This window comes from Algoriphagus aquimarinus (genome assembly GCF_007997215.1).
In the GTDB taxonomy this organism is placed as follows: Bacteria; Bacteroidota; Bacteroidia; order Cytophagales; family Cyclobacteriaceae; genus Algoriphagus; species Algoriphagus aquimarinus_A.
The window spans coordinates 1-115,343 of the sequence record NZ_VORW01000006.1 but is presented as its reverse complement, the minus strand read 5'-3'; the positions used below and the strand labels follow the sequence as shown (position 1 = coordinate 115,343).

Annotated in this window: 92 protein-coding genes and 1 pseudogene; 55 read left to right on the top strand and 38 right to left on the bottom strand. The window is 39.5% G+C overall.

Annotation, left to right across the window (positions count from 1 at the left end; genetic code table 11):
- Positions 1–362 precede the first annotated feature (362 nt).
- The 5 genes from ESV85_RS11790 (at position 363) to ESV85_RS11775 (ending at position 7,917) form a co-directional block, all read left to right on the top strand.
- Positions 363–800, top strand: a complete 438-nt coding sequence (locus ESV85_RS11790; RefSeq protein ID WP_191321993.1) for a cupin domain-containing protein — start codon at positions 363–365, stop codon at positions 798–800.
- Between the two features lie 258 nt (positions 801–1,058).
- The gene (locus tag ESV85_RS11785; RefSeq protein ID WP_146917822.1) at positions 1,059–2,240 is read left to right on the top strand and encodes a cytochrome-c peroxidase; all 1,182 of its coding nucleotides are present in this window, start codon (positions 1,059–1,061) and stop codon (positions 2,238–2,240) included.
- 57 nt (positions 2,241–2,297) lie between these two features.
- Entirely contained in the window at positions 2,298–2,477 is a 180-nt protein-coding gene (locus ESV85_RS22295; RefSeq protein WP_191321996.1) for a hypothetical protein, read from the top strand.
- 26 nt (positions 2,478–2,503) lie between these two features.
- Positions 2,504–3,607, top strand: a complete 1,104-nt coding sequence (locus ESV85_RS11780; protein ID WP_146917820.1) for an acyltransferase family protein — start codon at positions 2,504–2,506, stop codon at positions 3,605–3,607.
- Positions 3,608–3,966: 359 nt separating this feature from the next.
- Entirely contained in the window at positions 3,967–7,917 is a 3,951-nt protein-coding gene (locus ESV85_RS11775; protein WP_146917818.1) for a PAS domain S-box protein, read from the top strand.
- A gap of 306 nt (positions 7,918–8,223) precedes the next feature.
- Here the strand turns inward: ESV85_RS11775 and ESV85_RS11770 are convergent, their stop codons facing one another.
- Both ESV85_RS11770 and ESV85_RS11765 read right to left on the bottom strand, forming a co-directional pair.
- Positions 8,224–8,664: a response regulator gene (locus ESV85_RS11770; protein ID WP_146917816.1), complete on the bottom strand. Its 441-nt coding sequence runs from the start codon at positions 8,662–8,664 to the stop codon at positions 8,224–8,226.
- 1 nt (position 8,665) lies between these two features.
- Positions 8,666–14,254 carry a PAS domain S-box protein gene (locus ESV85_RS11765; RefSeq protein WP_223275985.1) on the bottom strand — a complete coding sequence of 1,863 codons (5,589 nt, stop codon included), beginning with the start codon at positions 14,252–14,254 and terminating at the stop codon, positions 8,666–8,668.
- 1,337 nt (positions 14,255–15,591) lie between these two features.
- Here ESV85_RS11765 and ESV85_RS11760 point away from each other — a divergent pair.
- The 13 genes from ESV85_RS11760 to ESV85_RS11700 all read left to right on the top strand — a co-directional run bounded on the left by ESV85_RS11760 (position 15,592) and on the right by ESV85_RS11700 (position 30,013).
- Positions 15,592–16,701, top strand: coding sequence for a glycoside hydrolase family 26 protein (locus ESV85_RS11760; protein ID WP_146917812.1), 1,110 nt, complete (start codon positions 15,592–15,594; stop codon positions 16,699–16,701).
- A gap of 607 nt (positions 16,702–17,308) precedes the next feature.
- Entirely contained in the window at positions 17,309–17,770 is a 462-nt protein-coding gene (locus ESV85_RS11755; RefSeq protein WP_146917810.1) for an antitoxin Xre-like helix-turn-helix domain-containing protein, read from the top strand.
- A gap of 5 nt (positions 17,771–17,775) precedes the next feature.
- On the top strand, positions 17,776–18,231 hold the full coding sequence (locus tag ESV85_RS11750; RefSeq protein ID WP_146917808.1) for an RES family NAD+ phosphorylase: 456 nt from the start codon (positions 17,776–17,778) through the stop codon (positions 18,229–18,231).
- A 189-nt stretch (positions 18,232–18,420) separates the two neighbouring features.
- Complete coding sequence (locus tag ESV85_RS11745; RefSeq protein WP_146917807.1) at positions 18,421–19,068, top strand: ferric reductase-like transmembrane domain-containing protein; 648 nt, start codon at positions 18,421–18,423, stop codon at positions 19,066–19,068.
- A gap of 496 nt (positions 19,069–19,564) precedes the next feature.
- A complete protein-coding gene (locus ESV85_RS11740) occupies positions 19,565–20,662 on the top strand; it encodes a fatty acid desaturase family protein (RefSeq protein ID WP_146917805.1) in 1,098 nt (365 codons plus the stop codon).
- Positions 20,663–20,740: 78 nt separating this feature from the next.
- Positions 20,741–21,280 (top strand): fatty acid desaturase CarF family protein, encoded by a 540-nt coding sequence (locus ESV85_RS11735; protein WP_146917803.1) that lies wholly within the window; start codon positions 20,741–20,743, stop codon positions 21,278–21,280.
- Between the two features lie 80 nt (positions 21,281–21,360).
- Positions 21,361–22,443: a fatty acid desaturase family protein gene (locus ESV85_RS11730; RefSeq protein ID WP_191321992.1), complete on the top strand. Its 1,083-nt coding sequence runs from the start codon at positions 21,361–21,363 to the stop codon at positions 22,441–22,443.
- Positions 22,444–23,072: 629 nt separating this feature from the next.
- The gene (locus tag ESV85_RS11725) at positions 23,073–23,543 is read left to right on the top strand and encodes a YybH family protein (RefSeq protein ID WP_146917799.1); all 471 of its coding nucleotides are present in this window, start codon (positions 23,073–23,075) and stop codon (positions 23,541–23,543) included.
- Positions 23,544–23,754: 211 nt separating this feature from the next.
- Complete coding sequence (locus ESV85_RS11720; RefSeq protein ID WP_223275984.1) at positions 23,755–24,228, top strand: hypothetical protein; 474 nt, start codon at positions 23,755–23,757, stop codon at positions 24,226–24,228.
- Positions 24,229–24,759: 531 nt separating this feature from the next.
- Positions 24,760–25,833: a sensor histidine kinase gene (locus ESV85_RS11715; RefSeq protein WP_146917797.1), complete on the top strand. Its 1,074-nt coding sequence runs from the start codon at positions 24,760–24,762 to the stop codon at positions 25,831–25,833.
- 249 nt (positions 25,834–26,082) lie between these two features.
- A complete protein-coding gene (locus ESV85_RS11710) occupies positions 26,083–27,966 on the top strand; it encodes a PQQ-binding-like beta-propeller repeat protein (protein ID WP_191321991.1) in 1,884 nt (627 codons plus the stop codon).
- A gap of 113 nt (positions 27,967–28,079) precedes the next feature.
- Positions 28,080–29,021, top strand: a complete 942-nt coding sequence (locus ESV85_RS11705; protein ID WP_146917793.1) for an ornithine cyclodeaminase family protein — start codon at positions 28,080–28,082, stop codon at positions 29,019–29,021.
- A gap of 275 nt (positions 29,022–29,296) precedes the next feature.
- Entirely contained in the window at positions 29,297–30,013 is a 717-nt protein-coding gene (locus ESV85_RS11700) for a YfhO family protein (RefSeq protein WP_146917791.1), read from the top strand.
- A 122-nt stretch (positions 30,014–30,135) separates the two neighbouring features.
- On the opposite strand, the gene ESV85_RS11695 is transcribed toward ESV85_RS11700, so the two are convergent.
- From ESV85_RS11695 to ESV85_RS11670, 6 genes are all read right to left on the bottom strand, one after another.
- Positions 30,136–30,873 (bottom strand): phytanoyl-CoA dioxygenase family protein, encoded by a 738-nt coding sequence (locus ESV85_RS11695; RefSeq protein WP_146917789.1) that lies wholly within the window; start codon positions 30,871–30,873, stop codon positions 30,136–30,138.
- 333 nt (positions 30,874–31,206) lie between these two features.
- Positions 31,207–32,310 (bottom strand): sensor histidine kinase, encoded by a 1,104-nt coding sequence (locus ESV85_RS11690; RefSeq protein WP_191321990.1) that lies wholly within the window; start codon positions 32,308–32,310, stop codon positions 31,207–31,209.
- Positions 32,311–32,761: 451 nt separating this feature from the next.
- Complete coding sequence (gene rapA, locus ESV85_RS11685) at positions 32,762–35,590, bottom strand: RNA polymerase-associated protein RapA (RefSeq protein ID WP_146917785.1); 2,829 nt, start codon at positions 35,588–35,590, stop codon at positions 32,762–32,764.
- A gap of 549 nt (positions 35,591–36,139) precedes the next feature.
- Entirely contained in the window at positions 36,140–36,589 is a 450-nt protein-coding gene (locus ESV85_RS11680) for a KTSC domain-containing protein (RefSeq protein ID WP_146917784.1), read from the bottom strand.
- A 263-nt stretch (positions 36,590–36,852) separates the two neighbouring features.
- A complete protein-coding gene (locus tag ESV85_RS11675; protein ID WP_146917776.1) occupies positions 36,853–37,596 on the bottom strand; it encodes a molybdopterin-dependent oxidoreductase in 744 nt (247 codons plus the stop codon).
- A gap of 85 nt (positions 37,597–37,681) precedes the next feature.
- Positions 37,682–38,452, bottom strand: a complete 771-nt coding sequence (locus tag ESV85_RS11670; protein WP_146917774.1) for a cytochrome b/b6 domain-containing protein — start codon at positions 38,450–38,452, stop codon at positions 37,682–37,684.
- A 972-nt stretch (positions 38,453–39,424) separates the two neighbouring features.
- On the opposite strand from ESV85_RS11670, the gene ESV85_RS11665 reads away from it, so the two are divergent.
- Complete coding sequence (locus tag ESV85_RS11665; protein ID WP_146917772.1) at positions 39,425–40,072, top strand: ferric reductase-like transmembrane domain-containing protein; 648 nt, start codon at positions 39,425–39,427, stop codon at positions 40,070–40,072.
- Between the two features lie 190 nt (positions 40,073–40,262).
- On the opposite strand, the gene ESV85_RS11660 is transcribed toward ESV85_RS11665, so the two are convergent.
- Positions 40,263–41,261, bottom strand: a complete 999-nt coding sequence (locus tag ESV85_RS11660; RefSeq protein ID WP_146917770.1) for a hypothetical protein — start codon at positions 41,259–41,261, stop codon at positions 40,263–40,265.
- A gap of 120 nt (positions 41,262–41,381) precedes the next feature.
- On the opposite strand from ESV85_RS11660, the gene ESV85_RS11655 reads away from it, so the two are divergent.
- From ESV85_RS11655 to ESV85_RS22545, 4 genes are all read left to right on the top strand, one after another.
- Positions 41,382–43,382: a sensor histidine kinase gene (locus ESV85_RS11655; RefSeq protein ID WP_146917768.1), complete on the top strand. Its 2,001-nt coding sequence runs from the start codon at positions 41,382–41,384 to the stop codon at positions 43,380–43,382.
- Positions 43,383–43,461: 79 nt separating this feature from the next.
- Positions 43,462–44,088, top strand: coding sequence for a response regulator (locus ESV85_RS11650; protein ID WP_146917766.1), 627 nt, complete (start codon positions 43,462–43,464; stop codon positions 44,086–44,088).
- A gap of 324 nt (positions 44,089–44,412) precedes the next feature.
- Complete coding sequence (locus ESV85_RS22550) at positions 44,413–45,243, top strand: hypothetical protein (RefSeq protein ID WP_223275983.1); 831 nt, start codon at positions 44,413–44,415, stop codon at positions 45,241–45,243.
- On the top strand, positions 45,197–45,700 hold the full coding sequence (locus ESV85_RS22545; RefSeq protein WP_223275982.1) for a hypothetical protein: 504 nt from the start codon (positions 45,197–45,199) through the stop codon (positions 45,698–45,700). The genes ESV85_RS22550 and ESV85_RS22545 overlap by 47 nt, the downstream gene beginning before the upstream one ends.
- A gap of 7 nt (positions 45,701–45,707) precedes the next feature.
- Here ESV85_RS22545 and ESV85_RS11640 read toward each other — a convergent pair whose 3' ends face one another.
- Positions 45,708–46,262, bottom strand: a complete 555-nt coding sequence (locus tag ESV85_RS11640; RefSeq protein WP_146917764.1) for a DUF2911 domain-containing protein — start codon at positions 46,260–46,262, stop codon at positions 45,708–45,710.
- Positions 46,263–46,403: 141 nt separating this feature from the next.
- Between ESV85_RS11640 and ESV85_RS11635 the strand changes: the two genes are divergently transcribed.
- Positions 46,404–47,993: a hypothetical protein gene (locus ESV85_RS11635; protein WP_146917762.1), complete on the top strand. Its 1,590-nt coding sequence runs from the start codon at positions 46,404–46,406 to the stop codon at positions 47,991–47,993.
- 264 nt (positions 47,994–48,257) lie between these two features.
- Entirely contained in the window at positions 48,258–49,454 is a 1,197-nt protein-coding gene (locus ESV85_RS11630; RefSeq protein WP_146917760.1) for a coiled-coil domain-containing protein, read from the top strand.
- A gap of 13 nt (positions 49,455–49,467) precedes the next feature.
- Here ESV85_RS11630 and ESV85_RS11625 read toward each other — a convergent pair whose 3' ends face one another.
- Positions 49,468–51,291, bottom strand: a complete 1,824-nt coding sequence (locus tag ESV85_RS11625; RefSeq protein WP_146917758.1) for a rhamnogalacturonan lyase — start codon at positions 51,289–51,291, stop codon at positions 49,468–49,470.
- A gap of 339 nt (positions 51,292–51,630) precedes the next feature.
- On the opposite strand from ESV85_RS11625, the gene ESV85_RS11620 reads away from it, so the two are divergent.
- The gene (locus tag ESV85_RS11620; protein WP_146917756.1) at positions 51,631–51,939 is read left to right on the top strand and encodes a hypothetical protein; all 309 of its coding nucleotides are present in this window, start codon (positions 51,631–51,633) and stop codon (positions 51,937–51,939) included.
- 21 nt (positions 51,940–51,960) lie between these two features.
- On the opposite strand, the gene ESV85_RS11615 is transcribed toward ESV85_RS11620, so the two are convergent.
- Positions 51,961–52,188: a hypothetical protein gene (locus ESV85_RS11615; RefSeq protein ID WP_146917754.1), complete on the bottom strand. Its 228-nt coding sequence runs from the start codon at positions 52,186–52,188 to the stop codon at positions 51,961–51,963.
- Between the two features lie 198 nt (positions 52,189–52,386).
- Here ESV85_RS11615 and ESV85_RS11610 point away from each other — a divergent pair, with 198 nt between their 5' ends.
- The gene (locus tag ESV85_RS11610; RefSeq protein WP_146917752.1) at positions 52,387–53,568 is read left to right on the top strand and encodes a hypothetical protein; all 1,182 of its coding nucleotides are present in this window, start codon (positions 52,387–52,389) and stop codon (positions 53,566–53,568) included.
- Positions 53,569–53,603: 35 nt separating this feature from the next.
- On the opposite strand, the gene ESV85_RS11605 is transcribed toward ESV85_RS11610, so the two are convergent.
- The 10 genes from ESV85_RS11605 to ESV85_RS11560 form a co-directional block, all read right to left on the bottom strand.
- Positions 53,604–53,942, bottom strand: coding sequence for a hypothetical protein (locus ESV85_RS11605; RefSeq protein ID WP_146917751.1), 339 nt, complete (start codon positions 53,940–53,942; stop codon positions 53,604–53,606).
- 382 nt (positions 53,943–54,324) lie between these two features.
- Positions 54,325–55,254 carry a DUF4097 family beta strand repeat-containing protein gene (locus tag ESV85_RS11600; RefSeq protein ID WP_146917749.1) on the bottom strand — a complete coding sequence of 310 codons (930 nt, stop codon included), beginning with the start codon at positions 55,252–55,254 and terminating at the stop codon, positions 54,325–54,327.
- Between the two features lie 11 nt (positions 55,255–55,265).
- Positions 55,266–56,066 (bottom strand): hypothetical protein, encoded by an 801-nt coding sequence (locus ESV85_RS11595; protein WP_146917748.1) that lies wholly within the window; start codon positions 56,064–56,066, stop codon positions 55,266–55,268.
- Positions 56,067–56,192: 126 nt separating this feature from the next.
- Complete coding sequence (locus ESV85_RS11590; RefSeq protein ID WP_146917746.1) at positions 56,193–57,224, bottom strand: outer membrane beta-barrel protein; 1,032 nt, start codon at positions 57,222–57,224, stop codon at positions 56,193–56,195.
- A 33-nt stretch (positions 57,225–57,257) separates the two neighbouring features.
- The gene (locus tag ESV85_RS11585) at positions 57,258–58,061 is read right to left on the bottom strand and encodes a hypothetical protein (protein ID WP_146917744.1); all 804 of its coding nucleotides are present in this window, start codon (positions 58,059–58,061) and stop codon (positions 57,258–57,260) included.
- On the bottom strand, positions 58,054–58,623 hold the full coding sequence (locus ESV85_RS11580; protein WP_146917742.1) for an RNA polymerase sigma factor: 570 nt from the start codon (positions 58,621–58,623) through the stop codon (positions 58,054–58,056). Before ESV85_RS11580 ends, ESV85_RS11585 begins: the two co-directional genes overlap by 8 nt.
- Positions 58,624–59,043: 420 nt before the next feature.
- Entirely contained in the window at positions 59,044–59,511 is a 468-nt protein-coding gene (locus ESV85_RS11575; protein WP_146917741.1) for a carboxypeptidase regulatory-like domain-containing protein, read from the bottom strand.
- A gap of 46 nt (positions 59,512–59,557) precedes the next feature.
- Entirely contained in the window at positions 59,558–60,958 is a 1,401-nt protein-coding gene (locus ESV85_RS11570) for an MBL fold metallo-hydrolase RNA specificity domain-containing protein (RefSeq protein WP_146917739.1), read from the bottom strand.
- A 62-nt stretch (positions 60,959–61,020) separates the two neighbouring features.
- Entirely contained in the window at positions 61,021–63,015 is a 1,995-nt protein-coding gene (locus tag ESV85_RS11565) for a PspC domain-containing protein (protein ID WP_146917737.1), read from the bottom strand.
- A 93-nt stretch (positions 63,016–63,108) separates the two neighbouring features.
- Positions 63,109–63,438: a PadR family transcriptional regulator gene (locus ESV85_RS11560; RefSeq protein ID WP_146917736.1), complete on the bottom strand. Its 330-nt coding sequence runs from the start codon at positions 63,436–63,438 to the stop codon at positions 63,109–63,111.
- 524 nt (positions 63,439–63,962) lie between these two features.
- Between ESV85_RS11560 and ESV85_RS11555 the strand changes: the two genes are divergently transcribed.
- The 3 genes from ESV85_RS11555 (at position 63,963) to ESV85_RS11545 (ending at position 71,447) form a co-directional block, all read left to right on the top strand.
- On the top strand, positions 63,963–65,096 hold the full coding sequence (locus ESV85_RS11555) for a PorV/PorQ family protein (RefSeq protein ID WP_410488858.1): 1,134 nt from the start codon (positions 63,963–63,965) through the stop codon (positions 65,094–65,096).
- Positions 65,093–70,114 (top strand): C25 family cysteine peptidase, encoded by a 5,022-nt coding sequence (locus ESV85_RS11550; protein ID WP_146917734.1) that lies wholly within the window; start codon positions 65,093–65,095, stop codon positions 70,112–70,114. Before ESV85_RS11555 ends, ESV85_RS11550 begins: the two co-directional genes overlap by 4 nt.
- 172 nt (positions 70,115–70,286) lie before the next feature.
- Entirely contained in the window at positions 70,287–71,447 is a 1,161-nt protein-coding gene (locus ESV85_RS11545; protein ID WP_146917732.1) for a PIN domain-containing protein, read from the top strand.
- Between the two features lie 350 nt (positions 71,448–71,797).
- Here ESV85_RS11545 and ESV85_RS11540 read toward each other — a convergent pair whose 3' ends face one another.
- A complete protein-coding gene (locus ESV85_RS11540) occupies positions 71,798–71,980 on the bottom strand; it encodes a hypothetical protein (protein WP_146917731.1) in 183 nt (60 codons plus the stop codon).
- A 248-nt stretch (positions 71,981–72,228) separates the two neighbouring features.
- Positions 72,229–73,095, bottom strand: a complete 867-nt coding sequence (locus tag ESV85_RS11535; RefSeq protein ID WP_146917729.1) for an alpha/beta hydrolase — start codon at positions 73,093–73,095, stop codon at positions 72,229–72,231.
- A gap of 454 nt (positions 73,096–73,549) precedes the next feature.
- On the opposite strand from ESV85_RS11535, the gene ESV85_RS11530 reads away from it, so the two are divergent.
- On the top strand, positions 73,550–73,936 hold the full coding sequence (locus tag ESV85_RS11530; RefSeq protein ID WP_146917727.1) for a hypothetical protein: 387 nt from the start codon (positions 73,550–73,552) through the stop codon (positions 73,934–73,936).
- A gap of 298 nt (positions 73,937–74,234) precedes the next feature.
- On the opposite strand, the pseudogene ESV85_RS11525 reads toward ESV85_RS11530, so the two are convergent.
- Positions 74,235–74,369, bottom strand: a pseudogene (locus tag ESV85_RS11525) (NAD(P)-binding protein); the annotation flags it as partial.
- 63 nt (positions 74,370–74,432) lie between these two features.
- On the opposite strand from ESV85_RS11525, the gene ESV85_RS11520 reads away from it, so the two are divergent.
- Positions 74,433–75,722 carry a M20/M25/M40 family metallo-hydrolase gene (locus tag ESV85_RS11520; protein WP_146917725.1) on the top strand — a complete coding sequence of 430 codons (1,290 nt, stop codon included), beginning with the start codon at positions 74,433–74,435 and terminating at the stop codon, positions 75,720–75,722.
- Between the two features lie 632 nt (positions 75,723–76,354).
- Here the strand turns inward: ESV85_RS11520 and ESV85_RS11515 are convergent.
- A complete protein-coding gene (locus ESV85_RS11515) occupies positions 76,355–77,722 on the bottom strand; it encodes a hypothetical protein (RefSeq protein WP_223275981.1) in 1,368 nt (455 codons plus the stop codon).
- Positions 77,723–78,528: 806 nt separating this feature from the next.
- On the opposite strand from ESV85_RS11515, the gene ESV85_RS11510 reads away from it, so the two are divergent.
- The 7 genes from ESV85_RS11510 (at position 78,529) to ESV85_RS11480 (ending at position 82,541) form a co-directional block, all read left to right on the top strand.
- Positions 78,529–79,185, top strand: a complete 657-nt coding sequence (locus tag ESV85_RS11510) for a YbjQ family protein (protein WP_146917724.1) — start codon at positions 78,529–78,531, stop codon at positions 79,183–79,185.
- Positions 79,186–79,721: 536 nt separating this feature from the next.
- Positions 79,722–79,985 carry a TIGR03643 family protein gene (locus ESV85_RS11505; protein ID WP_146917723.1) on the top strand — a complete coding sequence of 88 codons (264 nt, stop codon included), beginning with the start codon at positions 79,722–79,724 and terminating at the stop codon, positions 79,983–79,985.
- Positions 79,985–81,088, top strand: a complete 1,104-nt coding sequence (locus ESV85_RS11500) for an FAD-binding domain-containing protein (RefSeq protein WP_146917722.1) — start codon at positions 79,985–79,987, stop codon at positions 81,086–81,088. The genes ESV85_RS11505 and ESV85_RS11500 overlap by 1 nt, the downstream gene beginning before the upstream one ends.
- A 38-nt stretch (positions 81,089–81,126) precedes the next feature.
- Positions 81,127–81,756, top strand: a complete 630-nt coding sequence (locus ESV85_RS11495) for a flavin reductase family protein (RefSeq protein WP_146917720.1) — start codon at positions 81,127–81,129, stop codon at positions 81,754–81,756.
- Positions 81,753–81,893 carry a DUF2256 domain-containing protein gene (locus ESV85_RS11490; RefSeq protein ID WP_146917718.1) on the top strand — a complete coding sequence of 47 codons (141 nt, stop codon included), beginning with the start codon at positions 81,753–81,755 and terminating at the stop codon, positions 81,891–81,893. Before ESV85_RS11495 ends, ESV85_RS11490 begins: the two co-directional genes overlap by 4 nt.
- A 128-nt stretch (positions 81,894–82,021) precedes the next feature.
- Positions 82,022–82,255, top strand: a complete 234-nt coding sequence (locus tag ESV85_RS11485) for a hypothetical protein (protein ID WP_146917717.1) — start codon at positions 82,022–82,024, stop codon at positions 82,253–82,255.
- Positions 82,239–82,541, top strand: a complete 303-nt coding sequence (locus tag ESV85_RS11480) for a type II toxin-antitoxin system RelE/ParE family toxin (protein ID WP_146917715.1) — start codon at positions 82,239–82,241, stop codon at positions 82,539–82,541. The genes ESV85_RS11485 and ESV85_RS11480 overlap by 17 nt, the downstream gene beginning before the upstream one ends.
- A 22-nt stretch (positions 82,542–82,563) precedes the next feature.
- Here the strand turns inward: ESV85_RS11480 and ESV85_RS11475 are convergent, their stop codons facing one another.
- Complete coding sequence (locus ESV85_RS11475) at positions 82,564–83,277, bottom strand: TVP38/TMEM64 family protein (protein ID WP_146917713.1); 714 nt, start codon at positions 83,275–83,277, stop codon at positions 82,564–82,566.
- A gap of 77 nt (positions 83,278–83,354) precedes the next feature.
- Between ESV85_RS11475 and ESV85_RS11470 the strand changes: the two genes are divergently transcribed.
- A complete protein-coding gene (locus ESV85_RS11470; RefSeq protein WP_262713338.1) occupies positions 83,355–84,533 on the top strand; it encodes a cystathionine gamma-synthase in 1,179 nt (392 codons plus the stop codon).
- 209 nt (positions 84,534–84,742) lie between these two features.
- Here ESV85_RS11470 and ESV85_RS11465 read toward each other — a convergent pair whose 3' ends face one another.
- Both ESV85_RS11465 and ESV85_RS11460 read right to left on the bottom strand, forming a co-directional pair.
- Positions 84,743–85,051 carry a hypothetical protein gene (locus ESV85_RS11465; protein WP_146917710.1) on the bottom strand — a complete coding sequence of 103 codons (309 nt, stop codon included), beginning with the start codon at positions 85,049–85,051 and terminating at the stop codon, positions 84,743–84,745.
- A gap of 63 nt (positions 85,052–85,114) precedes the next feature.
- Positions 85,115–85,909 (bottom strand): alpha/beta fold hydrolase, encoded by a 795-nt coding sequence (locus tag ESV85_RS11460; protein ID WP_146917708.1) that lies wholly within the window; start codon positions 85,907–85,909, stop codon positions 85,115–85,117.
- Positions 85,910–86,271: 362 nt separating this feature from the next.
- Between ESV85_RS11460 and ESV85_RS11455 the strand changes: the two genes are divergently transcribed.
- From ESV85_RS11455 to ESV85_RS11435, 5 genes are all read left to right on the top strand, one after another.
- Positions 86,272–87,003 carry an ABC transporter ATP-binding protein gene (locus tag ESV85_RS11455; protein ID WP_146917706.1) on the top strand — a complete coding sequence of 244 codons (732 nt, stop codon included), beginning with the start codon at positions 86,272–86,274 and terminating at the stop codon, positions 87,001–87,003.
- Positions 86,996–88,057, top strand: a complete 1,062-nt coding sequence (locus ESV85_RS11450; protein WP_146917705.1) for a hypothetical protein — start codon at positions 86,996–86,998, stop codon at positions 88,055–88,057. Before ESV85_RS11455 ends, ESV85_RS11450 begins: the two co-directional genes overlap by 8 nt.
- Positions 88,058–88,170: 113 nt before the next feature.
- Complete coding sequence (locus tag ESV85_RS11445) at positions 88,171–89,325, top strand: sialidase family protein (RefSeq protein WP_146917703.1); 1,155 nt, start codon at positions 88,171–88,173, stop codon at positions 89,323–89,325.
- Between the two features lie 94 nt (positions 89,326–89,419).
- Positions 89,420–89,872, top strand: a complete 453-nt coding sequence (locus ESV85_RS11440; RefSeq protein ID WP_191321989.1) for a hypothetical protein — start codon at positions 89,420–89,422, stop codon at positions 89,870–89,872.
- An 81-nt stretch (positions 89,873–89,953) separates the two neighbouring features.
- A complete protein-coding gene (locus ESV85_RS11435; protein ID WP_146917701.1) occupies positions 89,954–91,396 on the top strand; it encodes a PhoPQ-activated pathogenicity-related family protein in 1,443 nt (480 codons plus the stop codon).
- A gap of 22 nt (positions 91,397–91,418) precedes the next feature.
- On the opposite strand, the gene ESV85_RS11430 is transcribed toward ESV85_RS11435, so the two are convergent.
- Entirely contained in the window at positions 91,419–92,822 is a 1,404-nt protein-coding gene (locus ESV85_RS11430) for a sugar porter family MFS transporter (protein ID WP_146917699.1), read from the bottom strand.
- A 346-nt stretch (positions 92,823–93,168) separates the two neighbouring features.
- On the opposite strand from ESV85_RS11430, the gene ESV85_RS11425 reads away from it, so the two are divergent.
- Positions 93,169–95,082: an ATP-binding protein gene (locus ESV85_RS11425; protein ID WP_146917697.1), complete on the top strand. Its 1,914-nt coding sequence runs from the start codon at positions 93,169–93,171 to the stop codon at positions 95,080–95,082.
- 183 nt (positions 95,083–95,265) lie between these two features.
- Complete coding sequence (locus tag ESV85_RS11415) at positions 95,266–96,417, top strand: hypothetical protein (protein ID WP_146917695.1); 1,152 nt, start codon at positions 95,266–95,268, stop codon at positions 96,415–96,417.
- A 383-nt stretch (positions 96,418–96,800) separates the two neighbouring features.
- On the opposite strand, the gene ESV85_RS11405 is transcribed toward ESV85_RS11415, so the two are convergent.
- On the bottom strand, positions 96,801–96,977 hold the full coding sequence (locus tag ESV85_RS11405; protein ID WP_223275980.1) for a hypothetical protein: 177 nt from the start codon (positions 96,975–96,977) through the stop codon (positions 96,801–96,803).
- Between the two features lie 62 nt (positions 96,978–97,039).
- Between ESV85_RS11405 and ESV85_RS11400 the strand changes: the two genes are divergently transcribed.
- Complete coding sequence (locus ESV85_RS11400; protein WP_146917693.1) at positions 97,040–97,276, top strand: type II toxin-antitoxin system ParD family antitoxin; 237 nt, start codon at positions 97,040–97,042, stop codon at positions 97,274–97,276.
- Complete coding sequence (locus ESV85_RS11395; RefSeq protein WP_146917691.1) at positions 97,269–97,556, top strand: type II toxin-antitoxin system RelE/ParE family toxin; 288 nt, start codon at positions 97,269–97,271, stop codon at positions 97,554–97,556. The genes ESV85_RS11400 and ESV85_RS11395 overlap by 8 nt, the downstream gene beginning before the upstream one ends.
- A gap of 88 nt (positions 97,557–97,644) precedes the next feature.
- Here ESV85_RS11395 and ESV85_RS22650 read toward each other — a convergent pair whose 3' ends face one another.
- Positions 97,645–97,770, bottom strand: a complete 126-nt coding sequence (locus ESV85_RS22650; protein WP_262713336.1) for a hypothetical protein — start codon at positions 97,768–97,770, stop codon at positions 97,645–97,647.
- A 186-nt stretch (positions 97,771–97,956) separates the two neighbouring features.
- On the opposite strand from ESV85_RS22650, the gene ESV85_RS11385 reads away from it, so the two are divergent.
- Positions 97,957–98,415, top strand: a complete 459-nt coding sequence (locus ESV85_RS11385; RefSeq protein ID WP_146917689.1) for a mobile mystery protein A — start codon at positions 97,957–97,959, stop codon at positions 98,413–98,415.
- Positions 98,406–99,002 (top strand): mobile mystery protein B, encoded by a 597-nt coding sequence (locus tag ESV85_RS11380; RefSeq protein WP_146917687.1) that lies wholly within the window; start codon positions 98,406–98,408, stop codon positions 99,000–99,002. The genes ESV85_RS11385 and ESV85_RS11380 overlap by 10 nt, the downstream gene beginning before the upstream one ends.
- Before the next feature lie 30 nt (positions 99,003–99,032).
- On the opposite strand, the gene ESV85_RS11375 is transcribed toward ESV85_RS11380, so the two are convergent.
- Positions 99,033–99,830: a phytanoyl-CoA dioxygenase family protein gene (locus ESV85_RS11375; RefSeq protein ID WP_146917685.1), complete on the bottom strand. Its 798-nt coding sequence runs from the start codon at positions 99,828–99,830 to the stop codon at positions 99,033–99,035.
- Between the two features lie 571 nt (positions 99,831–100,401).
- On the opposite strand from ESV85_RS11375, the gene ESV85_RS11370 reads away from it, so the two are divergent.
- Complete coding sequence (locus ESV85_RS11370) at positions 100,402–100,752, top strand: GIY-YIG nuclease family protein (protein ID WP_146917683.1); 351 nt, start codon at positions 100,402–100,404, stop codon at positions 100,750–100,752.
- Between the two features lie 418 nt (positions 100,753–101,170).
- Here ESV85_RS11370 and ESV85_RS11365 read toward each other — a convergent pair whose 3' ends face one another.
- From ESV85_RS11365 to ESV85_RS11355, 3 genes are all read right to left on the bottom strand, one after another.
- Positions 101,171–102,862: a sulfatase gene (locus tag ESV85_RS11365; RefSeq protein WP_146917681.1), complete on the bottom strand. Its 1,692-nt coding sequence runs from the start codon at positions 102,860–102,862 to the stop codon at positions 101,171–101,173.
- A 404-nt stretch (positions 102,863–103,266) separates the two neighbouring features.
- On the bottom strand, positions 103,267–103,767 hold the full coding sequence (gene msrA, locus ESV85_RS11360) for a peptide-methionine (S)-S-oxide reductase MsrA (protein WP_146917679.1): 501 nt from the start codon (positions 103,765–103,767) through the stop codon (positions 103,267–103,269).
- Between the two features lie 282 nt (positions 103,768–104,049).
- On the bottom strand, positions 104,050–105,678 hold the full coding sequence (locus ESV85_RS11355) for a sulfatase (protein WP_146917678.1): 1,629 nt from the start codon (positions 105,676–105,678) through the stop codon (positions 104,050–104,052).
- A 222-nt stretch (positions 105,679–105,900) separates the two neighbouring features.
- Between ESV85_RS11355 and ESV85_RS11350 the strand changes: the two genes are divergently transcribed.
- The 3 genes from ESV85_RS11350 (at position 105,901) to ESV85_RS11340 (ending at position 109,660) form a co-directional block, all read left to right on the top strand.
- Positions 105,901–107,337: a sulfatase gene (locus ESV85_RS11350; RefSeq protein ID WP_146917676.1), complete on the top strand. Its 1,437-nt coding sequence runs from the start codon at positions 105,901–105,903 to the stop codon at positions 107,335–107,337.
- A gap of 183 nt (positions 107,338–107,520) precedes the next feature.
- A complete protein-coding gene (locus ESV85_RS11345; protein ID WP_146917674.1) occupies positions 107,521–108,183 on the top strand; it encodes a TetR/AcrR family transcriptional regulator in 663 nt (220 codons plus the stop codon).
- On the top strand, positions 108,176–109,660 hold the full coding sequence (locus ESV85_RS11340) for a sulfatase-like hydrolase/transferase (RefSeq protein WP_146917673.1): 1,485 nt from the start codon (positions 108,176–108,178) through the stop codon (positions 109,658–109,660). The genes ESV85_RS11345 and ESV85_RS11340 overlap by 8 nt, the downstream gene beginning before the upstream one ends.
- 91 nt (positions 109,661–109,751) lie before the next feature.
- Here ESV85_RS11340 and ESV85_RS11335 read toward each other — a convergent pair whose 3' ends face one another.
- Both ESV85_RS11335 and ESV85_RS11330 read right to left on the bottom strand, forming a co-directional pair.
- On the bottom strand, positions 109,752–111,308 hold the full coding sequence (locus tag ESV85_RS11335; protein WP_146917671.1) for a RagB/SusD family nutrient uptake outer membrane protein: 1,557 nt from the start codon (positions 111,306–111,308) through the stop codon (positions 109,752–109,754).
- A gap of 29 nt (positions 111,309–111,337) precedes the next feature.
- Positions 111,338–114,469 carry a SusC/RagA family TonB-linked outer membrane protein gene (locus ESV85_RS11330; protein ID WP_410488859.1) on the bottom strand — a complete coding sequence of 1,044 codons (3,132 nt, stop codon included), beginning with the start codon at positions 114,467–114,469 and terminating at the stop codon, positions 111,338–111,340.
- Between the last annotated feature and the right edge of the window lie 874 nt (positions 114,470–115,343).

The following is a 115,343-nucleotide window of genomic DNA, read 5'->3' as shown; positions in this document are numbered from 1 at the left end:
TGCAATTCTCATTTTAACGAAGATAATTTTTAATCTGCTCGACTTAGACAAATCATTTCTAAACACCTTGTCCTACTCCACTAGTGCTAGTGCATATCCAAACCAATAAAAATAACTTAGGAGAGACTTCGCTGTCCATGATATCTTCTTTTTGGTTCAATAATTAAAACGAACCTGATTATATTAAAGGTAATTTAAAAACTAGGCGAAATTATAATAAAATCAAGGTTTTTAGCTCGTGTCAAAATCTGAAAATTTGGTGCTTAGAAATCATCTACTTTTCATATACTAACCTTTACCAGTAATGCTTTATGAAAAAATCAAAGGAACCAGAACTACTATAAATACCAGCCAATATGACAATGATTCGATTACTTTTCCTCTATATATTCCTATTTATCTTTTTAGGTTGTGCAACAAAAAAAAACCCACCAGATTTACGGGCTATTAATCTTAAAGATGTACAATGGGGAGAACCAGGTGACGGAAGTATAGCTCCCGCAGGAACACGGACAGCATTGCAATCAACAAACCCTAATACAGGTGGAGTTAGCTATTATGCACGGTTTCCTGCAGGAGGTTTTTTTGACGAGCATTGGCATACTCACGATGAGTATGTTGTTCTGATTAGCGGTGAAGTGACTATTAAACTTGGAACGGAGGTATTTGACCTAGAGCCGGGTGCTTTTATTGTCATTCCGGGTGGAATGCCTCATTACTGGGACATACCAGAAACGGGAGATGCGATTATTTTAGTAAAGAGGGATGGACCACCTGACTTTCATTTTGTGGACAGATGAACCCAATAGTCACAATATCCTGATATTAGACATATTTCTCCTTCTCAGTATACTCAGATTGTATATCTAGGCGTAGTCCCCGTCTGTGTGTAGTAACATCGTTCTTGGGACTGGGTGTAGTTTGCCTGCCCTACATGCTGGCCCAAGGCACTAGAATACGGATGCTCCACGTGTCTGTAGAATCAGCGCTGAGTCAATTTAAACCTTTTAAAATTCAACAGTCTAACAGGGTATAATCTGCTATAAACTTCCCTGGATATGAACAGAAATAATTCAATCATTACTAGTGCATTTATTTTTTTGATTGTGACCATTTTTTCATGTAGTAAAGATGAAGACTATAACCCTATTGAAGAAAGTGTTTTAAACTTACCCGAAACGTCTTTTGACTATACAAGTCTCAATTTGCCTAGTCATTTTACCAGCAATGTTCCGGGACAACCTTTACCAACTTCCATTAACAGATTAGATAATACACCATCAAACAACCTAATAACTAATGATGGAGCAACGCTTGGGAGAGTTTTATTTTATGATAAAAAATTAAGCGCAAACGGAACAATTGCTTGTGCTTCTTGCCATAAACAGGATAAAGGATTCTCAGATGATGCTACGTTGAGTCTTGGGTTTGAAGGAGGTAGAACGGGAAGGCATTCCATGACGCTAATTAATGCTCGTTTCTATCAACGGGGACGTTTTTTTTGGGATGAAAGGGCCGCCACTTTAGAAGAACAAGTATTGATGCCTTTTCAAGATGCCGTAGAGATGGGGATGACTTTAGATCAAGTGGTCAGTAAAGTGCAAGAGCAATCTTATTATCCTGAGTTGTTTCAGAAGGCATTTGGTTCTCAAGAAATTACCTCAGATAAAATATCCAAAGCATTGGCACAGTTTGTACGCAGTATTGTAAGTTACTCCAGCAAATATGATGATGGAAGAGCTTCTTCCGCTTCACCAGGTGCCAATTTCCCAAACTTTACCTCAGCCGAAAATTTAGGGAAAAACATATTCTTTCAAACTATTCCTAATGGTGGTGGCGCTTGTTTTGGTTGTCATACTACTGAAGCATTTGTGAGTGCCAATCCTGGACCTCAAAACAATGGACTTGACGCTACTTCCACTACTGATCTAGGCGCAGGAGATGTGTTTACAAACCCGATTTTTGTGGGTCGCTTTAAAACCACGAGCTTACGAAATATAGAATTAACAGCACCTTATATGCACGATGGTAGATTTGCTACTTTAGAAGAGGTGGTGGAACATTACAATAGCGGAATTCAAGCTCATCCCACTCTTTCACCTGCGCTAACAGATGCAAACGGCAACCCTGTTCAATTGAATTTAAGCGAGACTGAAAAAGCAGCTTTAGTTGCATTTCTTAAAACATTAACAGACAACAGTATAAGTACAGAAATTAAATGGAGTAACCCTTTTAAATGAAAAATTGGCTGCAATAACAGCTATACCTAATGAGGGCTAAAATGAGAGTAAATAACCTTGAAAGACAAAACCATAGCTATGCTCCCATTCGTGAATATGAGCTCCAATGTTGAGAATGAGTATTTCAGCGATGGAATCACAGAGGAAATTATCAATGCCACTTATAAACCAAATCTTGGAAGAGAAGTAATTGGACCGTATTTTAACAGATTATGGACAACTTATAGATTAAATTAAGTCAAAACCAATTAACCCAAATTTTTATGAATGAAAACTTAGTCATGCCAAATCGGATACTTTCAATTGACGCTTTGAGAGGTTTTGATATGCTGCTAATAATTTTTGCAGATCGATTTTTTATCAGGTTAAATCAAGGAGCAGGCACTTCTTTCACTGAATCTTTAGCAATGCAATTTGATCATCCTGAATGGTTTGGTTCTACATTCTATGACATTATAATGCCTCTATTCTTGTTTGTTGTGGGAGCAGTAATTCCATTTTCATTGTCCAAAAGGATTCAGGAAAACACCTCGAAGACTTCGATTTACGGCAAACTTATCAAGCGCTTTGTCATCCTATTTATTCTCGGATGGATTGTTCAGGGTAATCTATTGGATTTAGATGCTTCTCAGTTTCATGTTTTCAGCAATACTTTGCAGGCAATTGCCGTTGGATACTTTTTTTCATGTGTAGCATATATCAACTTGGATAAAAAATGGCTCTATTTTATTTTCGCCGCTTGTCTTATTGCATATGCCTTGATTTTAACGATCCCCAATGTTCCAGGTGTTGGAAAAAGTGTGCTGCTACCAGATCGTAATTATGCTTTGTACTTTGATCAGTTGGTTTTTGGAAAATTTGACGACGGCCTTCAGTATACTTGGTTTCTTACCGGATTAGGATTTACAGCAACAACCTTGTCTGGAGTCTTTGCAGGAGAATTAATTAAATCAAAACTACCCCGAGAAAAAGTTGCCTTATATTTATTTATTGCCGGCATAGCTGCATTGGGACTAGGATTGATTTGGGGAATATGGCATCCTATTGTGAAGAAAATATGGACCAGTTCATTTGTACTGGCATCATCTGGAGTTTGTTATATTTTACTGGCTTTGTTCTATTGGATTATTGATGTAAAAGGAAAAGTAAAGTGGGCATTTCCTTTCAAAGTAATTGGTATGAATGCAATCGCAGCGTATGTTCTTTCTCACGTCTTTAATTTCTCTAGGATCGCAGATTTCTTACTTTTTGGATTGGAGCAATATGTAGGAGCCTATTATGGAATGATCACCGCAACAGGAGGTTTTGCTCTCCTCTATTTGTTGCTATGGTATATGTACAAAAACAAAACGTTTATTAAAGTCTAAAATCAAAGCTCAAAAATCTAGTCCTGATAAATCCAGAATACTTACATGTCTGGGTGTAGTCAGATAGTTCTTGGGACTGGGTGTAGTCCCCCGTCTGGGTGTAGTCAGATCGATGTTGTGCCTAAGCTTAGTCCCGTACAGTAGTCGGGAGTAACTACGCTTTACTATCCTAACCAATTTGCAATTGGTCTTACAGCACTTATTAGCAATAATCACTTGACGGGATCGACGAAATTCTTAATTTAGTCACAGCACACCCCAGAAGCCCTGTGGACAATCGCGATATAGACGCAATAGGGTAGAGCAAGTTGCGTATATACAAGTAAGTTTTGTGTAAAATTACAATAATGTAGATCCACATGAAAAATACGAATTATCTAAAAGAAGAACTCTACGAGCTTATCAAAACCGATGAGTCAATTTTTGATTTTATTCAAGAGTCTTCTCTAGATGGCTTGTGGTATTGGGATTTGGAGCAGCCCGAAGAAGAATGGATGAATCCTAAATTTTGGTCTGTTTTAGGGTACGACCACCGAGAAATGCCACATAAAGCATCAGCCTGGCAAGATATTATCCACCCTGAGGATTTAAAACTTGCCACAGATAACTTTATCAAGCATTGTGAAAACCCGGATCATCCGTACGATCAAACGGTACGATATACTCATAAAAAGGGATCTACCGTCTGGATTAGATGCCGTGGTTTGGCGATCAGGGATAAGCATGGCAAACCGCTAAGAATGTTAGGGGCTCATCAAGAAATTACAGACAGTAAAAACAAAGAATTACTGCTTCAGAGGAATACTGCTATACTTCGCAACGCCCAGCAAATTGCCAAAATAGGTAGCTGGGAGCTTGATTTAAAAACTAATGAGGTGGTCTGGACAGAGGAACTTTACAAAATGTATGGCTTTGACCCTACACTTCCTCCGCCCCCATACCCAGAGCAGATGAAGATGTTCACTCCGGAAAGCTGGGAGGTTTTAACGTCTTCTGTAGCCCTTAGCAGAGAGCAAGGCATTCCTTACGAATTAGAACTTACAACCATTCGGAATGATGGAAGCCGCGGATGGATGTGGGTGCGCGGAGAAGCTGTATTTGATGAAAATAAAAATATCATTGGCTTAAGGGGGGTAGCACAAGATATTACTGAACGAAAGCAGATAGAAGAAGCACTCAAAGAAAAAGAAAGAAAAATACGTGATTTAACCAGTAATATTAATGAGAGTTCTTTGATTTCCATTACTGACGAAAAGGGAACTATCATAGAAATAAACAGGCTGTTTTGTGAACTATCTGGCTACACAAAGGCTGAGTTAGTTGGACAAAACCATCGCATTATCAATTCAGGCTACCATGATAAAGAGTTTTGGCTTGGTATGTGGCAAACCATCGCTAAAGGAGAAATATGGAGAGGAGAAATTAAAAACCGAGCGAAAGATGGCAGTGAATATTGGGTAGCGTCTGTTATAAACCCCGTTAAAGACCATAGTGGAAAAATCAGACAGTACATTTCAATCAGGCAGGATATTACAGAAAGAAAAAAAATAGAAATTGAAAAAGAAGCATTAACAAAGCGTCTAAATTATGCTTTGGACGCTTCTGGTGATGGCATTTGGGATTGGACTCCCTCTAATGGCGTCACAGTTTTTTCGAAAGCATGGATAGAAATGCTTGGTTATGAGGTAGGCGAGCTTGGCTTCTTAGCTAGTGAATGGTCTGATAGATTACACCCCGATGATGCTGAATGGGTTTTTGCAGCAATCAATAAAGTAACCCAGACGTCTAAAAATGGCGACTCATTCAGCCACGAATACAGATTTAGAAACAAAGCAGGCGACTATTTGTGGATACTGAACAAAGCAAAAGTTGTAGAGCGAAATGAAAAAGGAGAAGCATATAGAGTAGTAGGTACGCATACCAATATTACCGAGCGCAAACAAGCCGAAGAGGCGCTGCGCCAGAGCGAGGCGGAAGTGCGCGCGCAATTGCGCGAGATCGATCAAATCTACACCTACTCGCCAATTGGGCTATTCATCTTTGATCGTGAGTATCGTTTCCTGCGCATCAACGAGCGCATGGCGGAGATCAACGGCTATTCCGTAGCACATCACTTTGGCAAAACTCTAGACGAGATCGCGCCCGACCTAGCCGGTTTCTTGAAAGAAATGTATCGCCCGATCTTTGAGAAAGGGGAGCCTGTGCTGAATGTCGAGATTCATGGCAAGACATCCAGAGACCCTGACCATGAGTGCGATTGGATCGGTAACTATTTTCCGCTCAAATCCGAAACAGGCGAAGTGATCGGCCTGATAGGTGCCGTGCTGGAAATCACTGAACGTAAGCTTGCTGAAAATGAACTAAGGCTATCCAAAAAACAAGCAGAAGCCGCCAGCAAAGCAAAATCAGAGTTTCTTGCTAATATGAGCCACGAAATCCGTACGCCGCTCAATGGGGTGATTGGCTTTACGGAGTTACTTACAAAAACTCCACTAAACCCTATTCAGCAGCAATATGCAAATAGTGCCAATGTATCAGGTCATACACTCTTAGGCATTATCAATGATATTCTTGATTTTTCTAAGATTGAGGCAGGAATGTTGGAGTTTGAGGTAATGAAAACCGATATGGTGGAGCTGTTAGAAAACAGCATCGATATTGTAAAATTCTCTGCAGCAGACAAAGAGCTTGAATTATTATTGGATATCGACCCTGCTATGCCTCGTTTTGCCCATCTTGACTCTATTCGCACTAAACAGATTTTAGCAAATCTTTTAAGCAATGCAATAAAGTTTACTCAAAAGGGCGAAGTAGCACTAAAAGTAGTCTATCAGGCACTTGACAGCAAACAAGGTAAACTTTCAATTTCTGTACGAGATACAGGCATAGGTATCACTGAAGAGCAAAAAGCAAAACTTTTCAAATCATTTTCTCAAGCCGATAGTTCCACCACACGTAAATTTGGAGGCACCGGTTTAGGGCTTGTCATTTCGCAAATGATTACAGAAAAAATGGGAAGCAAAATCAACATAGATAGCACTCCTGATGTTGGCACTACTTTCTATTTTGACATCATCACGCATTTTGAGGAAGGAGAAAAACTAGATACCACAAAGATTACAGGCGTAAAACGCTGTTTGATTATTGATGATAATGACAATAATCGACTAATTCTGGAACAGATGCTCAAGCAGTGGCATATAGAATCGGACTCCTGCAATAATGGATTTGAGGCACTGAAGAAACTGGAAAGTTCTCAACCTTATGATGTGATTATCTGCGATTATGATATGCCCTATTTCAATGGTATCGAGACTATCCGTTTAATGAAGGATAAATTGAAACTAAGTACCGAAAAGCAACCCATCATTTTACTTGATTCCTTATTAGATAACACAGAATTGAATCAAAAAAGTAAGGGGTTAGGAATTCGTTTCCGTTTGAATAAACCCGTAAAGAGTCAAGATTTATTTACCTACCTCTCTCATCTCGATCAACCAACAGAAACCATCCCACAGAAAGAAACTGAACAAGCAGTTAATCTGAGTGAAACAAGTGAAAAAATAAAAATCCTTATCGCAGAAGATAATCCCTTGAACATGGTGCTGAGCAAAACCATCCTTTCACAACTGATGCCCAATAGCGAAGTTTATGAAGCAAGAAATGGCCTAGAAGCTATTGAGCAATACAAAAGCATTTCTCCTGACTTAATCTTTATGGATGTACACATGCCCGAACTTGACGGCATTGAAGTTACCAAAAAAATCAGGGCGTTGGAAGTCAATAAGAGTAATCACCTTCCCATCATTGCCCTTACGGCAGGCGCATTAAAGGAGGAAAAAGAGAAGTGTCTTGCCGCAGGAATGGATGATTTTTTAACTAAGCCATTAGAATACGCGAAAATACAAACAGTATTGAATAAATTCTTTCAGCAAGGAAAAAAGGTCAATGCTGATTTGCAAAATATAGATGCTAAAAATGAAATTCATTTTGGATTTAGCGAACTAGCAGGTATTATAGGAAATGACATGGAGATGGCCCAAAATTTAATATCGATGTTAATTACTGATATGCCGATTAAGATAGACAAGCTCGAACTGGCTTGCAATGAAATAGATTTAGCTAATATCGAGGCAATTGCTCATTCAATTAAGGGAATTTCTCTTTCTATGCGTTGTAGTATATTAGCTGATATTGCAGGAAAAATGGAAAATGCTATCATAGATAATTCCTTTGATAACTTGGAGGTTCTACTTACAGAACTTAAGGAAGAATGGGATACGGTAAATAATTTGTTGCTAAAAAAATAGATCATTAAAGGAGTAAAACAATACACAACAGCCGTTTGCCGCAATGGAGGTTGTCCTGGTTTATTAAGCATTGTGTTTCTATCAAAGTTTCTGCTTAGTTGACAGTGAAGTGCTCCGAAGTCTCCCTCGGAGAAATCTGAGGGATTTTTTTTATGAGAGTTAATGATGGTCGGGAGCCCCCCGTCTGGGTGTAGTCAGACCGATGTGGTGTCTAAGGCTTCGTCACCCGGCTGAAACTATTGAACCAACACTCACTTCTCCACAATCGCTTAACTAGAAGAATGTGTTTGTTATCGTGGTTTTCTGTTACTCTGACAATGTTGTGAGCTGCAACCAAAACTCTTCGATTTTCAGTATCGCACCTAAAAACTCGCTCATTTCGAGTGGTTTTTTCACATAGCTATTGCAGTGATTTCCATAGGCTTCATCCAAATCTTTTTGATTGGATGATGTGGTGAGCATAATTACTGGGATTTTTTTGAGAATGGAGTCGGCCTTGATCTGCCGTAAAACCTCATGGCCGTTGAATATGGGTAAATTAATGTCCAAAAGAACAAGGTCAGGCTTTTTCGCATTGACATAAGATCCTTTTTTAAACAGAAAATCAAGTGCTTCTTGACCATTTTTTGCAATGCTTATTTCTGTCTTTACTTTACATGCCTCAAAAGCTTCTTGGGTGAGCAAAATATCTCCTTCATTGTCTTCTACCAATAGTATGTGAGCGAGATTGTTTTTTTTATTTTCCATGCTATTTAGTTTTTGGAATTGTGAAATAAAACACTGTGCCTTCTCCGGGAACAGATTCTAACCAAATCTTGCCCCCTAAGAATTCAACCTGCCTTTTGGCAATAGAAAGACCTATTCCCGTTCCAGTATACTTATCCTTATTATGGAGTCTTTGGAAAATAATGAATATTTTCTCGTGGAACTGAGGATCAATTCCTATCCCATTATCTGTGATCGAAAATGCCCATTCTGTTTCGTTTTCCATGGCAATAATCTCAATTATGGGCGGAGTATCGTCTATCGAATACTTAAGTGCATTGTCCAATAGACAATGTATTATTTGAACACTAGCTACCTTATAAGTAGTTAATGTGGGCAGATTATTAGACTTTATTACAGCTGATTTTTCTACAATAAGTTTTCTTCTCAGTTGCTCAAATTCAGACAGCACATCGTTGAAATTTACCACTTCTATTCCATCGGTATGCTTAGTTGCTCTAGAATAGTCTAACAGATCAAGTATAATCTTTTTCATTCTTTTGGCACCGTCTGTAGCAAAATAGATATACTGTAGTCCCTTTTCATCGAGTTTATGCCCGTATTTTAGCTTCAATAGATCCATGAAGCTAGAAACCATCCTCAAAGGCTCTTGAAGATCGTGAGAGGCAACATAAGCGAATTGTTCGAGTTCTTCGTTTGAGCGCTCGAGTTCGAGTGTATATTGTTTGAGTAATAGTTCATTTTTTACTTTCTCCGAAATGTCTGAAGAAATGCCAATCATTCCAGATAATATATTTTGCTCATTATAGGTTGGAGAATTGGAAATCATGGCTGGAAAACTTGTCCCATCTTTTTTTCGCACGTTAAACTCTCCTAGCCATATTTGCCCGTTTTTGAGCACTTCCATTATATCTTGAGCTTCTTCTTTATTGGCATCAGGAGTTGTGAGGTCCATAATGTGCCTTCCTAGTGCTTCTTCCCGTTTCCAACCATAAATATTTTCAGCAGCTTTGTTCCAGTAATTAACAATTCCATCTAGGTTTGTCGCAATAGCAGCCTGACCAATCGTGCTTAATAAATTAGCTTTGAACCTGTTTTCTTCTTCGGCTTTTCTCCGCTCTGTAATATCCAGTATAATGGCTAGAAAGCGTTTAGTGTTGCCATCAGATACTAATTGTAAATGGACTTCCACAGGATAAAGGCTTCCGTCTTTTCGTTTATGGTTTGTGAAAAACACAATTTTCTCCTTTTCATTACTTTTTAAAGGAGCAATAAGTTGATTGAAAGAAGTTTCTGTGTAATCAGGCTTTAGATCAAGGGGAGTTAAAGTCTTTATTTCTTGTTTTGAATAGCCCAAATTAAGCAACGCGCCTTGATTAACATAGTTAAACTGATGGGTGTCGACATCGAATATATATATTTCATTTAGGCTGTTTTCGATAGTTTCCTGTAAACTGCTTTTTTCTTGCTCTGCTTTTTTTCTTTCTGAAATATCTTCACAAATGGCTACAGTCCTGATGGGTTTTCCAGTTTCGTCCCTGATGAATGCTAGGTGAATTCGTACCCAAACAATGCTCCCGTCTTTTCTAACATACCGTTTTTCATTGCTATACTCTTCTTCTCCGTGGGCTGCTTTGCTGAATAATTCCCAATCTTTCTCACGGTCATCAGGGTGAGTGAGTTTTGGGAAATCTATTTTAAGCAGCTCTTTTACGGTATACCCAGTAATGGTTTCATAATAAGAGTTGGCCAAAATTATTCGGCCATTTGTCGGATTAACCTGTGCAATACCTAGAGAAGCAATTTCAAATATAGTTCTGAACTTGGCCTCGCTTTCCCGCACTGCTATTTCAGCTATTTTTCTTTCATGAATATCTTGATAGCTACCATAAACTCTAATACGTTTTCCATTTACCATTTCACTTTTACCAATGCATCGATTCCAGCGCTCATTTCCTTTTGCTGTGCACAGCAGTATCTCTTCATCAAACTCAATACCCTCAGTAATCAAAAGTTCCAGTGCTTTCTTTATTCGCTCTTTACTTTCTCCAATATGAAACTCAATGCCTCCAGTTAAGGTAGTGTCGTAACTATCGTCTACTTCCACTATTTCCCGCAGAATTGGAGACCAGTATACGTATTCTCCATCTTGGTTGATCAAGTCCATCTCCCAACTCCCGATTCTCGCTATGTCGGTAATCTCTTTTAGCAGCTCTTCATTTTTGACTTCCTGCGTAATATCGAGGTCGATCGAATTGAAAAGAACAGTTCCGTCTGATAAAAAAGTAGGTGTTCCAATCCCTAAATGTGTACGAAGTTCACCCGATGGCATCATGTATTTATAGCGACACGTCCAATTTGTTTTGAACTCTATAGCATGAGAGAGACTTTTTTTAACTTTTTCAAGATCACCTCCAGCTTTTATATTGTCCCAAGCTAATTGGATATTGTCAATCACTGCTTCACTAGCAAAGCCCCAAACTGGTCCTGAGCCTTCAGACACGTTCTTTAAACTGTCAGTTCCATCTGGCTTAATAATGTATTGATATATTACGCCAGGTAAGTTGCTAGCTAACGATTGTAGCCTTATTTGTGATTGTTTGGTATCGTCTATATCCTGAATACTTCCAAAAATTCGAGTGCATTTGCCATCAATAAATTCCGCACTTCCCGTACCCCGTACCCAAGTTTCTTTTTGATTCGCAGTTACCAACACTGCTTCAATGTAATAGGGTTTTCCAGTAGCGATACATTTTTCAATAGTTGACCTAACCATATCATGAAAATCAGATCTATAAAAATTGATAGATCCTTCAAAACTTGGTACAAAGGAGTTGGGGTCCGTTTCGTGTAATCGATGAACTTCTTCTGACCAAAAAACAGATTGTTTCCCTAAATCAACTTCCCAACTTCCGATTTTAGCCAACTCGCCAACTTGGCGATTCAATTCTCTTAGTTTTTTTTCTTCGGTAATGTCTTTTGCTACCGCATAAACAATCTCGTGGTCAGGTGATGGAGTAGCCGTCCAGCTTAGCCATATTATTTTTCCTTCTTTGGTGACATAGCGGTTTTCAAAGTTGTTTAGTCTTTCACCACTGTGCAGCTTCCTTTGATGTTCTTGCGTTAAAAATCGATCTTGCTCATATAAAAATGAACTGATGGGCTTTGAGCGCATTTCTTCTAAAGAGTAACCCAGCAATGCTAAGCCAGCTGGATTAATCCTTTTTATGTGGCCATCAAAACCTGCCATGCAAATCAAGTCAGGTGTAAAGTCAAAAATTTGAGCCAGTTCGATTTCTATTTTCTTACGGCTGAGTTCACTACCGATCGCTAACTCTAATTTTTTCAATAAGTCGACATATTGAGTAAGTGCCGACTTAGTTCTAATTGTGCCTAATAAAAGTACCCCAATTACCTCATCTTTATGTTTTAGAGGTACTCCCATCATGACCTCAAAACCTGCCTTTTTAGCGGCTAACTTTCTTTGCGCAAGCCATTTCCCTTCAACATTTTCCCAGACCTCTGTCTTTTTGTTTTTCCAAACGTAGCCAGGCAATCCTTGACCAAGAGCACAGGAGGTGATTTGCTTCGTTAACTTGAAAAAGACATCTCCCGCTTTACCTTTCTCGTAATGAGCTACCCGATTAATACTTTTATCATCAATAGAAGGCAACCAAACTTCTGCTATATCAAAATCACCAACCTGAGTAATATGCTCGCAAAGATTTGAAAGGCATAGTGTTAAATCATTATCAATGCTTTGATGGAAAATATCACTGATTGTATTAATGAGATTTTTTTCTATCTCTCTGTTTTTTTGCTCCGTCACATCCCTTTCTATAGCAACCCAGTGGGTGTACCAACCTTTTTCATTGGCCACAGGCGTCACGGTGAAGTTGGTCCAGAATTCTTCGCCGTTTTTTTTATAATTAAGAATGGTTGTTTCATGGGGCTCCCAATTTCTGAGTGCACTCCCTAGTTTTGCAAGGTCTTCTTTATTAGAATTAGGACCTTGCAGTATTCGCGGTGATTTACCAATGACTTCCTCAGCCTCGTAACCTGTCATCTTGGTAAAAGCTTCATTTACGTAAATGATCTTTGGCCCAGGTTCGTCATATGGTTCTGCTTCCGTGATTAAAACTGCATCTTTTGTATTAGTGATTACGCTCTCAAGTAGTTTCAGTCTTTCTTGCTCCTGTACTTGTTCTGTGATATCTCTGAAATTATCTACAATCCCCATGACCGAAGGATCATGAAGCAAATTGGTAATAACTGGTTCTATCCATCGCCAAGAACCGTTCTTGTGCTTTACTCTCGAAGTGTATCCCTTCATTGGAACTCCAGGGTTATTTATACTGAGTAACAAAGCATTTTCCGAACCGGCTATATCTTCAGGGTGAACTAATTCTCTAAAGTCTATATCCATTACGTCAGCCGGAGAATAGCCAAGAACTTTTTTAACCGAGCCAGATACATAGGTAGTGTTACCTTCCGGGGAGATTATGATGACGCAATCCAGACCATTTTCAACTAAGGACTCAAACCTTTTTTGACTTAGTAGAATTTTTTCTTCTTGTTCAATTTTATCTGTAATATCTCTAGAGTTAATAACAATACCATTTACAGCAGGATTATCTAACATATTAGTGAGCACCGTCTCAACCCATCGCCATTCATCATTTTGATTTTTAGCACGATAGTTCTCCATGACCACTTTACCTTCGGTCCTTACTTTTTTTAGATTGGACCGTGTCTTTTCCATGTCCTCAGGATGAATAAATTCAAACGCATCTCTACCGATGAATGCCTCCGGAGGTATGCCTATAATAGCAGTACTTGAAGGGCTCATATAAATATAACGTCCTTGTAAATCTATGATGGCGTAAAGATCATAACCTTCCTGAACTAAAGCCTTAAAACGTTGTTCACTTCGTAATAATTCCTCCTCCTGCTCAATTTTCTCCCAACCATCTCTGGCAACAGAGTAATGCAACCTGGTACGGTTATCCCACCTTACCGACCACAAATTATAGGAAATTCCGCCATCCTTTTTCCTATAGCGATTCGTGAAAGATCGGGTGTCTTTTCCACTAAGAATAGTCTTCGCAACTTCCTTAGTTTTGGCTACATCTTCTTCCAATACAAAACCTAGGTAAGATTTGCCCACTAACTCTTCAGGCGAATAACCCCAAAGACTGATAGAAGCAGCACTCACATATACGAAATCTCCTTTTTCATTGATCGTACAAAAAACATCCAATGATGAATCTATCAATTGCTTAGCCTCAGATCTTTGATTTATGATGTGAGAAATATCTTTGGATTGGCAGCTTGCGGCAAAAACTTCACCATCGTCTCCCAGCAATGGTTCAAAAGTGATTTGACTGTATTGTGTGTTATTCGAATCTTGATCAGTGAAGTGCTCTTCAATTTCAAAATGATCCCCTTTAAATGCCCTGCTATAATGAGCTTTCCATTTTTTGATTTCAACTTCATTGTCACTTTCATCAAATATTGATTCGTTTAGCTTCCTTTGCTCTCCAGTCACTTTTTTCGTAGAATCTAGATATGCTTTATTGGCGTAAATCAACTGGAAATCAAGGTTAATCATCCAAATAGGATGTTTGCTTTGGTCTAAAAAGGTATTTATCAATTGGGTCTGCTTCATGATCAGAATTGATTTTTTATCATGGGGTTATAAAAAAATATGAAATGTTAATTTTTGGAAGCTCCGAAATCTGGTAGAGGAGTAAATTTCTGCCAGAGAATATATAGTTACTTATGAATTTCTTATTCATTTGAATCAGCTTCTTTAAAAGATATATGAAGTACTGAAAGCCAGGGAGGGAATATCTACATTAATTTGCTCGTGACCTTATTTTGCAAAGAATATTTTAAATAAGGCTGACTTAATAACCATGAAAATTCTATTGCTGAATTATAGAGAGGTTATTGTAAGGGCGTTTGAGGATTAATTTATACGCTTAACTAACCCCATCTGGGTGTAGCCAGATCGTTCATCTAAGGGTAGAATGCCTGCCCTACCCCCTGGCCTAAGGCTAAAACAATCAGCCGCGGCAGATTGTTTTTCAACGCCTTGCCCTACCCTAATACCCCCTCATCCCATACAGCGGTCGAGACCCAATTGGCTCAAACGAGTTATTTACCAATAATCAACCTCAATCAGACCCTTAAATCCTGAGTACCTACCCGCCGTGGCGGGATTCCTAGCGCTAGAATTCAGGTAATCTTCTAGTCTGGTAGTCAAAGACCTACTGTCAACAATGCAGGCTTATTACAGCATTTTAAATGACTCTCTGACATCGCTTCTCTCTGTTTTTATATTAAAGGCATAAATTATCCCTGCCAAATATCTATTTTACCTAAGAAATAGAGTCTCAGATTCTGCGTCTTATACAGGAAAGGCATAAATTTGATTTACTACAGAAATAAGTCCAGAACCCACCGCCCCGGTTTGTGACTTCCCTTCGAGGCTGTCATCCTGAGCACTTGAGAGACGAGAGTCTCGAAATCGAAGGATAGTTCATCACAGACAAAATAAACAGTAACATGAGCGATTCTCCATCCAATTTTAGTCGACGAATTATTGTTTGTCGAGTTTAAATGTAAGATTACAGAGATTCATCCTGGCCGAACTTCGACTAAGGAGTTCGCGCTATTCAAATCTGCCAAATTGCCTGTAGAAGATCTTACCGCGACGCTATTGGTCTCTTGGAGAATAAAAATTACCCAATGTTATTTTACCTTACATCAATAAGAAATAGATAGTGAAAACTATCAATAACAACAGCTATACTATATATACCTCTTTTATAAATCCATTAGACTGAGACCTCAAAGACATTGTTTCTTCCGCGTTTGATTCTTTCAAAAGTGAGTGTGGAATAGTCTAAAATTAAAATCATTTAAGAAAAAAACACTTAATCAATGAAAAAAGCCTTACTAATGGTTTCCCTAATGATCTTTTCAACTTTTGGCTTCTCCCAGTTGATGGACAAAAATGCTACCCGGGAAACGGTCAATCTTTTTAAGTCAATGAGAAAAATCCAAAAGAGAGGGACAATTTTTGCCCATCAACATGCCACTGAATATGGAAGAGGATGGAGTGGTGACGAAGATAGATCCGATGTGAAATCCGTGGTAGGAACACATCCAGGAATGATAGGAGTAGATTTCAGTGGTTTTACCGGGAGAAATTCCGAAGCGTATAAAGCAAAATTAAAGAAGACTGTAGAAGATGCTTACAACCGCGGAGGCATAGTTACTATTGCTTGGCACTTTTACAATCCTATGGGAAAAGGTGGTTTTTATTGGGAAGGATCAGACTCTACCGAAGTGGTCTCAAGGTTAATCCCTGGAGGTGATGGACATGATAAATACAAGGGGATTTTAAATGATGTAGCGACATGGTTAAGCTCATGCAAAGGAGCCGACGGTGAATTAGTTCCTATGATTTTCAGGCCTTACCATGAGTTTGACGGAGATTGGTTTTGGTGGGGAGCTTCTCACTGCACAGTGAATGAATATAAAACCCTTTGGAAATTTACTGCCAGCTATTTAAGAGATGAGAAGAATGTCCACAATCTTATTTGGGCATTTTCGCCTGATAATAGGTTTAATACCGAAGCCGAATATCTGGAAAGATACCCGGGTGATGAATGGGTGGACTTGGTCGGGATGGACAATTATGCCGACATGGGAAGAAACAGATATGACTTGGACGCGGCTACCAAGAAATTGAGAATAGTCTCTGATTATGCCCGAAAGCACAAAAAATTGGCTGCTTTTACAGAAACTGGTCTGGAGTCTATCCCAAATGAGACATGGTGGACAGAAACGCTCCTGAAAGTAATGAAAGCAAAGAAGCTCAGGCTTTCTTATGTGTTGGTTTGGCGCAATGATAGAAATAGTCCAACACACTATTATGCACCGGTTCCAGGCCATCCAAGTGCGCCAGATTTCACTAAATTTTATGAAGATAAATTCACTTGGTTTGAAAGCGATTTGGCAAGTAAGAATATTTACAAAAAGAAATAAAGGTTGAACAGGAATCTTCTAAAAGATGAATTAAAACTTATCAAGTTTCACTATTCTTGAGGAGGAGTTGCTGCATGCTACAAATTGTCCTTAAGCAGTTTCTAAGCCCCATTTAGGCGTAGTCAGATAGTTTATGGGATGAGTTTGTGACTACGCTTTAATATCATGTAGAATAAGCAAATTGACTTTGAAATTGAAGCTTATATTTTGGATCTTAAATCAATTACAAATAGATAAGGATATAAGAGTGCAATTGAAAATCTCACCTATTCCAAACTGGTTTTTCACTACACCGAGCGGAGGAAAGTGACCACCGAATTTGACTTCTACAGTATCGAAGTCAGCAAGTGCGAGCGACTTGAGTATTAGAATGCAGAGATTAGAATTTAAAATGAAGAATGTGAGAATTGAAAATGAACCAATCAAAGGAAATTGAAAGATCCATATCTTGATAACTATTTGAAGCCTCTAACAAATTGGATGTGAATGGATTCCCTCTAAGATCCTCCACGCATTTTTGTGCGAATTGTGATAAAAAAACTTTTCAAAAAAAGATCTAAATAAGACAATTTACGTTATCTTAAAGGACAAATTACCTCCTTGAGTTATGGCAAAGAAAAATCAGAAAGTCAATGAGCCTGCAGTTGCTTATCTCCGGACTACCAATCTATCCGTAGGCGATGTGCTCGATATTGCTTCCAGCGGCTTGGAAGAGCCACTAAGTCGGGTAGAGACTTTTAGAAATGGTCTCGAGAAAAAGTCTTTTGAAAACCTCAAAGAACTATCGGGGCTTGATTATAATACCCTAGCCACGGCTTTGGGTGTTTCCTCCAAAACCCTTCAGCGAAAAGACGTATTTGATACCACACAGTCCGAAAAGATCTATGAGTTGGCCGAATTATATACTCTGGGCATCAATTATTTTGGTAGGGAAGGATTCAGAAGATGGATGGAGCGACCACTTTTCACGCTTGGCAATCGTGCACCCCTTGGTCTGATTGATGTATCAGAAGGCTTAGACCTTCTCAAAGCAGAAATCATGCGGCTACAGCACGGTATTGCCGTCTGAGCGATATGAAAGTCTATCGGATAGCCTTGTCCCAATACTGTGACACAAGTGGCGAAGGAGCTAAAATCTATGGAGGCAGATGGAATCTCCCCGGATCTCCCGCTATCTATGCAGGTTCGAGTATCTCTTCTTCACTACTAGAAAGATTGACGATTGATCCCGAATTGCTATCGTCGGAGCGGTACATTCGATATGCCGTGATGGAAATCAAAATTCCCGATGAGCTGGTATTTTCACCAGTACTACTGAATTTACCGATAGACTGGAATCATATTCCGCCGATCCGCGCTTCGCAAACATACGGCACTGACTTTTTAAAATCCGGAATAGCCTGTTTTGCTGTGCCTTCAGTGGTAGATCCCAGTTCTTTGAATTATGTGATCAATCCACTTTCCGATAAAATTCATTTGATGGAATTCAAAACCTATCCGCTAGAGTTGGATCAGCGGATTGTCAAGTGATTTTTTTAAACAGATTGGTATTAATCCATACAAAAAATAATTCAGGCCTTAATTTAACTTTATATAAAATCAAGACTACCAAGCGCGACTGCCTGAATAAGTAGAAGGAGAGTCTAGAATTACTCATTGGTAACTAACTGATTTTAAGCAACAATAAACAGCTATATTAACAATAGAAAATAAAAAACCATGAAAAAAAATATTTACAAAAGGCTTAAAATTCATTATTTGCCCATGTTTGCTCTTAGTGTAATTTTCTGTCTTATTTTTTACCTCCTTTGGAAGCCTACTTTACCTATTGTTCCTTTTATCACTTATACTTCAGGATATTTAAGCATTTGTTTATTGGCCGTCTCACTACTTTTAGGACCTATCAATTTGATGTTAAAAATCAAAAACCCAATCTCAACTAATGTAAGAAGGGATATTGGTGTTTTTGGAGGAATATTAGGTCTGATTCATTCTGTGGTGGGTTTATTTATGCATTTCACTGGCAGGCCATGGCTTTATTTTGTAGAAGAAGTTGAAAAAGGTTTTGCAATTCGTAGCGGGAATTTCGGGTTGGCAAATTACACGGGGTTATTTGGTGCCTTAATCCTGATCTTACTAGTTGTGATATCAAACGATTATTTTTTAAGAAAATTAAAAGCAGCAAAATGGAAAAACCTGCAGCGCTTCACTTACTTAATGTTTGTTTTAGTAATTGCACATTGTATATTTTATAGATTAAACGCAGACAAAATAGATTTAATATTTTATTTATACCTGCCTATGTTTTTGACCATATTGGTATTTCAACTTATTGGAATATGGTTAAAAACAAGAAAGAATATTTGAACTATACTACAAGTATTTAATAGCTTTTGGAAAAATCAATTCAATTTTAAGAAGCCGCTTCTGGATATTGATACCTGTCTCTGTGTAGATAGATTGATATTGTGTCTGTGTGTATTTTTCCTGCCCTACTCCCGACAATAGTCGCGGACTGGCCCAAGGCTAACATAATCCACAGAATTGTTTTTTAACGCCTAGTCCTACCCTAATATCCTAATCATTTTATTCCGCTATCGGGATGCCATTGGTCTAGCAAAACTTTTTACATTTTGACCGCCTGAACAACTCTCCGCCCAACCTTAACTTTTAGACTTTTTCAATGAAATATAAACCGCACAGGGTATTGGATGATAAGTGTTTATAGGGATATTGTATAATGCTTAAAAAAATGATTAAACCGTGCCTATAGTACTGAAAAGGGTAGTTAGATACGGAAAAGCTGTAACAATAAATTCGTTATTACACATTTTAAAACGCCACCATAACAGAAATTGACAAAATGAATAAATTGAAATTCACAAAGGACGAGGGTTCTGAATTTTATAAGGAACTGAACGAAAAAATCGAACAGTACTTTACCGACAAAGGAATTCATAAGACAGGGAACAAGACAATGATTTTTAAAATCATCCTTTATTTCAGCCTTGACATTTTGTTTTATGTACTTATGATTACCAGTACAACGACAATTGGATTTTACGCATTTTACTTACTAATGGGACTTTCTGTTTTGTTGACAGCATTCAATATTTCCCATGATGCAGCACACGGAGTTGCTGTTAAAAGTAAATTTTGGAACAAACTGTTATTCTCACTTAGCTTTAATCTACAAGGAAACAACGCTTACGTCTGGGGAAAGAATCACAACGAATCACACCATTTATACACCAATATTGAGGGCAGCGACATTGATGTATTGAACAATCCACTTTTCCGAATGACAGAAAGCCAACCCCTAAAATGGTTTCATAAGTATCAATTTATATACGCCCCCTTTCTTTATCTACTGTACTCTATTAATTGGTTTTTCTTCAGAGAAACTTTGATGCTAATCAATTATTCAAGCCGAACTATCAAAATAGAAATCCCAAGAAACGAAGTAGTAAAACTTATCCTATATAAATTTCTTTACATCGGTTATATGATTATTCTGCCTGTTTATCTTTTGCCGTTTGGTTGGGCAACAGTTTTATTGGCATTCTTACTAAACCACTTTCTTGTTTCGCTAATATTTGTTGGGGTTTTAGGCGTTTCGCACTTGTCTGACTTTGTAGACCATCCTGTTCCAGACAAGGACAACAAGCTTCATATGAGTTGGCCAAAATTGCAAATGTGTACATCTGTAGACTATAACGCCGACAGCAAATTTTTCAACTGGACTTTGGGCGGTTTCAATGCCCACGCTTTACATCATCTACTGCCAAATATTTGTCACGTTCATTACTTGGAAATCCTACCCATGTTTGAAGAACTTTCTAAAAAGCATGGTTTGACTTATATGGAAATGCCCTACAGAAAATCGCTTGCATCACATTTCAGATTTCTAAAAGGAATGGGAAAGCACCAACAATTTAAAGCTATTCCTTTTAAGAGATAAACACATTCATATTGCTAAAGACAGCAAATTCCTATTCCCATAGTGTTCCAAAGCATTAAATAATGGTGAAATAATATCATGCTTATATTAAAAATTACATTCCTGATCCTGTTAGCGGATTTCTTGACAGGACTTATTCATTTTTATGTTGACCAATACGCTGTGATGGATAGTAAATATTTAACTGTTTCCATTAATGGCCTTTTAATTCATCACAATTTCCCAAGAAAAATGGTTAGCCAGTCTTATTGGGACCTTACTAATGGAGTTTATAAAATCGGAGGTGCAATTTTTTTCATCAGTTTATTTTCCGGATTTTATTGGGAACTTTTGTTCTTTATTTTAGTAAGTGCTCAAGCTAATTTGATACACAAATGGGCACATCAAGATCAATCTGAAACTTCGATTATTGTTTACTATCTCCAGAAGTTTTATATAATTCAAAATAAAAAGCAACACCTAAAACATCATAATGGGCATTATGATGGAAACTATTGTGTCATGACTAATATTTGCAATCCATTGCTACAAAAACTTCATTTTTGGGAATCTGTAGTAAAAATCCTGAAATATTTTGGAATTCAGCCTGTGGATAGAACACCAAAATTTCACCAATGAATACCCTAAGCCGTTTGAAATTTTCTTTAGAAGGAGAAGTCTCTATTTTTTTTTATGAAAACCATTAAACTATAAACCCCTTGAGAGATAAACACATTCATATTGCTAAAGACAGCGAATTGCTCAAGACTATTTACAGACAAGTAGAGGAGCAACTCAATGTGACTAGATCCATCTTTATCCTAAAAATATGGGCGAAGTTTATATTCTATTTCACATTTACTGCCGTTTGTTACGCTGCCTTGTTTTTCATAAATAGTCAACTAGTATTTGTTTTATGTTTCGTTTTATATGGTTTTGTTTCCTTACTTTTTGCTTTTAATTTTTCTCACGACTTTTCGCATAACACGATATTTAAAAGCAAAAAACTAAACCATCTATGTTTTATTTTCATCTACACTATTGTAGGTGCACACGCAGAAGCTTGGAAACAAAGACACATAAACTCACATCATTACGCCCCAAATGTCGAAGACTACGATTCTGATTTGAAAATCTCAAAACTTATTCGAGTAATCCCAAACAGCGAACATTTTTGGTTTCATCGCTATCAACATTTTTATGCCCCATTGGCCTACACCACCTATTCTCTGTTTTGGGTGTTTATCAAAGACTTTGTAATTCTGTTTTCAAAAGACGAATACACAGAAAAAAAAGGCGTTAAATATCATCTTTCATTCTGGGCACAAAAAGCATTCTATCTAACATTTATACTCGCCTTGCCATTACTTTTTTCACCTCAAACTTGGTATATAGTTTTGATAGGGTTTTTATTAATGCACCTTTCGCAATCCTTGTTTTTGCTCTTCACATTCTTTATGACACATCACGTAGAGCAGACTGAATATCCAACGACAGACAAAAATGGTTTTATATCAACATCGTGGCTTATGAACCAAATTAAAAGTTCAAACGACATGCACCCATTCAGCGAAACAGCTAATTTTATTCTTGGTGGTTTCAACAATCATATTGCCCACCATTTATTTCCACATTACCACCACATTCATTATCCAAGACTTAACAAAATATTATACGACATTCTATTACACCACGACATCAAACCAAATCAGACAACTTATTGGGGTGGAATTACTTCTCACCTGCGACTACTAAAACGAATGAGCTATGGGGACAGAAATCAGGAGTCGTCCTTGCGCTGATACCTGATACTGGAAAAGTAATTTACCAACCCCAAATAGGAAAAGGTTGAGTAATAGGTGGCAACCACTAGGTATTTGCAGATGGTTTGCTGTGTCTGGGTGTAGGTTGTAACTAAGCCTACATACCCTAATCATCCCGTACAGCTGTCGGGAATTTCAACATAAAACTCGATTGAATCCCATGTCGGAAAGTGTCTTTGCTAGATAAATAACTAGGGAAGGGAAAGAAGTGCAAATCTTATCGATGATGTCCTTAATCGAAAAAACACCACTTGATCAACCGTTTGATCAATCAGGAAGGCATAAGATAAATCTCCCTAGGATGTCCACTAAGATCTTCCTAAACTCGAAAAACTTAACGCGATTATAAACCATTTTTTAAAAAGGGTGATTACCAACTTTTCAATCTTCTTAAGGGAGCAGGATTCAAGATTCTGCTACCTTTTGCATTACTAACCTTTACGATGAAATATAAACTAGGGAGGGCTTTGGATAACAAGGCTTTGTAGGGATATTGTATAGCTCAATATAATACGGTAAACAGTACCTATAGTACTGAAAAGGGAAAGTAGCTGTGGAAAAGCTGTAACAATAAACTAGTTAGGTATATCCAAAAAAACACTTTTAGTATGAAAAATTCAAAACTTAAAAAAATTCAATTTTTAACGTTTTTAATAGTATCTATTTTCATTACTAGTTGTAACGAAAAGATAGGCAACAAGGCTCTGGAATCTAATCAAACGGATATATCAACCCTTGAAAAAGAAATAGAATTACGTCTTCGGGAATATGAAAGGCATTTACTGAATGGAGACTCAATTGCCCTGGGAAATATGTACACTGAAGATGCCGAAATAATTCCTTCCCGTGTAGGCAGGGAAGATATTATTTCGGCATTTGGAAATTTGATTCGAGATAGTATTTCTGGCTCATTTAATACCACAAAAATCTGGGGAAATGACCAACTAATCGTAGAAGATGGAACAGGTACCTGGAATTACCCAAATGGAGAAGTATATAGCAGCGGAAGATATTTGTTGATATGGAAAAAAGATGATGGAGAATGGAAAATATTAAGAGACACTTGGTTTGCTGACTAAAAGGAGTAACTCAAATCAATAGAATATAAAGCCCCGTCTAGATACAGAAAGATCACTGTTGGATTTAAACTTGTACTAGATAGTCATCGGGAGCATTAATACTCGAATATCCTTTTTTTGGTGATTGGTTTAACAAAACTTTTACTTCGATTGTCAGACTTTTTTTACAAAAAAAACGTTAATATTTATCAAACAATTAAAGCCCAAAATTATGAAATACTTAAAAAAATTTAAATTTAGTTTTATAATAGCTATCCTATTTATTTTGACAACTTCATCGATGTGTAGTAATGACGATGATAGTCCAAATCAATCAATGAATACACCTGCCGATGTTATTAATATTGTAAATAAAGGAACTTGGAAAATAACTTATTATTACGACACAGACCACGAAGAGACAAGTAGTTTTAATGGTTACAATTTTACTTTTGGCGCAAATAATGCTTTAACTGCAACAAATGGTACAAATAATTATACAGGAACTTGGTCTGTAACTGATAGTAATAGTAATGATGATAGTCAAAGTGACTTAGATTTTAATATTGCATTTAGTTCACCAGCACAATTTGAAGAACTAACAGATGACTGGGAAATTATTGAAAAAACAACAACCGTGATTAAACTTAAAGACGTAAGTGGGGGAAATGGCGGAACAGATTATTTGACATTTACTAAAAATTAATCTGTCCTAAAACCAATTCTGGGTGTAGTCATATCGCTAGTATAGCTAGGTCTAATCCACTGCATTTCCCTATTCCAAACCGAAGGAGAATTATTAAAGAACTTTTCGAACTTTAAGTCTTTATCTAGGCTAAGAGTAGATACTTCCGATGACTATCCTAGACTACAGCTAGTCAAGGCACCTTAATTCCTGCTTACTTTTTATTGATTTTCAAGAATTAAATTCAGTGATTTTTTACACTATTATTTCTTAAAGTCCCTTACCCAAACCACATAAAGCCCGTCAATCACCACTTCCTTTCGAATTCATCAGAGTCAAACCAGATTTGGTAGCCTTTCATTAAAATAAACATCCAAAAAAGAATTGCAATTGGAAGTTATCTGAAGATATTCGCCCGCGCTAAATCGTGCAGAACTCAGCTATTGAGCCTAACGTACCTGATAGATCTTATCGATTAGAGTCAATGATTTATTCTTAGTTAATCTCGCCTAGCAAACAGCACCCGTTTTACGATGGGCCTTTAAAAAATTTATGAAATTGAATTTAATTGAAAGATTTAAAAATAAACACATCAGTTTAACTGTAGCGATCTTAACTATTTTATTCATTGGATATATTGACTTTTTAACTGGAGATGAATTTGCCTTTTCTTTTTTTTACCTTTTGCCAATTGCTGCTTTGTCCATATCTCCAAAGACAAGCCTCTCTGCGATTATCTTTAGCTCCACATTAGCATCTATTGAATGGTTTGTCTCGGACTACTTGTCGAGAGAATACACCCTACTTTTCTTTCCCATCTGGAACGCAGGAGTCCGACTTGTATTCTTCATTTCAATAGGTTTACTATTATACTACCTCAAAGCAAATGAGCAGAAACTTAAATCTTTAAATAGCCATTTGAAATCTCTAAATAAGGAAAAAAACAAATTTATAGGGATAGCTGCGCATGATATCAAAGGACCTCTTGGCATCATCAATGCCTTTACTGAAATTCTAATTGAGGACTATAAGGAGGAGCTGAATCCTGAAATCACCGAGATCCTGGATATTATTAAAACAACGAGCAGCAACAGCATTACAGTAGTCAGGAACCTGCTGGATGTTTCCAAAATAGAAGCTGGAAAACTCGTATTAACATACAAAACACAGGACTATATTTCATTTATAGCTAATCAGGTTTATATAAATCAAATACTTGCTAAAAATAAAGACATTAAGATTACGCTTGAATCAGAAAAAGATCAACTGATTGTTGATTTTGATCAGCATTACTTAAGTGAAGTAATCGGGAATTTATTATCAAATGCAATCAAATACTCCAATCGAAATACTGAAATATTAGTCAAAATCTCGTTGAAAAATAGCAACGAAGTTTTGACGGAGGTCATTGACAATGGAATCGGGATTTCGGAGGCAGAGCAAAACAATCTTTTTAACTATTTTCAAAAAACAAGTTCTCGACCTACCGAAGGAGAAGAAAGCACAGGTTTAGGCCTAGCCATTTCTAAGCAGATCATCACCTTGCATCATGGGCAGATCGGTGTCAAAAGTTCTAAAAACCAAGGCTCCAACTTTTTCTACCAACTGCTCATCAAAAAGTATTGATTGGAGTTAAATAAAAAGGAGGTTAACAATGATTACTCTCCTTTACCACCGCCAGATGTAATTCCAGCATTGGACAGGTTATTTAGCTAAAGCTCACAAACTAACCCTCCCCCTTTATATAGCACAAATCTATTTTTTGAACTTTTTCAAGACTTCCTTACACCAGCATACCTTTTATTCTATAAATCAATGCTTTATATTAAGAAAGTTTTTTTATCAACTTCCCAAACTTCTTTACACACTACCCTTATGTCCAAATTTTCAATTTTTGTAATCCTAGCTTTTTTCTTAGTCACCTCCTGCCAAAAGTCCATCGACAACACCTCAGAAAACGTCACTGATGCAACTGATGCCCCCATCTCAGAAGAAGTGTTAAAACTTGGGGAACAGACCTATACTAAAGTCTGCGCTGCCTGCCATACAGAAGCTAACGCAAATCTGGCACCAGCAAAAGGACTGTTAGCAGGAATGTCTCCGCATGCGATCTTATCCGCTCTGAACATGGGAAAAATGCAAGTTCAGGCAGAGCCATTAAGCTCGAAAGAGCGGGAGGCTGTAGCCCAATACTTGACCAATAAGAAATTAGTAAAAGTTGTAATTCCAGAATCTGCCTATACCACTTTCTCTATTTCGGAGGCAGATACCCAGTCAGAATTCAACTATTCAGGTTGGGGTGGAGATATGGAAGGTTCGGGCTTTCGATCTACTGCACAGGCAGGAATTACACCTGAAAACGTTTCATCACTAGAGTTACAATGGAGTTTTGCCTTTCCAAATGCAACCGTAGTACGAAGTAAGCCAGCCATCGTCGGAGACTGGCTGATCGTAGGAAGTCAGTTTGGAGAAGTCTATGCAATGAATCGACATACAGGTAAAATCGGATGGACGTTTCAGGCCAATGCTGCAATCCGGGGAGCAATTACCTATACCGCCGAGGATGAAAATCTCACCGCATACTTTGCCGACTATGCGACCAATACGTATTCCCTAGACATCAAAACCGGCGAGTTAAACTGGAAAAAAAGAGCCGGCCAGCACCCACTTTCCGGCGTCACTGGCTCTGTAGTGGTGCACGATGGGATCGTTTATGTGCCTATTACTTCCTTCGAAATAGTCTCCACTCAAGACCCGAACTATGAATGCTGTAACTCCTCAGGTGGAGTGACCGCACTGAATGCTAAAACCGGAGTTGAAATATGGAAGCATAAAGTAATCGCTGAGGAAGCCAAGATTTCCGGAAAAAAGGAAAATGGAGGCTCAATTTATGGACCTTCAGGAGCTCCTGTTTGGGCAAGTCCTACTGTGGATGCAAAAAGAGGTTTGCTATTTATTGGAACCGGTGAAAACTATACCGCTCCAGCCACCAATACCAGTGATGCGATTCAGGCACTGGATCTGAAAACAGGAGAATTAAAATGGAATTGGCAGGCCTCCAAAAATGACACTTGGAATATGGGCTGTCCTGATAATCCTAACTGTCCCACGCCAACTGGCCCTGATGTAGATTTCGGAATGGCACCTATTCTTGTCTATGACAAAGTAAATGAAAGAGATATGCTAGTGGTAGGACAGAAATCAGGAGTTGTGCATGCCCTACTCCCTGAAAGTGGAGAAGTTATTTGGCAAACCCGGATCGGAAAAGGCGGAGCATTGGGTGGCATCCATTGGGGCATGGCAACTGACGGCGAGTTAGTCTATGCTGCAAATTCAGACAATGTCTTTGCCTTAGATCCTAGTGATGAAACTATTTCTCCTACACCAGGAATCTATGCGCTCAATCTTCAAACCGGGAAGAAAGTTTGGAGTGTATCTCCTCCGCCTTGCGACGATTCTACCCGAGAAAACTGTCAGCAATCCAACTCTGCTGCGCCTACTGTCATTCCTGGGATCGTCTTCGAAGGAGACCTTAATGGATTTGTTCGTGCTTATTCCACCAAGGATGGATCTGTCTTATGGGAGTTTGATACCGTCAAAGAATATGAAACTATAAATGGACAAAAAGGCAACGGTGGATCTATTGATGGCCCATCACCTGTGGTGGCAGATGGCATGCTCTACGTCAATTCCGGTTATAGCATGTTTGGGGAAATGCCTGGAAATGTTTTGCTTGCATTCAAAGTCAAAAATGAATGATTAGAATCAGGTGAAACCATACCTAGTTCACCATATGATCCTAGTCTAAACTTAGAGAGAATTAGTAAAGTATTTCTCGAACTTTACCCCTTTGACCAATTCAAGAAACTAAAATGCTTATTATCCCTGATGAGAAAATCATCGAACTTCTAGATTACAAAAAACTGATAGAGGCACTTCGAGAAATTTTTCAGTCTGACTACACCATGCCATTACGGCACCATCACTTTTATACCACAGCAGAAGGAGATGAAAACACCTTGATCCTAATGCCGGTTTGGAACAGCGAATACATGGGAATGAAGCAGGTCACTGTCGCTCCAGCAAATGCTAATCGAAACATGCCTTCTATTTTTGCCCAATATATTTTGAGCAATTCCAAAACTGGCGAGCCTCTGGCTATGATGAATGCCACTGAGCTCACAGCCCGAAGAACTGCTTGTACTTCGGCACTTGCAGCCTCTTACCTATGCAGAGATGATGCTGAAAATCTATTGATCGTGGGTGGCGGAAAAGTGGCTCAGCATTTAGTTCATGCTCATATGGCGGTGAGAAACTTTAAAAAAGTCAGAGTTTGGATGCGAAATCCAACTAAAATGAAAGAATTCGTAGCGAGTTTGAAGAATCAGGGAATCCTTGCAGAATGCGTCACTAATTTAGAAGAATCAGCACGGCAGGCAGATCTTATCGCATGTGCCACGCTTTCTAAAACTCCTGTGATTAAAGGGGATTGGGTAAAACCCGGAACACACTTAGATCTAATTGGTTCTCATAAACCAACTACCCGTGAAACTGACGACGAGGCTATTCTTAAGAGTTCTATTTTCGTTGATTCCCGTGCCGGCGCTCTTCATGAGACAGGTGAACTTGCACTACCTATCGCTGAAGGAATCATCACAGAAAATGATGTAAAAGCCGACATCGTGGAACTGATCAAAGGCATTCACCCTGGAAGAACCTCAAGCGAAGAAATCACACTTTTCAAATCAGCCGGTTTGGCTGTAGAAGACCTTGCCGCCGCGCTACTGGTTTATAAAAGATATAATATCAACTAGGTCTACCGGGCATTAGACCCCCCCCCCCCGTTTAGGCATAGTTCCGTACAGTGGCCGGAGGTAAAATACCTATTTATACTCGTCACAGCTTTCCTGAAAAATTGTCAATTACACGCTATCATTTTTATAATTCTCAATTCTATATTACCTGTCTAAGCACATTTTTAACAAAAAAATATTATTTTGTATTTCAAATTTTTACCAAGTAATTATTTAGTTATTTTTTATAAACGAAATAAAATCAATTGGTCAGTTAGATCCGAACCACCAAACTCATGCTAAGCATCCAAACAAAAAACACCTATCGCCTTACAGCACTGCTGATGGTAGTCATTATCATCGGTGTGCAATGGGGTTTTTATGAAACTTACACAAGCCAGTTCCCAAACTTCATAAATTCAACTTACATCATCCATATTCACGGCGCCCTTTTAATGATTTGGTTGGGATTATTAGTAGTTCAGCCAATGTTGATTTATGTAAAAAAGGCAAAACTGCACCGAAGCATCGGTAAAGTAGCTTTTGTATTAGGGCCCTTGATTATCCTCTCAATGTACTTTGTTACGAGAGATTCTTACTGGCGCGGTTTGGATGTTCTCTCTGAGAGCGAAAACCTGGGTTTTATGGTGCTTGATATTCGTGGATTCTTCACTTTCGCCATCTTTTGGGCATTAGCCATGGGCTACCGCAAAATACCATCAGCACATATGCGCTATATGATTGGTACCGGAATTTTAGCTATTGGGCCTGGTGTGGGACGTGGTCTTCTTGCCAGCTTTGATATATCACCTTATGTCGCTTTTACTATAACAGATGGTATTGATCTCCTGATTGTAGGCACATTGTTAGGTATTGACTTGGTGAAGAAAAACGACTACAAACCTTCCCTCGTGGTATTCTTGTTTTTGCTGGTTGGCTCGGCACTTTGGCAGATCAATGAAAGTAGTCTTTGGCAAAACTTTGCCCTTTCTTACGCTGAGCTTTTCTATTGATAGAAATTATCCTAAATATAATTACAAACGCATAATCCAGAAAAGTATAAGTTCTAAATTCACCCTATCTTTTTCATTCCTATAGTGCCCGGAAGAAATTGAGACAGATAAAACAATGAACCTTATACATCCAAAATATGCCTCCCTTTATCACCAATTCTCTGTGAAGTTTCCTCGGTGATATACTTCTTTTGATCAATCTGTTGGGGTTGCTCTCTGCTGCAGAAATAACTGTGAATACTTCGTCGTACCTGGTTAGTTTGATTAGTAGTCCCTCCATGCCAAACATGTGAGTTAAATATAAAAACCGAGCCCGCAGGGGCTATGATTCGGATTTCGTCAGGATGTTTGTCAAGAGGATCCGCCATTACTTCATCGGGTAGAGAGCTTAATTTATGTGATTTTGGCACGATTCGCGTTGAACCATTATGCTCCGTGAAATCGTCAAAAAGCCAAATGCTATTGCAAACTTGGTACGAGCCATTCACGACCGTATTTTTCCAATCTACATGAAGTTTTTGAAGACCTTGATTGGGTTTTGCAGCTCGATAATTGAGCGAGGATAATTTGTATGACTGACCCAAAACAGCCTCAATACCAGCCAGCACACGAGGATGGGTATAAAAAACATCAAAAATGGGTCCCTTATTAACCAAATTAGCCAAGCGGTCTGCCCCCTCTTCTTTCGGATGACGGATGTATTTCGACTCTGCTAATTCTGCCCCTGCATTTTCACCCTCCGACTGCATCAATTGATCAATTCTATCATTGACTTGTGTGACTTGTTCTGCAGTTAATAGTTGACCTAAATTGAGATACCCATAGGTATCTAAAAATTCGATTTCTTGTTTGGTGAGCATATGAAAGCATTTTATGATTGACCGCAAGTGTGCCAATATTCTATTGTAAAATATAACTACAGGCAACCACTTAAATTCCCTCGTTCAATGTGGCTGGAAGACATCCCCATAATTATCAGGAGACCGAAGCGGCCTCAATGAATGTTCCGATTCCTATCGGGATTACCAAATCTTATTATGCTTTTTAATGGTAGAAAATCAGATAATCAAGCTGTTTTTATCTCAAACAATGCTGAAAGGTTGAAATTCAGTAAAACACTTAGTTTGATGTTTTTCCAGTTCTAGCCCTGCACAGTGGTCGAGAGTAACTAAACCTAGTCCATTGCACCATCCTTATTCTCCCTTTCTAGTTAAAGGAAGGGTAAACTTGAAATTACTTCCTTGTCCCTCTACACTTTCAACCCAAAGATGCCCATCAAGTCTTTTCACAAACTCTCTGCAAAGAACTAGACCTAAGCCCGAACCACCTTCGTTATCAGTACCTAGGGATGTCATGGTAGTGGATGGGTCAAAAATCTTACGTATGGTCTCTACGCTCATTCCTACTCCATTGTCGCAAACAGAAATCTCCACTTCATCCTCGCTTGTAGTTGCAAGGATATCAATAGACCCTCCTTTATTGGTGAATTTTATTGCGTTAGAAATTAGATTTCGCAAAATAGTCCCCAAAATATTTCTGTCTGTATATAATTCGATATCAGTTGAAAGGGCATAATTCAAAGAAATATTTTTAGCCTTTGCAAGTGATTCTTTAAGCCAGAGTGTCTCAGTTATGACTTTGGACAGTATGATTTTTTCTGGGATAAAACGTAATTCCCCCGTCTGTGATTTTGCCCAGTTCAATAAGTTATCAAGCAAATTAAGGGTGTTTTTTGCAGTAGAGTTAATTAGGTCAATGTATTCTTCAGACTCTACTTCATCCATATCACTTTCTTTGAGGAACTCAGAAAGGCCTATAATATTGTTAAATGGATTTCTTAAATCGTGTGCTATGATGGAAAATAACTTGTTTTGGGTTAGGTTTAATTCCTCGAGTTTAAGTTTACCCTGTTGTATTATTATATTTTTTTCAAGTATGGTTTTTTGATCTATCTCTTTTAAAAGCATAATGAAACCTATGCAGGAACCACTTATGACAAAAAGTGAAATTATCAGAAACCAATTACCAATGACTGAATTAGTTGTATAAATATAAGATTGATCTAATTGGTAAATATAAAAAGCCCTGATAACCTGGAACAATGAATAGATCAAAAGCACTCCACTTATCAGTAAAGCGGATTTGTACTTATTCTTATTGGTAAAAAGATAATAGGAGCCAACACCTAAGAAAAATGAAGAGGATGCTATCCGTATTACATTAAGCATTGTATTGTTTTCTTCGACGATTAAAATGCAGGAATAAACCAGAAGTACGGCAGCAATGAAAACCCACAAGAGTTTTTTTCGGATTTTACCATCGAAAGAAAGAAGGCCAAATGATGTCAGTGCAAAACTGGAAATCATAAGGAAATTGCTTATCCGGGTTGAAAATAAAGGAGGAAAATGATCTCTAAAATTAAACAGAACAATAGCGATTACCTGAAACGAAACCCCTAGTGCAACTAACAGCAGATACCATCGCTTATGATGGTAAAAATATTGATAGATGAATAAGGCTATAATGAATAAATTATTCAGCGCTAAAAAAAACAATATCGAAGGGTAATCTAAGGTCATATTTTTTCGCTATTCACTTTAGTCCAATAAAGATTAAAAAAATCGCTTAATAATCTGGTTTTTAAATGTGATTCTGTAAACTTAAAATTACTTCTCAAAAGAGTCGCTTAATATGATTTATGCACTGATCAGCTGATATCCGTTTGCCATCAATTAACAGCTACCAAGGCTATTCCTTCCTGATTAGCTGCACAGCATCCAAACGCACCCTAGCTTTATTTATCAGGGCTGATAATGTATTTCGCTCTTCCAATGCTGTCTGAATTTCGCTGGCCCTAATGTCCTTATTCTTTTTTTGTAAGGCAGTCAGTCGATTGATCTCATGATCCAATGTGCGTTTCATTCGGTCTAAACCCCTGTTTATTTCTTTTTCTCCCAGCTGCTCAGCGATTTTTGTGGCAGATGAAATCATATTGGGCAATAAAGTGTCTACAAATACATCATTTTCCAGCAAGGGATCTATTCTGCCGGGTACTACGTTTTTGTTGAGCATTGCAATTGTATAGCTTTCTGTCACTTCTTTTCCCGTATGGTCTACCACAATTCTCAGCGGTGTATCTGCGAGGAAGCGGTCAATATCAATACTCTGCTTGCCTGCTGTTTCGAGAACAAAAATCAATTCAAGTAATAGCCCAGGACTACCGGTGCCCCGAATCAATCCACAACTGGCTGTTCCTAGGGTCGAACTCAGCATTTTATCAATGGCACCGTTTGCCATGGGGTGATCCCAGGTAAGAAAGCTCACATCCTCTCTGCTGAGTGCTCTTTTTCTATCGAATGTCACCTGAACTCCCTCCTTCGGAATGGAAGGGAACACTTCAGCACTATAGGATGCAGGATGTAATAGGTACGTCCTGGACGCCAAGTCTTCCATCTCTATATCAAAATATCGAAAGACTTTAGTCAGGTAAGTTTCCAGAGCGGGGTCATTATCTTCCGCCTGAATTTGTTCAATTAGTTTCTCTGCTACTTTCGGACGAAATGAATTCATCTCCAGCAACTTATCGCGTCCCTCTGCAAGATTTCTCTTTAGTTCTTTTTGATATTCAGCAGTTTCAGAAATCAAAACTTCCAGTTCAGACTTCACTGCTTCAACCGATTCTAATTCAGAAATAGCAAGTAATCGCTTGCTGAATAGTTTAGAGATAATATTCCCTCCTTCCAGATTAGTATTGAAAGCATCCAAGCCTTCATGAAACCACTTGACAAGGAGTTCTTGTGGGCTGCCTAGCAGATATGGAATATGGATAGTAATATCCTCCTTCTGCCCTATGCGGTCAAGACGGCCGATTCTCTGCTCCAGCAATTCGGGATGGAAGGGCATGTCAAACAGTATAAGATGATGTGCGAATTGGAAATTTCTACCCTCACTCCCTATTTCAGAGCAGATTAATAGTTGAGCCCCTTCAGACTCAGCAAACCATGCAGCATTCCTATCGCGCTGTACAAGCGTGAGGTCTTCGTGGAAAACGCTTGCCGTAAACTCTGGATAATCACCTAAAGCCGATTCCAATGCCAGTACCTTTTCTTTGGAGCTGCATATCAACAATATCTTTGCATCCTGCAATTCCTCCATTTTCCCTACAAGCCACTTCACTCTCGGATCTTCATCAAACCAAAATTCCTGCTCTGGTTTTGGTTCGGAAGAATGTTCCATATCATAGGAAAACTCCTTCCTCAACCGTTCAATCCAAAGACTATGATTTTCCTGTTCCTTGATAGGAATCAGCTGGGCAATGCGCTTAGGAAATCCGCTCATGGCCAATCGGGTATTTCGAAACAAAACTCTTCCCGGGCCATGCTGATCAAGCAAATCTTCTATAAGATTGTGCCTAGTCAGTTCATCCTTATTAGCTAGCAAAGCGATTCTTTCCTTAGAAAAAATATCTTCCAGCAGGCTTATTTCTTTCACTTTTAAAGCTTTGCCTGTGGAAAGCTTTTCGACTATAACAGCAATGTCTTTGGTACCATCAGATTCATTGATAAAATCATCGTAATTGTTATACCTATTTGGATCCAGTAATCGCAGTCGTGCAAAATGACTTTCTACCCCCAACTGTTCCGGCGTAGCAGTTAGCAGCAGCAATCCTTTGGCTACCTGACTCAACAATTCTACAATGCTATACTCGGGACTTACCTCGTCCACAGACCATTCCAGGTGATGCGCTTCATCGACTACTAGCATGTCCCAATTGGCAGAAATGGCTTGCCTGGTTCGCTTTTGTGAACCTGCCAGAAACTCTATGCTACAAATCACCAACTGATCATCAAGGAAAGGATTTCCTTCGGGCGCACCTTTCTCAAGAGACCTACAACGTTCCTCATCGAAAATATTAAACCATAGGTTAAATCTTCTCAAAACCTCCACAAACCACTGGTGGATCAAGGATTCGGGAACAAGAATCAGCACCCTAGAAATCCTACCCGTTACCAACAAACGATGCAGAATCAGACAGGCCTCAATGGTTTTGCCCAAACCAACCTGATCGGATAGCAAAACACGGGGCGCAAACCGGGAACTCACTTCATGGGCTATATACAATTGATGCGGAATCAAATCTATTTTACCCCCTACAAATCCATGTACCGGAGATATTCTTCTTTGATAATTGTGATCAAGCGTTTCTCTACGTAAGGCAAATAGTTCAGGCGTATCTACATCTCCCGCAAAAAGTCTATCATCCACCGTATGGGAGGTAGACACATCCCCAAGCTCTTCCTCGCCCAACTCTCTGCCGTCCCCATAGTACACATACAGCTCATCTTCGAGTTTAACTTCTTCAATCAACATAGCTTGTCCTTGTTGATCTACGATGGTATGGCCAGGCTTAAAAACCGTTCGGAGCAAAGGAGCACTTTCTATGGAATACATTCGCACTTCTTCTGAGACAGGAAAAGATATCCGCACCTTTCCTTTGCTGACTTCTGTCACTATGCCCACTCCGAGTTCAGGTTCTCCGGAACTGGTATATCGTTGGTTTAGAGAAAATTCTCCCATGTACTATGGTTCTTTTTTAGGTGATTAATTTGCGAGTATCATGATTCTTTGGTTGAAAAGCAGGGTGTCGGATGCCTGATGTCCGATGAAGCCTCAATTCAGTGTTAACCAATTTTATTTCAAAATATGTTAAGTCATTGCTGAGGCTGCGGAAAGTCAACTGAAAAACAATTCCTAGCTAGTATGAATCTTGAAAATGAAAAACTGCAGAGTTGTGTTTGTCATTTTTTGGATGAAAACAAAGATAGCAGAAAAGAGGCAAGCTTTAGGTTTGGCTGGGATAGGAGTAGCTTGATAGCAGTGAAATCGGTGTAATTCTGTAAAGCAGTCGGGAGAAAAACATCTTGACGATCTCAATCATTCCTTTTGTGATCGGATGAAATTACTCTTTATAGTTGAATGATTTTTCAATTTCAACCATGCTAGGTAATAGCAAAAAAAGAGATTTCCCCTTCCCTAACCTATGTAGTGCCGGACAGAACAATGAAAAAGTACGTGGTCTGTGTCTTCACAGACCACGGTTAGGATCAAGCTCGTAAACTTTAGGTTTTAAACCTCTTCCGAACTCTTCTTAGATTTTCTATAGATATAATTTGGATAGATGGCACGCTTTGCAAAGCGGTTGATCTTATCGCTATTGATCATTTTTTGATAGACTTGCGGAGTTACCCCGAAGTATTCGTAGGTATTACCATCTACAAATGTGATCTCTAGCAACATCCCTTTGTGGTGATAGTCTGCGATTCCAGCTACGTTAATCGTTTCTGTGTAATTCGCGAAATTAGCCTCATGGGTTTCTGGAGCTATACTTACCAAAAAATGATACCCATCGATAATTCTGCGGCTTTGTACTTCTGCTTCTACTTGCTTTGGATCTCCACTTAGAAATTTGTCAGGATGCCACTCCTTCACAAGATTGCGGTAAGTCTTTTTCAAGGTGGTCAAATCGATTTCCTTTTCAACTCCAAAGAGTTTCTTGTATTCGTTTATACGCTTCATGTTATTTTCTTTGCGGGCGCAAAAGTACGGCTTAATTTGACGCGAATTACTATAGGGTCTAAACTTTGATTTGAAGAATACACCAAACTCCATTCTTTATTGCTAATGAATAGCTTAGGACATGTATACACACGCCATAACAACCAAGCGTGTCGTCTTTCGAAGACCATATCAAACTATCACTTCGCTGAGGCATTCTATAGTTTTGGAAGTCTGGGCTAGAGATCTAGAATCAACAAATTAGAGGGATAGAAAAAGCTACTTTATATCCCATTGTACCATGCCCAGCCAATATCTCCTGGATCTATGTATTCCTCAGAAATAACAATCCGCTCCAAGTACTTCATGCTTTTAAAACCGATTTGTTTCTCCAGTCTCAATCGAAGCGGCGCACCATGTGGTATGGAGAGGTTTTTTCCATTCATACCATAAGCCAAGATGGTTTGGGGATGAAAAGCATCGAGTAGATCTATGCAATCCAACCACCCATCGTAGGAATAAAAATTTACCCAGCGAGCTTTGGGCATAATCCCCGCATGCTCCAGTAAGGTACCCAGTGGTAATCCAGTCCACTCTGCAATAGCCGTCCAACCTTCCTCACAGGTGTGCCTGGTGATTTGAGTCCGTGCAGCAAAACTCTTAAGTTGGTTCAGTGAATAGCTCGTAGGCCTAGCCACAAGACCCTCCACAGGAAGCTGCCAATTGTCAAAGCCATTGCTTAATAAACGCTCATAACTTTCGCTGAAATATTCCTTTGAAGTATCAGCGGGATTAATAGTACCAGTCGCAGGCATGGAAGAGATCTCACTAAAACGGTATTCCTTAGCCAAAGATTGACCGGGAAGTAAGGCTCGATGAGCAGCATAAGTGAAATTATCACCCATCCGCAGGATATTCCCATAGTTCGGAGGCAGGGGTTGCTTGCAGCCGGGAATAATCAGGGCGCCTAGAGACGCCATACCAGTTGTGATGGCTGCACGTCGAGTTATAATCTGCTTCTTTTTCATCTGTTTACAAATTGATCTTCAAAGGTCATCCCTCCGATAATTATCGGGGCTATCAGGAGAAATCTTGTAGGCGTCTTTCTCAATTTCATGATTGTTTACCTATGGTCATATACCGCAACTGTTGTTTGAATCCAGATAACATAATCATCACTATATGCATGATCAAAAAGATCTCAAGGGCCAAAGAGGTAAAGAAATGGATCGTTCTGGCAGATTGATATCCACCGATAACTTCCAACAGAAATGGAAAAGCGGCAGTGATGGCAGGAGACATAGTAAAGCCTGTGATTATTGCCAGAGGCAATGCCATGAAAATAATAGTCATGTAAGCAAGTTTTTGAAGCAGCCCATAGGTGGGGCCACCCGTAGGCGGGGCTATCTTCATCTGAAAATGCTCTTTTATATCTCGCCAAAGCTGAGCAGGAGTCAGTTCTTTTATTCTGGGCCAAATGTGTTTTTGAAAATGCCCGCTAAAAATCCCCAGAAGCAAATACACTAAACCTGTCACCACCAGAAACCAAGCGGCTAAAAAATGAATACTTCGCCCCCATCCATTTTCATTAAACATCAACTCCTCGCCATTTCTGCCTGCACTGACAGGCGAATCTTCGGAATCAAAAAACGGTACTTTCTCTTGCCAATCCGAACGCTTATGGTTACGACTTATAGGAATTTCCAGCAATGCGGGAGTGAGCTCATTCCCTACTTCCCCCCAATAAAGTCGCGGATGAACCATCATTATTTCGATGCCGGTAAAGACCAGAAATAAAAAACTAAGGGTAATAATCCAATGTGCAGTCTTCACCCAAGGTTTATGCCTTAGTTTCTCTGATAAGCTTGTACTGGTAGAATCCATATAATAAAACGTACATTTTTTTGGGCTAACTCTCTGTAATTAAATGTACTATTTTATTTGAATACTTGATTAGTGTTGCACAAGCAGGCTTTTAACACTACTTCCCACTTGGGAAATCTTAAGCCAAATTGCGGACAAGCCCTTATCTTCACTTGGAAGTCGCTGGGACCACTCCTCCGTAAGTTTGCAAATCGTTAGCTCCATGGCATTTTCCTCTGATGGGAAAATATTCTCACAGGAAGTGGGGACAACACTTCTATCCTTTGTCAAATGTTCAAATCGGAAACTTACCGAAGAGGATAAATAAACTATGGAATAATTGAATATGTGGCAGATCTCAGCAACTGAAAGATTGAGTACTTAGGAGATCAGTCAGAATAAAGGGATTACCTAATCAGTAAGGAAAAGTAATAGTCAATCAAAAGCACACCTTAATTTGAGATAAACTACTATCGGGCATAGCTTTTTATTGGCAAGCTAATCAGCGTCAACTTCCTAAAGCATCTCCTGATCTGAGTTGCTATTCCGTGGCAACAGCGAGTAATTATACCTACCTATCCAAAACAATTGGTGATTGAGTAGCAAAGTGAAGAACTCATTGAGATTGACATTTATATCAGGTGAAATCCATCCCTTTGCTTATCGAGATATCCGTAGAAAAGATCATTCCCATGCCAGCTCAACTGAGAGTAAAATGGGCTGAACTAGATCCCACCCTCTAAATACCGTAGGAGATTATAGAGCCTTGTACCCCTAATTTTTTTGGTTTATATTCACCATTTCAGCCACATACAATGAGTATAATTTATAGTCGGTTAGTAATAAATTAACGGATTGTAGACTGCTTCAATCCCTTAATCAAATAGCTGAAATGAAGCACAAAATAAGCTACTCGTCTTAAATTACCCAGTGCTAACTAACTGATTTTAAGCAATAATAAACAGCTAAATTTATAGTAGAAATTAACAAAACATGAAAAAAAATATTGTCACTAGGCTTAAAATTCATTATCTGCCAATGTTTGCCCTTAGTGTAACTTTCTGTATTATTTTTTACCTCTTTTGGAAGCCCACTTTACCTATTGTTCCTTTTATCACTTATACTTCAGGATATCTAAGCATTTGTTTATTGGCAGTCTCACTAATTTTAGGACCTATAAATTTGATGTTAAAACTCAAAAACCCAATCTCAACTAATATAAGAAGAGATATTGGTATTTTTGGAGGGTTATTAGGTCTGATTCATTCTGTGGTTGGGCTATTTATGCATTTCACAGGTAGGCCTTGGCTTTATTTTGTAGAAGAAGTTGAAAAAGGTTTTGCAATTCGTAAAGGTAATTTCGGGTTGGCAAATTACACTGGGTTACTTGGGGCCTTCATCCTCATCTTGCTACTTGTCATATCAAACGATTATTTTTTAAGAAAATTAAAAGCAGCAAAATGGAAAAACCTGCAGCGCTTCACTTACTTGATGTTTGTTTTAGTAATAGCGCATTCTATATTTTATAGATTAAATGCAGACAAAGTAGATTTAATAATTTATTTATACCTACCCATTTTTTTGACCATATTGGCATTTCAACTTATTGGAATATGGTTAAAAACAAGAAAGAATGTTTGAACCGGAGAAATCAATTCCATCTTGAGTAGCTCCTGGAAATTTAATAGTTCGCTTATCTGTTAAGCCAAAAAGATTACACCTTTTCAGATTCTTTAGCAGCCAGCCTAAAAGAAACTAGCAGAAATAAACAACTAAGACATAGAGCTGCATATACACAGCTCTATGTCTTAGTGTTCACCACACCTCCGAATCAATTAAGGCTGGCTATAAAATTATCAACCACCAAACTTAAATACTCATTGAGGGCTTGTTGCGTTTTTGTTTTATACGCAGCTCTATCAGCTTTTACTTGATGAGATACTTCCAGCTCTTTATCATTTGTATAGGCAACTCCTGCATATGTCGTATTGTAACTCCTATCTGGTGTAACATACTCCTTAAACTTCTTTTCTTCCATTACCCCTGGGATTTCTATACCACCTTTTGGGCTATAAGACAAAATGGTATTTGCTCCTGCTCCATTCATTCCACCTTTCCAAACCACACGAGCGGCAACTCTAGATGTTTCTATTTTAGAACCAAATATACCCTCAGCAGATTTAGCTATTGCAACTTCTGGCATTTGGTATTGCACCACCCCTTTCATCTTGGTGGCATCAGTTACATAAGAACTATTACCTTCAATGGTCACAAATTGAAAGCAGATGTTGGCTTCAAAAACCGGAATATCTCCTAGTTCTTTGGATAGTTTAGGCGTTGTATCCAAAAAGGTGCCTTTCGTTTTTCCTTTACTGTCTACTTTTTTAACATAAAAATCAAATCCAGCGGGTGCCGTAGAAACATAACCAATAAGTTGAGCTTTAGAAGGAGTACCTCCGGTCATTTTGGTCCAGTCACTATAAAACTCCGTATTACCAGCCTCAGCTGAATTGACAATTTCTATCCCTGCATCCTGGAGTTTTTTCACCACCATGGCATAGGCATTATTGGTGATTTCCTGCATATCTGCAATTTCTACTCCCGTCATACCAACAGCCATCTCTGCTTTAGTTTTACCTCCTGCACTTGCTTCCGAACTTGCAGCAATCAATTGGTAATTCACAAAGAATTGATTTAGATAAACCTTCTTTGGAGCATCCTTTAATTTTTTTTCACCGTAGCTGTTATCGCTAACATTTTTACTGGTTACTATTTGCCCCTGCACCATAGTGCAAAAGAAGAAAGCTAGAATTAATAAGTAGTTTTTCATGGTTGCAGATTTTTATATAGTTACTTATACAAATAACTCCATTAATAACCCTTGTTTCAATAAGGTTGATTAGGTATTTTGGCATACCTAATGGTAGGTATATAGCTTAAATTTACTGCCTTGAGAGTAATCGTACTAATCATTTTTTGCCTATGTAGCTTTGTCTCTTATGGACAAAATGAGTTACTAGATAGCCTCCAAAATATTCTTACTAATAAGCCAGATGATTCGACCAGAGCAACTGTGCTCGGTGATCTCTGCTGGCATCTAAAGTACTCAGATCCTCCCAAAGCGCTGGAATATGGTTACGAATCGATCAAGATTTCAAAGCAACATGGATACAAAGCGCTGCAGGCTTATGCCTCTAATAATGTTGGGGTAGTTTTTTGGGCCAAATCAGATTATGACTCTGCAGCCTATTACCTAGACCAAACCCGGGAACTGTATACCTCCATAGAAAATGAGCGAGGTGTGGCAGTGACTTCGGTTAATTTAGGACTCATCCTACAAAACAAAGGAGATTATGATGCCTCTTTGGAATATCAATTAGAGGCACTACGAATTGTAAATAAGTTAGAGGATCAGGGTCTGAAAGGAAGCGTCTTGACAAATATTGGAAACGTGCATTTCCTGAATGAAAAATTTGATAAAGCCAAAGACTACTATTTTGATGCGCTTCGCTTAAAGAAATCATTGCCTGACGATGATTTCAGACAAAACATTCAAAAAACCTTATTGAATATTGGCAATGTGTATGGAAGACTGGAAGCCCAAGATTCGGCCATTTATTATTATCAAGAAGCTCTTCCCTTCGCTATCAAAGCCAATGACTCCAAAAGCCAGGCCTTAATTTATACGGACTTGGGTCACGCATTTTCTAAAAAGGAGCAATACAGTTTGGCAAGTGACTATTTCAAAAAAGCGCTGGCAGTATATACTGAAGGCAAGTATGAAAATGATTATGATCAATCTATCCTTCTCTGGTCCTCAGCTCAAAATGAACTTAGAAGAAATAATATTTCAGTGGCGGTCAAACTGGCTGAGCAAAGCCTGCAACTCTCCAAAAAACTAGAAAACCTAAATCGCCTAAAGGATAGCTACGGACTTTTAGCAGAAGTGTATGAGGCAGATAATCAATTTGGACCCGCGCTGCAAGCCCATAAGTTTCATAAAATCTATCAAGACAGTCTCCTGAACATTGAAACTAATAAGGAAATCGCAGAGCTAGAAACCAAATATGAAACAGAGAAGAAGGATCAACAGATCGTTTTATTAGACCAAGAGAATAGTATTCAGCAGGCCACCAACCAGCGAAATTTCATCATTATTCTTGCCTTGTTTTTTGTGCTGCTACTCTTACTTCTGGTGTTTTATCTCTGGAGAAAGCAAGCACGGATCAGTCAGCAAAAGGTGCTCAGCGAGCAAAAAACAAGACTTCGTGAGGCTCAGATTCAGGCAGTAATTAGCAGCGAGGAAAAAGAACGCAAGCGCTTTGCTTCTGACCTCCATGATAGCATGGGGCAATTGGTGAGTGCATTGACCATGAATATTCAGGGTTTGAAAAACAGTAGTAATGATCTTTTGGTGCGCAATGAGATAGTAGATAACTCTACCGCGTTACTTAATGATATTCAGCATGAGATACGAAATATAGCCTTCAACCTCATGCCTCAGGTGCTCACCAAAGAAGGTTTAATTCCGGCACTGCAAGAATTGATTGTAAGGATTAATAAATCAAATCAGGTAAATGCCGAAGTTCAGGTTTTTGGGATAGATGCACGATTAAACGAGGTTTTTGAAATTTCACTTTACAGGATTTTGCAAGAGTGGATATCCAATGTATTGAAGTACTCCGGAGCTACTGAGCTTTTGATTCAGTTTACAGCCCATGAGGAAGAGGTCATCATCACAGTGGAGGATAATGGAAATGGATTTGACCTGAACACCTTTGAAAACAGCAAGGGAAATGGCTGGAGGAATATCAATACGCGGCTAAATCTTATCAAAGGAGCCATGGATATCGATACCAAAAAAGGAAGAAAAAACACCATGCTCACCATCACCATTGACAAATCTCATGCACTAAAACCCTCTCAGGTAGAGAGGAATACCTATTCATAGGTATTGAAAATGACTTTAAACGCAGCGTAATTTGTAAAAAAAAATGATGCGCTTATTTAAAAGTAGGACAGAAAAACGGATGAAGAAGTACCAAATACTTTTAGTAGATGATCATAAAATATTACTGGAAGGCACACAGAGTCTTCTTAGTGGTTTGGAGAATTATGAGGTAGCAGCAACTGCCAGCAGTGGAAAAGAGGCGATCGATCTTCTGAAGACAAAAGACTTTGACATACTCGTAACAGACTATGAACTACCCGATTTTTCAGGCTTGGAGATAATCAGACTAGCTCACTCCATAAATCCCGACATCAAAGTTATCGTGCTCAGCATGCATGATGACCCTTCGGTAGTGAAAGAGTTGCTTAAAGAAAATATTGACAGCTTTGTTTTAAAAAATGATGCTCACTCTTCCTTGATGAGAGCTTTGGACAAAGTCACCTCAGGTAAAAAATACTTTAGCGACGAAATTTCCGAGATACTCGTGCGACAGATCAATTCACCAACGGAGAAAAGTGATCTTTCACCGCGAGAAACAGAGATAATTAAGCTGATAGCTAGGGATTTTTCTACCAAGCAGATAGCTGAAGTTTTGTTCATCAGCGAGAAAACGGTAGAAACACATCGCAAAAATATTCTCCGAAAGACTGATTGTTCTAGCCTAGTAAGTCTGGTCAATTATGCACACGCACACAACCTGGCTTAACCTCTTGATTCTATACAAATAGAGACGTTAAAAAAACGGTGCTGCGACCTTAGTAGCCACAACACCGTTTGTAATAATATTGACCCATAAAATCATTCTATAAGGGAATTCGATGGGTTTTAAGAAAATATTATATACAACCTTGAATAGTTGAAAAACAGAACATAACCTTATATATTAAGATCTACCAAGCAATTCTTGTAAAAGAAACTTCATAATTATTAACTATGTTTAAATAAACCGCAACTCATTTTTATTTTTTGCTTTAAAAACAACATAATCCAAAAAGTATAACTATCCCATTTATAAATTATATTTTTCAATATGAAAACTTCCTTTACAATAATCTTTTTTCTCATCATTAAACTTAGCCTCGCACAACAATCTCAAGAGCCTCCCAAGCTTGTGGCGGGTTTCCCTGTCAATTATGATGAGGCTACCATTCCCCCTTATACTTTGCCTGAATTACTTACACTTGAAAATGGTCAAAAAGTAACAAATTCAGATACTTGGATGAATGAACGAAGACCGGAGCTTTTGAGCTTTATAGCTGAGCTTCAGTATGGAAAAACCCCGCCAGCTCCAAAATCAATAGCTTATGAAGTTTTTGAAAAGGAAAGTGATGCCTTAAATGGCAAGGCTATTCGAAGACAGGTCAGAATATATTTGACAGAAAATAGCAAAGCCCATCCCATGGATTTGCTCATTTATTTACCCAAGAATTCCATTGAGAAAACCCCTATTTTCTTTACCATTTCCTTTACTGCAAATAATCAAACCGTTGACGATCCAGGAGTACGTGTGGGAGAAATCTGGAATAAAGAAGGCAAAAAAGTCAAAGCAGATCAACCCGGTATGTTCCGAGCCACCAATGTGGAACAATTCATAGATGCAGGATATGGTTTTGCTACAGTCTACTATGGAGACATAGATCCAGATTTCAAAAAGGGTTTTGAGCATGGAATACGCCAAGAATTCCTAAAGCCAGGAGAGACTTCTCCCCAGGAGGATGAGTGGGGAACAATATCGGCATGGTCGTGGGGACTTAGCAGAGCCATGGATTATTTCGAAAAAGACGAGCAAATCGACGCGAAGAGAAATTGCTTTAATGGGAGTTTCCCGATTAGGAAAGACAGTGCTTTGGACAGGAATTAGAGATCCGCGATTTAAAATGATCATCGCAAGTTGCTCAGGCGAAGGAGGAGCAGCTATTGCCAGAAGGGATTATGGGGAAAATATCAAGCATATGTCAGACTCAACTAGATATGGCTATCAGTTTGCTCCAAACTACCATGCCTATTCCACGCATGTGGATGATTTTCCTTTTGATGCACATACGCTGGTAGCGATGATCGCACCAAGACCTTTATTGCTTCAAACAGGAAATGTTGATTATTGGTCTGACCCGAAAGGTGAGTTTATAGCAGCACAGGAGGCTAGTGCAGTCTATGAACTCTTTGGTGAAAATGGTCCAAAAAACAATGAAATGCCTGCTGCAGGAGACATTTCATTGCTAGAAAATAAACTTGGATATTATATGCACGATGGTGGTCATGGGACTATTCCCTCAGACTATCCCATTTTTATCCAGTTTATGAAGAAGTTTTTATGACTTGTGATCAGTAAGAAATCGGAATTTCTACCATGGTCTGATCCCAACCCATTCGCATTACCGCAGTATTATTTCCTAGGTCTTCAAATCGAATGGAGAAGGCTTCTACTACTTTAGGAATAGATTTGGAATCAACTGAAAAACGAATCACATCTTTGCTTTCATCATATTTGAAAGCTCCCCAGTAATCCAGATCTGAATTGACGATGATGGTCCATTCTGTTTCTCCCGGAATTGCAAATAATGAATAAGTACCAGCTTTTAGCTTTTCACCACCTATGGTCAAATCTTTAAATGCTTTGAATTCCACAGCTTCGTTAGCTCCAACTCTCCAAACTTTCCCGAAAGGAACAATCCCTCCAAAGACAATTCTATCAGACTTATTAGGTCTACTGTAATATGCTTTTGCAATCGCTTCCTCACCTGATTTGCGGTCATGGGCAAAATTATCAGGTAAATAAGCCACATCCATTGGGCTATTGTCGGTACCTCGGAAATCCTGGGAATTGACAAGTGTAGAGAAACTACATAGAAGAATTAGAAAGGCAATAAGGTGTTTCATAAGATTATATTAGTGTTAGAAGTGAAGCAAAATAGTGAAATTTTATGGAAGCAAATCTTCCATTCCTGTAGATTATCAGACTATATAAGGACACGGATCGACCTTTTTTGTACTTTTCATTTTCAAATCTTACCGCCCAAAATGAACAAACTCATTACCCTAAGTAATTTTTTCTTACTTGTATTTTGCACACTGCCCATCATCTCCTGGAGTCAGAATATCTCCCTAAAATCAGATAACAAAGAGTTAGAAGAAACCTTTCATTGGGCAGTCCAAAAAGCCAACACTTGGAAGATGACAGGTAAATCTGGGGAGATCAATCGGCATGAAGGCGGCGAAGGCTTGGGATATGCGCAGGAAGTAGCTTACCAACCATCCTATTGGGCTGGATACGCGCACCGCTCTGCTTATTACATTCGGGACTTTGCGCATCAGATCGATGGCGCTCATTTACTAGGAATGGACGAGGAGAATTATGCCATGATGGAAAAATTTGCGGAGCACACTACTCCTGATAAAAAATGGTATTCCTGGTGGGCTTTGAATTTTGATGGAAGTGTATTTACCCTAGATGCACCAAACCCTCCTGACACCGAAACCTACCCAGGTTATCCTGCTGAATTTGCCAATAAGCAGGGTGAATCTTTTGTAAGAGAGATTCCAGCTATGTTTGAATTGGTAGAGAAAGCCTGGAAAAGCTATTTGTGGACTGGTGATCGAAGATATATAGAGAATAATAAGCTCTGGAATATGTATGAAAAGGTAGTGACTGATTTTGTTTCTCTCCATGATTCCGATGGAAATGGAATTCCTGAAGGGCAAGGGAATATTTTCGAGGGATCAGCTACTTACAATGAAGCAGATATTCATCCCGTAGAAGCTGGAGATGCGATTGGATCTCAGTATCAGGCATATTTGGCCTATGCTTCATTTTTGTCTGAGAGAAATTTAACTCTCCAAGCGAAAGAACAATTGAAAAAGGCCGCTACACTCAAAAACTATTTCAATTCAAAGTGGTCGGTAATTGACGGCACAGATTTATACTCTTGCGCAATCACTTCCTCTCAAGAAAAGTATCCTTTTTTCAATAAGGAAACGAGCTGGTTTATCCCGATGAAATTAATCACTGAGCCAGGCGAAAGGAATGACAAGTATTTGGATTTTATCTCAGAGCAACTTGGAGATGGAGTGGGAACAGCCAACTCCAAGAAGGGTTCACCTGCAAATATCGAGGCTTACACCTATCTTCCCGATACCTATTTCCCCTACGGAAAAGTAGATGAGGCCTGGAAATGGATGAAGTATATCATTGATCAAAAGGAAAAAGCCCATGTAGTCATCAAGCAAGGGGAAAACGGAGATTATCCCGAAGTTCCATTTACGCTAGTGAGTCAGGTAGTAGAAGGACTGATGGGTATAGAACCTGATGCAGCCAATCATACCATCAGCACAATCCCTCGCTTGCCTGAGGAAATCGGCTTTCTTGAATTGACTGATTTAAAGATTGGAGAGCATACTATAACTGTGCGCCAGTCCAACAAAAAGACAGAGATTACCAACTTATCAGGGGATGCTCCATTAGTTTGCAAGATTAGATTTTATGGTACCCATAAAGTCATATCCGTAAATGACCAGAAGACTAAAGCCTCCACAGCAGTACTCAATGGAAAAATCTACAGCTTCATTAGGGTAGAGTTAAAACCAGGGGAGAAAGTAATAGCAAGCATCTAAAACACTCATGACTTAGAAGTGATAGACCAATAGAGAATTGGTATTTGATTTGTTTACAAACTTTACTCAGGCAGCTTCAATTCATAAACACATGACTATGGAGTAGTTGAATGATACATTTTTTTAGTGATTTGCTCCCCACTTTCCATTTAGTACTCTTTCAATCACCTCCTTAGCTAATTTAATATCCAGAAAATTGGCCTAAAATTGGCTAAGGAGAATTGACTCCTAATAATTGATCACTTTCTCGTTTTAATTCCCAAAATGAACTCTAAAAAATCTCTTTTACTCTTCATTTTTCTGATCTCCGCTGCTTTTGCGCAAGCCCAAACAGAAATCACTGAGCAAATCAAAACTGACCGGGATAATCAACTCAAGGAACTGAATGAAAAACTGAAAAATAACGAGGAGATAGTTAACAGACTTACGGAAAAACTCGCGGCTACAGACAACAAAACCGCATCCGATAAAGAAAAAATGGAGGACTTGGAAAAGCTTCAATTCGCGCTGGACAACAGACTAAAAATCTTAGAAGAAGCCCCTAAAACCAAAATCAATCTTAACGGACAGCTGGCTTTCACTGAGTTACTCAGCATACAGCGGGACATTCAACCCCTTGAATTGTTTCTTACTTCCCAATCATTCTTTGATCAGCTTGGCAGCATCGGAAAAATCCAGCAGTACAAGTCTTTTTCCACCTGGAAAACTGAATTTGACAAATGGTATGAAAAAGACGGCAAAACTGATGCGATGACCGGCTTGCTTCAAAACTCCCTAACGTTAATTTCTACAGCATCTTCCGTGGTTCCTCTCTATGGCACCATGGTAAATACAGCCATCTCCGGCGTCACTAGTCTGATGGGAACACTTGGAAAAAAGGAAAAAGACCTATACGACAAAACACCTGAAATGCTTAAAATTCTGACAATATCCAGTCAGTTTGAGCAACAGAAGTCAATCATCGACCACGAATGGAAGTTGATCAATCAGGAATTGGAACAACTGCAGAAGGAAAACACTCAACTGCTGGATGAGCAGATGCTTTACTTTGCGATCAACAAGCAGCGCTACGAGAGCAGGTATTTAAGAGCCACATTGGACTCAGAGCGGGAGATGTTCAAGAATGAGTGCAGAAAATCAATTTCCGATAAAATAGCTACTCTAGATAGGTTGCCGGAAACCAAAGGCAAATGGCTAGGTCAGGTGGAAACCTATATGTACAAAGTTCAATCTTTGCGATTGAGATTTGGACAGCTGACCACCCGTATGTTGGCGAATATCGACCAATACGATTCTCTTTTGAAAACCTACTCCGATCCAGGGAAATTCCCATTAGAATTCACTTCCAAAATCCTCGCAATGAATACCCCGCTGAACAACCTGCGGAACAAATTCTACTCCAGCTTCAACCCTGCCAAATATGTAGAGGACTCGGCGGTGATGTACATCGAGCGACAGTAATTAGATCTGAAAATCATTCTTTCATCCCTGTCCCCATATAAAAACTAGGATGTGGTGGTTGATTATAGGCCACATTTTGCCAAGCGATACTGACGCGATATTGAGAATCCTGCATTAGAGTTGGCATTTTAATAGCCGTGGGAATAGGGCTTGAATATATCCTAAGTTCATTATTGTCCTCACTCCTCAGGATCAGTTCTTCACGCCAGTCACCAAGTATATCACCGGACAAAGCAGGGGTTGCCTTAGTTCCATTGTTTGAAGTAGCCCCTTCTGCTTCAAAAATCACCCCTTTACCATACTTGGTAATTCGATTGCGGTCCAGCAATTCCCTAGAAAGATCACCATCCCACCAAATAAGGAAATTCTGCTCGCGTGGTGCTTCACCAATTATATTTCCTTTGATATCATAAAGGTTGGGATCTCCCGACCACCACATTTGCGCTCCCACACGGGATGAATCTATGTTTGCGGCCACACCACGGCCTACATCAATATCTGGAGCAGCTTCAAATAGCACCTTCCCATTTCGTGCATTAAACAATGCCACCCCTGGTCCTTTGGTACCATCTTCAATTTCATGAATTCCGAAAACTTCCAAATCGGGAGTAGACGGATCAAGATCGCTAACATGGAGAGCATCACCATGTCTAAGTCCAGTGGTGTACAAACCTTCTCCATTGTCATCCACTACCATTGACCCAAAAACAATTTCATCTTTCCCATCAAAATCAACATCCGCTACCGATAGGCCATGATTCCCCATACCTGAATAAGGGTTCTTTCCATCTTTAGAGTCAAATACCCAGCGGTTTTGCAATTCCCCTTTAGTAAAATCAAAAGCCGCTAACACCGTACGTCCATAATATCCACGCCCCATTACCAGACTTGGGTGCTTACCATCAAGATAAGCCACGCAAGCGGTAAAGCGATCCACACGATTTCCAGAATTATCGTTTCCACCATTGCCGCCTACTCCTCCCCAGGTACCAATATCGCCTCGAGCAGGAATATAGTCCACCGTGCTAATAGCTTTTCCAGTACTTCCTTCAAATACTGTTAGATATTCTGGGCCTGAAAGTATTTTCCCATAAGTACTAGACTCCTGATCCAAGTCCCGCCAATCTTTGGATGTATCACCAATGACATTTCCCAGCGCATCTGTAGTTCCATCTGCCGTTTTGCAGGCAAATTCTGCTCTACCATCACCATCTAGGTCAAATACCATAAACTGCGTATAATGGGCTCCTTCCCTGATATTTTTCCCCAGATTTATTTCCCAAAGAAAAGTGCCATCTAACTTATATGCCTGAAAAACCGGAGGATCAGTCATCCCCTTTTGTGAATTATCACGACTTTTCCCGACCTGGTGAACCACAATTTCATATTGACCATCCCCATCCAGATCACCTACAGAAATATCATTTGGGGCATAGCCATCAGGCTTTTGCAAAGGGATAGAAAAATAGGGCTTTACAGGCGATGATGCGGCAATGGAAAAACTTCCTTTTTCATCCGACTCCTGCTTTCCTTTTAGTGATTTTACAAACCAGCTGTTCTTTTGAGATGGATCAAAGGACTCATCTTTGTACCAAGTGACCTTATGAATAGGTTCTGCATTGACTTTAGCTATCTCACCTTTTCCGTTTTTACGATAAAGGTTGAAAGCAAGATCCTCAGGATCTTCATTGAACAGTCGCCAACTTACAAATGCAGCATGATCGCCTGTTTTGATGGCAACCAGTCCGCGATCAAGATTTTCCATCTGGCGCTGAGCAAATAAAAATGAAGGAACTGTCACTAAAATCAGGCAGGTCATGTAAAATTGAAATCTCATAAGGCTTATTTATTGGAGGAGTTCATTTGATAGAAAAAAGTTAGTATATGCTTCGGCATTCCTGTTCTCTCTCATTAATCCGCACCGGATGGGTACTATCATCTCCTGAATTAATGAATATATAAGTGTTTAATTATATGACACTTAATCTCTATAAACAAAAATATAAAAGATTGCAAAAGGACCTTGACCGCTAGACATAAAAAGCAGCTTTTTCAGAATTGGTTTAAATTCATAATAAATATGAATCAGTTGAGCAGGGATGTACCTAGCCAAAAATCAACTACTTCTAGGGCTATTCCTTAGGTGCTTTTCTTCCCTATTCCGTAACTTAACGAAGTGCGAAAATTCATTATACCAGCTATAGCCTCCCTTACTTTTATTGCAGGACTTGTTGCTCTACTAGTACCGTTTATACCTGTAGGTTGGCTACTAATAGCGCTTGCTTCCTTGCTTATGGCCCCGTATTTCAAATTCATGCGGAAATTCATCGGCTGGCTTGCCAAAAAAGACACTACAGGCTTTGTAGAGAAAGCAGGTGCCAAGGCTTCGGAATTATACGAATGGGCGGGCGATCACAAGAGAGCTGAGAAACTGGAAGCTATCATAGAAGAAAACGTTCAGAATTCAGAAAAATCTAAAAATTGATAAGTTGTATTACAACCTACCTCACTTTCTATTTTTATCCCGCTCCTCATTGTCTACCGTTTCTTCCTGAGGATCGTTCTTCCTGTCATTTTCTCTTTCTATTTTTCTGTAATCTTCCCTTTTGGGAGGCTGAGCACCTTCTGAATTTCCAGGGGTTTTTCGAGTGGTTCCTTTATCCACATCTTCATGCTTCTTTCCAAAATAGCTTAGAGGGAGAATTCCGGTTGGTTGATTAATAAGTACAATCATGATCTCATTAGTTTTGATTTACAGAATTAAAAACCAACAATCATTCCATTCAACCTACAAATTTAACGTTGCTTTCAGGGCGATTAATTTCAAACTACTTTAGAACTTCAGTAATTACGTATTATAATCCAGAATTCAACTTTTAAGGCATCAGCGTCAATTTCAAAACGTAAATGAGCAATACGATAATCCAAGAAAATGAATCAGAAAAACGAAAAGTGGGATGAGCTATTAGAGGAAACTTGTGGACTAACAAGTCCCGGAATGGTGAAAAGCTTACTCAGTGTCAAGGAATGTGAATCACTTTTAGCACTTATCTCCAAAGCAAATGGGAACTTTGCCAAGGCAAATAAACCCTTCAATGGGCTCAAAATCTTTAAGGACAGACTTCAAGACAATTCACAGAACGAAAGATTTGTAATCGATCCACCTCGTGAAAACGAATCTCTGACATCATGGTCAAAACGTTTCTTCCAAGGAGAAGCTTTCGGCTTAATCATGAATTTTTTAGAAGATTATGAAAACGAAATTGTAGAGGAAATGGCAAGCCATGTGGCACCTTTACTTGAAAAACAGGGAACGCCTTGGGCTGGACTGTCAACGCTTTTCTTTATGGGAGACTATGGTTACACGCCATTTGGAGTGCATCGCGGAAGCCCGGGTGAGGACGGCATTTTATTTCACCTTGGTCCTGCTACCAAAACATTCTATATCTGGGAAACTGAAGACTATAACAAGCTTACAAATCACGCCGCATCTTATCATAATGTAGAAGAAATACTACATGCAGCCACTCCTTATGTGTTAGAACCTGGAGATGCTATTTCATTTCCCGATGACATGTACCACGTGGCTAACACTGAAGAGTTTTCAGTAAGCTTGGTACTCGATTATCGACGAGGCGCAAAAAAAACAATCAAGGAAATGCTCATCACAGAAATGCTGAAAGTGAATCTTCAAAATGACGACTTGTTAGCTCATCGTGACGAATCGGACTTGCTAAAAGCTCTTGACTTTCAAAAAGAAAGTGAAACTGCCGTAACTAGATTAAAACTGAGACTTGGCAGTAACGGTGGCTTTGATAAAAAATCTAGAATCATACCCTTTACTATTGACCTGGCGGGAACCTATAAATTAAAAGCACCTTTTAGGTTAAATGTAATTAGCCAACAAGAGAATCTGCTCTTGGTGTTTTCACGAGGGCATGAAATTTACACGCGCCAAAACCCCTTGTTACTAGAAGTCATCGACTGCCTTAATTCTGGTAAAAATCTACATGTTTCAACTCTCAATATCGATTTTACCCCTGATTCATCTGGTATGACCGTGTTTGAATTCTTAATAAGAATAGGAGAAACTGATGTTATAGAGAAAGTCTGAAGTATACTGCAGACTTTCATTTTTAAAACGCAAACTCAAATTTCAAATCCTTCAATTTCATTTATTGGTACCCGCTTAATAAACTCATCATAATACGGATTGTCCTCATCGGAATAAGTGCCATAAGCATTGAGCAGAAACCCTTTTTCGTCAGTATCACTATGTAGTAAATAGATCACAGCCATATCTGCGGGATCGGATTCGCCTTCGAATCTGTAAACTTTGACGATTTTCAATTGCTCAGGATGGTAGATCGTCTCAGAGTCATCAAAACTTGCCCCTGCTCGCTTGATATTCAATTCTTTGCCATAGCCTTTTGCCGGCAACAAATTCAATACTTGAGAATAGGTAGTCATTGATTTGGATGTGCTCATGATTTCTAGTGTTTAGTTAAAAATATGCAGGATTGCTCTGCTTTATCTTTTAGAACAAGTCAAAGACCAGTATTTAGAAACCAGCTATTTTAAAATCAAAACCATCCTCAAAATAGATTGAGTGTGTATTTTAAGAAATTACAAACCCATGTAGGATTGGTAAAACACTAAGAAAAGTGGCTGTTTCGCCCCTAAATGGGGAGGCTAAATATGGAACTGGGACGAGGAGTTACAACCCCAAAAGGAAAAATGAAGAGGTTTGGTAAACTCACGAACTGATGTAAGCTCTGTTCGTTGATAAAACCTACGTGTTCATCGTGTTTAAAAAACACCAAAAAAAGCCAACCCATGAGGATTGGCCTTTTCATATAATTATAGCTAATTAATTCTCGATTGTGATATTTCCTGATGAAATCGATCCCTTCACCCAATTAGATGAATCATTGTCAATTTCCAGGTTTTTACCTGTGTTGATTCCACCGACTCTCAGATTTCCAGAGGATGCTTTGAGAGAAAAATTATAATCTTTTAAATTTGAAGGTGTCTGGATTTTGAAATTGCCAGAGGTGCCACTGAACTGGGTTCTTCCGCTCAAACCTGCATTGGTAGCTCGGATGTTTCCTGAGGTAAATTTCAACGATCCCAAAGAACCTATGTTGCTCAACTTTGCATTTCCTGAAGTAAGAGCAACACTCAATTGTCCTTTCACGCGATCAGCAGTCAGAGATCCACTTGTAGATTGATAATCTACACTACCACCTACATTGCTTATATCGGCATTTCCCGAGGTCACTCCGGCTTCCACATCTCCAGATACTTTATCTACATAAAGTGAACCTGAACTCGCTTTGATAGTCAAATCTCCTGAAATATTGGTGGCAGTGATTTTACCTGAAGACACTCTCAAATTAGTCTGATCTCCTACTACTTTATCAACTGTAAGCGTGCCAGAGGAATTTTTCATATCCAGGTCAATATTCATGGGGCCTGTGATTTTGATGTAGCCTTTGTTTCTGTTATCTCCCCAAGATGAAGAGCTGGAGCTTTGTTCATAGGAGATTTTCAGCACATCGCCAACAGTCACAAAAATGATATCTTGCTTTTCATTTGTTGATTCCAAGAAAGCTTCCACATTCACATCCGAATTGGATCCTCCCGAGAAGGATACATCCAGCCAGCCGCCACTTACCTCGATAGCTTTGATGTTGGAATAGTTTTTATTGGCATCTACCAATACTTTTTGTGCAAAGCTGACAACTGTGATCAGCATCATGGCTAAAACCATGCTTGATAATTTGAATAGTTTTTTCATAATTCTAGTGTTTATCTGAGTAATACTCCGAAGCTTAATGCCTGAACTTCAGGTCCTAAATTTTCTTGAAAAAGGTTGTTTAAATCATAGTTGAAGAACAATGTAACGTTGCTTACCCCGATTTCAGCACGAGCTCCGTAGCGAAAATTCTCTGCGTACATGTTAGACTTTTCAAACTGCTTTTGCTTGTTTCCATTCTCGTCGTCGTAAACAAATTTGCCTCTTCCTCCTATTCTTACACCGGCATATCCACCGAGTCCAAGTCGGAGTTTTTCGTTAGTAGTAAGGATGGTAGGAACCAGCGTAAAGTTGAGATAGGAAGCTGAAATTTTAGATTTGGTACCTTCTCCAGGTCCAGCAAACTCCTCCCATTCTATGCCACTAGGAGTCTTAGCCGCAATCAGATTTCTATCTTCCAGTTTGAAATTGTACCAGTTTACTCCGAGGCTAGAGTATACACGAAAGTTTTTTGAGACTTTAGTATTACCGGTCATATTGATCGCATAGAACCAAGATCCCCATGGTTTCACTACCGGAATTCTATCAGATGGAGTCACTTGGTTGATGCCTAGCTCAGAGTCAAGCCCTACAGTAAATCGATTTCTTACAGGAAGGTCTTTGATTTTGACCTCATCGTTTTCTTGGATATCGAGTAACCATTTCCCGTCCTCCTTTTTGTGATAAGTCCATGTGTTTCCAAAGACTGAGATGATTTTACTTTTGGTATAAATCACCGTGTCTGCTTTGTCCTGAGCAAATACTTGGCTTAGTGAAAGGACAAAGAATACTAGTGGTAGAAGTGTAGTTTTCATGTTATAAAAATTTTGACTAAAAATTCGGTTTTTATGTCAGGCTGAGCGCCCGCCTGCAGCGAGGCAGGGAGTCGAAGCTCATTTCGACTCCGCTCAATGTGACTCAAATAATGATGATGAAATCCCTTAGAAGACTATCCCGAATGTGATTGGATTAAGAGATGGCCCTTTGTTTTCTTGGAAAAGGGTATTCATGTCATAAGTAGAGAAGAATTTCACTCTCCCGATTCCTAGCTCTCCACGTAATCCATATCTGAAATTCTGAAGATAAAGCCCTGTGTCTTGCTTGTCTTTATGACGACCTGAACCGCCTAATTCCTCATACACAAACTTGGATTGTCCGCCAAGTCGGTAACCTATATAAGGTCCCGCAGCTATTCTTACCCCTCTACTGCCGTTGTCATTCATTTTCCCGAAATCCAATTCCAACATAGTCATTGCAGTGATGTAGGAAGCTGAGATTTTGCTCTTGAATCCGTCCACATCTGTTCTTTGAACAAAATCAATCATATCGTCTCCTCTTATAGCCTGAAAATCTCTGTTCTCAAACTTGAAATTGTAAAACTGAAAGCCCAAACCAAAGTCCCAATAAAAGCCTTTGGAAATACGCTGTGCAGCCATCCAGTTAACAGCTACATTCCAGCTTCCCCAGCCCTTTACAGCATATGGTTTATCTGAGGTTGGGAATTTGCCATCCTCTAGGTAATTGTTCACCCCAAGATCAAGATTGAAATAGGTCCTGAATGTAGGATCACTTTTTCTTTTCAAGCCAGGCTCAAACCGTACTTTGGTGTTATCACCAGTTTCATCGACTAGGAGACGCATATTGCCAATATAAACTTCAGTTTCTGCGCCATCTTCAGTCACTTTTACGACTTGCTTGGAGGTGCCATCTTTTTTCTTGATCTCAACAATTGTTGTTTCTCCAGTTTCTTCATTTTCTTCCAGATCAAGTTCTCTGATGATCTGATTGATATTCATCAGTTTTAGCTTTTCAAAGTCTTCTTTGCTGTCCACGATGATCACGATTCTTCCAGATTTCCCGAATTCTACCACTATGCTATCACTTGATACGCTGTGGTCTAGGGATGGCATAGCTCCGGCAAATCCTATTTGCACGATGGCCATCAAACAAAATAATAGAAGGTATTTTTTCATTTTAAGTTTTCGATTAATGCTAGTTGGTGAGTTTTAGTCCTCAGATTTTGATTTGCGAGTGGTGATGCTGGCGAAGAGGTTGTTTTTTGCATCCTGCAGGTCTGCAAATCCCTGATCTACTTTGCCTAATAATCCTTCTACTTCATTGACAGTTTTGCCGATTTCGGATATTAGATTTTTATCTTTTGGTTCTTCGGTCAGCCCATTAGAGTAGATTTTCACCCGGTAAGCTGGTTCTACTTCCGCAGGCTCAGTTACAGCTGCTACAGCTTTTTCCAATTTTAAAGGAGCAAGTTCAGCTTGTTTGAATTCTGGAGTTTCCACTTCAATTTTCGGAGCTTCTACTTTCAGCACTTTTTCCTGCTTTGGCTCCTCTTTCTTCTCTGTCATAGCGATCAGATTTTGAGGACTTGTTGTCTGAGATTTCTGAGTTTTAGAAGAAGAATCAGCAGGTTTGGCTTTTGGTTTTGTGGTAGTAGTTGGTTTAGTATTCAATTCCTCAGCAGCCTGCTGCTTTTCAATTTCGTTTTCCGCTTGCTCAGTTATTTCTGGTGTTGTTATTTCTGTTTGAGTTGGTGTTTCTATTACCTCTTTAGTTGTGTTGTCAGCAAGCATTGGCTTTTCTACAGCCACTTCTCCTTCTCTCAACACCAAGTAACCCACAGTGAAAAGGATCGTAATTGAAGCAGCTGCTGCCCACCAAATTCCTTTGTAGGATTTGGATTTCTGAGGAAGCTGAGACTCCAATCTTTCCCAGGCTAGTGCGCTTGGTCTTTCTGTATGGTTTTCGAGTTTTTCTTTGAAAAACTGATCGAGATTATTTTTTTCCTTAGCCATTGATTCTCCTTTCTTTTGGTGTTTGACTGGCAATTTTTTCTTTCAAAGTATTTCTTGCCCGATTGAGCTGGGACTTCGAAGTGCTTTCGCTGATTCCCAAGAGATCTCCTATTTCTTGGTGTGAGAAACCTTCGATTGCGAAGAGGTTGAAAACTGTCCGATATCCTACTGGGAGGCTTTCTACCATTCTCATCAAATCTTCAGTTTCCATGTGATTGAGCTCATAGTTGTGATCCTGATATTCCGTCTCATTTTCCATGTTGATCTCCATCATGAGATGACGGTTGCTTCTCAACGTCATCAAAGCCTGAGTGACGATGATCCGCTTCATCCAGCCTTCGAAACTCCCCTTGGACTGAAACTGAGGCAGTTTTTCGAAGATCTTCATAAAGCCTTCGATCATCACATCTTCCGCATGTTCCCGATCTTTTAAGTATCGGATGCAGATGGCCAAGAATTTTCCCGAGTACTGATCATACAGGTGGCGCTGCGCCATTCTGTCTCCTTGGAGACATCCTTGTACTAATCCTGATTCGTTTGAAAAATTGACTCTGCTGAACATTTGATATAGCTTTCAATTAGGTAGATGCCCGTATTGAAAAAATGGTTGCGTGGGTAAGTGAAAAAAAGTTAATAATATTTATTAAAGGAGCTTTTTGTATTTCATTCCCCCCTTAATCTCCTTAAAATTAGGTCTTTATGGATCGTGAAAAAGCTACGATTTTTTTCACTTAATATTGTGTCGAATTTAAGGATTAAAAAGAAAAGGTCTCAGAATGATCAATTTTATTGTCATCCTGAGTAAGAAAAATTTAGAATTCACAAAAGAGTAATGACTGTGTCAGGCTGAGCGAAGTCGAAGCCCCTTTTACAACAGGTGAAATTATTGTCCTCGACTCCGCTCGGACTGACCAGGGTTTCGTGTCCTCAAATCAATCTGTAATTGGTAGTCCTTGGGGAAAAAAGCTTTAGATCTGCTAGCTCAAAAAGCCGCTTTATAATTCACCACGATATCCAGCAAAGTCCACTCGCCTTCTTTCACGGTGACAGGCTGGATATTTCCATCTCCATCAAAAATACTGGCGAAAAGACCGCCTTCCTCTACGGTCAGTATGGAATATCTTCCTGGACTTAGGTTGACGGTATATTGTCCGTTTTCGTCTGTCTCCACTTCGGTAATTGGCTTGGTGGCGACAGATTTGAAAAGCCCACCTTCTAGTGTCACGTCAGAGATTTTCACTAGCGGATAAACTCTCACGGTTCTTTTCACAGGCTCACCCATCGTTGTCTTCTTATTTTTTGCACCATCCTCCACTATCGTAGGCATCTGATTCCCTTCGAGCCAAGTGACCTGACCTACTACCCCTTGGCCTTCTGGCTGGTATGGAGCACATTGAAATAAGATTGAGGTAAATGCAGCTGCAAAAATAAGTCTTAGTAGTTTATACATGAGTAGATGGTTTAATGGGTTCCAGTAGAGTAATTACTCTAGCCTATCAAATTCCCTCAAACAGCATAAATGATTCCAAATAATTTGGAATGACAGTATTCCACCCTAATTCATCTTTAAGTTTTTGCGCAAGCACTGAGGAACTTTTTTCTTCCCCATGAACAATAAATGCGAGTTTAGGCTTTGTGCTAAATCCCTCAGCCCATTCCATCAATTCGTTTTGATCTGCATGAGCGGACAAACCTTCCACACTGTAGATTTTCGCCTTTACTGGTACTTCCTGACCGTAAATTCTAACGTCAGTCTCACCATTGACTAGCCTTCTTCCCCGTGTGCCTTCTGCCTGATAGCCTACGAAAATGACTCCGTTCCTTTCATCCGGTAAGTGATGAAACAAATGATGCATTACACGTCCACCCGTTGCCATACCACTGGCAGAGATGATAATAGCCTTGCCTTTGAGGTCATTCAGCGTACGGGATTGTTCCTGCTTACGATAATAATGAAGCTGGGAATGCTGAAAGGGATGTTGCTCGGTGTTATCTAATACTGCGATCAGCTGATGATCTTGGTGAAATTGCTTATATAAATTTGAGACATTGATTGCCATAGGGGAATCTAGGTATATAGGCACATTAGGTATTTTTCCCTTTTTCAGCAATTGATACAGATAATACATGACCAGCTGGGTACGACCTACCGCAAATGCTGGAATAATCACCAGTCCGTCCCTAGAAAACACGTCATTGATAGCTCTCTCTAGTTCTTCTTCAGGTTTCACGGTAGTGGAAATACGATCACCATAAGTAGACTCTATCCACACTACATCAGCTTCTGGTATCAAGGTTGGAGGGTAGAGAATAGGGTCATGATACCTGCCTAAGTCACCTGAGAAAACAAGCTTCTTGGTTTGCTTATCTCCCTTGATTACAATCTTGGTAATAGCAGCTCCCAGAATATGTCCAGCATAGTAATAGGTAACTTCCACAGCAGGATGAATGAAAAAGGGCTTTTTGAAATCCTGAGGAACAAAAAGTGGAAATACAGCTTCTGCGTCTTCCACTGTGTAGAGTGGCTCCGGATTTTCGTGTCTGGAGTAGCCCTTCTTTCTTGCATATTCCGCTTCTTCTTCCTGAAGCTTTCCGGAGTCCAAGAGTAGAATCTTCGCCAATTCAGCTGTGACAGCAGTGCAATAGATAGGCCCTCTAAATCCATCTTTGACAAGCTTAGGTAGGCAACCTATGTGATCCATGTGCGCATGCGTGAGTACAATCGCTTCCATGTCGGTTGGCGGCATGGGGAATTTATCCCAGTTTCTACGGCGCAATTCCTTTCTTCCCTGAAAGAGCCCGCAATCGACTAAGAATTCAAAATCACCTATATCCAATAAATAGCGAGAACCGGTCACTGTCCCTGCTGCTCCTAAAAATTTTACGCTTATATCCATTTTCTTTTGGGTTTGGATCAAAAGATACAAAAAAAGAGGCACCCATTTGGATGCCTCTATACTTAGTCTATTACTACAGCTTTTTCTGCCGGGATTTTCGATTGATTAAATTTCGCTCTACTGATACTATCGAGTTGATCTCTGTTAAATTCTCCAGTATCGGGTTCTTCCACTTCGAAATTAACTCCTTCTGAATCTCCATCCTCGTCTGGCTCCACTTCTTCTTTACAGGTCAGACAAACCAAGCCTTGCTGGTTAAATGTCCAAATCGTGTTTTGAGAAAGATCATTTGATCTAAAGCCATTTCTATAAATCGTGTTTCTCAGAATCTCGAGAAGTGAGCGCTCCATGATAAATGGCTTTTCGTAAGGAATCTCAAGAAACAGATTCAATTTTTGATCACGGAAGGTGCTCAGGTTAGATACATCATAGCCTTCGTCAAAGGTGATAATGGAATCCAAAACGGTATAGTTGTAACCTATCATTTTGGCATTATTCATCGCCTCAGCTTTAGTTTTTCCTCTGGAGAAGAAATCTTCCCGAAGTGTCACTATACTATCGGAGGTCCCTTCAATCTTCAGATTCACATTATTGAATGTGGATTCCTCTCCGATTGGATTCAGTCTTAGAATCAAAATCCCTTCTGTCAAAGGAAGAGGGTTCTCTATTTTATGCCAGTTTTCTTCCTTGAACTGAGCTACAATCAATGGAATCTGGAAAGCACATATACCTACGCACAACAACCATAAGCCAAGTGCGACAAAACCAAATCTTGATCCTATCAGGTTCTTTTGCATCAATACACTCAATCCGAGAAGAATGATGATAATACCTGGAATAATCAGCAAGAAAGATGCACCAACTACAAGCCAGATTGGGATAAGATTGGAGAATAGCTCTACCGGGAAATTATCCATTAATACTCTATAGTCATCATTGGTAAATACGCCCATGTACACAGCCAAACTAAATATCGGTGCGATGGTCAGACCTAATCCTATGAAGAAGACGAACAAACCGAAGATCACTCGGATTACATTTAAGAAGAACCTTCCCAGAGGACCCAAAGCACTACCTATTGCCTCGATTACCTGTCCGATTACCCTAAATGGAGTCAAGAGAATTTGTCTTGTTTTAGACTCCGGCATTTTTGGAATAGGGTTGATATTTTCCTTGATCGTAGAATCTATGTTGTCTAAGGTGATTTCCCCACCTTTCATGCGGATACGCTCAGTGATGGAGCTTGCCACAGGAGTAATGATCCATAGTATTAGGTAAATAAGGAAACCTGATCCTCCGGCCAAAATCAACAACACCAAGGCCAATCTTGTGTAAATCACCTCTACTCCAAAGTACGCTGCCAAACCGCTGGCCACACCACCGATAACTTTGTCATCAGGATTTCTGTAGAGTTTCTTGATGTTTTTGTCTTCCTCTAGTTCATAAGAAACTGGCAATATGATCCAGAGAACGATGTAGGCAATGGCAGCAAATATGCCGAAGCTTAGATTCATCCTGAAATTATCAAAAGGCAGAATATCCAAGAACCCAAAGTTGAACCGCAGATTGCCAGAAAATAGTAAAAGGATGGCAATCAATCTAGGCCAAAGCGGATCCATCGAGAAGTAATGTGCAATTCCGGCGCACACACCACCAAGAATTTTTCTGTTTTCAAGGCGTACCAATTTTTTATAGCCTTTTCTTTCCGAATCCGGAGGCGTGACATACTTATAGAAATCCTGATCATTAGTGGCGTTTTCTTCTTCCAGTTCTGCATCAGATTTCTCCTCTTCTACAGAACCAAAATCCGCGATAGTACCCATTTTCTCAATGAGCTTATCTACATTATCCGCAGTGATTACCTGCTTATTGTTTTTCAAATTGCTCAGAAAAATCTCAGCAATTCTGTTTTCAATATCAGATATAATCTCCTGATTGTCTTTATAGGAAGAAAAGTGGCGATTGATCGCATCCAAGTATTTGCGGAGCGTATCGTAACCGTCTTCTTCGATGTGGAATAGAATACCACTGATGTTTATACTTATCGTCTTTTTCATCTGTTTATAATTTTCTTTCAGCGGTGATATAAAATCTCGCATTTCGGATAATCATCCCTCCGTGTGTTTCCTGTAACATGCTCGATTTCATAATCAATTCTTTGAGGTGATTAGAAGGGTGGAATTGACTAGTGAATCCCAGGTGATGGAAAGTGTGCCCAGAAAGGCTTTTCCTTCTTCCGTGATGGAGTAGTATTTCCTCGGAGGTCCCGATTCAGATTCTACCCAGCGATATTCAACCAATGAGGCAGACTTCAGACGATTAAGGAGCGGGTACAGCGTGCCTTCCACCACGATCATCTGAGCCTGGGTAAGCTCTTCGATCAGATCTGAAGTATAAACCTCGCCTCGGGAAATGATGTGTAACACGCAAAACTCTAAGAGTCCTTTGCGCATTTGAATCTGTGTGTTGGCGACATTCATTGTTAGGTGATTTGTGTTTCAATAGTTGGGGACATTCTTATTCCCTTCTACCCTATCTAAAGAAAAATGATACCAATCTTTTCCAAGCTACCTTGTATAACCTAATTCCTTGCAATAAACAGGTAGTAGGTATAGAATTGTAAGGAAAAAAAGTAGCTTAATTACTCTAAATCGAGGTTTAGTCTTTTCCATGAGGGTCAGAAAAAAAAATATTCCAGAAAAATCAGCTCTTCCCTGTTTCTTTAAAAAGTTAAAAATGTGAACATATTTATGTACGCAAGCGGACAGCAAATTGCTTGATTAGTATAAAATTCTAAGATTCATTTATCCTATAGCAGAATATAAAGACAACATAGGATTTGGCTCATTCCAGAAATACTGTATTCCTGCTTAGCAGAAAGTATGGGATCTTCCAGCACTCTACTTATCCAGAGATATAATTCTAACGGCATCATTACGTATATTCATACTATTAAAACAGGCTTGAATTAAAATAGGATTGATAAAATGGTTTATTTTGGATTGTGAAATATAGAATCAAGGGTCATTTTTTTTTCTTACTAATACTACTGTCACTTTGGACAGGTCATGCTAAGCTGCTTTCGCAGGATTTGGCGCCCAAGTATTCCAATGAATTTCTAAGTATAGGAGTAGGTGCACGGGCGCTAGGCATGGGCGGAGCTCAGGTCTCAGCGGTGCGGGATGTAACAGCGGCTTACTGGAATCCTGCTGCACTGATGGGAGTTCAGCACAAATATGAATTCAGTTTGATGCACTCGGAGTATTTTGCTGGCGTGGCGCAATACGATTACCTAAGCTTCACCACTCCTGTCAAAGATCAAAGTCAGGTGGCCGTTTCGCTGATTCGCTTCGGCGTAGATGATATCCCAGATACTAGATTCCTCTACGATGCCAATGGAGCATTGAATTATAATAACATTCAGTTCTTCAATGCTGCGGATTACGCGATGCTGCTAAGCTACGCGAGAGATCTTTCGGATAAATTCAAAGTGGGCATGAATGCCAAGGTCATCCATAGAAATGTAGGGAAGTTTGCTCAAGCTTGGGGTTTTGGGCTGGATGTGGGCGGAATCTACGTGAAAGATAAATTGACACTAGGCTTGATGGTTCGTGATATCACGACCACGTTCAATGCCTGGTCTCATAATGCGGAATTGGTTCGTGAGATCTATGCACAGACAGATAATGAAATCCCTGTCAATTCAGTAGAGTTGACTTTGCCACGGGCAATATCGAGTGTTGCTTATAATTGGACTATCGGAAAGCAGTTCACTTTACTTACTACACTGGATCTGGATATGACTTTTGATGGGGAAAGAAATACTGTAGTAAGCACTCCCCTGCTCAGTATCGATCCTAGGTTTGGGTTGGAGGCAGGTTTTCAGAATATAGCTTTCATTCGTGCGGGCATCGGAAACTTCCAATACATCAAGGATTTTCAGGGCAAAGAAAGTTTGAATATGCAGCCCAGTATGGGAATAGGTGTCTTTATAAGCGAGCGTTTTCAGATCGATTACGCACTTTCAGACATTGGGAATGTATCTGAAACTCCCTATTCGCACGTGTTTAGTGTGAAGGTAAGTTTGGAAAAATTGGATCCTGACTTCAGGAAATTTAAAAGCTGGACAGACAAATGATAAAAAGACTACTCTTCGTTTTTCTGGCATTCCTCATGCTTGCCAACGTATCACTAGCCCAACAAGCAGTTTGGTACAATTACGACCAAACCTACTACAAAATACCAACGGCTACGGATGGCATTCACCGCATATCAGCAACTACACTAAGCAACTCAGGCATCAATCTGAGCAACCTTGATCCAAGGAACATCAGACTTTATCACCGGGGAAAAGAAGTTGCGATTCACATAGAAGGAGAAAATGACGGGAAGTTTGACACGGGCGATTACATAGATTTCTTCGGAATGAGAAATGACGGAACGCTCGACAAATTGCTTTACACGGATTTTGAGCAGATACCAAATCCTTACTTTAACACGAGCTCTGACACCACCGCTTTTTTCCTGACTATCACCAACGGTCAAAGCGGAAAGCGAATGAATCTGCGAACTGCGCCTGAAGTAGCTTTGCCGCTAGCTAGTCGCTATGCTTCTGAAAAGTTGCTGGCTCTGGGAGAGCAATATTCACTGGGTGTTGGGTATACGCTGGGTTTTAGATTGTCTAAGTTTGATCTGGGACAAGGCTGGATGTCGGCTGTGATCAGCAAGGGCAATACTCGCCGTATTACCCTAGATAAGTTAGGAGCAATGGCGAATTCCGGACTGGCTAAACTGGAGTTTGGTTTGGTGGGCAGATCAGAAAATGCCCATACTACGAGAATCTACGCAGGCCCAACGGCGACCAATCAAAGACTGCTTACTACAATTAATTTCGCAGGATTCAATTATCCTCAGCAATCGATCAATCTGTCAATGTCTGATTTCAACTCAGATGGTAGCATAGTAATTTCTTTCGAAGCAGCAGGATCAGAGTCCACTGACAATGTATCTGTAGCTTTCACCAAAATCACTTTTCAGAATAATGTAAGCGCTGGGGATTTCACCTCGAAACTTTTCATTTCACCTGCTGGAAATCAACGCATTCAACTTTCCCAGCTTTCGGGCACCTATGCTGCTTTGGAGATTTCAGATCCTAGCAATCCAGAGAAAGTACAGCTTACTTCCAGTGCACAAACGCTAGCCTTCCGATCTGCAGTGGCTAATGATTCCAGTAAAGTTTGGGTACAAAATCAGGAAAACATCGTGTCGGTTTCAGAGCTGGAGTCGGTAAAATTTAGAAACTACCTAGCTCAAGCTGCCAACTATATTTTGGTAGGACATAAGGTACTGGAGCAGGCAACAACGCAATTCGACAATCCACTGAAAGCCTACGCCGATCACAGAGCTTCGCCTGCAGGTGGGGGATTTGACACGCTGACGGTAAAAGTGGAGGATCTGTATAATCAGTTTGCCTATGGAGAATATTCTCCGGTAGCGATTTATGAGTTTTTGAGAGCCTATTACCCGGTTCACAAACCAACCCATATGTTGTTTGCGGGCAGGTCATTGGCAATTTATTCCACTGGTCGTGCTGGCGGAGTGACTTATTACTACAGAAATAATCCTGCAGCATTTAGCTTCCAAGACTTGATTCCTGCTGGAGGTTTTCCATTTTCAGACAACGTATATACGCTCGGTCTTGATCCTTCCAAGCCCTTTGCTCCTGCCCTAGCTGTGGGAAGAATTCCAGCTAGAAATGCCCAGCAGTTAGCAGATTACCTCAGCAAGGCTATAGAAAAAGATGCGGTTGGGATTTCCCAGCCATGGCAAAAAGAGTTGATTCACCTCTCTGGCGGTGAATCTGAATTTGAATTGGAGCGATTCTATAATTTCCTCAATGGCTTCAAAACTATTGCAGAAGGGCCTTATTTGGGAGGAAAAGTGACCACTTACCGCAAGAGGTCAAATTCTACTATAGAAGTGATCGACATCACGGGAGATCTGAATGAAGGAAGGTCGATGCTCACGTTTTTTGGACATGGAGCTCCTACTGTGATTGATATAGAGATTGGATTTGCGTCTGATCCTACTTTGAATTATCAGAATAAAGGAAAGTATCCCGTCATGTTGTTTAATGGCTGCGATTATGGAAGTGCCTATGGTAATAGTTATACCCAAGGGGAAGATTGGGTAATTACACCGGATAAAGGCGCTATCTCAGTGATAGCCAATTCTTCCATTGGAGTAGATGTTTATCTCCGTAGATATTCTGATTTATTTTACAAAAAGGCGTTTGCCGACAGCTCGCTCATTTATCGAACACTTGGAGAAGTGAAGCGAGAAGCTGAGGAGGAATATGTTGAAGTTTTTGGTCAGGCTCCTCTGGCATATTCTCATATGGAGCAGATGATCAATTATGGTGATCCAGGTTTGCGAATTTTCCCTGCGGACAAGGCTGACTATACTATCAATGTGGAGGAAGTCTCAGTGGATAGTTTTGATGAGATTCCAGTCTCGGTACTTTCGGACAGCTTGAAACTGAGTTTTGTGCTGAGAAATATAGGAAGGGTGAATACCGACTCCATAGAATTCAAAGTAACCAGAAAACTTCCTGATGGTACAACTGAGTCTTTTTCCCCAGTGAAGATTCCATACATCGCCAGAATTGATTCTCTCTTTTTCAATATCCCGAATACAGGTAGAAATTCTGCCGGAGATAACACCTTTACTATAGAGGTGAACTCCAACAAGGACGTGGAGGAGATGACTTTTGTGAACAATACGGTCACCTTCACCAAGTTTATTCCGCTGAGTGGCACGCTCAATCTCTATCCGCTCAATTATGGAATTGTCAATGAAAGCAGTACAAAACTGATCGCGCAGGTACCGGGCAAAAGCACTGTAGATAGAACGGTAATCATCCAAGTAGATACAGCTGCAGGGTTCAATTCTGCTTACCGTAAAGAGGTTCGTATCACTACTCGGGGATTGGCAGAGATGCCATTGCCTTTGACTGCTTTTTCGGATAGCACTACGTTCTATTGGAGATCAAAATTCCAAGAAGCCAAACCTGGTGAGACAGATGCCTGGACTAATTCCAGTTTCTCCTACATTCCTGCCGGACCGGAAGGATGGACGCAGCGAACTACCTATCAACTCGATGAGGATCAACTGACGAATTTGGAAATCTCTGATTCGGACAGGCGATGGAAATACCTGGATATACAGGAGAAAATCGAAGTCTTTACCGTGGGTGCGGGAGTAGATACCTTGTCTTTTAGAAACACCCAGTTTTACCTAGATCAGATTCCTCAAATCATCGATAACGTAAACAATGCCAACAGCCGCTTGTGTCCAAATGGCTCGCTGGGATTGGTGGCTTTTGAGCAAAAGAGCCTGATGCCGTACTTGGCGATTCCTGTTCCGGGCTTCGATATTCTGGATTCCCGGGCTTGTGGTCGGGTACCACAGATGATTCAAAGTATTCAAAATTCTTGGATCACCACGCCTGGACAAAGGATGCTTGAGGATTATGTGAACAATGTGAAAACGGGTGATTACGTGGTTATTTTCTCTGTGGGAAATGTGACTTTCGAAGCTTGGCCTGATATAGCAATAGAGAAGTTGAAGGAATTTGGAGCAAGTGAAGCTACTCTTAGAGCATTGAAAAGTGGCGATCCCTATATTCTTTACGGAAGAAAAGGCATGTCACCGGGAGAAGCGATTGAGATCGTAGGAAATAAGAATCTGGAAGTACCCGCGTCTCAGCAGACGCTTTCATTCGATACTGAACTGGCGGGTTACCTGACTTCGGGTCTTGTCTTAACACCGCGAGTAGGTCCAGCTTCCTCGTGGGAGCGTTTCTTCCAAAATGTGAATTCCAGAAACTGGATCAATGAGGAGGAGAAAACCTACTTTGATATCATCGGAGTGAAGGAAAATGGCGAAGAGGATCTTTTGATTGGAAACACCTATGATATGGAAATGGACCTGTCATTTATCAGCACAGAAACTTATCCTTATCTGAAATTACGCTACAGCATGAATGATCCCGAGTCCACGGCTCCGGCTCAGTTGGACAAGTGGCAGGTGAATTATACGGGAGTGCCTGAGGGAGTTTTGATCCTGAAATCTGCTAAAGATCAAGTCAACCTTCGTGAGGGAGAAACGGGACTTCTGGAACTACAATTCAAGAATATTTCCAAATACAACTTCCTGGATTCTATTCAGGTGGACTGGAAAATGACCAATCTGACAAGTAAGAAAGTAGAGAATTTTTCCAAAAAATTTCCTGCGCTGAAAGCCGGGGAGGCATTTGACTTTACGATAGAGTTTAATTCCATCGGCAAATCCGGTGAGAATAGATTGGAGATTTTTGCCAATCCTAGAATACAGCGAGAGCAGACTTTCCGCAACAATCAGGTGGATATGGGTTCCTATTTCATCGTCGAGGGAGATAATTCTACGGCACTGCTGGATGTGAACTTTGATGGAATCTACATCATGGATGGGGATATCGTCTCGCCAAATGTGTTGATCACGGCTCTTCTGAAAAATGACCAAACCTTATTGTACAAAAAAGACACAGTTGGGCTGGATTTGTATCTGAAGCAGAACTGTGAAGCCTGTAACTTCAAGCGGGTAAGTTTCTCCAATCCAAACTTGACTTGGACACCAGCTTCAGAAGATGAGGACTTCAAGGTTTCACTCATTCCTGGACCGTTGGAAGATGGGATTTATACCCTTCGCGTCGTCAATGAGGATTCTTCAGAGCCATATGAGATTACTTTTGAAGTCATCAACGAATCCCAGATCACGAATTTTTATCCTTACCCAAATCCATTCAGTACGAGTGTACGCTTTGTCTTTACGGTGACGGGAATGGAAGTGCCAGATGAAATCAAGATTCAGATCATGACTGTGACGGGAAAAGTCGTCCGGGAGATTTTGCAGAACGAATTGGGTCCTATCCGAATAGGAAACAACCTGACGGAATACGCTTGGGACGGCAAGGATGAATTTGGCGACCAACTCGCCAATGGCGTGTATATCTACCGCGTCCTAGTCCGCAAAAACGGCCAGTTCATGGAGCATAGACCTACCGCCGGAGACAAGGCATTTAAAAAGGGATATGGGAAGATGTATTTGTTGAGGTGATATCGTCATTGCGAACGACGAAGGAGGGGAGAAATCTGGTGTAAGATTAAAAATAAAAGTTACCAAAGGTGTATATACTTGACCAAATCGGGCAAGTATAGATACAAAAGGTAAAGCAATAAACGAGTTAGGTACTATTTAAAAAAAACATTCCTATTAAAATCTAGCGAATATGAAAAATGAATTTATTGGATACCGCAGAAAAACAGAAGAGGAAATAAAGAATATATGGGAGAATGGAATAATTTGTTTTGATACAAATGTGCTTCTCAACCTTTATCGATATTCTGATTCGACGAGGTCAATCATTCTCCAACTAATCGAAAAATTAAAAGACAAAGTTTATCTCCCCTACCAAGTTGCATTGGAATTCAACCGTAATAGATATGAAACTATTTCTGAACAAGAACAAGTTTACAAAGATTATATAATTAAAATAAATCAAATACAAACTGATTTACAAAGTGCAAACAAACCTCCTTTCTTACTTTCCGCAACTCAAGAAAATTTAAACAAGGTAGTTGAAGAAGTTTCTATGGAACTAGAAACTACTCGAATTAAGTATAATGACTATCTAAAATCTGACCCAATTTTCGATCAGATTTGTATTTTGTTCGAAACAAAAATTACTGCATTCTATGACGATGAAAAGTTAAATGCAATATTTAAAGATGGAGAAGAGAGATTTAAAAATAAAATTCCTCCCGGTTACGAGGATGAAAAAGACAAGGAAGGAAATCGAAAATATGGAGATTTAGTACTCTGGTCTCAAATTATCGAACTGGCAAAGGAAAAAAACAAGCCCGTTTTATTGGTTACTGATGAAAGAAAAAAAGATTGGTGGTGGAAAATCAAAGATGGGAGAAATATGGGGCCAAGACAAGAGCTAATTTCTGAAATCAAGGAAAAGTCAAATGTGGATTTTCATATGTATTCATCAGAAAGATTTCTTTCTTACGGACAAGAATTTTTACAGGAAAATGTAAGTCAGGAAGCTGTAAAGGAAATTGTTGAATTGAAAAATTCTGATTTAGAAAATTTAAAAGAAAGAAATTACTTAAAGCACAAAATCTCACGTTTTCAAAGAGAAATTCGTGAACAGCAGAAGTCACTTGAAGAAAAAGAAAAGTATTTAGAGGAAATGAATAAGTATCAGGATGATATGTATTCAAATTCTGAAAAATTCCCTGATATGCAGGAACATGCGCATAATTTGGGGTATTCTTTGTCTGAGCAAATAGAAGCAGCGGATGAAATTCGAAATAGAATCGCTAATTTAAAGAAAATGAGAAATCATTTATTAATAAAGTACTCAAGTATTCGTAACGAATAAACAGTTCAGTAAATACGAACTACTAAACATTGATATTCAAAGGCCAGTTTTTGCTGAACTGAAAACAAAAAAAACAAATTTAATCAAAGACAAAGTATAATTGCTGAGTTTCTTTATAACCATCTTGGAAGAATGTTATTTACTTTCGAGAGAACTGAAAGAGAAGCGAATTATGCCAAGGAATTAGAGCTATATAGAACTGAATTACCTTTTCAAATTGTATCAAAATGGAATATTCCCGAAAACGAAAGTAGGGAATTTTCAACCCCCACTGAGAGTAGTCTAAGCGTTGAGGTAACTAGGTGTAGATCCGTGCATTAGTCGGATGTATCTACACCTTCCTATCCTTATCAATTTGAAATTGACCTTTTTATCTTACTAGGGTGAATATCGCTAGCAACCACCCTCTCCTCACCACAACCATCGACCCATAAAACAATCGCACTAAGCTGGAACGAAATAAAAGATAGAGCTTTAAATTTTTCTAAGGAATGGGCTGATACATCCAATGAGGGAGCGGATGTATCAGCCATTTTTAGTAGAGTTTTTTTAATGTGTCTGGTATAAGCCGCAAACGGGGTTTCAACTTTCGAACATCGCGTAAAAAAGTTGGATGCGAGAGACGGCTACATTGATCTGCTTTGGAAATAGACGATTTTAATAGAAATGAAAAGTCGAGGTAAAAACCTTGATCGAGCCTATCGGCAAGCTATTGACTATACCCACGGATTCAAACAACACGAATTTCTCCTACAAGGACAGTTCTAGATCTACCTAATGCCTATTTCTGACGAAAGGTATCTGATACAAATGATAACACTTCGGGAAGGGATGTTCTCCAATAGGTCCAATTATGGGCTCCATCCCTTATTCTGAATTCATGGGGGATATCTTTTTTCTTCATTGCGATATGTACCATGCTATTTCCTTCATAAAGGAAATCATCATCCCCACAATCAAAATACCATTTTACAGATTTCATCGCATCCAATTCATTCAATTCGATTTGTCTTAGTGCGGAATGCCGGTCATAATAGCCTTGAAGGGTATCAGTATTTTTTACCTCGGTTTTATTGGTTTGAAGTCCTTGATTGAATTCTTCAAAAGTGGTATTCCTCAATGATGCACTTAAGGGGCAAGCGGAAGAAAATAAGTCAGGGCGGTGCATGGCGTAGAAAAATGTACCACCCCCTCCCATGGACAATCCAGCTATTGCCCTATACTTTTTCTCAGATTTGATTCGGTACTTTTTTTCTACCTCAGGCATCAGTTCCTCAAAAAAGAAATCCTCATATCGCCATTCATTGTTGACATCATTGAAGTAACCCCGCTTACCGGTATTGGCATCGGGCATGACAATGATCATGGCCGTGGATTTTCCTTCTAAGATGGCTTTGTCAGCGATATGTTGGACTTCTCCAAACTGCACCCAACCTGTCTGATCATCTCCGGCTCCATGAAGGAGATACAAGACAGGGTAAGAGCGCTGCGACGTCTCATATCCGGGTGGCAGATAGATCGCATATTTGCGCTCCATATTGAGGATTTTACTCTGCATTGTCATTTGGTCAAAAACCTTACTGTCTTGTGCAAAAGCAATTATTGAAAACAATAAACAGAAGGATAAAGCAAGTGTGTATTTTTTCATATCGGTTGGGGAATTTGGATTTGAGTAGCTGTTTGATTTTTTGAACAAAAAACTATGGATTCATTAATCTACCATAAAGATGAATGTATAATAACCTTTACTTTTTTTGCGGTCGTGCAGATTTTCCGATGGTCAATTTTTGTTTTTTTAATTAGGTTTAAAGATTTAATGTGTATTCGGATATCTGCACGTATGTTCAATCAGGCTTCGACTTGGTTCGACGAGCTCACCAACCGGCGCTCAGCCTCCGGTCAATTTTGGCTTAAAGGGAGAGGGAGAGAATGCGGCGGTGCCGCATTCTCTCCCTCTCCCTAGATTTTACGCTTAAATTCGGTCCCTGAGCGCAGTCGAAGGGAAAGGATTCAAAATATTATTTTGGTACGTGCATTCAAGCGAATACACATAAAAGATTTAATATTAAGCGACTACCTATTATTTTCAACCTAGAGTCTATATGAAGAAAATGTCAAAACAGTTGGCTTTCAAATTTTTGAAAGAAATATTTCTACGGAATGGAAATCTCAGAATTAAAGATGAGGTAAAGGTTGCAAAACATGGATCTCAAAAACATAAAAAGGGCTACGAGGTAAGGCTTTTGGCCAAGGACGAGCAGGAGCTGGAACACATACAGATCGCAATTTCTTCTTTAGACTTATATGTAGCAAAATCATATCCGAAAGGGAAACAAATTGTTCAACCCATTTATGGGAAGGAAATCACCAAGAAATTTGGGGAGATAAAGAGTAGTGAGGCTAGCAATAACAATCCCCCACTGAGCGTAGTCGATGCGTTGAGGCCGCTAGGTTTAGATTGCCAACCCTGCATTCTGGCCTCTCACTAAACAGCTTTTCTAATGCTGTTTTAAACGCTCAATCCTACCTTACTATCAAGTAGAATTTGTAATTCATTGATAGTCTATCCTACCTAACTATTACTCCCGCTCAAAATTTTATTTAATCGTTAGCAACAATTCGAAATAAATGAAAATAAAAGTCAATCTCAGACAGAAATAATGGTGACTCCTTAGTCCTTTTTTATAATAAAAACATTGAGTTGGTAAAAGCACTGCTTTGCAAACGGATCCCCAATTCGAAATACCTTTTTCTACCCACAATTTCTTTTTATCATTTATGTATATCCCCCCTCTCCAGCACCAAAGTCTTCAAACCCTTCTCGCAAAGTTCTTTCGCAGCCCAACCTCCACTGATTCCTGACCCTATGACAATCGCATCATAGGTCATTTCTTGTTTTGCGTCAATATTAAAATTGGCCATTAGATTTAATTTAATTGGGGCATAATTTAGCCATTTCTCCAACATTTGGATTAATTTTCACTTATGAAAAGAATTGTCTTAACGTTTGTCCTAGTAGGTTTAATGTCATCTATTTTCGCACAAACCCTGTCCAAAGCCGAAAAAAACCTGATTGCTGAGGTAGAAAAAAACTATCAGGAAACAGTTGCTCTTTTGGAAGAGGTTACGAATATAAACTCCGGTTCATTAAATGCAGAGGGAGTAGAAGCAGTTGCAAAGGTTTTTGAGCGAGAATTTCAAAAAATAGGATTTGAAACAGAATGGCTCAAGCTTCCTGCGGAAGTCAAAAGATCAGGCCATTTCATTGCGACTCGAAAAGGAACAAAAGGAAAGAAAATCTTTATAATCGGGCATTTGGATACAGTTTTTGAGAAGGATATGCCATTTACCCCATTTACTTTCCTAAATGATTCGACAGCCACAGGGCAAGGAGTCAATGATATGAAAGGCGGAGATGTTATGGCATTTGCCAGTCTCAAAGCTCTTCATGATTTAGGTTTGTTAGAAGACAGAACTGTCACTGTTTACTTCACGGGAGATGAAGAAAGTTCCGGAGACGAAGAACTTTCCAGAAGGGATTTTATCGCAAGAGCAAAAGAACATGATTTTGCCTTGGGATTTGAAACTACCCAAAGTTTTGGCATTGCTACAGTAGCAAGAAGAGGGAGTAGCGGATGGACATTAAAAACAACAGGGAGACAATCTCATTCAAGTGGGGTTTTTCGTGAATCAGTAGGTTATGGAGCCATCTATGAAGCAGCAAGGATATTGACAGAGTTCCAAGAAGAATTGGCAGGTGAACAATATTTGACGTTCAATCCTGGGCAAATTATTGGAGGTTCAGATATCAGTTATAACTCCGAAACAGGGAAAGGTGAAGCTTTAGGAAAAACAAATATTGTGGCCAGAGAAGCCCTTGTCACAGGTGATTTGAGATTCCTAGGGGAAGAGCAAAAAGAAGTAGCAAGAGTGAAAATGCAGAAGATTGTAGACAGAAATTTAAATCAAACTGATGCCGAAATAATTTTTAAAGATTATTTACCCTCGATGATCCCTACTGAAGGAAATTATGCATTAGCTGAAATATTAAATAAGTTAAGTCAGGATATGGGTTTAGGGGAAGTTAAGCCTGGAGACCCAGGAAGCAGAGGTGCGGGAGATATTTCTTTCGTAGCTGATTATGTAGATTGCCTGGATGGTTTAGGTGCATCTGGAAGAGGAGCCCATGCACCGGGTGAGACCATCAACATGAAAGAGTATCCTGAATTGATTAAAAGAAGTACTTTATTTTTGTATCGTCTTACAAGAGAATAGGTTTCAACAACAAATTTATGCCCCCTCTGAGCGTAGTCTAAACGTTGAAGTCACTAGGTGTAACTACACCTTCCTATCAATTAGAATTTGTAATTCTATTTTAGAATATACAAACCCCGCTGAACGTAGTCTAGTCTTTTCTCTAAATGTACTATGCAATAACCCCACTGAGCTTAGTCGATGCGTTGAGTCCGCTAGGTGTAGTTTACCAACCCTGCATCCTGTCCTCTCGCTAAACAGCTTTTCTAAACCTATTTTAAACGCTCGATCCTACCTTTCTATTAATAATAACTCGCAATTTAATCTTAGTCTATCCTATTTTTCTACTAGATCATTTGCTTAAAACTCCGCTTTTTTGCCACCCACTAAAACATTAATTTAACTTTTTCAATATTCCTGATACCCCGCTCGAAATTTTATTTAACCGTTAGCAACAATTCGAAATAAATGAAGATAAAAGTCAATCCCAGACAGAAGTAATGGTGACTCTTTAGTCCTTTTCTATAATAAAAACATTGAGTTGGTAAAAGCACTGCTTTGCAAACCTATCCCGAATTCGAAACGAATATTTTCCAATCATAATTTGTATAACATTACAATTTGTTTAATCCAATAATCCCTAGAATGATACATTAATCATTCCCAATAAAATTTGCCCTTCCAAAAAATCTTCGATTCACAAAGTTATTGAGATTGGAACCAAACCGGTAATTAAACCCAAATCTGGAATCGATGGTATATGCTGAGGGTAGGGTTACTCTCCCGCTTAAAATATCCTGTTCGGTGAAATCTCCTGATGCCAGGTAAATCTGGTCCTTTACGTAGTTACCTTCTAACCTTGCAAAAAAAGAAAATCTCCCAGTTACACGAACTTCTGCACTAATATTCAAACCTGTGGTCCAAAAGTTAAAATCACCTAGATAATTTCTCAGACGATATCCAACTTCCAGGTTACCCCATCGTTGACTTAGTCCCAGACTGGCTCTCAGACTATGGAGGACCCTGGTTTCTTTAACAGTACCGTAAATCGTCTCTTCGACATATCTATTATTCCTGACTTCAATCCCATAGTTCACTCTCAGAAACCTGGAATTCTGCTCTGATTCCGGAAAAAAATTGTACTCTAAAGCTGGCCTAAAGCTGGTCTGAAACTTATAATTAAAGCGAGTGTTCTGAAGACCTCCAACATCATATCCATAAGACCAGTGGGGTGAAATGGACTTTACCAGCTGGTGACCAAATCCAAATTCTGATACATCAAAATTGTTCTCAACTTCATCGATGATCTGCTTGCCATCAGCATCAAGAACCTGATTGCCATTGCCATCAACTCTTGGTTCCCTTTGAATCGTTGTTCTCATCCTTTCATCTAAGCTCCCGGATATGGAAATTTTCAATTCATCCGTGATACGGTTAACATTGAAGTTTCCACCAAGATTAATTTGCTTGCTCAATTCCTCTAATTCAATGTTCGCATCAACACCAATATTAAAAACCCAATAATTCCAGGGATCAACGCTTTCCTGCCTTGTATCTTCCAAAACGCCAGGGTCAGTCTTCATGTTGATTTCGATCTGCTCTCCTGCTATGGTCTTCGCAACATACGGTGCTAAACCTAATTTGATAAACCGGGTAAGTTTTTCCCGCACTTCAAAGTCGGTATCCGTCTGTTTGGTATTTACATAGAGGGTATCTTTTCTTCCCGCATGAATGTTTTGTTGACCTATAAACATCAGTTGATATTGTCTTCCACCGCCACCAGATCTGTTATTGTTAATGAGCAGAAAGACATCAGCTATTTGATTATCCCTGTAGAAGTCAACTGCTGTAATTTCCGTTCGTATAAAATCCATATCACAGCCTCCATCCCTCCGTTCACAACCATCGATAAACACCCTGAGTTTATTGGGAAGGCTGTAATTATCAATTAATGTTTGACTAATTGCAGTAGGATTTAAGGAAAAGAAAGTCAGAATCAATAAAAGTGGTATTTTTCTCATTTTTTTTTTGTGGTGATTCACTTTGATCGTTTCATTTCAATCGAAGTTGAGTGCCAGTTATCAAACCTTGACACGGTATTTTCCCTACATTTTTTTGAAAATGAATCTACATTTTACAAGAAAAAGCAAAGAAAATAATAGCCGATCCTTAGCTACCCAATTACTTGAATCAGGCATGTGGCCTTCCCCTTTTATGAAACAAATTAATGAAAGGATTTGAAGCACATACAAACTTTGGGTACAAGTATGTACTTGGAATTATATGAATGTATAAACAAATTGCTTTGCTAACAATGAATATAGGCATCAGCGGTATCTGTGGGTATTCGAGCGGTAGTGTCTCTATTCAACTCCAACTGAGCGTAGTCTATGCGTTGAGGCCGCTAGGTTTAGATCGCCAGCCCTGCATTCTGGCCTCTCACTAAAAGGCTTTTCTAAAGCTGTTTTAAACGCTCGACCCTTCCTTCATATCAATAATAATTAGCAATTCAACATTAGTCTATCCTATTTTCCTACTGGGTCTTTTGCTTGAAACCCCACTTTTTTACCAAGTGCTAAAACCTTAATTTAACTTTTTTAATACTGCTGATAACTCATCCTAAATGCCATTTAAGAAAGTACTACCTCTAAGCTGGTTTAAGGATTTGAAATCCCAAAATAAAACGTTGTTTATGCTAGTTTAAGGCTAGGATTCGTCACCTAAATTGGAAAAATGATTAATATCAGGACACTATTAAATCAGCATTGAATTTTTTAACTTTCCTATTCTACATCTAAAGACAACTTCCAACACTTAAATTAAAAATATGACCCAATGCCCAAATTGTAAGGATGAAATCAAATCCGGCTTTTTAAAAGATAACCACCTTGTAAACGAAAAGCAGGTGGCTTTTATCCATGACTTTACCGAAAATACTTCGGAATCCTATTGCGGGCATTGCATCAACGACATGCTCAAAGAAGCCAAGGATAATTTTCAGGAAGAATTGGCGCAGCTGAAAATCCGATTAGAAACTGAGCTTCAGCATATTCCCATTGTCACTATACATTCCCCTACAAATTGGGAATACAACACCCTTGGGATAGTGACAGCCCAATCCGTAATTGGCACCGGTTTGATTTCTGAAATTGCCTCATCCTGGACTGACTTTTTGGGAAAGGAATCGAATATTTTCAATTCCAAAATCAAAAAGGGCGAAGACAACTGCATGATCATTCTTCGAACTAAGGCTTTACTGATGGGGGCGCATGCAATATTAGGTACCGATATCGATTACTCCGAAGTAGGGGGTTCAAAAGGCATGCTAATGGTTTGTATGGCAGGAACCGCTATTCGGTTTACCAATTCAAGCCACCCCGGGATGGATATTGAAGCCCTAGAAAAACTCCAAAAATGCAAAATGCGATTGGAGTATATGATGAGTAAAGATCTCGGCAAGGAGACTTTATTCTTGTTTGACTAACGCTCGATCCTACCTTTCTATCAATCAGAATTTGTAATTTGATTTTAGTCTATAAATCAGATGAGCCAAAATAACTTATCAGAATTAGCAGACGAGGAATTGCTACAAAAAGTAAAACAAACCAATCAAGGGAATAAACGATAGAAGTTTGACAATTATAAATTTTATAATTGTGGCCTATTTCATCCTGATTTGGTTGGTCAATTACTATAAGTTGGACTTTGTGTTAATTGGAATTTTTGCTGAGTTACTGACCATTCCATTTTTACTTGCCCAACTTGTTTTTTTATTCCTTGGGATAAAATTTGTTATCCAAAATGAAAAACGCGTTCTGACAATTATTAGCCTTTTGGCTTTATCGGTATGCACATTTTTTACAATTGGAAGTTTCTTTTAACCCTACTTCTAAAAAAGAATTTGGCTCTAGGGGAAATCTAGGTTAGTCAAAACAATTCCACCTCCGAACAGCTTTATAAGTAGTATAGATTGATAGACCATTTCTTAGGGAAATGGTTTGTAACAACAGGATTATACTAATGACAGAGCGAGAAATAGATAGAATTATAGAAATGGCTTGGGAAGATAGAACTCCTTTCGAAGCTATAGAAACACAGTTTGGAGTGACTGAAGCAGAAGTGATCAAACTAATGCGAAGGGAGCTGAAGGAAAGTAGCTTCAAAATGTGGCGAAAGCGCGTGAATAGCGGGGTAAGTCAAAAACATCTTAAAAAAAGGAGTTCTGACATCGAGCGATTCAAATGCTCCAGACAAAGAAGTATTTCTCTTAATAAAATCACCTAGTGTACATTTTCCCAACGGATTTACCTTCGATTGAAAAGCAGATTCAAGCCATTGATCCTGTGAAATATGCTTCGAGCAGAAATTACAAAGATGGCGCGGTGACACGCTTGAGTCCTTATATTTCACGCGGTGTGATTTCCACCAAACAGGTTTTTGAACATATAAAGAGCTTAGATCTTCCTTGGTATACCTGCGAGAAACTGATACAGGAACTTGCGTGGAGGGATTACTGGCAGCAAGTATGGATTGCAAAAGGTGATGGAATCAAACAGGATTTAAAGCAGGAGCAATCACCTATTTCAAATCATCAAATTCCCAATGTAATAGTACATGCAGAGACAGGAATTCAGGAAGTGGATAATGCAATCAAACAACTCTATGAGACAGGCTACATGCATAATCACATGCGAATGTACGTCGCTTCGATCTGCTGTAATATTGCCAATTGCCATTGGCTTCAGCCCGCCAAGTGGCTTTATGGACATTTGTTGGATGGAGACTTAGCTAGTAATCATCTCAGTTGGCAGTGGGTAGCCGGGGCTTTTTCCAGTAAAAAATACTACGCCAATCAATGGAACATTAACAGGTATTTTGGGGGAAATCAGCAAAACTCCTTTCTCGATGTGGAGTACGAGGAGTTTGAGCAATTGGAGATACCTAGTGTATTACTTGATACAGTTTCATTCAAGTTGGAGACGGTACTTCCAACTACTCCAAACCTCAAACTCCAAAAGAATAAACCAACCCTCATTTACAATTATTACAACCTCGATCCCTACTGGTATCAAGGTCAAGATGTTCAGCGGATTTTCTTGTTAGAACCTTCCTTTTTCAAAGAGAATCCAGTCAGTAAAAAATGTCTTGACTTTGTGCTGGATTTGGCAAAAAACATTGAGGGTCTACAGATTTTCGTGGGTAAGTTTTCTGATTTGGCAGAGCATATCAATTCTGAACATTTTATATACAAAGAGCATCCAACGAATACTCATTATAAAGGCAAAGAAGAGCCTCGAGAATGGTTGAGCAGTGTGAAAGGTTACTACCCTTCATTTTTTGCTTTCTGGAGAAAGTGTAAAAAGGAAATAGACTTCAAGTCTGAATAAGGAATATTTCAAAACGAAATACAGCAATTACCATCTACATGCACTTACACAAAGAAGAAATAGAAAGACTGGAGCGAACCTATAAATTGAATTTAATCAATTCGATTTCCGGGATTAAACCAGCAAATCTTATAGGTACCAGGTCTTCCAGTAAAATGGACAACGTTGCGATTTTTTCATCTGTGGTGCATCTGGGATCAAGCCCTGCGCAGCTGGCATTTATCATGCGCCCGCAATCTGAAATCCCTAGAGATACATATCCCAATATTTTGGAAACTGGGTTTTACACGATTAATCATGTCTCTGAATCATTTATTGAAAAAGCACATTACACTTCCGCCAAATTGGAAAGAGGAGAATCTGAATTTGATAGGATGAAATTGGAAAAGGAGTTTATCGGTGGATTCCATGCACCTTTTGTAAAAGACAGCCCAGTAAAAATTGGGATGAAACATATGGAAAGTATTCCCTTGCCCAACGGATGCATATTTGTGATCGGCTCTGTGGAGATGCTTGTCCTGCCAGATCATTCGATTAATGACATGGGGCAAGTGAATTTACAAGGATATTCCGGTGTAGGAATTTCTGGATTGAACACCTACTATGGATTAAATAAATTGGATTCCTTTCCATACGTGAGAGAAGATGAAATCCCGGATTTCAAATGAAGAAATCTGACTTACCAACCAAGATTTGCCTAGTGTGCAAAAGACCTTTTGCTTGGCGCAAAAAGTGGGAAAAGAACTGGGAAGAGGTTAAGTATTGCAGCGAAAGATGTAGAAGAAATAAACCAGGTATCGATTGATCAGCGTTTTTTTCTCAGGTAATTGTAAATAAATTCCTTCAGCAATTCTTACAAAAGAGATTGCAATTCTGAACTAGGACTTATTCCTATTGCTGGTACTCATTCAAATTTCTTGGTATATTTGATTTATGGACTTAGAACTTCAAAACAAAAAGATCGAATTGATTCAATGGTTGTCCACTTTAGAAGATAATTCTCTGATTGATAAGCTTATGAAGTTTAGAGAGGAAGAGAAATCTGATTGGTGGAATTCAATTTCTGAAGCTGAGAGATCTTCAATTCATAGAGGAATCGAAGATGCAGATAATGCTAAACTAAAGCCACATTCTGAAGCTCGAAAGATATATGGAAAATGGCTTTAAGGTTTTATGGACTGATCACGCCTTAAATGAACTGCAAGCTACCTTTGAATATTTGGAGGATAATTGGACTGAAAAAGAAATAATAAAGCTCGTATTGAAAATAGAGCACACTGTTGAATTGATTTCAAAAAATCCAGATATGTTCCAATTGTCATTAGTGGAAAATGGGATTCGGCAAGCTGTAGTGATGAAACATAATACGATGTATTATCGAGTTATAGGAGAGACTATTGAAGTCTTATCTTTCTTTTCGAATAGGCAGAGCGAAGGTAAAAGAAGATTTTAGGCCTTTTTGCTAGCGAATTTTTTCATTTCCTAGATTTCTTCACATAGCCATAAATCCCTGCCACACCTACAATCAACAATGCAATACCAATTCCCCATTGCAAGGGGCTATTCATGGATTCTTTGGCAGCTAAATAGGAACTAGCCAATACTCCAGCCGCGAAGGCAATCACGGTGCGGGTAAGCATCCCGGGAATTCCGTAGACCAACACTTTCCACAGCTTGATATTCATATTGGCAAAGAGGAAGTTGGAAACGGCGAAAGGGACCACAGGAGAGATTCTGACAAAGAACACCAAGGAGCCTTCCTTTCCTTTGCGCGACTCCAGTGCAGCATGAAACTTCGGGTTTTTCTTGAACAACTTTTCCGTCAGGCCCATATTGGTCAGTTTGCCCAGCACATATCCAAGTATGGAGGCCAGTGAATAACCCAAAATCAAAAATGGTAAGGATACCCAACCGAAATAGAAACCAGAAGCTAAGGCAATCAGCGTAGTGGGAAGAAGCGCCAAGCCCATCAATAGGGCTCCAATCACCGTGTAAATGAAGTAATCTAAGGCGGTGTGAAGCCGGTGAACTTCCAGAAAATCATAATTCGCAGCAAAAAACACACTTCCAACAAAAGGCATCAGCGTCACCCAAAGCCATGCAAATATGCCTGAGGGGTGCTTGCCAAAGTACGCGCGGATAGTTTTGAATATCCTGCCCTTTTTTGTAATATTTGAGTTATCAATCATTGATTTACTGGGATTGTCTGCAAGTTTAACAAGCAAAGGCTAAAATCACCCCGAAAATCATAAAAGGTTTTCTATTTCTGAGAAGCCAAAACAGTCTAAACCAATTACGAATGAAATTCGGAACAAAAGCCATACACGCCGGAATAGAGCCGGATCCCGCCACCGGCGCGATCATGACTCCGATCTACCAGACGTCTACTTATGTGCAACAGTCGCCCGGTGATCATAAAGGATATGAGTACTCCCGTACGCACAATCCTACCCGTACTGCCTTGCAAAATAACCTGGCAGCACTGGAAAATGGCAAGCATGGCATATGCTTTTCTTCAGGTCTTGGAGCAATAGATGCGGTGATCAAGCTTTTCAACCCAGGCGATGAGATCATCAGTACCAATGATCTGTATGGCGGGTCTTACCGTCTATTTACCAAGGTATATGAGCGATACGGCATCATATTCAAGTTTGTACCTATGTCAGATGCAGCAAGCATCGCGGATCATATCACAGAAAACACGAAGATGATCTGGGTGGAGACGCCTACCAATCCGATGATGAATATCATCGATATTGCTGCTGTGGCAAAGCTAAGCACTGGCAACAAAATCATTCTTGCGGTGGATAATACATTTGCCTCTCCTTACCTGCAAAACCCACTGGATCTAGGTGCTGATATCGTGATGCACTCGGTGACCAAATACCTCGGTGGGCACTCCGACGTGGTGATGGGAGCTTTGGTGGTGAATGACGATGAGCTAGCGAAAAAGCTGGTGTTCATCCAAAATGCAACTGGAGCTACTCCAGGCCCTCAGGATTGTTTCTTAGTTATAAGAGGAATTAAAACCCTTCACTTAAGAATGGAGCGCCATTCTCAAAATGGTAAAACAATAGCGGCTTACCTGAAAAATCACCCAAAAGTAGATAAGATCTATTGGCCGGGCTTTGAGAGTCATCCAAATCATGAAATTGCCAAAAAGCAGATGCGTGATTACGGAGGAATGATATCCTTTACTCTAGTGGGTAATAAAGAATCTGCTGCGAGAAAGTTAATGGAAAGCTTTCAAATTTTTGCGCTGGCCGAATCCCTTGGAGGTGTAGAATCCCTGTGTGGACACCCAGCATCCATGACCCACGCGAGTATCCCAAAAGAAGAACGTGAGAAAGTAGGCTTGGTGGATTCTTTGATCAGATTAAGCGTAGGTGTAGAAGATGCTGAAGATTTGAAGAACGATCTGGCAAATGCCCTTTCGAAGATTTAAGAACTAATTACTATAAATCAATAGCCGCTTTTGGAGACAAGAGCGGCTATTTTTTTATAACAAATAGTGATGAATGATATGGAACTGGGCTTTGTGAAAAGGAGAATAGTATTATTTCAAGCCCAGATGAAGTAAGCTACTTTCATCGAAGGAGGTCACGCCCACTTTGCACACAACCAGATGGCAGCTAGGTCAAAAAATATAGTGTGTTATTTTTTATCAGTAATACTAATGCTAGCGCCTGAACAACACTCCCGAAATATGGTAAGTGCTTTGATTGTTTTGTTGCTTCTTTCATGAGCTAGATCAATCAAAGACATTAATGGACTACGTAATGGGAAAGTTTCATCCTTTGTATATGCTGAGACAAAGACCTTCTCTAGTACCTTTCCAGCTATTGGGCCTTTATGAACGATGCTTAAGATTTTTCCATAAACTGGTGGTGCAAACTTATCATACAGCTCTGGGGTGAGTTTGCGATTAGGTTGCTTATTCTCTTGATTTTTATCCGGCTGCATACTAGTTCAATTTTGGTCTTTTTATTAAGGTATGAAATATCCTGTTTTTAGCTACACATAGACTTACTGCAAAAAAGCATGAATAGCATGGACGGTTTCAGCAGGATGGCTCATATGTGGACAATGGCCATGCGCTTCTAACACTGTTAATGTATTGTTTCTGGTATTTGCATTTATGTATTGACCCACAGACATTGGTGCTATCATGTCATCAGAACATTGAATCGTTAAGCTTTCAACAGAAATTAAAGGAAGGTCTTTTCTATTATCTGACAAAAAAGTCACTCTAGCGAATTGCTTAGCTATGAGCGGATCAATTACACAAAAGCTAGTTGATAATTCACTGGTAAGTTCTTCCCCATTTTGAGCATCCATTAGATCTGGAGCGAGCGATCTGGCCCAGCTGATATAATCTTCTTCCATCACCTCCAGCAATGAGTCTATCGTTTCCTGATCAAATCCTCCTGTGTAATCTCCTGAACTTATATAGCATGGAGATGGGGATATGAAGACAAGTTTTTCAAAAATATCCGATCTCTTTATGGAAGCCAAAGCCCCTATCATACAGCTTACCGAGTGCCCAATAAATATTGCATTTCTTAACTCCAATGCATCGCATACTTCTATAATATCATTTACGTAGCCATCTAATGAGGCATATTTTTGGGGATCGTAGGATGCCAAATCAGATTTCCCCGCTCCGACAAAATCAATAAAAACAAGCTTGTAATCTTTGGTGAAAAAATTCTGAATGTGATTCCAGGCATTTTGATCACATCCGAAACCATGGGCAAACAATAGCACTTTACTTCCCTCGCCTAAAACATTTACATTGTTTCTTTTCAAGACACTTGTCATACATTCTTAAAGGTTTATCTTTTTAATACTTACTAAAAATACAATAACCATTCCTTTAAAGATCCTAGCTTCCCCTAGCCTAACTATAGATCTCAATAAAGGTTTTGGTTAACACTGGCGTAAACAGTACTCCCAGGTTTCTATTCAGGGCAGATCTCCTCTAGACGTAGCTTTAAGGAGATTATGATAGCAGCTTTCTATCTGATAAATTACCTTTTAGTTTGCATAGAGACATTTCATTGGGTAGTTGAAAATCTTATTTACTTACTTTCAATAAGAAGAAAACCCAGATCCGAAATGGTTAAAATTCCTAAACCCCAACTACATTTACCAAGAAATCCGGAAATTGAAAGCATTAGTATTTGAGAGTAAAAACTAAAAATGTCCAGCTTCTGGAGAAGCAGGACAACCGCGAAAATCATGTCCAGCTTCTGGAGAAGCAAGACAACTGTATCCATCATATGCTAGAAATCCAGCACTTCAAAAAAACATACCCAACGGGCTTTCAAATGGAGATTGACTCACTCCATTTGAGCAAAGGCATACATCTGATCAAAGGCGAAAATGGCTCAGGAAAGTCTACTTTGCTAAAGGCCATTGCCGGAATTCATGACTTTGAAGGCGAGATTATGTTGGATGGCGTTTCACTTAAAAAGGACCCAATCCCCTTTCGCAAGCTTGTCAATTACTCAGAAGCAGAACCCCTATTTCCGGATTTCCTAAGTTTGGATGAGTTGATAGCTTTTGTCTCCAAAACCAAAGGAGCTGACGATTTGCAGATTGACTCTATGAAAGAGATCCTGGGGATCGGTGACTATTCCAAAAACACTATTTCTACCTATTCCTCTGGAATGCTGAAAAAAGCAGGATTGATTTTAGCTTTTCTGGGCAAACCCAGCTTGATCATTCTAGACGAACCCTACACTACTATCGATGTGGGTTCGCAGAAGCGACTTACCGAACTGGTAAAACGTGAAATGGAACGGGGAGTAAGCTTTCTGCTCACTTCGCATATCGCTGATTTCGAAGAGTTTTTTGCTTATGATTCTGTACTCACTATCGCTGATGGCAACCTGATCCAAAGTCATGAATGAGCTATTTTTCAAGACTTTTGTAATCACTTTCTACCGGGCTTTTCTGGGCTTTTTCATATTGGTCATCCTGGTTTTTGGTGTCTTTATGGAAATGAAGCAACACCTCATGATAGCCGAACGAATCCTCCAGAATTCTACAGGTTTTTATGCTATCCTGTTAATTTTCCTGGGCTATGCTCTCGCCCAAAAACGATTTCAGATTAGACTCCTCAATGACAAGCATTATAGAATCTTTCATCAGCTAGGCTTTTTCACTTGGCCCCAACTTGGCCGAAACTTCCTGCCCTTTTGGCTAGCAAATCATGCCCTGATTTTAGCCTATTCGGTTTTGCTCACTTATGTAGGAATCGGTATTCGCACAGGAGGAAAGCTTGGGATACTTTGGCTATTTCTCATTGGTATTTTCTTGGCTGATATCACTCTCCTTTATTTCAAACTCAAGAAACCTTTCCCAGAAAGCACACGAGTTAGATCTGCCATTTTCAAGAAGCTGAAGTTTGAATTTTGGTTTTTGATGCATTTGAGAGAAAACAGAACGCTGCTAATTCTGGGAGTGAAAGTCATCAGCATCCTTTTGCTGAATGGGTTCTTCTACATTTTTCACTCTGGAGAATTTGATCTGCGATGGCTGGAGTTCGGCTTACTATGCGCTGCCTATGTTCATTTCCCACTTTGGCTGGAGAAAGATGGGTTTGAATCAGAACAACTGAGCTATTTCCGCAACATGCCGATCAGCTACCCAAAAAAGTTGTGGCAACATACCCTATCAATAGTCCTTATTCTTTTTCCTGAAATAGCCTTGGTAGTCTATAAATATGGGGCTATTGAAAACCTATCTGAATCATTCTTTTTACTCATTCTTTTGATCTCGATAAACATGGGATTGTATGGACTCATCAAGTTAAGAGATAATCAAGAAAGAGCTCTAAAATCATCCTATTTGGCTTTTTTCTTTCTATTTCTCCTCGTGATTTTCGGAGTTCATCCAGCTATCCTTTCAGTTATTTGCGTACTTCCATTTTTGATCTCCATACGATCAGGGTATTCAGTCTGAGACTCATGCTTTAAAGTCAGAACCGGATCTTAGTATTGCGTAGATCATCATAAACAAACTTTGCTTCACCATCTTGAATTCCCCATTTTTGGTGAGAATAAAACTTCTTACATATGCGATTGTACTTAACCCTATTTTTTCTTTTTAGTATGTCCTTTCTTTTTGCTCAGGAATCTCTTGTTTTTGAAGGCGGAAAAGAAGGGCATGCGAGATACAGAATCCCAGCCATTATTAGCCTGCCAAACGGCGAACTTTTGGCTTTTGCGGAAGGCAGAGTTAAAGGATCCAGTGATTACGGAGATATTAATCTTGTGCTGAAAAGAAGTAAGGATCAAGGTGAAAAATGGTCTCCTCTCCAAACCATTGTCGATTTCGATAGCATCCAAGCAGGCAACCCCGCACCAGTGCTCGATCTGTTTGATCCAGCTTATCCGAATGGGGTCGTTTTTCTATTTTACAACACCGGAAATAATCATGAATATGAAGTTCGGATGAACAAAGGCGTACGGGAAGTCTGGATGATCAAATCTTTTGACCTAGGCTCAACTTGGGATGAGCCTATCAATATCACCAGCCAAGTACACAAGCCAAACAACCCTGATTTCAATCCTGCCTATACAAACTCCGCCGACTGGAGACACTATGCCAATACGCCTGGGCATGCCTTCCAATTTCAAAACGGAGAATATCAAGGCAGAATATATGTCGCAGCTAACCACTCATCCGGAGATGCCAAATCCGATTGGTCGGATTATAAAGCGCACGGTTTCTATACAGACGACCATGGCAAGACCTTCAAAATCTCCGAATCAATTGAAATCCCTGGATCAAATGAATCTATAGCCGCCGAACTTCCCGATGGCAAAATGATCATGAGCACTCGAAATCAACGTGGAGATATCCGTCAAAGAATTCTTGCCTATTCTGAAGATGGAGGTGCTACTTGGTCGGAGCAATATTTTGAGGAAAACCTACCCGATCCAGTATGTCAAGCTTCCATACTTTCATTCGAAGATTCAGATGGCAGCACCATTTTGGCACATGCGAATAATGCAAATACTAGTCAACGAAATGACCTCACTGTCAAATTCAGCTCGGATCTCGGTAAGACTTGGATAGAACCTGTTTTGATCGACCGCAAGGATATTTCAGGCAATACTTCTTGGACAGCTTACAGCGACTTGGTTTGGCTTGGGGGAAAAGAGTTAGGAATTCTCTACGAGCGGAACGATTACATGCAGATTGTTTTCAAGAAAATCCTGAAATAGAAGCAGAAAAAATGCTTTTAGAAGCAAAGGATGACTTTTGTCATGGGTTGCTAAATAGAATTGAAATAAGTTTCCATTCTAAAAAACACCCAATATGATAACCCCTACTAACTTCGGCCGTATTTCCCTTTTCATCATCTATTTCTGGTTTGGAATCCTCAAAGTCATCGGGATATCACCTGCTGAAGGATTGGTGGAAAATCTATTCGTAGAAACCTTTGGCTCCTTTATAGACTTCAAGATTTTCTGCCTTGGATTTGGGGCCTTCGAATGCTTCATAGGCATACTTTGGCTTTTCCCAAAAATGACCAAACTGGCTTTCTATCTATTGATTGCTCACATGATTAGCACATTTTTACCCGTGTTGATTTTGCCGGAGGCGATTTGGCAAGCTTGGTTCACTCCTACTTTAGTCGGGCAGTATATCATCAAGAACTTCGCTCTTATTTCTTTGGCTTGGTTTATTCTAAAAACCTACCCTAGACTAAGTACTCTAACAAGCGAGGTAAAATTGGAAGATAGTTTTGATAAGATCCTTGTCAAATAATTCCAAAGGTTAATTACTTCATACATCTATCAATGGAGTTAGGGTTATTCTATATCTTTTGGAAAGAAACCCAAGTAAACCATGAAATCAACTTCCCTCAAACTCCTTATTGTCTGTTATGGAATTTTACTTTTTGTGGCATGTTCTGCTCCTGAGGAAAAGACCACGGAAGACACACAGACTAGATCTGACACCTTATTGAAGGATTATGTCAATGGTCCTAGCCCGGATTTTTCTTACGAAATCGTCCACTCGGTGCCTGGCGAGGAATATGACTTTCATGTGCTGCGGATGGTTTCACAAAACTGGCTAACCACTGCTGAAGTCGATCAAACCGAGTGGTGGCATTGGATCTCAGTGGTGGTGCCAAAGAATACGACATTCACCACGAGCCTCATGTGGATCGGTGGAGGAAGTACAAATACTAAGATGCCTGAGAAACCAGATGCCTTGATTTTAGCGGCTGCGATGCAGACCAATTCTATCGTGGCGCAAATTCATAATATCCCTTTTCAGCCTTTAACTTTTGTAAATGATCCCTTGGGAAAGCGAACGGAAGATGCAATTATCGCGTACGGCTGGCGCAAATTTCTCGAAGGCGGAGCCAAAGATGAAGATGCAATCTGGCTGGCAAGATTCCCGATGACCAAAGCTGTGAAACTAGGAATGGATGCGGTGACGGACGCGGTAGAGAAGAATTACCAAAAGAAGCTTGATTCCTTTGTAGTCGGTGGAGCTTCCAAAAGAGGCTGGACTACCTGGACTACAGCGGCCACAGATGACCGAGTGGTTGCAATTATCCCAGTAGTGATCGACATGCTCAATCTCGATGAATCCTTTGCGCATCATTGGAAAAACTACGGCTTCTGGGCTCCTGCTGTCAGCGAATATGTGGAAGAAGGTGTGATGGATTGGATGGGGACTCCGGAGTTTGACCGACTGCTGGAGATTACCGACCCCTATACCTTTAAGGCTGATTTAGATATGCCCAAGCTTCTAATCAATGCAGCCGGAGATCAGTTTTTCCAGCCAGACAGCTGGGAGTTTTATTGGAATGAACTAGTCGGCGAAAAGCACATGCAATACGTACCGAATTCTGGGCATGATGTATCCGAATCTGATGCGCTGCCAAATATGATCGCCTTTTATGCTTCGGTTTTGAATAAAACTGCAAGACCAAAATACGACTGGAAAGTTTCCGATGATAAAATCCAATTAACACTCGATCCAGCAGATAAGCCTATCTCCGTCAAGGCTTGGACCGCCTATAATCCAGAAGCCCGTGACTTCCGAGTGGATGAGTTTGGGCCAAATTGGAAAGCTGAAGAAATGCAGATCAACGAATCCGGCACCTATGAATTGGCTCTCGAAACTCCCGAATCGGGTTTTAAAGGATATTTCATCGAAGTGACTTTTGCAGGAAAAACTCCACTGAAAATCACTAGTGGCGTAGAAGTAATGCCAAGAACTTATCCTTTCCCTGAATACGAACCAAAAGAGATCTTGGAGGCCGTAGGGAATTGAATCAAAGGGGTGAGATTTAATTTCACCCCACCAACTCCTTTTCTATCTCTTCCAAGGACTTGCCTTTCGTCTCAGGCAACACATAGTAAATCACCAGGAACCCAACCGCACAGATTGCACCATAGAGCCAGAAGTTATTTGCCCAACCTAGATTCTCACGGATCGCTGGAAAGAAATAAGTCAAGGTGAAGTTCCCAATCCAGTGCGCAAGCGCTCCTATGGAAATCGCAGCGCCACGGATTCTTGTCGGGAAAATCTCTGAAAGCACTACCCAAAGCAAGGGTGCCAAGGTGAAGGAATAAAACATCACATTGGTCAATACTGCAAATACTACTGCATTTCCGCCAAGATCGATGTAGAAAAAGTAGCCAATCAGACCATACAAAATCGCCATCGCAGAAGTACCGATCAGCAGGAGTTTCTTCCTGCCAAATCTATCCACTGTGAAAATGGTGATGAACACCGATAGCACCATCACTCCCCCAATCACCACTATATTCAGCATCATCTGCTTGAGATTATAACCTGCCGCCTGGAAGATATCCGCAGCGTAATAGATCACAACATTGATCCCGCTCCACTGCTGGAGAAAAGCCAGGAAAATACCGATTCCCAAAAGCTTCATAATTCGCTTCTGGAACAATTCCTTCAGATTCACATGCCCAAAATCACCTTCCTTCAAGGTAGTTTTCACCTCGGCGATAGAGTCTTCGGCATAGGCATTCCCTCCGATTCTTTGGAGAATGATACGCGCTCGACTTTCTTCCTTATTCTTGATCAACCAAGGCACGGACTCAGGTACAAAAAACATCAACACAAAAAACAAGAGCGCTGGAATAGCCTCAGCGGCAAACATCCATCTCCAGCCATTTTGCCCAGACCAACTCGCCGCGATCATCTCGAACGTTGCATCATCAGCCAATTGGGTATCCGCAAGCGATATTTGCCAATTGACCAACTGAGCCAGCAAAACTCCGATCATGATTAGCAGCTGATTGATCGTCACCATTTTTCCGCGTTTCTCTGGAGGCGAAAGTTCTGCGATGTAGAGCGGTGAGAGGTTTAGCGCTACTCCCATCGCCACGCCACCAATGATTCTGTAGAAATTGAATTCCCAGAAAGTCCCAGCCAAAGCAGTTCCTATAGCCGATATGGAAAACAATAAACCAGAGGCAATCAGTAATCTTTTCCTTCCTAACTTATCCGAAATCAAGATGCAAATCCCCGCTCCGATCATGCACCCTATCAACGCTGAGCTTGTTCCCCAACCCTGATCGCCCACCGAAGTAATATTAAAAAAAGGTTCGTAAAATGGCTTTGCCCCTCCTATCACCACCCAATCGTACCCAAATAAAAACCCTCCCAATGCTGCAGTGAGGCTAATCAGCCAAAGGTAAGTTTGGTTGTAAGTATAGGTAGTCTTCATGGGATCAGGTTAGGGTTTGGGAAAAAGCATAAAATCGAAGCGATAAAATAGGGCTTTTTATGATTTCAGCAATCCTGTACTTCCTCTGGAAGAAACCGTCAAAGAAGTATAGCTGTAAGTGAGAATCATAGAAAAAGGTACTAAACTAGTTGATCTACGCTATAAAAAAGCATAAAATACCCTGTGTAGGGTATGAATTTAAAGTCAAAACTTCCTTTCTTAGAGGACGGAATCTTCAAGCTATGAAAGTTGAGATTTTGGGGAGAATAAAATAAAAGATATATAGAAAATATTCACAACTATTTGTGTTTGCACAGATGTCAGGTTTCATGTTAAAGACCACACCATGAAAGAAAAAGAATTTATACAAGGGACATTATTTGAAGACGACTATTTAGTGAGAACACTTGGTAGTTTGGGGACACAACCTGAAATTGCCTTAACTGAATTAGTTGCAAACGCATGGGATGCGGGAGCAACTCAAGTTGACATTTTTATACCTGAAGAGAAAGGTCAAAAACTTACAATTCAAGACAACGGGACAGGTTTGACTAAAGATGAATTCTATAATAGATGGATGAAGCTGAGTTATAATAGACTTAAGCACCAAGGAAAATTAGTAGAGTTCCCAAATGGAGTAGACTTAAAAAGATATGCATATGGACGGAATGGAGTTGGACGACATGGAATGTTGTGTTTCAATAGCGAATATCAAGTAATTACTAATAAAAATGGTATTGAGTCCACTTTCACACTAACAACAAAAAGCGAAAAACAACCTTTCATTATAAAAGAAGAATTATTCAAAAAATCTAAGGAAATTGGAACTCGCCTAGAAGTTATCGTTGACAAAAATCTCCCAAATACACTGACTATACTAGAAGTAATATCAGCTAGATTTTTACACGACCCTAAATTTTTTGTTTCAATCAATAGACAAACAATTCAATTAGAAGAACACAAAGGATTAATTGAATCAAATCCAGTTGAAGTTGACGACATTAAACTTCAAGTAAACTTAATTGATTCTAAAAAGTCTAGAAAATCAACACTTTATCAAGGAATAGCGATTTGGCAAGGCGGACGACTTGTAGGTGAACCCTCATGGATTCTTGGCAATATCATGGTTTTAGATGGAAGGTCAAAAGAAGCAAAACGTTATACTGTTGTTGTCGAGACCACTGACTTAGCTGACTTTATTAAGGAAGATTGGACAGGGTTCAAGAAGGACGATAAGCTTGAAAAAGTTTATGAAGCAATAAGTGAAGAAGTTCAAAAAATGTTTTCTAAAATCGCCCATGAAAACATTGAAGAAACAACAAAACAGATTAAAAGCCAATACAAAAAACAATACAATGAATTAAGCCCACTAGGTAAATATGAATTTAATGAAGCTATACAACACATTTCAATTACTAGCCCGACCGCTAAAGATGAATCTATTTCATTAGCATTAGAAACTGTTTTAAAACTAGAGAAAACAAGAAGTGGAAGTGAACTCCTTCAAAAACTTTCAAATTTATCCCACGAAGACATTGAAGGCCTAAATAAACTGTTAGATAATTGGAGCATAAAAGATGCGTTGACAGTCCTTGATGAAATTGATAAAAGAATTTCAGTTATTGAAGCAATTAGAAAATTGTCTTCTGATTCCAGTGTAGATGAATTACATGTTTTACACCCACTAATTGCTAGTGCTAGATGGATTTTTGGCCCTGAATATGACTCACCAGAATATTCTTCAAACAGCCAACTACATACAACAGTTGAAAAGGTCTTCGGGAAAAAGATTGATAAGAACATTTTCAACAATAATAAAAAACGACCTGATATTGTGGTTATGGGTAATTCTACATTTTCATTTACCGGGACAACGGATTTTGACCATGACAACGGATTGAGTTCGATAAGAAAAATTTTAATAATTGAATTAAAACGTGGGGGATTTAAAATCGGGCGAGATGAAAGAAACCAAGCAGTTGGTTACATTGAAGATTTTTCAAATTGTGGGACAATAATTGGTAATCCTTATATCAATGCTTTTGTTGTTGGTGAGTCATTTAGCGAAAAGGTTCAGCCATTTCAAACTATTGAAAATGATCATAAAGTTGAAATCGGGAAGGTTCATATTTGTTTATTTTCTCAAATTGTTGACTCCTCCGAAAAGAGACTATTCAATCTTAGAGAGCGACTAAATGAAAGATATTCAGACATTGCGGGAATTGACCTATTTCACCAACAAAAAAGACTTGCGATTTGACCCCGAGAAAAGAAACACGAACGCCCAACAGCACCTATCCAAAAGTGGCGGTTCAGTGGTTAAATCAAGCTTTGTGCTTCGTATCAAGCTTTGTGCTTCGTATCAAGTTTTGTGGTGGCAGACAGTTTTCGTCTCCGAAATCGCCAACTTCTTGTAGTTGTAAAACGTTACTCCTCTTTATAAATGGAAAGAACCGAAAAAGACATAGTAAAGCTGCACAGCAATCATTTCTTTAAGGAATTCACCTTTGGAAAGAACAAATTTATTGGACATTCCAAAGGACAAGAACTTGAATTTGCAGATAATGTAGTTTGGATAGATCAATTTTTTCTCGTTTTCCAAATCAAGGATAGAAACATTGAAAAAGAAAGTAATTTTGAGAATTGGTTTAAAAGCAAAATTCTTAGAAAAGCTGTTCAACAAATTAAGAAGACGATATCATACTTAGATGAATTCGATGAAATTCTAATTGAAAATGAGCGAGGTGTATTACATGATATTGCCAAAGCGAAAGGCCAAAATCCATTAAAATTAATTGTCTATAATCCTGGACACAACTTTGACAATAAATTAAGAAACCAAAAATCGTATTTAAGTTCGAAAATTGGCCATATTCATTTATTGCACATTGAAGACTATAATCTCATTTGCGAATCCTTAATTACACCATATGAAATTCAAGAATATCTGAATTTCAGAGAGCAATTAATAAGAAGAAATGGTGAAAATTTAAACTCATTAAAAGAGCAATACATACTTAAACACTATTTCATAGATCATACCGACACTAATATCAATTTAGATTATAATCGAAAAGAGGTAAACATCATTTTTAATATTGATGAGTTTGACATATCATCAATAATTCAAGATTTCAACAAGAAGATACTATTGACATCTGGAAAAAATGATTACTACTATATTATAAAAGAATTGGCAAAACTACATAGGTCTGATTTAAAGCATTTTAAGGAAAGATTATCATTAGCTATTAATAAAAGTAAACAGCAAGAATTTGATATTCCATATAGGATGACATCTTCGGAATCGAATTGTGGATTTGTATTCATCCCTCTTGAATTTGAGCGAAAGGAAAACGTGAAAAATGCCTTGACAAACTTCACAAATATTCATATGTATGATCAACGGTTAGATAAAGGAATAGGAATGATTAGTTACTTCAATCCGATCGAAAAGTACTTTGATATTTACTGGATGTATATAGATCAAAAATGGATAGAAGACAAAGACTATGAGAAATTAATTTATAAGGACTTTCCATTAAGAAAAGTAAAAGCCAAAATGGATTATCGATATTACATGAAAGATAAATAAGAAACGAGTAGTAATCGAGTAAACGTCCTCGCCAACCGTTAAGTTAGCGAGGTGCGCCTCTCACACCACCGTACGTACGGGTCTCGTATACGGCGGTTCGTAAAGCATAGCATCATCGCAATAGGATTCAGATACTTATCGATCACCTCACCGATCTTCGCTCCGGGACACCAGGTATTCCAATCATGGATCTGGTTATCATTTTCAGGATTCTTGAGTTTGGCGGTGGCATCCGTGTAAATCACCGTCATTACTTTTCGCATTTCATGTGTTTATAATTTGATTTTAATTGGCCACATAGCCTGTCCCGATTTTTCTTCGGGAGAATCTCGCATATCAGATAATCATATAAGTGTGTGACGCTTGAGTCATGCATGTCTGCCTCAGCCAGGCTCGATTTGATCTGTTTGATTGGCGCCTGCTCGGTGAAACACCCAGCCTGAGTTAAAGCTCACCTCTCCCAAGTCGAATGCTTCGATCACATGATCAAAGTTGTTGATACGAAGATTCTGCTTGATTTTCAGCTCAGAATCATCCCCTATCTGTAGGTCTCTTCCCAATATAAATTTTTGAAATTGATTCGATTTTGATGTAAATTAGCACCAAATCAAAAAATATCATTATGGCAAGGCAGAGCATTTCATTTACAGAACCAAATGATAAATGGTTAAAAACGCAGGTTGACAATCAGGAATATTCCAGCAAAAGTGAACTTGTGAATGACTTAATAAGACAAGCGAGAAATCAGCAAATCGAAATAGACTGGATTAAAGCTAAATTAGAAAAAGCAGAAAATAGTGGCTTTACCGATGATAGTAAGGAGCAAATTTTAGCTCAAGCCAAGTCTTTAAATGAGTAGTTACAAGCTTAGTAATGTTGCTAAGGAAGACCTGATACGTATTCACAGCTACGGGGTCAAGCAATTTGGAATGACACAAGCCGACAAATATTTTAATACTTTTTTCGAATATTTTGATCTCATAGCACAAAGCCCTTATTCCTTCGAATCGGTGGATTTTATAAAGGAGGGGTATCGCCGATGTGTTTGTGGTTCTGACAGTATTTATTACAGGATAACTAATAATAGGATTGAAATAATGGCAATCGTTGGTAGACAGAATTTGAAAAACATACTGTAAACATTCCGGACAAAATCATACCACCAAAACAGGCCTTAACAAATAGGTCATAAATTGAACCCGAAGGCTTGAGAATACTTTTTCCGAATCACCCCGCCAAAGGATTCAATTCCGTATCAATCAACTCTCCGATTTTCGCGCCTGGCCACCAGGTATTCCAATCATTGATCTGATTATCATTTTCAGGATTTTTAATTTTGGCGGTGGCACCCATCACCTTCTACGTTGTACTTCATCCAAAAAAAAAATGTTTGGCAGACACCTGATTAAACCCCAAATTTATCAGGCTATACCCTTACTTTTTATACTATTTTGTCAGGCTATAATTTGACATTATGCTTGTTTGAGTCAGGTTTTAACCTTACATTTAATTAAATTTATCAGGCTATAACCTTACATCATGGACAATAAAAAACTCCAAATAGAACAACTAGAATCTAGAATCAAGCTGTTTTCCCCTACTCGCCAACTACCCAATCCACCAACAGGATGGGTCAAAGCAATTAGATTAGCCTTAGGAATGTCACTCCAGCAGTTGGCAAACAAATTAGGGATGACAAAACAGAGTGTTCAAGAGATTGAAACACGAGAGAAGGAAGGTGCAATAACACTTAAATCATTAAGAGAAACTGCTCGAGCATTAGACATGGAACTCGTATACGGTTTTGTTCCAAAAGAAGGAACTTTAGAAAAGCATATTGAAAGTAAGGCTCGTTCCTTGGCCGAAAAAATAGTTTCTCGAACATCAAATACTATGAAACTTGAGGATCAGCAAAACACCAATGAACGAATCAAAAAAGCAATTGAAGAACGAACTCTGATAATCAAACAAGAACTACCTAAAACTATATGGGACTAGACCTGGAATACATAAATGGACAAACCCCATTAGACGACGATGAAAAGGAAGGTCTCTTAATCCCAACAGTTGCTACACGTGAAGAATTAGATGAATTTGAGCAACAAAATATTGAAGAAGCCTTACAATGGATTCTAACAAGATCCTTTAAAACAGAAACAGTTTTAACCGAAAAATTTATCTGCAATCTTCATAGACGAATGTATGGAAGTGTATGGTCGTGGGCTGGGAAATTTAGAAAAACTAATAAGAACTTAGGGATTGATAAATGGCAAATACCTGTAGCTCTAAAAACGTTATGTGACGATTCGTTATTTTGGGTCAGGAACGAAACCTATTCTCCTGAAGAAATCGCAATACGCTTTAAACATAGAATAGTAAGCATACATTGTTTTTCAAATGGAAACGGTCGTCATAGTAGATTAATAGCAGATATTATCATCAATAAGATATATGATTTACCAATGTTCAGCTGGGGAACAGGTGATCTAGTGTATCAAGGCGACACGAGAAGTACATACTTGAAAGCAGTAAAAGAAGCAGATAATGATATATTTCAGCCACTAATTGAATTTGCAAGGTCCTAAGAAAGAAACGAATAAAAGCACTTTAGCCTATCACCCCGCCACAGGATTCAATTCAGTATCGATCACCTCGCCGATCTTCGCTCCCGGGCACCAGGTATTCCAATCATGGATTTGGTTATCATTCTTGGGATTCATCAGTTTGGCTTCAGCATCCATGTAAATCACCGTCATTACTTTTCGCATCTGGTCCGTTTGGTTTGCCCCGGCACGATGGAAAACCCAGCCTGAGTGAAAGCTCACTTCTCCCAAATCAAAGGCTTCGATCACATGATCAAAGTTGTTGACACGAAGATTCTGCTTGATTTGCACCTCAGAATCATCTCCAATCTGCAAGTCTCTTCCGAAAATAATCTGCTGACTTCCGGCAGAAAACTCCAATGGCCCCATCTCCAGCGGAGTTGCCTGAAGAGGAATCCATACCGTAATCGTATTATCGGTATCGATCGGCCAATAATACTGATCGGCATGCCAAGGAGTAATTCCTCCACCTGCCTCTTTGAATAAGGCCTGATCGTGGTAAATCCGAACTTGCTCGCAGCCCATCAGATCTGAGGCTATCTGAGCCAAGCGCTTGCTCAGTACCAGCTTTTTCACTTCCTCACTTTCCGTCCACAAATTGAAAATCTGCAAAAAAGCCTTGCTGTAGGTATCCCGCTCCTCCATCGGTCTTTCCTGTGTGTTCTTCCGCTGGACTTCTGCCGAAATCACGGCATTGAAATGTGCGACTTCCTCAGGACTTAGCACCTGCTTGAGTTTGATAAAGTTGTTTTCCTGATAAAAAGCTTTGGCCTCAGGAGAGATTGGATAGGGATGATCTAGGTTATTCATGGGTTGGGTTATTTGTACTTAAAATTAATATGATTATCTGTAATGATGCCAGTATTCTTAATTTCTTTGATTTACTGGCTGGAAGACCGATGACGGATGACCGAAGTACCCTTAATTGTTACATTAACCTCCTCCGCTATTGCTTTTATCTCCTTAATGGCAGAAAAAAAAGTGATTTTTACCGCAAATCGTGTTAGTCCGAGGGAAAATTCGTGTCAGTCCGAGCACCCGGAAGACGGAAGTCTGAAGGCACGAGGACAGTTACGTTACTCGCAATAACAGGGGCTTCGACTTCGCTCAGCCTGACACCGACTCCGTTACCAATGACGGATTATGATTTTAAGCTCAAATCATGTCAGTCCGAGCGTCCCGTATAGCTATCGGGATCGAGGACAATTATGTTACTTGCATTAAAAGGGGGCTTCGACTTCGCTCAGCCTGACACCGACTTCGCTCAGCCTGACAACTACAGACAGATTAATTGTAGTTTAATACTACTTTGATATTCACATTAGACACTGGTAATTAGTATATTGTAATTACAAAACTCATTTTTTTAAATTGAAATTGTATGAAAATATACTTTGTTTACATACTGAAATGCTCCGATAATACTTTCTATACAGGAGTTACAAATAATTTGGAAAGGAGATTCGCTGAACATTCTGAAGGCCTAGATCCTTTTTGCTATACTGCAAAAAGAAGGCCTTTAGAGTTAGTGTTTGTGCAGGAATTTCAAGAAATCAAAGAGGCTATTGCTTTTGAAAAACAAATCAAAGGATGGGGTAAGAGTAAAAAACTCGCAATGATTAATGACGAGTGGGATAAATTGAAAGAATTAGCAGAATGCAAAAATGAGTCTTCTCATAAAAATTTCAAGGAGAATTTATTGACCTCTAAAACTGATGAAAAGTCTGCCTAGGTTTAAGGGGGGCTTCGACTTCGCTCAGCCTGACATCGGCATCGCTACCAATGACGGATTATGATTTTAAGCTCAAATCATGTCAGTCCGAGCGAAGTCGAGGACAATAACTTCAGTTACTTTAAAAGAGGCTTCGACTGCGCTCAGCCTGACATCGGCATCGCTACCAATGACGGATTATGATTTTAAGCTCAAATCGTGTCAGTCCGAGCACCTGGAAGACGGAAGTCTGAAGGCACGAGGACAGTTATTTTACTTGCATTAAAAGGGGGCTTCGACTTCGCTCAGCCTGACACCACCGACTTCGCTCAGCCTGACAATTGTGCCCTCTGCGTGAACTTTGCGGTCTTTGCGGTTTATAAAAAAAGCCTCAGCAAACTAATCTACTGAGGCTCTTTATGATAGGAAAAACGTAACCTTACTTTTTCTTTCTGTCTTCGAAAATCTTATCGATCAACTCAGTATTTTTGCCTCCGGCAGATGAATTATTTTCTTCCAAGTAATCCAGATACTTATCAATGTATTCCTGACTTAATTCTGAACTGTCACCATACTTTTCACGCAAGCCATCAAGCTGTTTGTGCAAATCTGCCCGGATTTCAGCATAAGCTGGATCATCGTAGACATTGGTCATCTCCATAGGATCCTTCTTTCTATCGATCAATTCCCACTCGTCATTATCAAAGTAGTAGTGAACCAATTTATATTCCTTGGTAATGATCGCATAGTGACGCTTCACCATGTGCACGGATGGATACTCGTAATAGTGATAGTAAACTGCCTCACGCGTCCACTTGTCAGTTTCGCCCATTAGCAATGGCAATAAGCTTTCGCCTTGCATATCCGCAGGAGCTTCGATCCCTGCTGCAGCTAGGAAAGTCTGTGCAAAATCAAGATTCTGAACCATCTCGTCAGATTTGGTCCCAGCTTTGACTTTGCCTGGCCAAGCCATCAAAAGTGGAGTTTTAAATGACTCATTGTAAACAAAACGCTTATCAAACCAACCGTGCTCGCCTAGGTAAAATCCCTGATCAGAAGTATAGACGATGATCGTATTTTCCATCAAATTATTTGCCTCCAAGTAATCCAACACACGACCTACATTTTCATCAACGGCTTTGATCGTACCTAGATAATCCTGCATGTAGCGCTGATACCTCCACTTCATTTTATCCTTCTCGGTCATGGTAGGGTATGCTTTCTTGAAGTCCTCATTGACTTTCATATAAGCCTTATCCCAGTTCGCACGCTGGGCTTCATTCATTCTACCAACTTCTCTTTCGAAAGCACCCTTGTCCCAATCTGAAGTTTCTGGTATGCCCAATTCATCCATCACTTCCGGATACACTTTGGAATCCCCTGACCAGTTCATATCCTCTAATAAGTTCATTTCCGCCTCGTGAGCGGCTCTTCCTCTTCCGGAATAATCATCAAAAAGTGTAGCTGGCTCTTTGAAAGTTCGGTTGGTAAATTCTTCTATATGACGCTCGGCAGGAAGCCACTCTCGGTGTGGGGCTTTATGCAAGTACATCAGCATAAATGGCTGATCGGCCTTGCGCTCATACTGCAGCCAATCCAGCGTCATATCTGTGATGATATCCGTCACATAGCCTTCCACTTTAATATTACCTTCGTTTTTGGTGATGAAATCAGGATTGTAATAAGCGCCCTGACCTGGCAAAATCTTGAATTGATCAAAGCCTTTTGGACTGTTACCAAAGTGTAGCTTACCAAACATGGCTGTCTGATATCCTGCATCCTGAAGAATCTGTGGGAAAGTCACATTCGTCGTATCAAAGGGAAAATGATTGTCCACTTTACCGTTGATGTGTGAGTGCTTACCAGTCAAAATAGTAGCACGAGAAGGTGCACAGATCGAATTGGTCACAGATGCATTGGTGAAAAGCATCCCCATTTTCGCAATACGATCAATATTCGGAGTTTCGATCAAGGTATTGTCGTAAGCAGAAATTGCCTGATAGGCATGATCATCCGACATGATAAAAATGATGTTTGGCCGCTCAGCGGTTTTTGCAGCCTCCTCAGTTTTACATGCAAAAGCAAGTATTGCCAAGGAGCCGAGGAAAATCGATTTTAAAACGTGCTTCATTATAGGGGTGGTTATTTTGGGGGTAAATTGTTTGTCTGCAAAGATGTCAGTCGCAGCACTTTCTTTGGTTTGCTGGATGTCGGATGACCGATGACCGAAGTAGCCTCAGCTATAGCTTTTACCTCTACTTTTAGCGCTTTTATTTTATTTACTGGCAGCACAACAGATAATCCTATTTATTAAAAGGGAGGGATATTCCCAATAGTTTATGTTTACGTATTTCTTCTTTTCAAACAGCATAGAGACTAAAGCAAAATAAGATATGCTAAACTCTAAACTTCAGGCCGCTTCCGTCTCCCGACTTCGGTCTTCAATCTTCAGCCATCAGACATCGGGCACATGACATCGGTCACCCGACATCGGACATCGGTCATCTGACATCGGTCACCTGACATAAAGCCTCCTCACCCCTCAATAAAACTCTCTTCAAATCGTAAGAAGTGACAAGTATACCCATTAGGGTTTTTTACCAAATAATCCTGATGATAGTCCTCTGCAGTCCAAAAAGGAGCAAAAGGTTCTAAGGTAGTAACCACCTTGCTTGGCCATTTTCCAGATGCATCCACAATAGCTATCACTTCCTCTGCTTCCGCTTTTTCTTCCTCATTTTGATAGAAAATAGCAGATCTATAGCTCGAACCCATATCGTTGCCCTGTTGATCGACAGTAGTAGGATTGTGCATTCTGAAGAAGTAATCCAAAATTTCTTTGAAAGATGTTTGGCTTGGATCATAAGTCAATTCTATGCCTTCCGCATGACCTGGATGGTTTTTGTAGGTGGGATTTTCGTTTTGCCCGCCTTGGTAACCAACTTCTGTATCAACGATTCCAGGACGTGTTCTAAAGAGATCTTCCATCCCCCAAAAACAACCTCCTGCGATGTATGCTTTTTTAGTATTGCTCATTTTATTTCAATTTTTTTAAAGTAACAGATGGCCTGAGACTTAGATTCCTTTCCTCCTAGCCATCTGAAAAGATACCTGAAGTGTAACATACTAGATCCAATTTACTTATTTCATAATTCCCCACATTTGGCAGTAAAAACCAAAATCAATCACATTTAAGTTTGACTCTTAGATTAAGTCTACTTCGGTCTCCGGTCACTTGTACTGAGCGTAGCCGAAGTATCCGTCTTCCAGCCTTATAAGCTAATAATTAAGACAAATGGCATCTTTTAAAGAATCATTTCACTTACTATTCCTCTTGTTATAAACTTCCATGTACTCGTCCAAGAAGCGCTTGTCATTGGCGTCACTATCACCATACTTTTCGCGAACCTCCACAAACTTCTTATGCATCATTTCTCTCACCTCAGCATAGGCAGGGTCATCATAAACATTTTGCATTTCATGCGGATCAGTTTCTAGATCATAAAGCTCCCACTCGTCTATATCGTAGTAAAAGTGAATCAGCTTATATCGATCGGTAGCCACGCCGTTATGCCGCTTCACGCTGTGTTCGGCAGGATATTCATAATAGGTGTAGTAGACAGCATCTCGCCATTCTTTACTTTCTCCACTGACCAGTTTACGGAAAGACTCTCCTTGCATCTCTGCTGGTGCTTTGATTCCTGCATAATCAAGGAATGTAGGCGCAAAATCTAGATTCTGAACCAAGTTTTTGATGGTAGTTCCAGGTTTGATCTCTTTAGGGTATTTCACCAAAAGTGGTGTACGGAAAGACTCTTCGTACATAAAGCGCTTGTCAAACCAGCCGTGCTCTCCTAGGTAAAACCCTTGATCTGAGGTATAAACCACGATGGTATTCTCAGCCAAACCATTTGCTTCCAAATAATCCAAAACCTCTCCTACTCCATCATCCACAGACTTGATCGTACGCAGGTAATTTTTGATGTAGCGATTGTATTTCCAGGTGGCAATTTCTCTCTTTTTCTCTAGGGTTAATGTATTCTCATCCAATTGTCCATAGGCTTTCAGGAAAGCTGCATTCTTTGGATCAAAAGCTTCTCTCCAAGCTTTCAGTTGCTCTGGATTGAATCGCTTTAACTCTTCAGCCAAGCCGGTGCTGTCACCATTTGGATTAACTTCCAGCATCAAGTCACGACCCCAACGCATGATCTCATCGATCTCCATTTTTTGCTCGCGAGCCGCAGAGCCTCTTCCCTGATAATTCGTTTCCTCGTCAAAGAAGTTAGCCGGAGGAGTGAATTCCTTGTCATCATATAATGTCAAATACTCTGGAGCAGGCTTCCAATTTCTATGTGGAGCCTTTTGGTGATAAAGCAAGACGAAAGGCTTTTCCTTATCTCTTCCATTTTCCAACCAGTCCAAAGCCAAGTCAGTGGTGATGTCTGTGACATAGCCTTCGATTCTCTTCTTTTCTCCATTGATCAAAAAGTCTGGATTATAATACTCGCCCTGGCCTGGTAGCACCATAGAATAATCAAAACCCTGAGGCTGTCCATCTAAGTGGATCTTACCAATCAAAGCAGTTGTGTAGCCATTTGCCTGCATCAGTTTCGGGAAATTATCCTGATCCCAATCAAAAGGCTGTATGTTATCCACCTTTCCATTCATGAAACTATGCTTACCAGTTAGCAAAACTGCACGACTTGGAGCGCAGATAGAATTGGTAACCGTAGCTCTGGTGAAAATTGCTCCTTCTTTTGCGATCCTGTCTATATTCGGTGTTTCATTCAATCCTTCACCATATGCACTAATCGCCTGATAGGCATGATCATCTGCCATGATAAAAATGATATTTGGCCTCTCAGACATCTTTTGCTCCTCTTTAGAACTGCAGCTAAAAGCAAGAGTAACTACTAAAAAAAGAAAATAGATTTTTACTCCAGACATACTTTATTTTTTTATTTAAGTTCTAATTTATAGTTATTTACTCAAAACCCTGTTCCAGGGGTAAAAGAATCTATCCTGAGTCCTTGAATAAAGTTCTCTTTAAAATCTAAATTTATCAACGATAGTTAGATTTAGGTCAAGAGACCTATTTACTTCACTATATTGCTTGGCTAGAAAATTTCAATGGGCACGAAAATATTTGAAAATTCATCACGATTTATCATGAGAAGTCTACTAGTAGTTACAGCACTTTTACTATCCTTTTCAGCCTTTTCTCAGCAAAAAAAGCAGCCGAATGTCCTTTTTATCATTTCAGACGATTTAACGACGACCGCTCTCGGCTCATATGGAAATGAAAAAGCCCATACCCCAGCTATTGATCAATTAGCCAAAGAGAGTACCGTTTTCACTCGTGCCTATACTCAATATCCAGTATGCGGACCATCAAGGGCATCTTTTATGTTCGGTTATTACCCGAACGCTACGCAGACCTATGGCTATGTAAGTGGACGTGAAAATGTAGGCGCAGACAGACCGTCTCTAGCGGAGCTTTTCAAGCAAAATGGCTATTACACTGCCAGGGTAAGCAAAATCTATCATATGGGAGTCCCCATCGATATAGAAAATGGTACGGATGGCACCGATGATCCTGCCTCATGGACCGAGAAATTCAATTCTCAAGCCCCTGAATGGAAAGCTGAAGGCAAAGCAGAATTGGTGCAAAATAATGCTGATGGAAGTATAGAGCGAAAAGGTGGAAATGTAATGACCATAGTGCAGGCATCAGGTGGAGATTTGGCACATTCCGATGGAAAAACTGCTGAAAAAGCATCTGAGTTGATCCGCATGCACAAGGATGACCCCTTCTTTTTGGCTATAGGTTTTGTACGGCCTCACGTGCCTTTTGTGGCTCCTGCTGAGTATTTCTCTCCTTTTCCTTACGAAGGAATTAAGCTTCCAAAGCAGGTGGAAAATGACTGGGATGATATTCCTGAGCGAGGAATCAATTACGTCACAAGTGTAAATGCCAACATGAATTCGGTGCAAAAGCAGAAAGCAATTGCAGCCTATTATGCCTCAGTTTCCTATATGGATGCTCAAGTAGCTAAGGTTTTAAAAACGCTAAAAGAGGAAGGCTTGGAGGATAATACCATAGTCATTTTCACTTCAGATCATGGATTCCATCTGGATGAGCATGAGTTTTGGATGAAAGTAAGTCTTCACGAAGAGTCCGTCCAAGTGCCGATGATGATCAAGGTGCCCGGCAAAAAACCTGCAATCACCAACTCATTCACTGAACTTATCGACCTCTATCCTACCCTTGCAGAATTGGCTGGTTTAGATTACCCTAAAGGTATTCAGGGTAAGAGCCTAATGCCAATCCTGGAAAACCCTAGAAAAAAAGTACGCGAATTCGCTTTTTCAGTGACGCAGGGAGGCAAGTCATTTTTGGTTCGCACAGACAAGTGGGCATATATTCAATATGACGAGGACGCAGGATCAGGCATGGAACTTTACGATATGAAAAAAGACCCCAATCAGTTTACGAATCTCGCTATGAATCCAGCTTTCGAAAATGTAGTGACTGATTTGCAGAAAAAGCTAAAGAAAAAGCTAATTGAAGTCAGAGAAAATGACCTCGGTATTGGCTACCCATAACTTTGAAAACATGCTCTTCGTATCACTTCCCATAGGGGATTACTTAGATTTAAGAACAAACAAGTACGGTCAAATACAAGTTAATAATCAACAGTATTCGGGACAAATAATAATGACTTAAATCATTGTTCTACCTTGTTGGTGATTTTCACTTAGTCGATTTATAAACACGAAAACTCAAGTATGCCTTCAATCCCAAAATTGAAAACCAAGGACAAAATTCTTTTAACAGCTGTAGCTCTATATAATAAGTCAGGTGTTCAAGGAATTACCAGTCGACACATTGCGGGTGAAATGGGGATTTCACACGGCAATCTCGATTACCATTATCGCTCTAAAGAAGAGTTGATATCAGCAATTTATGATAAGATGAGGGCTGAAATGTCAGATTACTTTATCACACGTAATGCGAACTCATCATCCATTGAACATTTTCACCTGTTACTTGGGCAATTGGAGGAATTTCAATACAAGTATCGCTTTATCAATCTGGATGTCATGGAAATCACCAGAGCTTATCCAAAAATATCTTTGCTTCTCCAAAAAACTTCCGAGCATAGAAAAGAACAGATGAATGCGCTATTCCAGGAGTTTATCTCTGACAAATTCATGTTAGAAATAGAAGCCGATACTTATGAGAAAATTCAACATATAATCCGGGTAATTATTACTTTCTGGCTGCCTCAAAGAGAAGTCTTAGCAACTGAAAAATTCACGGAAAAAGGCTCCATGGTCAAAAGTATATGGGCAGTAATTTGTCCATATTTAACTGAAAGCGGGAAGGAAGAACAAGAAAAAACAATTAATAAACACGGACACATAAAACAGGAACCAACTAATGATTAGTAAAGCCAGACTCTTTGGACTATGCCTTACCCTTCTATTTTCAAGCACTTTTCAACTAAGCGTAGCACAACAAAAAGCAAGTAAACCCAACGTACTTTTCCTCTTCGCAGATGATCAGCGTGCGGATGCTTTGGGAGCTTCTGGTAATCCTTACATACATACTCCGAATATTGACCAGCTGGCAACTGATGGAAGCCGCTTCGAAAATGCCTACGTAATGGGCGGAAATCACGGGGCAGTCTGTGCAGCAAGTCGCGCGATGTTGCTAAGTGGTAAGAGCTTATTCCATGTGTATGACAAACTCAAAGGCGAGCGTACCATGCCGATGGACTTTGCACAAGCAGGATATTCAACTTTTGGGACTGGCAAGTGGCACAATGAGAAAGAGGCTTTCGAGGCGAGTTTCCAGCAGGCTAAAAATGTCTACCTGGGCGGAATGGCCGATCATTACAGCTTAGCTATGCGTGATTATGACGAAAATGGCAAGCTCGGTGAGCCAACAAACAAAGGTTATTCTACAGAGGTATTTGCGCAAGGTGCTATAGCATTCATTGAAGATCATGTGAAATCAGGAACTGACAAGCCATTCTTCGCATATGTAGCATTCACAGCACCGCATGATCCTTATTCTCCTGAAGCGAATTACATCAATCACTACCCAGATGGCACTTTGCCTTTGCCGGGGAATTACAAACCCTATCATCCTTTTGAGTTTGATTACTTGATGGTTCGTGATGAACTACTAACTGACTGGCCGAGAAAACCAGCGGTAATCCAGATGATTCTGTCAGATTACTATGCGCTGGTGACTCACTTGGATACTCAGATTGGCAAAATCATTCAAACACTAAAGGATAATGACTTATACGATAACACCATCATCGTATATGCTGCTGATAATGGATTGGCTGCAGGATCTCATGGATTGCTGGGAAAGCAAAGTCTCTATGAGCATAGCACCAATGTTCCTATGATCATCAAAGGCCCTGGGGTTCCGAAGAACGAAACCTTCGACGCCATGGTCTATCTCTACGACCTTTACCCTACACTTTCAGAATTGGCGGGTTTACCTAAACCAACTCAGGTGGACGGAAAGAGCTTAGCTCCTATCCTCGTCGGAAAAGAAAAAGAAGTAAGAAGCAGTTTATTTACTGCTTACCGACATACTGTACGGGCAGTAAGAACACCGGAATGGAAGTTGATCCGTTATCCAGAGCGAGATTATACGCAGCTTTTCAACTTGAAAAACGATCCATTGGAATTAAATAATTTGGCTGAAAACAAAGCCTATTCCTCCACCAAAGATGAGTTAATGAACCAGCTGAAGGATTGGCAAAAAAGTTCTGGTGACACTGCTGCTTTGACCACCAAGGTGATCAAACCACTAGAATACGATCCAGCCAAACTTACTAGAAAACCAGATCGCTGGCAGCCAGAATATACGCTGAAGAGGTATTTTGAAAATATCGAAAAGTAAAAGATGCAGATAATTTCAAGGTGAATTACTCAAAAAAATGGCTCCAATAAATTGGAGCCATTTTCAATTATATACAAACTTTTAGTCCAACTTAATATCCAGGATTCTGTGGAGTAAGATTAGGATTGTTTTGCATTTCTGGAAGAGGGTAAGGCATCAAATAATGCTTAGCCTGCAGTGCTTGATTAGAGCTAGGATTGATATGACCTACAAACTGATCAAATCCATTAGTAGCTTCATTATATACTTTGCGTAAGCGAAGCATATCAAACCAAGTAATCTGCTCATAGCACAGCTCATGCCATCTCTCTCTCAAGACTGCATCTCTGAATGTATCCGCAGTAAATCCACCAAGAGCAGGGGTAGTCAATCCAGCTCTATCACGAATTTCTTTCAAACTCTCCACTGCTAACGCATTTGGCCCTGAAACTTCATTCTGAGCTTCTGCATAAGTCAATAATACTTCGGCATATCTGATCAATGGTACATTCAAGTTGTTTGATTTATTCCCAGGTTGATCCTTTGTTCCTAAAGCAAGCTTATTGAAGTGCTTGAATACATATGGAGCACCAAGATCAAACTCTGCTCCACTGCCGTTTACATAGTAGGTAGTATAGAAATAACCTTCCTGATTTTTGGCACGGATATCTCCGTTCTCATACGAGTTGTAGAAATCTTCGGTTGGCACGGTACTACCTGTTCCCGATGGACCAGCAAATGTTACTGGCTTAAAGTTTGGAAACATATTATTCATAGGATTTCCTGAAACGATCACATTGTATTGTAGCATAAAAATATGCTCCAATTTGTTATCATTTTTCTCGTCGTGAATGGCCGTATAAGTAGGAAATAAATTGATCGATTGCGGGTTGTTATTTGCATAATCTACCACTTCCTTAGCCTTATCAGCAGCCAGCTGATAGTGAGATGCTCCTTTGCTGAGCGGAAAGCCAGCCATTGTTAAGTATACTTTGGCAAGCATAGATTTGGTAGCCGCTGCTGAAGCTCTACCACTAACATCCATCCAAGGCAAACCTGCCGCTTCTGCTGCTTTCAAATCTTCCAAAATCAATGCATAAACTTCTTCCTGAGAAGCAGGTGCCGGTTTGAAATTTTCAGAACTGGCTGTCTGTGGAAGCACAACCAAAGGCACATCTCCCCACAATCTCACTAAATAGAAATAAGACCAAGCTCGTAAAAACCTGGCTTCGCCAAGTACTTTCGTCTTCTGAGCAGCATCCATTGGAGTGATAGCCGGAACTTTTTCTATAACAAGATTGGCTTGTGCAATTACTCTGTACAATCCATTCCACCAGTTAATCACATGTTGGGTTCTTCCATCATAGATGAGTCCGTATAAGTTATTCAAATCTGAATTTTGAGCTGTCTCAGTAGTAGAAGTCCCAGTAGGAGCTTCTAGCAATTGCCATGTGGAAGAGAAAATCCCACCATCGCCACCAATAAATCGCGTCTCTGCATAAACCGCAGCAAGTGCTGCTTCTGCGTGGTCAGGAATAGTGTAGAAACTTTCAGGTGTCAAATTAGAAGGATCTTCTTCCTCCAAAAAACTTGAACAACCTACAAATCCTGCCACTAATGCTCCAAAAAGGAACAATCTGCCTGCCTTATTATATATGTTATCTTTCATTTGTTATATCGCTTTAAGTTGAAAAAGGATTAAAGAGTTACCTGAATACCGAACATGAAAATTGTTGGTCTTGGGTAACTGTGCCAGTTCATACCCTGAGAGAAAACGTTACTTCCGGTTCCTCCCCGAATAGGTGATGTCTCTGGATCTCCATTAACATCTTTTCCAGTCAAAAGGAAGAAGTTCTGAGCCGAAGCATAAGCTCTCAATCTACTTAGCTTAATGGCGCTAGCTACGTTTGAAGGGAAATTATACCCTAACAAAAGGTTTCTTCCTCTCAAAAACGAACCATCTTTAACCCAGTGAGAATCCACGTTGGTCACATATCCTGCACGCGTATCACGGATCTCCGCGATCATAGTATTCTGATTTTGTGGAGTCCACGCATTCAATACAGAGGTGTAGCTATTTGCCAGTGCCTGACGGTCTTCACTTGGGTGGAGGGTCATATCTAGTATGTCATTTCCTACACTATATTGAAGCTCTATAGTAAGATCAAAATTGTATAGTCTGAAACTGTTAGAAATAGCTCCCCAGAAATCAGGGCTACCATTACCGATGATCATTCTATCCGAATCGTTGATTGCTTTGTCTCCATTGACATCCAAATACTTGATGTCACCTGGAAGAATTGTAAGTCCATTTCTGTAACTCACAAATTCTGCAGCCTCTGCTCTTTCAGCTTCACTCCAAGTTCCCAATCTTGTCAAACCCCAGAAAGCACCTACTGGCTCACCAACTCTGATAATATTGGTTTGGTTAGTAAAATTAGGTCCACCAACTCCAAAAATATCCGCAGGTGTAGCTAGAGACAATACTTTGTTCCTATTCAGAGATAGATTGAATGAAGAATTCCAACTGAAATTTTCTCTATCAACGTTGACAGAATTAAGGGTAAACTCGATTCCCTTATTCTCCATCGATCCTACATTACTTCTGATAGTAGCATATCCACTTGTTCTAGGTACTGGTGAATCCAGTAGCATGTCAGTCGTTTTTCTATAGTAAAGATCAACTTCTACATTCAAGCGATTATTAAACATCCCTAACTCAACGCCAAAATCTGTCTGAGCAGTTTTCTCCCATTTCAAGTCTGGGTTTGCCAGTCTGTTTATACCAGTTCCACCTACCTGATTTTCATTGTAAATAGCCGAATAATTCGAGCTCAATAGCGAAAGAGAAGAATATGGAGGAATCTCAGAGTTACCTGTCAATCCAAAACTGGTTCTCACTTTCAGGTTCGAAATGGTCTGATTCCCTTTCAGGAAGCCTTCTTCAGAAACTCTCCAAGCTAATGCAGCAGAAGGGAAAAAGGCATATTTATTATTATCTCCGAATTTGGAAGATCCATCCGCACGACCTGTCGCAGTAAACAAATACTTATCATCCAAGATGTAATTAATTCTGGCAAAGTAGGAGTTCAACGCTTCACGTGAAGCTCCAGAACCTACTCTTGGTAGCTGGCTACCTGCTCCTAGGTTATTGTACAAGAAGTAATCAGTTGAGAAATTCTGAATACTTGCACTCATACCAGTATAATTACTTTCCTGCCAAGAAATCCCTAGGAGGGCATTAACTGCATGTCTTTCTGCAAAGACCTTATTATATGTCAAGTAGTTTTCAAGCGACCAGAATGTGTTTTTACTTAAACTTTTAGATGCTGTTCCACTTTGACCAATCGCCAAGGTTCTCGTTTCAGATTGATTATTTTCTTGAGTAAGAATATTGACACCCAAAGCTGTTCTCATTTCTAATGCGTCCGAAAACTTAATATTTGTGTACGCACTACCCAAAGTAGTCTGGGTATTAAGAATATACTTTCTTCCATATAAGCGGTGCATAGAACTCATCGTTCCTTCAGCGAATGGATAGTCTCTGTTGTTAGCAAAGGTCCCATCTTCATACTTTACTGGTAAGAATGGGAAATCTTCCACCATTTGTCGAGCAACCGCATCACTTACATCTACCAGATTTTCAGTTTGGCTATTATAGCTAAGACTTCCCCCTACTGTTAACCAGGATTTCACCTTATCCTCCATAGTAAATCGAGTAGAATATCTCTTCTGATAAGATGTCTTTACTAAGCCTTGATCATCTCTATAGCCCAGAGAAAGTGAATAAGAAGTACGTTCATTTCCGCCAGAAAAACCTAATTGATGGTTTTGAGAAAGCTTATTCTGAGTTGTCTCTTCCAGCCAATTGGTATCGTAAAGCGGATTACCTTGACTATCAAATATTCGTGGATCCGTCCTTCTTAATGCAGGATTTAGATAGGCCCATTTGCCATCAGCCCAGCCTTGTGGATCATACTTTGCCATATTTGCCCATGCGAGATCCTCTGTTGCTAGGTATTGCTTAGCATTTAATACCTCAGGTCTGTTTGGACCAATTACAGGCACGCTCAAATCCACATTGTACGTCACAACTCCCTCACCTGATCTACCCTTTTTGGTGGTAATTAGAATAACACCATTAGCACCTCTAGATCCATAAATCGCAGTAGAAGAAGCATCCTTAAGCACTTCCACAGAAACAATATCGTTCGGATTGATATAGTCTATCGCATTTGTTTGTTGATCAAACGTTCCAACTGGCATCTGAACTCCATCTATCACATAAAGTGGGTTGTTGGAAGAGTTGATTGAGCTAAATCCTCTGATTCTTACAGTAGTTCTTCCTCCTGGTCTACCAGAGTTATTGTTGACTTGTACACCAGATATTCTTCCGGCTAATGCCTGATTTAAGGAGGCTGCTGGACGTTCTCTGAGTGCTTCAGCATCTACTGAGCCAACTGAGCCAGTCAAATCACTTCGCTTGGTCGTACCATATCCAATTACAATTACTTCGTCCAAAGCTGTAGCATCAGGCCGAAGTGTAATATTTATGACCGTTCGATTTCCAACAGCTACTCGCTGTGGATCATATCCAATGTAGGAAAAAATCAACTCCGCATTTTCTGATACTGTTATTGAGAATTTTCCATCTACGTCAGTTATTGTTCCTGAAGTAGTTCCTGCTACTGAAACTGTAGCACCTGGTAGAGGTAGTCCTGTTTCATCAATGACTGTACCTGTCACGGTTACATCTACCGCATTGTTTAGAGGAAGGCTACCTTCATTAATAACATCTCCGGCAGACACATTTTCAATACCGGGTTGCATTTGCACTTGATTACTATTCGTCTGAAGATTTTGCTCAGGATTTGCAAAAAGCATCGAGCAAAAAATCAGCTGAAACAAGAACCCATACAAGATTCTTTTAGACACCCATAGGAGTCGTCTATGTAAATATATTTTCATGATTTAAGAGGTTTATTTGTACTATTGACTAGAAATTTCGCCTATTATTTAAAAAATTAAATAGGCGTACAGATATTGTGCAGCGAGGAATTCCCTGAAATATCAACTGCTCCTTACAAAGGCTTTTTTTGAGTATATCATTGGCAATCTATCTTAGGTTAACAATCAATTAAAAATTTATTACAGATCATTATAGCAACTTGCTATACAATCACCTTTATCATTCAGACACAAAATACTTTCGATCCATTAAAAAAGAATCAATCCACTAAAATCCAACAAGTTAACAGAACTTTCCCCGAACCAAAATCTCAAAAAAACATCTAAAAACACTACTACTCCGCTTGGAATTTTACTGTTAAAATGGATTTTAAATAGAATAAAAAGCCGAATAACAATATTATTTAGACACCCTATGGAAAATACTCAACATGCCACATGAGAATAATCGCCTTATCTCGCAAGAGATCTATAACAGATTTAAAAGAATAACTGTACTGTTTTATCTTTTTATTAAAATATATAAATGCTATATGAGACCTCCAAAACTCTTTACACCAATTTAGAAAAAAAAATCATCTTTTTGAATAGGCTTTATAAATTTTTTATCACTACTGTCCGAGAAACGGTTTAAAATTTAGGGGAAGCTTCGTTTGAGAAGCTTCCCCTTTTCTGTATTTTCAGTTTACCACAACCAATAAATACAGCAGATGAAAAATACACATTTCTTCGGACA

Excerpts from the sequence above, each read along its gene's own strand:
- ESV85_RS11790 (WP_191321993.1), top strand. The coding sequence starts at position 363 with ATGATTCGATTACTTTTCCTCTATATATTCCTATTTATCTTTTTAGGT.
- ESV85_RS11785 (WP_146917822.1), top strand. The coding sequence starts at position 1,059 with ATGAACAGAAATAATTCAATCATTACTAGTGCATTTATTTTTTTGATT.
- ESV85_RS11780 (WP_146917820.1), top strand. The coding sequence starts at position 2,504 with ATGAATGAAAACTTAGTCATGCCAAATCGGATACTTTCAATTGACGCT.
- ESV85_RS11775 (WP_146917818.1), top strand. The coding sequence starts at position 3,967 with ATGAAAAATACGAATTATCTAAAAGAAGAACTCTACGAGCTTATCAAA.
- ESV85_RS11770 (WP_146917816.1), bottom strand. The coding sequence starts at position 8,664 with ATGGAAAATAAAAAAAACAATCTCGCTCACATACTATTGGTAGAAGAC.
- ESV85_RS11765 (WP_223275985.1), bottom strand. The coding sequence starts at position 14,254 with ATGATTAACCTTGATTTCCAGTTGATTTACGCCAATAAAGCATATCTA.
- ESV85_RS11760 (WP_146917812.1), top strand. The coding sequence starts at position 15,592 with ATGAAAAAAGCCTTACTAATGGTTTCCCTAATGATCTTTTCAACTTTT.
- ESV85_RS11755 (WP_146917810.1), top strand. The coding sequence starts at position 17,309 with ATGGCAAAGAAAAATCAGAAAGTCAATGAGCCTGCAGTTGCTTATCTC.
- ESV85_RS11750 (WP_146917808.1), top strand. The coding sequence starts at position 17,776 with ATGAAAGTCTATCGGATAGCCTTGTCCCAATACTGTGACACAAGTGGC.
- ESV85_RS11745 (WP_146917807.1), top strand. The coding sequence starts at position 18,421 with ATGAAAAAAAATATTTACAAAAGGCTTAAAATTCATTATTTGCCCATG.
- ESV85_RS11740 (WP_146917805.1), top strand. The coding sequence starts at position 19,565 with ATGAATAAATTGAAATTCACAAAGGACGAGGGTTCTGAATTTTATAAG.
- ESV85_RS11735 (WP_146917803.1), top strand. The coding sequence starts at position 20,741 with ATGCTTATATTAAAAATTACATTCCTGATCCTGTTAGCGGATTTCTTG.
- ESV85_RS11725 (WP_146917799.1), top strand. The coding sequence starts at position 23,073 with ATGAAAAATTCAAAACTTAAAAAAATTCAATTTTTAACGTTTTTAATA.
- ESV85_RS11720 (WP_223275984.1), top strand. The coding sequence starts at position 23,755 with ATGAAATACTTAAAAAAATTTAAATTTAGTTTTATAATAGCTATCCTA.
- ESV85_RS11715 (WP_146917797.1), top strand. The coding sequence starts at position 24,760 with ATGAAATTGAATTTAATTGAAAGATTTAAAAATAAACACATCAGTTTA.
- ESV85_RS11710 (WP_191321991.1), top strand. The coding sequence starts at position 26,083 with ATGTCCAAATTTTCAATTTTTGTAATCCTAGCTTTTTTCTTAGTCACC.
- ESV85_RS11705 (WP_146917793.1), top strand. The coding sequence starts at position 28,080 with ATGCTTATTATCCCTGATGAGAAAATCATCGAACTTCTAGATTACAAA.
- ESV85_RS11700 (WP_146917791.1), top strand. The coding sequence starts at position 29,297 with ATGCTAAGCATCCAAACAAAAAACACCTATCGCCTTACAGCACTGCTG.
- ESV85_RS11695 (WP_146917789.1), bottom strand. The coding sequence starts at position 30,873 with ATGCTCACCAAACAAGAAATCGAATTTTTAGATACCTATGGGTATCTC.
- rapA (WP_146917785.1), bottom strand. The coding sequence starts at position 35,590 with ATGGGAGAATTTTCTCTAAACCAACGATATACCAGTTCCGGAGAACCT.
- ESV85_RS11680 (WP_146917784.1), bottom strand. The coding sequence starts at position 36,589 with ATGAAGCGTATAAACGAATACAAGAAACTCTTTGGAGTTGAAAAGGAA.
- ESV85_RS11675 (WP_146917776.1), bottom strand. The coding sequence starts at position 37,596 with ATGAAAAAGAAGCAGATTATAACTCGACGTGCAGCCATCACAACTGGT.
- ESV85_RS11670 (WP_146917774.1), bottom strand. The coding sequence starts at position 38,452 with ATGGATTCTACCAGTACAAGCTTATCAGAGAAACTAAGGCATAAACCT.
- ESV85_RS11665 (WP_146917772.1), top strand. The coding sequence starts at position 39,425 with ATGAAAAAAAATATTGTCACTAGGCTTAAAATTCATTATCTGCCAATG.
- ESV85_RS11660 (WP_146917770.1), bottom strand. The coding sequence starts at position 41,261 with ATGAAAAACTACTTATTAATTCTAGCTTTCTTCTTTTGCACTATGGTG.
- ESV85_RS11650 (WP_146917766.1), top strand. The coding sequence starts at position 43,462 with ATGAAGAAGTACCAAATACTTTTAGTAGATGATCATAAAATATTACTG.
- ESV85_RS22550 (WP_223275983.1), top strand. The coding sequence starts at position 44,413 with ATGAAAACTTCCTTTACAATAATCTTTTTTCTCATCATTAAACTTAGC.
- ESV85_RS22545 (WP_223275982.1), top strand. The coding sequence starts at position 45,197 with ATGGGAGTTTCCCGATTAGGAAAGACAGTGCTTTGGACAGGAATTAGA.
- ESV85_RS11640 (WP_146917764.1), bottom strand. The coding sequence starts at position 46,262 with ATGAAACACCTTATTGCCTTTCTAATTCTTCTATGTAGTTTCTCTACA.
- ESV85_RS11635 (WP_146917762.1), top strand. The coding sequence starts at position 46,404 with ATGAACAAACTCATTACCCTAAGTAATTTTTTCTTACTTGTATTTTGC.
- ESV85_RS11630 (WP_146917760.1), top strand. The coding sequence starts at position 48,258 with ATGAACTCTAAAAAATCTCTTTTACTCTTCATTTTTCTGATCTCCGCT.
- ESV85_RS11625 (WP_146917758.1), bottom strand. The coding sequence starts at position 51,291 with ATGAGATTTCAATTTTACATGACCTGCCTGATTTTAGTGACAGTTCCT.
- ESV85_RS11615 (WP_146917754.1), bottom strand. The coding sequence starts at position 52,188 with ATGATTGTACTTATTAATCAACCAACCGGAATTCTCCCTCTAAGCTAT.
- ESV85_RS11610 (WP_146917752.1), top strand. The coding sequence starts at position 52,387 with ATGAATCAGAAAAACGAAAAGTGGGATGAGCTATTAGAGGAAACTTGT.
- ESV85_RS11605 (WP_146917751.1), bottom strand. The coding sequence starts at position 53,942 with ATGAGCACATCCAAATCAATGACTACCTATTCTCAAGTATTGAATTTG.
- ESV85_RS11600 (WP_146917749.1), bottom strand. The coding sequence starts at position 55,254 with ATGAAAAAACTATTCAAATTATCAAGCATGGTTTTAGCCATGATGCTG.
- ESV85_RS11595 (WP_146917748.1), bottom strand. The coding sequence starts at position 56,066 with ATGAAAACTACACTTCTACCACTAGTATTCTTTGTCCTTTCACTAAGC.
- ESV85_RS11590 (WP_146917746.1), bottom strand. The coding sequence starts at position 57,224 with ATGAAAAAATACCTTCTATTATTTTGTTTGATGGCCATCGTGCAAATA.
- ESV85_RS11585 (WP_146917744.1), bottom strand. The coding sequence starts at position 58,061 with ATGGCTAAGGAAAAAAATAATCTCGATCAGTTTTTCAAAGAAAAACTC.
- ESV85_RS11580 (WP_146917742.1), bottom strand. The coding sequence starts at position 58,623 with ATGTTCAGCAGAGTCAATTTTTCAAACGAATCAGGATTAGTACAAGGA.
- ESV85_RS11575 (WP_146917741.1), bottom strand. The coding sequence starts at position 59,511 with ATGTATAAACTACTAAGACTTATTTTTGCAGCTGCATTTACCTCAATC.
- ESV85_RS11570 (WP_146917739.1), bottom strand. The coding sequence starts at position 60,958 with ATGGATATAAGCGTAAAATTTTTAGGAGCAGCAGGGACAGTGACCGGT.
- ESV85_RS11565 (WP_146917737.1), bottom strand. The coding sequence starts at position 63,015 with ATGAAAAAGACGATAAGTATAAACATCAGTGGTATTCTATTCCACATC.
- ESV85_RS11560 (WP_146917736.1), bottom strand. The coding sequence starts at position 63,438 with ATGAATGTCGCCAACACACAGATTCAAATGCGCAAAGGACTCTTAGAG.
- ESV85_RS11550 (WP_146917734.1), top strand. The coding sequence starts at position 65,093 with ATGATAAAAAGACTACTCTTCGTTTTTCTGGCATTCCTCATGCTTGCC.
- ESV85_RS11545 (WP_146917732.1), top strand. The coding sequence starts at position 70,287 with ATGAAAAATGAATTTATTGGATACCGCAGAAAAACAGAAGAGGAAATA.
- ESV85_RS11540 (WP_146917731.1), bottom strand. The coding sequence starts at position 71,980 with ATGGCTGATACATCCGCTCCCTCATTGGATGTATCAGCCCATTCCTTA.
- ESV85_RS11535 (WP_146917729.1), bottom strand. The coding sequence starts at position 73,095 with ATGAAAAAATACACACTTGCTTTATCCTTCTGTTTATTGTTTTCAATA.
- ESV85_RS11530 (WP_146917727.1), top strand. The coding sequence starts at position 73,550 with ATGAAGAAAATGTCAAAACAGTTGGCTTTCAAATTTTTGAAAGAAATA.
- ESV85_RS11520 (WP_146917725.1), top strand. The coding sequence starts at position 74,433 with ATGAAAAGAATTGTCTTAACGTTTGTCCTAGTAGGTTTAATGTCATCT.
- ESV85_RS11515 (WP_223275981.1), bottom strand. The coding sequence starts at position 77,722 with ATGAGAAAAATACCACTTTTATTGATTCTGACTTTCTTTTCCTTAAAT.
- ESV85_RS11510 (WP_146917724.1), top strand. The coding sequence starts at position 78,529 with ATGACCCAATGCCCAAATTGTAAGGATGAAATCAAATCCGGCTTTTTA.
- ESV85_RS11505 (WP_146917723.1), top strand. The coding sequence starts at position 79,722 with ATGACAGAGCGAGAAATAGATAGAATTATAGAAATGGCTTGGGAAGAT.
- ESV85_RS11495 (WP_146917720.1), top strand. The coding sequence starts at position 81,127 with ATGCACTTACACAAAGAAGAAATAGAAAGACTGGAGCGAACCTATAAA.
- ESV85_RS11490 (WP_146917718.1), top strand. The coding sequence starts at position 81,753 with ATGAAGAAATCTGACTTACCAACCAAGATTTGCCTAGTGTGCAAAAGA.
- ESV85_RS11485 (WP_146917717.1), top strand. The coding sequence starts at position 82,022 with ATGGACTTAGAACTTCAAAACAAAAAGATCGAATTGATTCAATGGTTG.
- ESV85_RS11480 (WP_146917715.1), top strand. The coding sequence starts at position 82,239 with ATGGAAAATGGCTTTAAGGTTTTATGGACTGATCACGCCTTAAATGAA.
- ESV85_RS11475 (WP_146917713.1), bottom strand. The coding sequence starts at position 83,277 with ATGATTGATAACTCAAATATTACAAAAAAGGGCAGGATATTCAAAACT.
- ESV85_RS11465 (WP_146917710.1), bottom strand. The coding sequence starts at position 85,051 with ATGCAGCCGGATAAAAATCAAGAGAATAAGCAACCTAATCGCAAACTC.
- ESV85_RS11460 (WP_146917708.1), bottom strand. The coding sequence starts at position 85,909 with ATGACAAGTGTCTTGAAAAGAAACAATGTAAATGTTTTAGGCGAGGGA.
- ESV85_RS11450 (WP_146917705.1), top strand. The coding sequence starts at position 86,996 with ATGAATGAGCTATTTTTCAAGACTTTTGTAATCACTTTCTACCGGGCT.
- ESV85_RS11445 (WP_146917703.1), top strand. The coding sequence starts at position 88,171 with ATGCGATTGTACTTAACCCTATTTTTTCTTTTTAGTATGTCCTTTCTT.
- ESV85_RS11440 (WP_191321989.1), top strand. The coding sequence starts at position 89,420 with ATGATAACCCCTACTAACTTCGGCCGTATTTCCCTTTTCATCATCTAT.
- ESV85_RS11435 (WP_146917701.1), top strand. The coding sequence starts at position 89,954 with ATGAAATCAACTTCCCTCAAACTCCTTATTGTCTGTTATGGAATTTTA.
- ESV85_RS11430 (WP_146917699.1), bottom strand. The coding sequence starts at position 92,822 with ATGAAGACTACCTATACTTACAACCAAACTTACCTTTGGCTGATTAGC.
- ESV85_RS11425 (WP_146917697.1), top strand. The coding sequence starts at position 93,169 with ATGAAAGAAAAAGAATTTATACAAGGGACATTATTTGAAGACGACTAT.
- ESV85_RS11415 (WP_146917695.1), top strand. The coding sequence starts at position 95,266 with ATGGAAAGAACCGAAAAAGACATAGTAAAGCTGCACAGCAATCATTTC.
- ESV85_RS11400 (WP_146917693.1), top strand. The coding sequence starts at position 97,040 with ATGGCAAGGCAGAGCATTTCATTTACAGAACCAAATGATAAATGGTTA.
- ESV85_RS11395 (WP_146917691.1), top strand. The coding sequence starts at position 97,269 with ATGAGTAGTTACAAGCTTAGTAATGTTGCTAAGGAAGACCTGATACGT.
- ESV85_RS22650 (WP_262713336.1), bottom strand. The coding sequence starts at position 97,770 with ATGGGTGCCACCGCCAAAATTAAAAATCCTGAAAATGATAATCAGATC.
- ESV85_RS11385 (WP_146917689.1), top strand. The coding sequence starts at position 97,957 with ATGGACAATAAAAAACTCCAAATAGAACAACTAGAATCTAGAATCAAG.
- ESV85_RS11380 (WP_146917687.1), top strand. The coding sequence starts at position 98,406 with ATGGGACTAGACCTGGAATACATAAATGGACAAACCCCATTAGACGAC.
- ESV85_RS11375 (WP_146917685.1), bottom strand. The coding sequence starts at position 99,830 with ATGAATAACCTAGATCATCCCTATCCAATCTCTCCTGAGGCCAAAGCT.
- ESV85_RS11370 (WP_146917683.1), top strand. The coding sequence starts at position 100,402 with ATGAAAATATACTTTGTTTACATACTGAAATGCTCCGATAATACTTTC.
- ESV85_RS11365 (WP_146917681.1), bottom strand. The coding sequence starts at position 102,862 with ATGAAGCACGTTTTAAAATCGATTTTCCTCGGCTCCTTGGCAATACTT.
- msrA (WP_146917679.1), bottom strand. The coding sequence starts at position 103,767 with ATGAGCAATACTAAAAAAGCATACATCGCAGGAGGTTGTTTTTGGGGG.
- ESV85_RS11355 (WP_146917678.1), bottom strand. The coding sequence starts at position 105,678 with ATGTCTGGAGTAAAAATCTATTTTCTTTTTTTAGTAGTTACTCTTGCT.
- ESV85_RS11350 (WP_146917676.1), top strand. The coding sequence starts at position 105,901 with ATGAGAAGTCTACTAGTAGTTACAGCACTTTTACTATCCTTTTCAGCC.
- ESV85_RS11345 (WP_146917674.1), top strand. The coding sequence starts at position 107,521 with ATGCCTTCAATCCCAAAATTGAAAACCAAGGACAAAATTCTTTTAACA.
- ESV85_RS11340 (WP_146917673.1), top strand. The coding sequence starts at position 108,176 with ATGATTAGTAAAGCCAGACTCTTTGGACTATGCCTTACCCTTCTATTT.
- ESV85_RS11335 (WP_146917671.1), bottom strand. The coding sequence starts at position 111,308 with ATGAAAGATAACATATATAATAAGGCAGGCAGATTGTTCCTTTTTGGA.
- ESV85_RS11330 (WP_410488859.1), bottom strand. The coding sequence starts at position 114,469 with ATGCAACCCGGTATTGAAAATGTGTCTGCCGGAGATGTTATTAATGAA.